Here is a 104,659-nt window from a genome sequence, read left to right as displayed (position 1 = left end):
CCGGCGACCAGTACGAGCGGTTCTCCCAAGCCGTCGTTCAGCCTGCCCACGCGGCTTCCCAGCGAGTTGCCCAGCGAGCTCCCGTCGCAGTTCCCGAGCGACATCCCCAGCGAGTTCCCGAGTGACCTGGAGTCGTTGCTGCCGTCTCTGATCGGGTGAGTCAGAGGCGGTGCGGCAGCCGGACGTACGACACCGTCGTCTCCACCCCGCTGTCGACCAGTCGGCCGTCGGCGTCGAAGGCGCCCGCGGCCCGCCGGGCAGGGGTCACTGCCGATGCCGCCGAGGTGCACCCCGCGGTCGTCGGCCACCGTGCCCGGCGTGAGCCTGTTGCTGAACGCGCCCAGCGGGGTGTCGCCGAGCGTCGCTGTCCGGACGACACGCGCCTCGCCCGACGGGGCACCCATGACCGGCCCCGCCCCGATCAGGGCGAGGGATACACCCGCCGCTGCGGTGCGCCTGGCGGGGCGTCGGCCGTCGGCATGCGGGGACATGGGGCCTCCTGGAGACCAAGTACGGTGACAGCGGCCACATTTGGGCCCCGCTCGAAACGCCGTACGACCCAAGGGTGAGCGTGTGGCGTCGGCCCGGCATCGCGGCACACGTGCGCGTGCCGCGTGCTCAGCCGGGCGAGCTGCGGGGTGGCCGGTGCGGTCCCAATCCTTGGAGTACATCGCCGAGTTCGTCCGCCGTAAGCGCGGGGGACGGGAGGGGTGCGACGGCCGGCGAGGCGCGCAGACCGTCGAGGAGCAGGGCGAGAGGACGACGCCAGGCTTCGGGGCCGACGGCCGTGGCGAGGGAGGGGACGGCCCGGCCGAGCGCGGCGAGCGCGAAGAGGACGTCCTCTGTCGTGACGTCCGCCCGGATGCTTCCCGCCTTACACCCACGGCGCAGGAGCAGTTCCATCGTCGCCCGGTTGTGGGCGTGCACGGCCTGCAATGACTCGACGCCCTCGAGGTGCGTCGTCATCAGGTCGTTCGTACCGCGATCGGTCGCCAGGACGGCGAACACCGCTTCCATGTAGCCGACGAGTCCCTCCCAGGGATCCGCGGCGGCCCGGGCCTGCTCGCCCGCGGCCATGGTGCCCGTCAGCGGGTCGCGGAAGACCGCGTCGACCAGGGCGGCACGGCTCGGAAAATGCCGGTAGAGCGTGGCGTTTCCCACCCCCGCCCGGCGCGCGATGACGTCCAGGGGTGCCTCCAACCCCTGCTCCGTGAACACCTCGTGAGCGGCCTCGACCAGCAACTCCCGGTTGCCTCGCGCATCGCGACGCCGTACCGGCGCCGTCGCTATCGGCGGGGGCGGCCTCGTCGGCGGAGCCTGGATGACGGGAGTTCTCGCGGGCCTGTGCGACGCCGGTGTCGACCCGGCCCGCGCGGATGTCGTCATCGGGACCTCGGCCGGTGCGATCTTCGGTTCGCGTCTCCTCGCGGGCGAGACCGCGCGCGAGCTGTACGAACGCCAACTGGCCCGCGCCGACCGGGTGGGCCTCGCTGTGACGTCTGCTCAGACGCTTCGCTTTCTGTGGGCCGCGCTGGGCTCCCGCGATCCGGAGCGTTCCGTGCTGCGCCTCGGGCGAGCGGCGCTGAAGGCCCGCACGGGTCCTGAGTCCGATGTGTACGACGCCCTGCGTCCACTGCTGCGGAGCGTGGGGGACTGGCCCGACCGCGCACTGCGGATCACCGCCGTCGACGCCCTCTCCGGGCAACTGACGGCCTTCGACGCCGACTCGGGCGTCACGCTCCTCGAAGCCGTCGTCGCAAGCTGCGCTGTACCCGTGGTCTGGCCCGCGATCACCTTGGCCGGGCGCCGCTGGATGGACGGGGGCAGCCGTTCCACGGCCAACATCCACCTCGCGCGTGGCCGTCACCACGTCCTGGCCATCGCCCCGATCCCCGCCGCCGTGGGTCCTCATCCCGCTGCCGAACAGCAGGCGGCCGTCCTCGCCGCCGAAGGCGCCCACGTCACCCTCGTGACGCCGGACCGCTCCGCACGCCGGGCCATGGGCCGCGACTTGACGTCCGACGCGCGCCGCCCCGCGGCCGCCCGGGCCGGCCACGCCCAGGCGACGGCCCTCGCGGCCTCGGTGCACCCGCTCTGGCGCGCCGAGCGGTGAAGGCCGGGCGGGGACGCCGTAAGCCTGACGACCGCTACCGAAAGGAACCACCGTGCCCGGGCCCACGCTCGAGGAGCTGACCCCGGACGGCCATGACTTGGCCTCGAACCCGTACCCCGTCTACGCCGCGCTGCGGGCCAAGGGCGCAGTGCACCGCGTCCTCGTGCCCGGAAGCGGTGAGAGCTGGCTCGTCGTCGCCCATGACGCGGCGCGAGCCGCGCTGACCGACCCGCGCCTGCGCAACGACATCCGGCATTCCTCGTCCTGGCGGAGCGACGGCGGACACGCCGTCGGCCGCAACATGCTCCAGAGCGACCCTCCGCAGCACACCCGGCTGCGTCGACTGGTGGCGTCTCACTTCACGGCAGGGAGGATCACCGCACTGCGACCCGGCATCGAAGCCACAGCCCTCGAACTCCTGGACGCGCTGCCGGAGCGGGGAACGGCGGACCTGGTCGCCAGGTACGCGCTGCCGCTGCCCGTCACGGTGATCTGTGACCTTCTGGAGGTGCCCGCGGCCGACCGCGCGGTGTTCCACGCCTGGGCCGACGAACTCGTCATGCCCACCTCGGCCGAGACGGCGACCGCCGCCGCAGCCTCACTGACCGAGTACCTCGCCGGTCTGCTCGCCCGAGGACGCGATCGGCGCGCGACAGGTCTGCTCGGCGACCTCGTGGCAGCCTCGGACCTCACCTCCGAAGAACTCCTCGGCCTGGCGTTCCTGCTCCTCGTCGCCGGCCACGAGACGACCGTCGACCTGATCTCCGGAACCGTCCACGCGCTGCTGGCCCACCCGGACCAACTCGCCCTGCTCCGCGCCGACCCGGACCTCACCGGCCCGGCCGTCGAGGAATCCCTGCGCTACAACTCACCCGTCCACGCCTCCGCGTTCCGCTACGCGGCCGAGCCGCTCGACATCGACGGCACCCGGATCCAGGCGGGCGACTCCGTGCAGGTCTCGCTCGCCGCGGCCTCCCGCGATCCGCTGCGTTTTCCCGATCCCGACCGCTTCGACCTACGGCGTCCCACGCGCGCACCTGGCATTCGGCCACGGCCCGCACCGCTGCCTGGGCGCTCCGCCGGCCCGCGCGGAGGCGGCCGTCGCTCTGCGCCTGCTGCTGCGCCACCGGCCCGCTCTCGCCTTCGCGACCGACCCGGGCACGTTGACCTGGCGCAGCAGCACACTCCTGAGGGGCCTGGCCGAACTACCGCTGCGGTTCGGCTGAGAAGAGCTCCGCCGAGGACAGAGCCGTCGCCGGATCCAGGGCCGCCGGGCCCGCGAGTATCCAGCGTTCCCCCTCCTGCCGGTACGGCCACCACCGCCCGTCCCGCCCCAGGCGCACCTGGGCCGGTGCGTCGACGGCCGTCCACCGGTTGCCCTCTGCCCTGAGCGACGGCCGTTCGTCCTCGTCCCAGGCCGAGTCCAGAGCGGCACGCGCGCGTGCGAGTGTGTCGCCCGAGGGCGCCCATTCCTCCTCCAGCACCGACAGCGCTTCCGCACCACCGAGCCGCCACGCGCGCGTGGCGTCCGCCAGCGAGTGCGTATCACGGCCCGATCCGTTGGCGAGCCGTTCGGTCAGTGCCGGGTCGGGCGCGCCGACGGCGAGACGCACGGCGTCCTGAGCGGCCGTCAGCCCGGGTACGACGGCCGGCTGTTCGGACGGTCGCCGGAGAGCCTCCGCGAGCAGGCGATGAGCCTCTACGGCAGTCCGAGCGGCCAGATGACGGACGGCGACCGGGTCGACTCCCGGTCCGGGCGGGGCTTCGGTGTCCAGCGAGGGCGGCGAGCCGGGCTTCTCGGGCATCTCGGCGGTCTCGGGCAGGGGCGGCAGGATGTCGCCTGCCGCATACGCCTCGGCGGCGTCCACCCCTTCCGGTTCGGGAGCTTCCTCCACGGGCGCGGCGCTGCGGTCCTGGAGGTCCTCGATGAGGGCGAGTTCGCCGCGACCGCGCATCAGCAGCAGGACGAAGGGGTCCTGGTCCAGCAGCCGGGCCACCTGATAGCAGAGAGCTGCCGTATGCCCGCAGTGGTCCCAGGCGCCGCAGTCGCACTCCGGTTCCAGATCGCCCAGCCCCGGCAGGAGTTCGATGCCTGCGGACGCCGCGTCCTCGACCAGATGCGGCGGCATCTCACGGTCCAGCAGGGCCGCGACGTGACCGGCCCGCTCGACGGCCATGTCGAGGAGGCGGTCCCACTGCTCGGCCGACAGTTCGGCCAGCAGAACGTCGGCGCGGTGCGTGGTGCGATCATGGTCCTGGACGACGGCCGTGATGCGCCCGGGACGTACCGAGACCGCGCCCACAGCGCCCGCGCGTGCGATCCTGCGGCCCGTCTTCACCTGCCGTGAGTCCAACGCGGCGTCCTCCAGTGCCCGCAGCCAGGCCTGGCCCCACCACGTCTGTGCGAAACCCTGCCCGTGCGCGGGCGGCAGCGCCGCGAACGTGCGCTCCGTGTCACCGTCGTGTCCGGTCATCGTGCACCCCCTCGAAGCTCGACCAGATCGGCCAGCTCCGCGTTCGTCAGCTCGGTCAGTGCCGCCTCGCCGGAACCGAGTACCGCGTCGGCCAACTCCCGCTTGCGGTGCAGCATGTCGGCGATGCGGTCCTCGACGGTCCCCTCGGCGATCAGTCGGTGCACCTGCACGGGCCGCGTCTGGCCGATGCGGTACGCGCGGTCCGTGGCCTGCGCCTCGACGGCCGGGTTCCACCAGCGGTCGTAGTGCACGACGTGCTCGGCCCGGGTGAGGTTCAGACCGGTGCCGGCCGCCTTCAACGACAGCAGGAACACGGGCACCTCACCCTCCTGGAACCGCCGCACCATCGCTTCACGCCGGGCGACCGGTGTCCCTCCGTGCAGGAACTGCGACGGCAGGCCACGCGCCGCGAGGTGCTCCTCGATGAGACGGGCCATGCGCACGTACTGCGTGAACACCAGGACGCTCGCTCCTTCGGCGACGATGGTGTCGAGGAGCTCGTCCAGCAGTTCCAGCTTTCCGGAACGGCCGACGATCCTCGGCTGCTCCTCCTTGAGGAACTGTGCCGGGTGGTTGCAGATCTGCTTCAGCCCGGTCAGCAGCTTCACGATCAGCCCGCGCCGCACCATGCTGTCCGCCGCGGAGATCTCGGCCAGGGTCTCGCGCACCACTGCCTCGTACAGGCCGGCCTGTTCCTGGGTGAGCGACACGGCACGGTCGGTCTCGGTCTTCGGCGGCAGCTCCGGGGCGATTCCAGGGTCCGACTTGCGGCGCCGCAGCAGGAAGGGGCGCACCAGCCGGGCGAGACGTTCCGCGGCGGCCGGGTCCTGACCGCTCTCGATGGCCTGCGCGTACCGGGCGCGGAAGGCGCCGAGGCGGCCCAGCAGGCCGGGAGTCGTCCAGTCGAGGATCGCCCACAGCTCCGACAGGTTGTTCTCCACCGGCGTTCCTGTGAGCGCCACGCGCGCGCGTGCCCCGATCGAGCGCAGTTCGCGGGCGGTCGCCGAGTACGGGTTCTTCACATGCTGCGCCTCGTCCGCCACGACCATCCCCCACGCGGATTCGGCGAGCCGGGGCGCGTCCAGGCGCATCGTGCCGTACGTGGTGAGCACGAACTCCCCGTCGACCAGGCCGTCGAGCTCCCGCCGCGGACCGTGGAAACGGCGCACCCGTGTACCCGGTGCGAACTTCTCGATCTCGCGCTGCCAGTTGCCCATCAGGGACGTCGGGCACACCACGAGGGTGGGGCCGCTGGTGGCTGTGTCGGTCTGCCGGTGCAGATGCAGCGCGATCAAGGTGATCGTCTTGCCGAGTCCCATGTCGTCGGCGAGACAGCAGCCGAGTCCTGAGGACGTCATACGGGCCAGCCAGTTCAGGCCCCGGCGCTGGTAGTCCCTGAGGGGTGCGGCGAGCGCGGCGGGTTGAGGGACCGGCTCCTGCGCCTCCGGGTCCGCCAGCCGGTCCCGCAGCGCCGCCAGCCACCCGGTGGGCTGCACCTCGACCCTGCCGCCGTCGACCTCGGCCGAGCCCGTCAGAGCGGCGCTCAGCGCGTCGACGGGAGTCACCTTGCGGTCCCGCCGGGCACGGGCCCGGCGCACTTCGTGCGGGTCGACCAGCACCCACTGGTCACGCAGCCGCACCACAGGCCGGTTCGCCTCGGCCAGCCGGTCCAGCTCCTCGCGCGTGAGCTGCTGGTCGCCCAGCGCGAACCACCAGTCGAATGCGAGCAGCGCGTCGGCGGACAGGAACGACGGAGTGCCCGACCCGATCCGGTCGCCGTCGTCCGGCGGACCGACCATCGCGCGCGTGGTGAGCTTTCTGGTCAGCTCCTTCGGCCAGTGCACCTCGACGCCCAGGTCGGAGAGACTGCGCGCGCCCGCCCCGAGCAGATCGGTGATCTCGTCGTCGGCGAGTTCGACCGCGTCCGGGACGGTGGCCGAGAGCAGGGGGTTGAGCGGGGGCCACGCGCGTGCGGCCCTGCGGAGCGCGAGCAGGCAGTCCATCTGCGTGTGGGGGCCGAAGGACGTGGAACCGGCCCATACGTCGGCGGCGTCCGCGACGGTCGTCGGATCGCTCACGCTGTGCACTTGGAGAACGGCCCGGAAGGAGGGCGTCTCACCCGTGGCCAGGCCGTGCACCTCGATGCGCAACGAGACTCGTACGCCCGCGTCGTGGCCCGCGGCGACATCCGCCGCCCACGCGCGCTGCTCGGGCAGGTGTTGCGGTTCCTGGGCTGCGTAGGCGGGTCCGCCCGTCACGAGGGGCGCCGCGGGGGAGCGGGGCAGGGTGTCGGCGACCGCGTCCAGGAAGGTGCGCACCAGCCGTTCGGGGTCGGGCAGCCGGAGCGGCTCGACAGAGCTCAGGGGTACGGCGTGCGCCTCGGGCGGCATCGCCGCGGCGAGTCGCCGGACACGCTCGACGTCGGCCGCTCCCAGGGGACCCATGCGCCAGGCGTCGTGGTCGGCGAGGGACAGCCCGGGCAGCAGCAGCCCACGGGCCGCGCACTGCAGGGCCAGCACGGCGGCGGCACCCCAGAAGAGGGTCGCCCGGTGCCCGTGCGCCGTGGCGCGCGCACGCGTGAGGACCGGCAGGGCGGCGCGGACCGGCAGCAGCACCGCGGGCAGGCTCACCAGATCCACACCGTCGTTGCCGGGCACCACGAACGTCAGATCCTCGACCGTCCCCGCCGCGACAGCGGGAGGTGGAGCGCCGTCGGGCCGCCAAAAGGCCACACTGCCCATGCGGGCCGGGTCGCCGGGCACGAACACGGCACAACACAACGCCAGTTCGGAGATCTCGGACGGTGATGTCGCAGGGAACCTCTGGACAGAGATCGCGGAACTCCTCAAACTTGACTACGCCGACGGAGTCGTCGAGGGTACCTCACCTCTCGGGCCCACTGGAGTGTGGCCTGCATCACGTTCGCTCCATGGTGTTGTCAACCCCCCTGTGCGGCCGGTGTTGCCCCCCGCATGTAAACGGGGGGTTGCCGCATGGTCGCGACCGGTCACCGGTCCGTACGTTTCCTCAGGTCAGCACGTTTCCTGAGAGATCCGGAGCCCGGACATGCCGCAGAGCACCGCAACCGTCGCACCCCACCCGCGCGGTACGTCCGGCTCCCCGCCCGGCGGAAGCGAATTCACACCCCTCCTGCGCGCAGTGAAGGGCCAGGGCCTCCTGGACCGCCGCCACGGCTGGTACGCCAGGGCCATCGCCGTCAACGCACTCGCCCTCACCGGTCTCGTCACCGCGGTCGCCCTGTCCGGCGACTCCTGGCGCACCCTGCTGCTGGCCCCGCTCCTCGCCGTGTTCTCCGCCCGGACCGCCTTCATAGGCCACGACGCGGGCCACGCGCAGATCACCGGCGGCAAGGCGGCCGGTCGCGCCATCGGTCTTGTCCACGGCAATCTCCTGCTCGGGATGAGCTACTCCTGGTGGAACCACAAGCACAACCGCCACCACGCCAACCCCAACCACATCGACAAGGACCCCGACGTCGCCGCGGACGTCCTCGTCTTCACCGGCGAGCAGGCCAAGGGGCGCACCGGCTTCAGGCGCTGGCTCACCCGCCGTCAGGCATGGCTGTTCTTCCCGCTCACCCTCCTCGAAGGCGTCGCCCTGAAGGTCCAGGGCTTCCGGGACCTGCGCCGACAGGCGCCGGGGGAGCGTGCCGTGGAGGGCGCCCTCCTGGTGGGCCATCTCGCCGCCTACGCCACGCTGCTGCTGACCACCATGTCCCCCGGCAGGGCGCTGGTCTTCGCGGCGATCCACCAGGCGCTGTTCGGCCTGCACCTCGGGATGGCCTTCGCCCCCAACCACAAGGGCATGCAAATGCCGGACCCGGACGGCGAGTCCTGGGGCCACCTGCGCCGCCAGGTGCTCACCTCCCGCAACATCCGCGGCGGCACCCTCACCGACTGGTTCCTCGGCGGCCTCAACTACCAGATCGAGCACCATCTCTTCCCCAGCATGCCCCGGCCCCATCTGCGTCTCGCACAGCCGATGGTGCGCGCCCACTGCCGGGATCTGGGTATCCCCTACACGGAGACCGGACTCGTCGACTCCTACCGACAGGCCCTGAGCCACATGCACGAGGTGGGCGAGCCACTGCGGGCGGACCGCTAGGAAGCGCGCGCATCCGGGGCCTCTCAGGGCGAGGTCTCAGGGATGTCTCAGGGTCGCGGTTCGGAACTGCAGGAGGCGCGGACCCGTTTTTCTGGACAGAGAGCGGCAACCGCCGCGAAGGAGGCGACGCACATGTCGAAGAACGCGAAGATCGCCGCAGGGGGAGTCGCGGTCGGGCTGCTCCTGCTGTTCTGGCTGCCCTGGTGGGCCTCGGTCCTGATCATCCTGGGAGTCCCGGCCGCCGCATACCTGACACTGGACCCCTCGCAGCGGCGCCGACTGCGCCGCGTCACCCGCAAGGAAATCGGCCGCTGACGCACCCGCACCGGCCGGGAGCACGACGGGCCCGGACGGTGCGGCGCGGCGGCTCAACTGGGACGTACGGCCATCTTGTCGAGCGCTTCCAGCAGCCCCGGCAGCTCCGGGCCCCGGCCCACCGGCAGGACCTCTCCGGGCTCGTCGTCGAGCAGCACGAACGCGATGTCGTCGGTCCTGGCCACCAGTGACCAGCCGGGACCGTCGGCACGCAGTGTGCGCGCGTCGCCCGACGCGAAGGACGACCGGACCCGCCCGAGGGGCGGCGGCGAATCCACGTAGGCGCGGGCCTCCGCGAGGACACGCCGGACGCCGTTGTGGCCCTTGCGAACCTCCTTCCCGGTCCCGCCCGAGGTCCCCGTAGTCTTGTCTCCCGCAGCCTCTTCTCCCGAGCTCTCGTTGGCCGAGCCCTCGTCGCCCGTGGCCTTGTCCTCCGGGGCATCGCGGTCCGCGGCCTCGTCGTCGGTGACCTTGCCGGCCACGGCCTTGTCACCGCCGGTGGACCCGCCGTTCGGGCTCGTGAAGGCCGCGTCGTCGATCTGCTCCCGCCACATCGCCCACTGCAGCGCGATCTCATCGGCGCCCAGCCGCCGCTGGGCGGATCCCCATGTCGAGGTGTCCGGCGGCGTCAGCGGCGGGCCGTCGGCGGTCTCGGGATCGGGGTCGTGCGGCGCCGGCACACCGGGCGCGGCGACGGCGACCGCGAGCGGCCAGCCGGGCAGCGCGGCCACGACCGTGCGCTCGTCGGGCGACAGGTCGTACTCCATGCCGCAGTCCCAGGACGCGATGGCGACGGCGACCAGCGAGACGTCGTCGATGACGACCGTCCATCGGGCGCCGCCGCCGTCCTGACCGAGTACCAGGCCGTAGCCGTCGGCCAGCGGTGCCAGACCGAGCGCCGCGCAGGCCTCCGGATAGTCGTCGCCCAGCACGCTCGGGAACTTCGCCGGCGTCAGCAGCACCGCCGTCAGCACATAGAGCGCGTCGTCCGCAGCGGCGACGGCGTCCTCGTCCGTCCCGGCCATCCCAGCCTCCCCATCGGTTCGTCCAACGGCGCGCACCCTAGTGTGCGCGGAAGGCTCTTGTCACGACTCCCAAGCACACCCGGAGCTGCAGTTTTCCGGCTGGACGGGGCGAATCGACCATCCTTGCCGACCGGTCAGACCGCCGGCAGCCCGAGGAGCGCACGTGCCACGGTACGCGGCGACTCGTCGCGCTCCCGCGCGAGGGCGATGACGGCCCGGCACGCGAGCTCGTTGACCCCGAACGACAGTGCCTCCGGCGATACCCAGGCCGAGGCCTCGTCGATCCGGTCGTGATCGTCCTCCGCGCAGGCCGAGACGTACGCGGCGGCGGCCTCGAACAGATTGTGCGCGCGGGCCTCCCGGTCGGCGGGCGCCTCGGCGCGCAACGCATTGACGAATCTGGCGCTGGACTTGCGGATACTGCCCCACATGCCGACTACCTTCCCCCTGAGAGACGTGGTCCTGTGAGAGATGTGGTCCTGCCGAACGTGCATCCTCTGCTACTCAACGTAGTGTTGGAGCCCTGGCCGCAGAAGAGGGACGGGCGGCGAAGCCTCAGTCCGCTCGTCGGCCGCCGCCCGTTGCGGCGCACACGGATCATCGATGGAGCCGACGGCCCGGGGCGGTCGTACACGTGACTCCCGGAAGGGCCGGAAAACGGTCAACCAACTTTGCGGGGCGGGATACTTGTGTCTTCTCACGACATGGCTACCAGGGGAGTGGTGACGTGAACTCTGCCGGAGAGAAGGGCCGTTGGGGCGCGGGCGACGTCCGGGGCGGTCGACACGCCGTCGTCGTGGGCGGGAGCCTCGCAGGGCTTCTCGCGGCACACGTCCTGGCCGGGCACGCCGACCGAGTGACGGTCGTCGAGCGCGACCGGTTGCCGGACGGCCCCGAGCCGCGGCCCGGCGTGCCGCAGGGCCGGCATCCGCACGTTCTGCTGCAGGGCGGACAGGTGGCCATGGAGTCGCTGCTGCCGGGGTTCCTGGCAGAGCTGCGGGAGGCGGGCGCGCCTCGGGTGGGCATGCCGTCGGACATGGTGATGTGGCAGGCCGGCCGCTGGTTCCGCCGGCTGCCCGCGACGACCCACATCTACACCGGTTCCCGTGCGCAACTGGAGGACCTGGTGCGGCGGCGGGTTCTCGCCAACCCGGTGATCAGCGTGCTGGAGGGAACCGACGTCGTCGGGTTCCTCGGTGACGCCTCGCGCGTGCGAGGTGTGCTGGTGCGGGACCGTTCCGGCGACGCCCGCGCGGAGTCCCGGCCGCTGGTGGCGGATCTGGTCGTCGACGCCTCCGGCAGCGGCACGAAGGCTCCGCAGTGGCTTGCGGCGATCGGCGCCGAGGGCCCGCAGGAGGAGACCATCGACACGGGACTCGCCTACGCCTCCCGCGTCTACCGTGGCACGAACGGCGCCCTCGACGGCGAGACCCGCGGCTACTACGCCTATCCCGACCCCGAGCAGGTGCATGCCGGTGGCGCACTGCCGCTGGAGGACGGCAGTCACCTGGTGATCGTCTCGGGCCTGCGAGGCGACGAACCGCCCACGGACGACGACGAGTTCGTGACGTACGCCAAGAGGTTGCCGCATCCGCTCCTGCACCGGTGGCTGGAGGAGGCCGAACCGCTTTCCCCGGCCTTCGGCTTCCGACGGACCGCGAACATCCGCCGCCGCTACGACCTTCCCGGCCATCCGGCAGGATTCCTCGCCACCGGCGACGCCCTGTGCACCTTCAACCCGATCTACGGGCAGGGCATGGCCGTCGCCGCGATGAGCGCGGTCGCCCTGCGGGACGCGCTGGCCGACCGGCGCCGGACGCCCACGACACGGCGCGTGCAGCAGGCGCTCCTTGCGGCGTCCCGGCTGGCGTGGGACATCTCCGCCGGGGCGGACCGCAAGATGCCGGGCGCGGTCGGCACGGCGACCGACGGTGGGCCCGCGGACCAGGTCGCCGGCTGGTACCTGAGCCGCGTCCAGGACCGGGCCCCGGGCGACCCTGTCGTGGGGCGGGCCTTCCGTGCCGTGCTGACCCTGTCCGCACCCGTCACCGCCCTGTTCGCCCCGCCGGTGGCCCGGGCCGTCCTGTTCCGGCCACCCGCGCCGACGCCCAGCGAGCCGCCCGCGGCACCGGAGGAGTCCGGGTCCCGGGCGCAGTGATCAGCTCACTCGGGCTGTGCGTTCCGGTGCGGATCCTCCAGCGCATGGCCCACGCCTGCGAAGAGGCCGTGTGGAGTGGCGCGGTCGTCGCCCGCAGCCGGCTGAACTCGGCAAGTGGCGCGTGCGACGGTCAGCACACCGCGCCGGAAGGGAAGGGCTGTCCATCGACCGCGTGTACCTCCAGAGCGAACTCAGCGGTGAACTGGAGGGGCGAAAGGCGCTGGAGGCGACACGAGTGCGGGTGGTGACCGCCCCCGGCGCGGGGCACAACGTCATGCTCGACAACCCCTACGCCTTCGTCGCGGCGGTCGCCGGGACGAAGTGAGCCCGGTCAGCCCTCGCGGACGGCCAGAGCCAGAAAGCGGGCGTCCTCGTCGGCGTACGACGTCATGCGCCAGCCCGAACCGGCCAGCAGCGGACGGAGGTTGGGCTCCGCGCGCAGGTCCTGCGGGGTGATCTGCCGCCCCTGGCGTGCGGCGAGCGCCGCCCTGCCGATCGGGTGGAACAGGGCCAGGACGCCACCGGGCCGCACCACCCGGGCCAACTCGCGCAGATTCTCGGCCGGTCGGGGCAGATGGGAGACCAGGCCCGCTCCGAAGACGGCGTCGAGCGACCGCGAGCGGAGCGGCAGCGCGGCCACGTCGGCGAGCAGCAAATGCCCGTCCCGATCCCGTCCGGCCCGTACGGCGGCCTCCAGCATGGCCGGGGTCAGATCGGCCCCCACGACCACTCCCGAGGGCCCCACGGCCGCACGTAGGGGCGGCAGGGCTCGCCCGGTGCCGCAGCCCGCGTCGAGCACGCGGTCGCCGACGCACAGCCCGAGCTCCGCGACCGCGGCGGCGTAGGCCGGACCGTCGTCCGGGAACCGGCTGTCCCAGTCGGCGGCACGGGCCGAGAAGAACTCCTGGACGTGTGTGTGGTCGTCGCTCATGTTCCGCATGATCCCTCACCGACACGGATGAGGGCTCGTGCGCACACGTTCGAGCGTGACGCGATCGTTCAGATGCATCTCTGCGCCATATTGCAACACCTTTCGAAATACGCCCTCTTTGTGCGCCCCTGCCCCCGCTAGCGTCCCCTGGCCATGGGACACCTGGACCACGCTGCCCTGGGCTGGCTGACGCCCACGCTCTCGTACGTCATGGCCTGTATCGGCGCCGCGCTCGGCCTGCGCTGTACCGTCCGCGCGCTCGGCGCCACCGGGCGTTCGCGCCGCAACTGGCTCATCACCGCGGCCTCGGCCATCGGCACCGGCATCTGGACCATGCACTTCGTGGCCATGCTCGGCTTCAGCGTCAGCGGTACCGACATCCGCTACGACGTACCAATGACCATCGCGAGCCTCCTGGTCGCGATGGTCGTCGTCTCCGCAGGGGTCTTCGCGGTCGGCTACAGCCGTGACCGGGTCCGCGCGCTCTTCCTGGGCGGGCTCACCACCGGCCTGGGCGTGGCGAGCATGCACTACCTGGGCATGGCGGCCGTACGGTTGCACGGCGACGTCGACTACGACCCGGCGCTGGTCGGACTCTCCGTCCTCATCGCCGTCGTCGCGGCGACGGCGGCCCTGTGGGCGGCGCTCAACATCAAGTCGCCTGTCGCCGTCACCATCGCCTCCCTCATCATGGGCGCCGCGGTCAGCAGCATGCACTACACCGGGATGTTCGCGGTGAGTGTGCGGGTCTCGCCCTCCGGTGCCGTCCTGCCCGGGGCCACGGCGATGCAGTTCATCTTCCCGCTCGCCGTCGGTCTCGGCTCCTACCTGTTCCTGACCTCGGCCTTCGTCGCCCTGTCGCCCACGACGGGAGAGCGTGAGGCATCCGCCTCGGCCCAGCGCGCGGTCGAGAGCATCCCCTCCTAGCGGCGGATCCGGGCCGGACGGCCCGACGACACGCCCCCGAACCACTCTCCCGAGCGAGGAGGCCATGCGTACACCGCGTAGGACCCCCACAGGCGGCGCCGAGACGCCGCTCCAGACACCCGCGCGCGGGCGACGCGCACATGCCGGACGACCGGCCGACGAAAGCCCGGACGACCCGGCGGGCCCCCTGCCGGAGGACATACCCGTGCGTACGGGGCACTGGCGGATACGTCCCCGGACGGTCCGCGCCAAGATCGTCTGCCTGCTCATGGTGCCCGTCGTCTCGCTGCTCGCCCTCTGGGCGTACGCCACGGTCACCACCGCCCAGGACGTGGCCCGGCTGCGCCAGTTGCAGCGCGTGGACGACGCCGTCCGCTCGCCCGTCACCGATGCCGTGACCGCGCTCCAGGCGGAGCGTGCCGCCGCGGTCCGCTACGCGACCGACCCGTCCGCCGCGCAGAGCGACGACCTCCGCAAGCTCGCCGAGCGCACCGACCAGGCCGTGGCACGGCTGCGGCTCGGTGACGGCAACACCGTCGCCGACAGCGAGGAACTGCCTGCCGGAGTCGCCCAGCGGCTCGAAGTCTTCGTGACCGGCGCCGAACAACTGCGCTCCTTGCGCACCGCCGTTCTGGACCGCAGTGCCGGATGGGACGAGACGTACGGTCGCTACACCAAAACCATCGCCGGTGCCTTCGCGGTGGGCGGTGCCCTCACCGGCATCCAGGACGCCGACCTCGGCTCCGACGCGCGCGTGCTGCTCGAGTTCTCCCGTGCCGGCGAGTCGCTGGCCCAGGAGGACGTCGTGCTGGCCAGCGCGCGCCTGGCGGGCGTGCTCGCCGGTGAGCGGCTGCGGCTGTTCACCGGAGCAGTCGACACCCGCCGGGCCCTCACCGAGGGCGCCGTGGCCGACCTGCGCGGCTCCGACCGCGCCGCCTGGCAGAAGGTCGCCGACAGCGGTGCCTATGCCACCGTGACCGCCGCCGAGGACCGAACCCTCGCAGCCGGCCCCGGTGGCCGCGCCGTCGAGTCGACGCCGCAGGCCACCTGGCAGGCGGCACACACGCGCGTGCAGAGCGGCATGCGGACCGTCGAACAGGCGGCGGGCAGCGGTGTCGCCCACCGCGCCGACCCGTTCACCCGGGGGCTGCTCACCCCGGCCGGCGCCGCGGTCCTGCTCGGTCTGATGGCCGTCGCCGCGTCGCTCGTCATCTCCGTGCGTATCGGGCGCGGACTCGTCGTCGAACTGGTGAGCCTGCGCAACAGCGCCCTCGAGATCGCCCGCCGCAAGCTGCCCGAGGCCATGGGGAGGCTGCGGGCCGGCGACGAGATCGACATTCAGTCCGAGGCCCCACCAGGGCCGCCCGCGGAGGACGAGGCCGGTCAGGTCGCCGAGGCCCTGACCACCGTGCACCGCGCGGCACTGCGGGCCGCCGTGGAACGCGCCGAACTCGCCAGCGGCATCTCCGGGGTCTTCGTCAATCTCGCCCGCCGCAGCCAGGTCCTGGTCCACCGCCAGCTGAGCCTGCTCGACAGCATGGAGCGCCGCTCCGACGACCCGAACGAACTGAGCGACCTCTTCCGGCTAGACCACCTCACGACCCGCATGCGTCGCCACGCGGAGAGTCTGATCATCCTCTCCGGAGCGGCACCCGGCCGCGCCTGGCGCATGCCGGTGTCGCTGACCAACGTGGTCCGCGCGGCCGTCTCCGAGGTCGAGGACTACGCGCGCGTGGAGGTGCGTCAGCTGCCCGACGCCTCCGTCGTCGGCGCGGCGGTCGCCGACCTCACCCACCTGCTGGCCGAGATCATCGAGAACGCCGCACAGTTCTCACCGCCCCACACACGCGTGCGGGTCACCGGCGAACCCGTCGGCAACGGCTACGCCGTCGAGGTCGAGGACCGCGGTCTGGGCATGGGCAAGGAGACTCTCGCGGAGGCCAACCGCCGCATCGAGCAGTCCGAGGCGCTCGACCTGTTCGACAGCGACCGGCTCGGTCTGTTCGTGGTCAGCAGGCTCGCGGCCCGGCACGGCATCAAGGTGCACCTGCGCACCTCGCCCTACGGCGGCACCACCGCGGTCGTCCTGCTGCCCACGGCGCTGCTGCACATCAAGGCGGCGGAACGTTCCCCCGCCAAGGCCGGGGACCGGGAACGGCCCACGGAACGCGAGTACGCGCGCGTGGCGGCCGCCGAACGGGACCAGGACTCCGTCCCCGCCCCGGCGGAGCGGCCCGCCCTGGTGGCTCCCCTGACGGTCTCGGCGGACCGGGGAACGACCGACACACCGCCCTCCGGAGTCACCGCCCTGCGTCTGCACCGCCCGCCCGACGAGCCGGAGGAGTCCGACGACCTACCCCGCCGGGTACGGCAGGCGCACCTCGCTCCCCAGCTGCGCGAACAGCGCTCCGAGGAACCGGCCCCGGCAGCCGCCGGCCGGGACGACGACGGCCGTACACCCGAGATGGTCCGGGACCGGATGGCGGCGTACCGCGACGGCTGGGCGCGCGGCGGCGGCAGGCGGCCCGGCCGTGGTTCCACCCCTGATTCCCCAGCGGGCAGAGACAGCAGCGAAGGAGACCGAGGATGATCCAGGACCCGAGTACGGGGGCCGACATGGGAGCCCCTCCGCGCGAGCGAAGCCAAGAGTGGGGAAGGTCCGGCGAACTCGACTGGCTGCTGGACGACTTGGTGCTGCGGGTGAGCGAGGTACGGCATGCCGTGGTGCTCTCCAACGACGGCCTCGCCGTGGGGGCCTCGACGGACCTGCGCCGCGAGGACGCGGAACACCTCGCCGCGGTCTCCTCCGGCTTCCACAGCCTGGCCAAGGGGGCGGGCCGGCACTTCGGCGCCGGGGGAGTGCGCCAGACCATGGTCGAGATGGACGACGGCTTCCTGTTCGTGGCCGCCGCGGGAGACGGCTCCTGTCTCGCCGTCCTTACCGCTGTGACCCCGGACATAGGACTGGTCGCCTACGAGATGGCACGGCTGGTCAAGCGGGTCGGCGAGCACCTCTACACGCCACCGCGCGTGGGCGCGCGGCCCCCCGCGGCAGGATGAGAGGGAAGGGCGGTCGGCTCAGATGACCGAGGACATGGAGGGCGTCCCGTACGAACCGGGCAGCCAGTGGTACGACGGCGAGGCCGGGCCCCTCGTCCGCCCCTACGCGATGACGGGCGGACGCACCAAACCCGGCCCCACCGGGGTGCGGTTCGACCTGATCGCCCTTGTCACCTTGGACATGGGCGCGCCCGGAGCCGGCGAGGACACGGCGCTCGGGCCCGAACATCGTGCCCTGATCGACCTGTGCCGCACGGAGACGCAGTCGGTGGCGGAACTGTCCGCGGGCGCCGACCTGCCCGTGGGTGTGGTCAGGGTGCTCCTGGGAGACCTCCTGGAACTCGGCTGTGTCACCGTCAGCCGCCCGGTGCCGCCCGCGCAGCTGCCCGACGAACGCATTCTGCGCGAGGTGATCGAAGGGCTCCGGGCGCTGTAGATGAACGTTCAGAACCACCGCGGTCCAGTACGGCACCGACTCGTGCACCCTTGCCGACACCGATCGGGTGCGAGTCGGTCACAAAGGGCAAGAAGCGGTCCAACCACTCGATGTGGAGCTCCAGTTGTCATGATGCTGCCTTCGCGACCCCCTACCGACGTCGCCGCCCGGTGCCGGCCCTCCCGAGAGAAGTGATCGATGGTCTCCGAGAACTCCGATGCCCAGGGCGGCGAGACGACCGCCCTCGCGCTGAAGATACTGGTCGCCGGCGGGTTCGGCGTGGGCAAGACCACCCTGGTGGGCGCCGTCAGCGAGATCAGGCCGCTCCGCACGGAGGAACTGCTCAGCGAGGCGGGCCAGTTGGTGGACGACACCGACGGTGTGGACCAGAAGGTCACCACCACGGTCGCCATGGACTTCGGACGCATCACCATCCGCTCCGGCCTGTCCCTCTACCTCTTCGGCACCCCGGGGCAGGACCGCTTCTGGTTCCTGTGGGACGAGTTGTCGCAAGGAGCCCTGGGCGCCGTCGTCCTCGCCGACACCCGGCGCCTGGAGGACTGTTTCCCGGCCGTGGACTACTTCGAGCACCGGCACATCCCCTTCGTGGTGGCCGTCAACTGCTTCACCGGTGCCCGCACCTACGGCGCCCACGACGTCTCGCGCGCTCTCGACCTCGACCAGGGCACACCCGTGGTGCTGTGCGACGCGCGGGACCGTGACTCGGGCAAGGAGGTGCTGATCCGACTGGTCGAGTACGCCGGGCGGATGCACACCGCCCGGCTGCTCGACTCGGTGGGCTGACCAAGGGGAGGGGCCCACTCACACGCGCGTCACTCCGCGACGGCCTTCTCCGCCAGCACCCTGTCTATCTTCACGCGGACGAGGAGTTCTCCCGGAACGCCGTTGCGGGCGCCGAACTCCTCGGCCCGTTCCTCGCCCATGTACCGCGCCCCGATCCGCCCTGCCCAGTGCCTGACCTCGTCGAGATCCTCCGACAGCCGGGCCTGGCCACGGAGCACCACATAGTCGAAGGGCGGCCGGTCGTCGTCCACACACAGGGCAACGCGCCCGTCCCGCGCCAGGTTGCGCCCCTTCACGGTGGCCTTGCCGGTGTTGAACACCACCTCGTCACCGTCGAGTACGAACCAGATCGGTGCCACATGCGGGCTCCCGTCGGCCCGGACGGTCGACAGCTTGCCGGTGCGGGTGCCGTGCGAGACGAACTCCCGCCATTCCTCATCGGTCATCTTCTGTGCCATGTCCCCATTCTCCTTGCCCCGCTGACAGCCGTGGGGAAGGCTTGTGTGGAGATCCTCCGGCCAGGAGGAGACGTCACACGGGGAGACGGGACACATGCCGGAGAAGCAGGGGCTCGGCTGGCTGCTGGACGATCTGACCGAGCGCGTCGACCATGTGCGGCACGCGTTGGTGCTGTCCAACGACGGACTGGTCACGGGCGCCAGCACGGGGCTGCGCCGCGAGGACGCGGAACATCTCGCCGCCGTCTCGTCCGGACTGCACAGCCTGGCCAAAGGCTCTGGACGCCACTTCGGCGCGGGCAAAGTACGGCAGACGATGATCGAGTTCGACGACGCGGTGCTCTTTGTCACCGCGGCGGGCACCGGCAGTTGCCTGTGCGTGCTCAGCGGCTCGGACGCCGACATCGGCCAGATCGCCTACGAGATGACGCTGCTCGTCAACCGGGTCGGCGAGCACCTCGACGTGGACGCCCGCCAGCCCGAGCGGAGCCCGGCGCAAGACCTCTGACCTGCGCGTTCCTTGGTCCGCGAGGAGTTATCCACAGGCTCGCCGCACATCTCGCCCCACCGGCTACGGTTTCTGTCACGGCGAGCGCACACAGCGTGAGCGATGACTCCACGGGGAGAGCGACCATGTCGGGCAGTCTGATCACCCAACGCCATCACCAGCCGCACACACCCAGCCGAGCCGCCCGGGAACTGGGCCTGAAGCGAAGCGAGTTCGACCTCGCGGTGCACCTCGGACAGATCCGGACCGTGCCCGACGAAGGAGGCGGGGGGCGACGCGTCACCAGCTCCGAGATCGACCGGCTGCGGGCGACGGACGGCTTTCCCGACTCGCTGCTTCAGCGCGTGCGGGTCGTGGGCACCACCGAGGGCGCGAAGGTCATGGACGTCCCTTCGGGCAGGTTCACCCGCCTGGCCCGCCTGGGCCTGTTCTCGCCGGTGCGCTTTTATCTCAACCGGTACCGAGCCGTGGTGTGGCTGTATCTCGCCGAAGAACTCGAGGAGTTCACGGCAGTCGCTAAGCCGCATGTTCACCGAGGTCAGACGCCATTTCGGATCCGTGGGCGCGGCCTTCGTCAACCTCCGCCGGGGAGGCGGAATCCGCCTCCCCGACATCCGTAATCTTGCCGCAGGGAGCGTCCAGGGAGGATGGCGCAGAAGTAGGTGGGGAGGAAGCGAACCAGGTGTCCATCGCCTGCCGGCCCCGGCCGTCCGCGTCGGGCAGGAAGTGTCCGTACACCCTGAGCGTGATCGCCGCATCGGCGTGGCCGAGCCACTTCGAGACTGCCACGGGATTCTCCCGCGAGTCCAGTTGCACGCTCGCATAGGTGTGCCGGAGGCAGTGAAAGCCGTACTCATGCCCAGGCCCGTAGACCAGCTCGTAGCCCGACCCCTTCTTGCGCTGTCGCTTCGTCGGCTCGGGAATGACGCCCGCCGCAGCCAGGGCTCGCTTCCAGTAGTTGTGGTTCCACATGTTGACCCGCACTGCTGCGTGGCGACTGTTGGTCACGAGCAGGCGGTGTGTCTGCGGCCGACGCTCCTTCTCCTCCACCTTGGTCTGTGGGGGGCGCGGGTCCTTCCATGGCAGCGTCACCTCACGCGGCGGGTAGGCGGCCATGTGCTCGGCGATCCGGGCAGCGAGATGGTCGGGCATCGGAACAATGCGGGTCTTGTTGCCCTTGGGCAGCGAGAAGACCAGCTTCCCGAAGACGGGCCGGATCTGGCGGCGGACGCGGATGACGCCGTCCTCGAAGTCGATGTCGTCGTCCGAGAGGGCCAGGGCTTCACCATGCCGAAGACCGGCCCCGGCGCCGATGTCGACGAGGATCTGATACTGCGAAGGGAGCGCGGCTTGTACGGCTGCGACCCGCTCGCGCGTCCAGGCGCGCGCCATGGTGGGCGGCTTCGTCGGCGCTTTGATGGTCTTGGCCCGGCAGGGGTTCTTGCGGATGCGCTCGTCATCGACGGCGCAGTCGAGGATGTTCTTCAGGTTGCCCCACACGACGACCGCGGTTCCGGGCGAGATGACGCCCTCGAGGTCTTTGAGCCACATCCGCAGGCTGTCGACCTTGATCTGCCGCAGCGGCTGCGCCCCGAGGTAGGGGAGGATCTGGTTGCGGACCCTCCTGCTGAGCCCTTCAAGCGTCGAGGGGTCCCCGGTACGCGATGGCCACCAATGCTTTTCGATGTACTCGCGCAACAGCATGTTGCCGTCACGCGGATCGACGAACTCGCCGGCCGTACTGTCAGTCTTGGCTTTCGCTAGCCAGTCTTCGGCGGCCTTCTTCTGCTTGTCGGGGAACGAGCGGGCCCGCACGCCGGGGATCCCTGCCACCTTGTAGCGCTTGCCGACGCCGTAGAGATCGGTGCGGACGTTGCGCTTGCCGTCCGGGCCCTTCTTCAGCCAGCGGTCTTCGATGTAGCCCGGCATGGCCCTCCCTCAGACTTCAGTGAGCTCCTCCGGGGACATGTCGATGATCTCCCCGGCGTACATCTGGAACCACTGTCCCCCATCGAGGATCTCCTCGATGGCCGGATTCATGGCTGCCGCGAACTGCTCCGTTGTGAGCGCCGGGTCGATGTGGGTGGTCACGATGCCGCGCTTTTCGCGGACCACGATGCCCTCGGGCTGCTCAAGGTGGAGGAGGTGGATGATGCTGAGTGAACAGTCGGGGGTGGCCCGGCTTACGATCTCGTCCTTCCACAGCTGGAACAACTGCGATGTGGACAGGAAGTGGTCTATCTCGATGTTGAGTTGCCGCACTACGTCCGCGAGGGGCGCAGTCTTGGCAACCCGGACCCGTATACGCCCGCGGTCCTCATCGATGTCTGCGAGTCTCCCGCGCGCGAGACTGACAGCCTCATACGTGACGCTCAGCATTCGACCCTCCCCAGAGGCAACGGTGCACGTTGAGCCAGAACGGCCGGATGTGCACGGTTGGTGCAGAGTACGTCTACCGAGAGTCGTCGACAATCCGTTGCAGAAAAGTCTACTTACGGACATTCGCGATCAGTTGACGAGGCGTGACCTGTCGTTGCGTTACTCGTCCACCTCACGCCGAGCCCGTTCGTCAGCCTCGATCATGCGACGCCAGCGCCGTTTGTCGGCGGGTGTCTGACCGGCCAGGTGCGCGACGATGATTCGCGTGTCTTCGTCGTAACCGCTCAACTCGGTCGCTTCGAACTGCAGCCACTGCCGGGCGACGGCCGCCTGGATGATACGCAGCGGCTTGGAGAGCGCGTTGGCGAGGGCCTTCATCTGGGGCAGCGTGGGCGGGTTGACGGGCGGGTTCCGGACGAGCTTTTGCAGGTTCTGCTTGTAGTAGCGGGTTCCCGTATCCGGGTCGACGGCTCGCTCTGCCATGTCCTGGTAGGAGAGGCCGCCGTCGTTGGCGTCCTGAATGAGTTTGGAGAGCGCGCCAAGGGTCTGGGCGGCGGCCGAACCGGGTTCGGGGGCCGTGGCCGGGACCGTCATGTCGTCGTCCTCTCGCGTCACTGTCGCACCGACTGTCTCTATGTGTAGGCGATGAAGCCAGGAAACTAGCAGGTCACTCTGTACAACCTTCCTGGACCTGAGACGAAGCGTCTACGGATTGATGCTATCCGGACGAAGTGTTGGCCGATACCGGTCATCCGGTCGTCATTGAGTCATTGACGAATCGTCGTCGAGACAGGTAAGTTCAAAGTATCGAAAGGCACCTCGCAAATCGGGGGAAATCCATTGAGTGTGCGCTACGTCCTGAGAGACCTCGAAACGTTCTTGAAGATCATGGAACACCCAGGTCGGGGCCAGTCCTACAGCATCCGGGAGCTTGCCGCTTCGGCCCAGGTGAGCAAGTCCAAGATCGAGCGCATCGTGCGCGGGGAACTGGACTGGCTCGACGTCAACGAAGCGCACCGCGTCGTGGAGGCCCTCGGCGTCACGGTGCTAGTTCTTTTCGTGCCCCCGTCGTCAATGCCTCAATGACGAACCGTCCCCCACATCAGCCCCCACAGGAGGAAAAACACGTGCCCAGGACCCGAAAGGACGGCACCCAGCCCGATCCGCCCGAGGGTTACGTCTTCAGTGACGAAGCGGCCCGACGCATGAGCATCACCCGCCGAACCCTCTGGAACCGGCGACAGACCGGCAAAGGCCCCCAGGGGCAACGCCGGGACGGCCGGCTCATCTACTCGATCGCCGAAATCGACGCCTTCAACAAGGCAGAGCTTGAAAGCGGCCTCGCCGCCGAAGCTGAGCGCGCCCACAACTCCCGCCCCCCGGAGCCCCGCCTCACCTCCCGCCGGAAGCCAACCAGGACGGTGTCGCCTGAGGGCGCCGAGCCGGCCCGCGTCGCCGCCTGAGACGGCAAACGCCCCGACCGCCGGGCTCTGACACACCGGCAGCAGGGGCGCCGCGGCCAAGAGCCGCCGATCCACCCACACATCCCTGAGAGAAACAGGAGTGAACCGTGAGTTCATCTTCCCAGAACCTTGAGCCTGTCGGCACCACGCAGGCCTTCGTCGATCTCGCCGCGGCCATCGACCCCAGCGTTTCGTCCGATCAGGCAGCCGACTTGCTTTACGCCTTCCGTATCGCAGTCCGAGCCCAGGCTGAACGGGACGTTCGCAATCGAATCGCCGCCGACTTCGAGGCTTACGGCAAGCAGCACAGCACTCTGTCGTGGGGGCAGGCGCGCTACATCGCCCGCGACGGGCTCTGCTCCTGCAGTGGTGGCAGCATGCCCTGCGACGAGGGCGGTGCCCGGTGACCGACTACCCGGAGATCGCTGCCCGGTTCGCCCGTCACGAGATGACGGTCCTGCACGACGACGGCCTCTACCGGCACCTGCGGTTCGAGGGCACGGCGGACTCGCCTTTCAGCCGCCACCCGTTCGAGCTGATCACGTGGCCGTACAACCTCGTCGTGAAGGCGGGCTGGACGTTCCACTTCGACATCGACGCCACCCCGGACATGTTCGACCTGTTCCGGAACACCGCCTTCAGCGGGCAGATCAACCCCGGCTATTGGTCGGAGAAGGTCCGCGCCGGACGCGACGAGGTCGAGGGGTTCGACGAGAACCTCTTTGAGCGGCAGGTGAAGCAGTACGTCGTCCACTCGATCCGCGATGGCGAGGCCCCGCGCGGTATCGGCGCTGAGGTCACCCGGGAGATCTTCGAGTTGGGTGACATCGCCCACGAGTACGGCGCCCGCGCGGCGTTGGCGGACTTCCGCTACGACGGCTGGGACTTCGGTGACCTCTCGGAGTGGGACTTCAGCGACTACACGCCGGGCTTCCTGCACTCGTGCTACGCGATCCGCCACGGCATCGACGTGTGGGACGCCGCCCGGAAGCAGGTGGCCGCATGACCAGCACGATGGAGTGGATCCGCCGCACCTACGACGTGCCTGCCCGCCACGGCATGCGCATCGAGTACGACGGCCAGCCCGCCACGATCGTCGGCGCCGGCGGCGGCTACCTCCGCTTCCGCATCGACGGCGAGAAGCGCCGCACCGTCGGCCACCCCTGCTACCGGATCGTCTACCCGCCCGTGCCCGAGCCTGTCCGGCCGCGCGGCTGGTGCAAGCACTGCATGCAGGACCGAGCCATGACCGTCGACGGCGTGATGGGCCGCCACCACTGGAGTGGCCGCGACTACTCGGGATCCCGCAGCTACCGCTGGTCCAAGCCGTGCCCCGGCACCGGCAAGCCCCCGTGGAAGCCCGTCCGCAACCTGACCCACCCCGGCGAGCAGAGGGAGGCCACGTCATGACCCGCCCGATCGCCCACGTCGACGTCCCTCTGCCGGTGTTGGCGCTGCAGGTGGCTGCCGCTCACACCAAGTCCCCGTCGGATCGTCTCGCCTACGCCCTCGACGAGTGGCTGCTCGGCCACCCCGAAGCGCCCGTGTCCGTCGACGCCGACTACGCCGAGTGGGCCGCCCGCCTGGCCACCCTCCCCACCTACCGCCGCACCAAGGAGGCGTCGTGAGCGCGTACCACATCACCGTGTTCCTGGACCGCAAGACCAACGTGCGCGGCACTGGCATGCCGAACCCGGTCCTGCACGTCGAGCCCGACGGCTGGCACGGCCCCGGCGACATCTCCTTCCAGATGCGGCAGAGCGTGACCGCCGAGGAGCGGGTGAAGATCGCCGAGGAGTTCCTGAAGTCCGTCACCGCATGGCGGGACCAGATCGTCGGCGAGGTCGAGCGTGAACGCACGGCCGTTGACGAGCTCGCCGCAGCCCGCGAGGAGATCGCCCGCCTCAAGTCCGAGGCGGAGGTGGCCTGACATGGCGACCGTCATCGAGGCCCGCCCGCTGGACGACCTGGAGCAGGACGCGATCGCCCGCGTCGACGTCGAGATGGCCCGGCGTGCCCGCGGCGTGAAGCCGTGGACCACCACCGAGTACGTCGACCAGATCGACCGCGTCCACGCCCGCTACAACCAGCGCCGCACCTGGCTGCGCCTCCACGAACAGGAGGCAGCGTGATGGCCTCCCGCATCGTCGCCACCGTGACCCGCCTGCTGGGCCGCAAGCCCCGTCCAGTCGCGTCCGTCGACCCCCTCGGCACTGTCCTGGCTGCCGCATCCGAGACCGGCGCCGTCATCACCGTCCCGGGCATCGCGGCCTGGGCCGGCCGCGAAACCGCCCCTGACGACACCGACTTCATGGCGTCGCTCGTCGGCGGATTCACCGAGTCCTACGAGGCCTTCTGCGACCGCATCAGCAAGCAGGAGGCGTGATGGGCGGCCGGGACCTTGACCAGCGCGGCCTGACGGTCAGCCCGCTCACGCGCAAGCAGCTGCGGGCCGCGGCGCTGCAAGTCGCCGACCAGGTCGGTGGCGAACACCCGCACCCGGACGACGACACCGACCCGCGCAAAGCAGGCCGCGAACTCGCCCACAACCCGATCGTCCGCGACGAGGTCCTCGAACTCCTCGCCGCCATCGGAATGAGGCCGTGATGGACGCCGCGCTCTGGGCCGCTCCCGCGGTCGCCCTCGCCGCCTGGCTGGTGGCCGTCATCCGCATCGTCCGCCACTTCGACAAAACCCCGGCCGCCCCCAAGGAGCACCAGTGAGCACCCTAACCGAGCCCGCCATCTCCGAGATCGCCGAACTCCTCGACAAGGCCGCCGACGTCATCGACACCAATGGGCACTGCAAGCGATACCTGTACGACACCAAGCAGGCCGCCGGCGGAACCAAACTCGCAGGCTGCCGGGTCGACATCATCGGGGCCCTCAACATCGCCGCCCACGGCACACCCGTGTACACCGGCCGCGACCTGCGGGTGTGGGCTGCCGAGCAGGCCATCCTCGCCCGCATCCCCGAAGCCGCGATCGTCACCTGGAACGACGCCCGCGGCCACGGGAACCGCGAGGCCGCCAAGTTGCTGCGCGACACCGCCGCCAGCCTTCGGGGCGAGGAGTGATGCGCGGCACGGGCCGGCGGCGGGCAGGCGTCGACAACCTGCGGCTGCGGCAGGAGATCGGCACGGTTCGCGCGGATCTCACCTGGTACCAGCGCCGACTCAAGGCGGTCACCGCCCGATGCCGCGCCCTCGCCGCACAGGTCGAGATCGCCGACGGGCAGCTTGTCCTCGCCGAACAGCTCGTACAGCGGCAGGTCATGCAGCTGATGGAGCGCGACGCGGAGATCGAGCGGCTGCACCGGCAGCTGAAGGCCGACGCCGTGCGCACCCAGGAGATCCCGGTTATCGCTGCGGCCGAACTCGCGGGGGTGGCCTAGATGGCGGTCAAGCAGAAGGTCGTCTACATCGCCGCCTGCGACATCCCCGACTGCGGCGCCGTCTACGGCGAAGACCCCGAGTGGGCCTACCACTTCGACAGCCCTGAGGCCGCCACCGCATGGGTCGACGACGGCACCGGCTGGGCCAAGGACGGCGACCGGCTCATCTGTTCGGCCGACGACCGCACACACGACCAGGCCCGCATGCCCGGCCTGCTCATCTGACCCGCCGCCGCCGGCGTCCGACCAACAACCCAAGACCGCCGCGTCGAGCTCTCCCCCCCCAAGCGCTCCGCGGCAGCCGAGGCCCCGCCCTCCCTCCCCCCCCCAACGAGGGCGGGGCCCGGCACCCCACACCTTGAAACGGAGAACCATGAACACCAGCAGCCCCGCGAAGGCCCCACGGCCCCTCGCGTTCATCGACACCGAAACCACCGGCCTGGACGTCGACCACCACGACGCGTGGGAGATCGCCGTCATCCACCGGCGGCCCGGCCACCCCGACACCGAGTACCTGTGGCAGATCCGCGTCAGCCTCGCCGAAGCCGATCCCGAGGCCCTCGACATCAACGGCTACCACAAGCGGTTCGCCGTCCCCGAGGGCGAGCTCGCCGTCCGCATCGCCACCGACGCCACGCCCGCCGACCGCCCCGTCTCCGGCCGCGATCTGATGCTCGACCTGATGGGGATCCTCGACGGCTCCGTCCTCGTCGGCTCCAACCCGGCATTCGACGAGCGGTTCCTGACCAAGCTGTTCCGGCAGGCGGGTGCCACCCCGGCCTGGCACTACCGCACCCGCGACATCGCGACGATGGCGGTCGGTCACCTGTACGGGCAGGCGTACACCCTCACTAAGCAGAGCTGCGACGCCGAGTTCTACGCCCGCGCCGACCGGCTCCTCGAAGACGGCTGGAAGTCCTACGACCTCTCGCGGCTGATGGGCATTGAGCCGCCGGCCAAGGACGACGCGCACACGGCGCTCGGTGACGCACGGTGGGCCCGCGACGTGTACGACGCGATCACCAAGGCCGACGCCTTCTACACCGCCAGCGACGAGCAGCTCGCGGAGCTGGCCGGCCAGGCGCTCAGCAAGGTCGGCCAGCAGTGACCGCCGCAGTGGAGGTGGAGGCACCGGCCGAGGTCGAGCCGGGCCTGTACGACATCGACGCCGAGCTGTACCACAGCGACCCCATCCCTGGCGGCAGCCTCTCCTCGACCGGCGCCCGCAAGCTGGTCAAGGACTGCCCCGCCAAGTTCAAGTACTGGTCCGAGCACCCGCAGCCGCCGAAGAAGGAGTTCGACCTCGGCACCGCCGCCCACACCCTCGTGCTCGGCAACGGGCCCGAACTGGTCGTCGTCGACTCGGAGAAGTGGACCACCAACGCCGTCAAGGCTGAGGTCGCCGCGATCCGCGCCGAGGGCAAGACGCCGCTCAAGCCGTCCGAACTGGAGCAGGTCAAGGCCATGGTCGCCGCGCTCCGCGCCGACGACGAGGCCGCGGCGCTCCTGGAGCCCGGCTCCGGCGTCGCCGAACAGTCCGCGTTCTGGGAGGACAACGGCATCTGGCGGCGGGCTCGCTTCGACTGGCTGCGCCACGACGGCCAGCTCGTCGACTACAAGACCACCAAGTCCGCGAACCCCACCGACCTGCCGAAGGTCATCCACGACTGGGGCTATCACCAGCAGCAGGAGTACTACCTCGACGCCGGCATCGCGCTCGACGTGATCGACCCCGAGAAGCCGTTCCTGTTCGTGCTACAGGAGAAGGAACCGCCCTACCTGGTGGTCGTCACGACCTGCGACCCGATGGCCCGCGAGATCGGCCGTCACCTCAACACGGTCGCCCTCAACGCCTACGCCATCTGCCGCGAGAACGACGAATGGCCCGGCTACCTCCCCAGCCCGATGACCGCGCTGCCCTCGTGGGTCGAGCGCCAGTACGCCTAGGAGAACCCTGCATGTCCCAGCTTCCGCCGCCCATCCGCACCGCTCGCCCGCAGCAGACGCAGACCGACGAGTACGACGACGGTCCGTTCACCTTCCGCCCTGCCACAAAGGACGGCTTCAACGCCACCGTCGCCATCCAGGGCCCGTCCGGCTCCGGAAAGACGTGGACCGGACTGTCGATCGCCAGCGGCCTGGCCGAAGGACGGCGCTTCGCCGTCATCGACACCGAACGCGGCGCCGCCGCCCTCTACGTCAACGACCTCGACGTCACCTTCGACACCCTGCCCATGCACCGGTACGACCCGCGCGACCTGCAGAAGGCACTGGCCGCCGCAGCACAGGCCGGCTACCCGGTCGTCATGGTCGACTCCCTCTCCCACTTCTGGAAGGGCACCGACGGCACCCTCGACCAGGTCGAGAAGGCCAAGTCGAAGTACGGCGGCAACAAGTTCGCCGGCTGGAAAGACGGCACCCCGATCCAGAACGAGATGATCGAAGCGCTCATGGCGTACCCGGGACACGTCGTCGTCACGATGCGGTCCTACGTGCACTGGGTGCTGGAGAACGGCTCCCCGGTCAACAAGGGGATGCGAGCCGAGCAGCGCAAGGGCATCGAGTTCGAGTTCGGTGTGGCCGCAGAGATGGATGAGGCCAACCGGCTGCGCTTCATCAAGTCCCGCTGCCCTTCCTTCCGGGGGCTGATCCTCAACCAGCCCAACGGGGCGGCCGACATCGCCAAGCCCTACCTGGACTGGCTGCGCGACGGCGGCAAGGAGATCGACGCCACCGCGTGGATCGATGCCGCCAGCTCCGTCGAGGCCACCCCGGACAGCCTGCTCGCCCTCTACCGCGAGGTCGAAGCCGCCAGTGCTCTCGCCACTCCGCTGATGCACCCGCAGAGCGGCCAGCCGACCAGCCTCGGCGCCTTCATCAAGGAGCGCGGCATCGCGCTCAAGAGCGCTCAGCAGTAGCCCGCACACGCGAAGGCCGGCCCGCGGGTATCGGGCCGGCCCCTCACCCGACAAGGAAACCACGCCATGAAGGCATCGCTCTGCAAGCACAGCTTCCCGTGCCAGCCGCCGCACGGCTCGATCTTCCGGCCCGGCGACTGCACCGGCTGCGGCATCACCTACGCGGCCCACGAGGCCGAACTCCTCCGCCAGGAAGAGGCCGTGATCGTCGGCACCTCTCACGACGGCAAGTGCCCCGACTGCAACCACACCCGCCGCCTGTTCCGCTTCCAGCCGCCCACCCAGCCCTGGGACGAGCCCGACTACGAGCCGCCCGTCAGCTTCCTGTGCACCGACTGCTTCAACAACGCCGCCGACGCCTACAACGCCGACATCAACGCCGCCTTCGAGGAGGCGGCCCGATGACCCGTTGGTACGTGCGTCAGCACACGAAGCGTGGCGGTATCCACCCGCCCCGGACATTGATCAACCGCGTTGGCGAGCCGTCATCCGCGATGCGACGCCAGGAAAACCGCATCCACGACAAGCGGATCCTCGCCGACTACGTACAGCTCAAGCCCGGCATCCTCGTCGTCTGGGACAGGCAGCCCTACCGGGTCGTCGAACTCGCCGAACGCCCCCTCGACCTGTGGGGCGAGAAGCACGAGATGCGGTACGTGACCGCCGTCGAGCAGTGGGAGCGCTACCCCCGCAATTGGGACCGCCCGGAGAAAGCGACCTGGGACGGCCGCCCGTTCGTCTTCGTCCTCCAGCTCGACGGCAAGCCGCACGAGAAGCCGATCCACCTCATCGGCCCGGCTAACACCTCGTGGGACGTCCTGCCCGAGCACTACGCCATCTGCTCCGCCTGCGGCGAACTCCCGCCCTGCCGCGACGAGCTGAACGAACGGGAAGCCGACCAGCAGGCCGCCCGCTTCCCCGGCCCCAACCTCTGGCGCCCCGACATGCCTGACCACTCCGCCGTCTTCCACGCCCGAAAGGAGTGCGAGGGCGAAGTCGAACGCTACCGGCGCCAGTGGGAAGCCCGCGGCAATCAGACCGACCCACAGCCCAGCCTCTTCGCCGACGAGGAGAACGCGTCATGACCGCGACCGTGCAGCCCGCCCTCGACGGCAGCGTCCCCGAGCCCGTCGACGACTTCGAGACGTGGGCGGAGAAGGTTCGCCCAGCGTTCGTGACCGCCGCGAAGTCCGGCCGGGAATTCGCGTCCTGGCACATCAAGGTCGCCGAGGAGCTTCCCGAGCCGCCGAACCCGCGCGCTATGTGGGGCCAGCTCCTCCACCGACTCCACGACGAGGGGCTGATCGAGCCCGCCTCGTTCACTACCACCCGCGACGGCAGCGGAGTCCGCACCTGGCGCGGCACCCGCGCCGCACGACAGGGGAGGGCCGCGTGATGGCCACCCTCAACCACCTCGCCCCCTCCGGCCGGTTCCTCCTCGCCGCCACCTACACCGGCATCTGGTTCGCCCTCGGCGCCGGCATCGGACGACTCGGGAGGCGGACGTGACCCCCCAGCAGATCGACACCTGGACCGACGCCGGGAGCTGGGTGGCCACCAACTGGCCCAACCTCGCCATCGCCGTCGTCCTCGCCGTGTTCGCCGCCCTGTGCATCCGCCACGCCTGCCACGACCTCGCCGCCGCCAACCGCCGCGTCAACGCCGCACTCACCGAACTCAACGACCAGCAACGGAAGGAGGAACGGCCGTGACCACCGCCGTCCGCGAAGCCCCCCACCACCGCAACCTCACCTGCGTCAAGCAGTACCAGTGCAAGCGGCCCGAATGCGTCGAACGCATCCGCGCCTACGACCGGATCCGCTACCGACAGAAGGGCTACGGCACCTGGCAGCCCCTCGTCGACGCCACCCCCGCACGCAAGCACGTCGAAGCACTGCGAGCCGCCGGCCACAGCACCGTCGACATTCAGCGCACCGCCCGCATCTCCGCAGCCACCCTCGCCCGCATCCTCTACGACGGCGCCAACAAGCGCGCCGAACGCATCCGCCCCGAAGTCGCTGAGCGGATCCTCGCCATCGCCATAACACCCCCGCCGGTCAAGCCCAACAGCATCATCGACGGCACCGGAACCCGCCGCCGCCTCCAGGCGCTCGTCTCCATGGGCTGGACCCTCAACGCCCTCGGACCCCGACTCGGCTTCCACCCCCGGCGACTCACCGACCTGATCCACGGGGAGCGCGTCCTCGCCTCCACCGCGCGCCGAATCGCCGACGGCTACCGCACCCTGCAAACCCTCGACCCGATCGCCCACGGGGTACCCGAACGCTCGGCCAAGCTGTCCCTCAACCTGGCCGCCCGCGAAGGCTGGCCCGGGCCGCTCGACTGGGACGACATCGACGACCCGAACTGCAAGCCGGACGGCCACCGCAAATCCCGCGCCTGGATCCGGAAGCGCCGTCCCGCACCCGTCGACGTAGCCCGCGTTGCGCAACTCACCGCCATCGGCCGCACCGCCGGACAGATCGCCGACGAACTCGGCTGCCACAAGCGGACCGTCGTCCGCGCCCGCGGCCGGGCCGCAGACATGGCGGTCGCCGCATGAGCCCCGGACCGGCAGGCGTGCCGCGCGCCGACATCGTCACCCTCATCCGAGAAGGCCACTCCGACCGGGAAATCGGCCGCCGTCTTCACACCAACCCCAAACGGGTCGGCCGCATCCGCAGCGAACTCGGCGTCCCGAAAGCCGCCCGCGGCACCACCATCACCCGCGAACAGGCATGGGCCGCATTCGCCCAGCCCGTCACCGGCGGACACATGCGGTGGACCGGCTCGATACGGGAGAAGACCTGCCCGGTACTGAAGCACGCCGGCACCGATTACACGGCCCGCCGAATCGCCTTCGAGATCGGACACGGGCGCACGCCAGTCGGGCGGGTCCTCCCTGGCTGCGACTACCCCGGCTGCGTCGCCCCCCAACACACCACTGACCAGCCCATGCGGCAGCAGCTCGACGCCCAAGTAGCCGCGATCTTCGGCCACATCGCCGCCTGAGCGGACACGACAACGGCCCCGCATTGCGGGGCCGGAGGAGAGGAGAGGACGTGACGTCAGGACTCGGAGTCGGCCGGCGCGAGGACGCGCTTCTCGCCGAGGGCCTCAAGAGCGCGCTCGTAGAAGTCCATGCCGACGATGACGGCCACGCGCTTGCTACGGCTGGTCAGCACGGTCGTCTCGTCGAAGTAGCGGGCCTTCTCGATCGCCTCGGCGAGCGAGTTGCGCACCTCGGCGATGGACTTCTGGTTCTCCTTCTTCGTCGCGCTCATGTCGGGAGTGTACCTCACGATCATGATGGACAGGACCGCGATGACCGCTATGATGTACATGAACGCTATCAGGGTGAAAGCGGCGAACCAGAGAGCCGAAAGGGCTTGGTTCCGTGCGCCCTGATTCACCTCGGCGCACACAGAAGCCAAGGAGGGCTCTTGTTCTTCGGAAGCCACGACGACGACCTCTACTGGATCGACAACACGAAGTTCGGATCTGTCGTCGCAAAAGCCATAGCCCGGCGCATCGACGCCAGCGCCGGCGGAAGCCAGGCGTGGCGGCTCGACTACGACGAGATGGCGGACGACTTCGAGTGCGGCATTCCCGAACTCCGCGAGGCTGTCGAGCTGATGGTCGCGAGGGGTCTCGCGCGAGTCGAGCACAACTATCCGGGCCTCGAAGGCACCTGGCTCTTGCTGCTCACGCCCGAGCGCGCGAGGGCCGAGGCTGCGACTGCCGAGGCAGCTCAGAGGAAGGCCGAAGCCCGCGCCGTAAAGATCGCGCTTCGCGGTGGGCGCGTGCACCGCACCCCGATCCCAGAAGGCGTCAAGGCCTTCGTCTTCGACCGCGACGGGCATGCCTGCCGACGCTGCGGCGCCATCGAGGACTTGACGCTCGATCACGTCCATCCGTGGTCCGTCGGGGGCCCGGATACGCCCGACAACCTCCAGGTGCTGTGTCGGCCCTGCAACAGCAGCAAGGGCGACCGGGTCGCCTGACCTGCCGCTCGTCCCTGTAATTCCGATTGAGAAGAGGGCTCGTGAGCCTCGACGCGCAGGACTGGGTTTGGGAGCACTCCGCTTCCAAAGGCACGGCACGCCTCGTGCTGCTCGCGATCGCCGATAAGGCGTCCGGACCGGAGTGCTCGGCCTACGCCGGCACGACCCTCCTCGTGAAGAGGGCGAATGCCGCCCGCTCCTCGGTCGTCGTTGCCGTCGACAGGCTCGTGGCATCTGGCGAGTTGGAGGTCATCGAGGGGCGTACTGGCCCGCGTGGCGAGACCTGGTACCGCCTTCCGAAGGCGGTTGGTCACCGCCGTGAAGGGGGTCCGAAATCCGGACCGGTCCGGAATCCGGACCCCTCCGAAAATCGGACCCCCACCGGTCCGGAATCCGGACCCCTGGGGTCCGAAAACCAGACCCCCACCGGTCCGGAATCCGGACCCCAGAACACAAGGAACGCAACACCACCAGAAGAAACCCATAAAGAAGATCGCGACCCGGGTTCCGCTGGCAGCGAGCGCGACTACCACTGGCCCGTCTTCGCCGAGTTCTGGGTCTGCTACCCGCGGCCCATGCACATCGAGAAGTCCCGCAAGGCGTGGGCAGCCGCGCTCGACCGCGGCGCCGACCCCGGCTTGATCGTGAAAGCCGCCAAGGCCTACGCCTACGCACGCCGCAGCGAAAACCCCAAGTACACGCCGTACTCGGCGACCTGGCTCGACAACGGCGGCTACGACGACCCGATCGACGCCTCGCCTGACTCCGGCCCGCACCGCAACCCCGAAGACCCTTCCGACTACCACCAGGACTGGTGATCAGCATGCAGTGGATTCCTCCGTTCGACCCGAAGCGCTACCACCTCGAACAGCTCCTCGCCGCCCGCGGCGTCGATCCGGACTGGCTCGCCGACAACAGCCTCGACACCTACAGCCCGCCCAACGTCGCCCGCTACTCGATCACCAAGGCGGCCGAGGTCATCCCGTTCCGCTACCAGACCGCCATCGTCGACCAGCCCGACGTCCTCAACTGGTGCAAGGAACTCGTCGACCAGGCCCTCGCCGCACAGAAGGCAGGCCGCTCCGCCATCGCCACCGTCCGCCGCGGGCGCTCCCTGCTGCTGCTCGGCCTTACCGGCACCGGCAAAACCCACCAGGCATACGCCTCGATCCGGGAACTCGCCATTACCGGCGTCGCCGCCACATGGGCCACCACCACCGCCGCCGACATGTACGCCGCCCTCCGGCCCCGCCACGGCATCGACTCGGAAGCCGAGTTCCGCCGCTACCGGGACGCCTCGATCCTCCTCGTCGACGACCTTGGCGCCGAGCGGAAACCCACCGAGTTCACCGAGGAGATCAACTTCCGGCTCATCAACTGGCGGTACGAGCACCAGCTCCCCACCCTGATCACCTCGAATCTGCTGCCGAAGGAGATTGCAGCCCGTCTCGGCGACCGCGTCACCAGCCGGCTCATCGAAATGTGCCAGCGCATCGTCATCGAGGGCCCGGACCGCCGCCGGGGTGAGGCCGCGTGACCACCGAGATCGAGCCGTGGCTCGACACCGCGGAGCCCGGCGACGACTTCGGCCCGAGTATGCCGCGCGACGTGGACGCCGAACGCGTCATTACCGCATCCGCGATGGAGCGCCCCGAGATCGTCGACGAGCTCGCCGCCGAAGGCTTCGACCCCGCGGACATCACCACCGAGTCGTTCCGGTGGGTGTGGTTCGCCGTCGAGGAACTCCGCACCCGCTTCAAGGACGGCGAGATCCGCTGGCTGCCGATCGCACGCCAACTCGAGGCCTGGCATGCCGACGGCCACATGACCGCCCGCCCGCTGACGGAGTCCCAGCTCGCCGAGCTCTACGGCTGGTCTCAGCCCGGCGCCGCCGCCTGGTACGCCGAACGCGTCGCCAAAAAGGCCATCGCTGCCCGCATCGTCGCCCTCGGCCACGACGCCACCGGCCGCGGCAACAGCGCCGCCTTCGACCCCGACACCGACGTCGCCGCCCTACAGGACGCCCTCGACGGGGTAGCCAGGCCGGACACAGCGCAGCAGGCCAAGCACGTCCGCGAACTCATCGGCGCCGCCCTCGAACGCTGCATCACCCCACCCACCAAGGAAGACCGCACCCCCACCGGGTTCATCGACCTCGACGCGCTCCTGTGCGGCGGCTGGGCTCCCGGCCAGATGGTCGTCATCGGCGCCCGCCCCGCCATGGGCAAATCCACGATCGCTTCCGGGTTCGCGCGGGCCGCCGCAGTCACCAACAACATCCCGACCCTGTTCCACACGCTCGAAATGAGCGAAGACGAGATCACCAACGGCCTGCTGTGCGCCGAAGCCAGAGTGGCGCTGCACCACCTCAAGCAGGGCATCGTCGACGACGCCGGCGTCGCACGCGCAGCTGCAGCCGGACAGAAGATCGCCGCCGCACCGCTGTACATCGACGACGTGTCCAGCCTGACCCTGCCCGGCCTGCGAGCCAAGGTCCGCCACCACGTCCGCGCCGACGGCCTCCGCCTGGTGATCGTCGACTACCTGCAGTTGATGACCGCACCCAAGGCGGAGAACCGGCAGAACGAAGTCTCCAAGCTCAGCCGCGGGATCAAGCTCCTCGCCCGCGAATTCGGCATCACCGTGATCATCCTGGCGCAGCTCAACCGCGGGCCCGAACAGCGGCAGGACAAGCGGCCCATGAAGTCCGACCTCCGCGAGTCCGGCTCCATCGAGCAGGACGCCGACATCGTCATCCTCCTCCACCGCGACGACGCCTACGAGCGCGAAAGCCCCCGAGCCGGCGAAGCCGACCTGATCGTCGACAAGCACCGCGGCGGCCAGATCGGAACGATCACCGTCGCCGCCCAACTCCACTACGCCTCATTCGTAGACATGGCGGCCACCTGATGAACCACAACATCGAAGACATCGCGGCGATGCGCGCCCAGGGCGACCTCAAGGACTACCTGCTGTCCCTGGTCGGCACAGCCCCCGCCACCCCGAAGCCGACTCTCGCCGCGGTCCCGTCGCCGGGCTACCGGATCGCCCACACCGGTGGCTGGCCGCTCGGCACCGCCGCCACCGGCCCCACCCCGTCCGCCGACCAGTGCACGTGCGCCAAGTGCGGCGGCAACCCCAACACCGCCACGCACCGAGAGGAAGCCGCCTGATGTCGAGCGCATCTCGCAAGACGCCCCGCACCGCCACGCACCGGCCGGCCACCAGGCGCCGCCGCTTCCGCCACGATGACCTGGTCGCGGTCGACCTGTTTTCCGGGTTCGGCGGACTGACCAGGGGCATCGAGGACGCCGGATTCACCACGATCATGGCCGCGAACCACAACGAGTACAAAGTCCGCGTTCACGAGGCCAACCACCCCGACGCCGAGCACTGGATCGCTGACCTGGTCGACCCGGACAAGGCCGACTACCACTCCGCCCGCGATCTTCCCGCCGCAGATCTCCTCGCCGCCGGCATCAGCTGCGTCAACCACTCCCAGGCCAACACCATCAAGGCCTACGAGCACGGAGGAACCCTCTTCGAGCTCGAAGATCCGGACTTCGAGGCGAGGGTCACGCGGTCCGAGCGTGACCGGGCCACGGCGAACTGCGTCCTGCACTACGCGCAGCAGCACCGCCCCCGGCTGATCCTCATCGAGTGCACCACCGGACTCACCTCGTGGGGCAAGGCAGTTCCGGGCAAGAAGTACGGCGACGGCAGCACCTACCGGTGGTGGCTCAAGCAGTTCCCGCTGCTCAACTACCGCTACAAGGTGCTGTACCTGAACAGCCAGTTCTTCGGCGTCCCGCAGTCGCGGGACCGGCTGTACATCGCCTTCTGGGACGCGTCCCTGCCCGAACCCGACCTGGAACACCGACCGGTGTCGCGGTGCCACCACTGCGACAAGGACGTCGAGGCCGTGTGGACCTGGCGCACCGGGATTCCGCCGACCGGGAAGGTGGCCTACGGCGAACAGTACGAGTACCGGTGCCCCTCCTGCCGCCGAGCCGTCGTACCGCCGATGACACCGTCGCTCGCCGCACTCGACCTGAGCGACCTCGGAACCCGCATCGGAGACCGGCCGATCAAGACGTTCAAGGACGGCCACCGCGGGCCGTTCGCGGCGTCGACAACCGCCCGAATCGAGCGATGCCGCCAGAAGTTCGCCGACTTCCCCGCAATCCTCATGCCCGCCAAGGGTGTACACGGCTCCGAGCGGCTCCTGCTGCAGCCGCTGACCACACAGACCAGCCAGCAGGAGACAGCAATCCTGTCGACTGGCCCGGCCGCCCAGACGCTGTGGGATCAGCCCGCGGTCGCACTCGCCGTGGACAACTACCAGGGCGGCCCGCGCGGAGCGGGTGAGCCGCTGCCCACTCAGGTCGGCTCCGAGACGCTCGCCGTGCTCACTTCCGGCGTCATTCCGTACCGCAACAACACGGTGCCCACCCTGTACGCCGAGTCAATGCCGACGTTCACCGCCGACCAGATCCCTGGCCTGCTCACTGCCGCCGGCTGGTTCAAGCAGAACGGGACCAGCCCTAGCCACGGGACCGCGCCGCACCCGCTCAGCGACCCACTCGGCACGCTCACCGCGCACGACACGACTGCGCTGCTCACAGCCGCGTGGGGGCCAGCGCTCTCGGAGATACCGGCCGAGGACTGCTTCTACCGAATGATGGCCGCCCATGAGATCGGCCGAGGCTGCGGCTTCGACGTCGACTTCCGCGACTACCGCGGCAGCTTCACCGTCTGGGGGACCGCCCGCGACCAGACGGACGGCTTCGGGAACGCCGTCAGCCCGCAGGTCGGCACCTGGATCGGGTCCCGACTGCGAGCCGTCATCCACAGCCCCCAGGACCGCGGCGCGTCAACCGACCTCGTCGAGGCTGCCTGATTTCCCACGCATCACCACCGCGCGACCCCGCATCCCACGCCCGCGCACCCCACCCTTGCCCGGCCCACGAAAGAAGCCTCCGATGACCCAGCCCGAGCCCGCCAACGACCAGACCGCGCGGATGCATGTCTTCCGTGTGTCCGAGATCCGCGACAACGTGCTGCGTCGCGTCCACGGCTACTACGCCAGCCTCCAGGGCGCGTTCGCGTACTGCGAGGCCGAGGAGCGCAAGCAGCCGCTCATCGACACTGTCCGGTTCGAACTGTTCTCCGCGCCGGGCGGTGAGCAGTGGCTGATCCACTCGTACTACGGGCCGGACGATGACTGGCCCGAGGTCAGCGATCTCGTGATCACTCGGGTCGTGGTGATCCCGGACGAGACGCCCGCCGCCGCTGTGCTGCCCGCGAGCGTCGACCGAGCAGACGAGGTCGCCAACCTCCGCACCATGTACGACGCGGCCACCGCCCGCGAGAACGAACTCATCGACGAGCGGGACAAGCTGATCCGCTGGCACCGCGAGGACGAGACCGCACTCAACGAGATGCGGGCCACGATCGAGCGACTCCGCGCCGAGCTGCGTCGTGTGGCCGCCGAGACCCGCAACACCACCGAGGCGCCCACCCCGTGCGGTCCCGCACCCGACGAGTGCGGCGACGAGCCCTGCGCCAACCATGAGCGCGAGCAGGCCCACGCCGAGGGTGAGCACTGCTTCTGCGGGCCGGAGTGCAGCGACGAGGACCCGTCGTGACGCCGCTGTTGGCGTATCTCGCTCTGGTGGTTGCGGTGGCCGCCGTGTGCTGCGGCCATCAGGGCGAGCGGTTCCCGGTACCGCTACGCGCCGCTGTACGGGCCCTGAGACGGCTTGGGAGCCCTCCGCGCGGCTCTGCGGACGCCGGGAGCCTTCCGCGGCCCTCAGGCGGCCTTGTGGCGGCGCGAGAAACCGCAGCAGCCCCGAGACGGGCCCTGACCGCCCCCCAGACGGCCGAACTCCGGTCCGGCGACCTGGGAGCCGCCGATGCCGCCGAACGACGCTCACAGCCGCCAACCCGCCCCGCACCGACATGGGCCCAACCCGACAGCGAGGAAGCCGCATGACCGAGCCCTATCGAGTGCTGATCACCGGGAGCAGGGACTGGCAGAAGGTGGAAGTCGTCCGCTTCGCCCTCGACTACGCGTTCTGCGAGGCCGCGCACTCCGGCCGCGCACTGACCGTCGTTCACGGAGCCTGCCCGCGAGGCGCAGACGCCCAGGCCGCGGACTACGCCAACTACCTGATCAGCCGTGACCTGCCGGTCAAGACCGAACCCCACCCCGCGAATTGGCAGATCAACGGCAAGCGGGCCGGGTTCATCCGCAACGCCCACATGGTCAACCTCGGCGCCGACGTCTGCCTCGCGTTCATCAAGGACGGCAGCCGAGGCGCCAGCCACACCGCCGAACTCGCCGAGCAGGCCGGCATCGAGACACGGAGGTGGACCGCATGACCGACCGGCCCACTATCGACCAACTCCGCAACCTTGCCGACCGGGCCCGCAAAGGCCTCACCGACGCCGAAGCCGACCGACTCCGCGAAGGCATCGACCAGTTGGCCGCCCGACAACCGGCCGCATGGGACGACGGGCCTAGCGTGCGGGAAGCAGCCTCCGTCGACCGCAACTGGGATGTCGAGAAGGCGGGGGAGCGGTGAACAGCCTCCGCCTGCCCCTTCCGCTGCGAGTTCGGGCCCGGCTGCGCATCACCCGCGCCGTCGACCAGGCCGCCATCCGCCTCATCGACCACGGCCACCACCGGGCAGCCGAACGACTCTGGCGCTCTTGTGGACTCTGGTGACCGGCGGCAGCGCGGTAGTGATCTACCTCGGCTGAACGCGGAAGCGCCCTGGTTCGGATGGCGGACCAGGGCGCTCTGTTGTGCGGCTACCTCCGCGAGACCGGTATCGGCAGCGCCAACGTCAGCGCTGTCGCCGGCAACACACCCGCGATGATCAGCACCACCAAAGCCGCCACCACCACGAGCGTGACCACCGCCTCAGGCCAGCCCATCGGCGGACCGGTATCCGGCGGGAGAGGAGGAGGGTTAGGCTTGGAAATGGTCATGGAGATCCAATCTCGTGATCTGCATTCAGGCAGCCCCGGCCTTTCACCTCGCGAGCGAAGCCGGGGCTTCCTGCTGTCTCCAGGAGACGCTAGCGGAGTGGGTGTCGATTGAAACCTCTAGATCACACGCACGGTTGGAAGAACCGCAGGTCAGCGCGCCGGGAGTTGAGTCCCATCAACCCCGCAAGCCGCACGGGCACCAACTTTCGGCAAGACCCGCAACAGCTTCTACGCCCTGGACCTGCGCTTTAGACGATCGGTGGGGCAACTTTCGATGACAGGACCCCGTCCAGGTACGCCTGCACGGGCCTGAAGAGCCCGCCCGGCACCAGCTCCGGGATCTCGCCGGCCCGCACCCACGCCACCTCCGCAACCTCCCGCGGACTTGCCGCGTGGGCGTCACCACCGAGCAGCCGGCAGGCGACGTACACCACCCGCCGGCCCGTCGCCGGATGCACCCGCTCGCCCAGCACCACCATCGGCGCCACGATCACCCCCGCCTCCTCCCCGGCCTCCCGAGCCGCCGCCTCGCTCGCGGTCTCGCCCGGCTCGACCTTGCCCGACGGGAACGACCAGAGGAGGGCGCCCTCGGGGGAGGCGCGGCGGATCAGCAGGACACGGCCCGCGTGGGCGATCACCGCGCCAGCGATGGGGGAGGGGGTCATGCGGGCATCATCTCGGAGACAGCGAAGCGCCCCAACCGGCAGAGCGGTCGGGGCGCTTCATCGTGTGCGTCAGGCGGCAGTCTGGTTCGCCAGCCGCGCGATGCCCGCCGCTTCCTTCAGCCGCATCGCGAACGCGATGAGCTCATCCGCCGTCTCGTCCGCCATGTCCGGGGTCTGGTAGGCGTCCCGGGAGCCGTCCGTCACAACGATCGCCGCGACCCGCATCCTCGGGTCCTCGTTCGCCGGGTCCGAATACACCTGCGTGTACACCTCGAACGCCGAGTAGAAGTCGTCGGTCATCGTCGACACCTGCGCGTGGTCGGGAGCGCCGCGATGGCTGATGTCCTCGACCGCCACCTGCCGTTCGTCCAGGTGGTCCAGCACGCACCACGCCGGGCACGGGACGTGGACCGTCTGAACGCGACCCGGCCGGCCAATCCTCGCGGGCACCAGACGCGGCGTGACCGGGGTCGCAGGGGCGAGGGAGTCGGCCGAACGTGCAACGTTACACTCGGCGGCTACAGTGGTCATGAGACCTTCTCTCTGGCGAGGGACGGGTTGAAGATCAGCGGACTGGCATCCGCTGGTTGAACTGGCCCGGTGTTAGCGCACCGGGCCGTTCGCGTTCTCAGGACGCTAGCGACATAGGTCTCGGAATGCTCAAGCAGTCTTCCGGGTGAGCCGCAAAGAGAGCGACGTCACACTCTCTAGCCGGGGAAGCCGAGCTTGTAGAAGAAGTCGTGGGGCAGCTTCGGGCGCTGCCCCCGGTGGCGAACGACCGGCTGTCGGGCAACGAAGAGTCCGAGCCCGGGTCGGAAGTCCAACAGACCTTCCTGCTGCAGGAGGACGGACGCTTGGCTGACGATGCGCATGTGCGCGCCAACGGCCTCACCCATGGTGCGTAGCGACGGGAGACGCTGCCCCGGCGACCAGCGCTCGCTGGCGATCTCCGCGCGAATGAGGCCGGCGATCGCCGGAACCTTCGCTTGATCCGTTATCGCCGACCATGAGGCCGGGTCGAACGGAGCGTCGTCGTGGTTGTGAGTGCCGTTGAACGGCGGTCGCTCAGCTCGGATGGCCTTCGTCTCGGCGGCCAGCGCCTCCGGGCGGGAGTTGTACCACTCGTCGATCCGCCGAACAGCCTGATGGATCCACGGCTCTCGGTTGCCGCGATGGGCCATCCAGCGACCCTCGGGGTCCTTAGAGATGCCGATGTAGAGCAGGTCGCCGTTGGCGTCGAAGTGTCGGTAGAGCGCGGTGCGCTCGGGTTCAGGCATGCCGCTCCTAACTGAGCGTGTGGCGTGAGCCACTCTCGGAAGCGACTGTAAGAGGTTCATTGAGAGGTTCGCAAGTCTCTCGTTTGCCCGCAGGCGCAACAAAGCCCCGACGCCTGCCGCGTCGGGGCTGGTGAGCGGGCGTATCAGAACTCGTACTCCAGCTCGTAAAGATGCCCCGCCTTGGCCATGATCTCCGCCTGGATCGGTCGGTCATCCACGCTGTACGTCACGCGGAACTGGCGCAGCACGGGAAGCTTGGTCGGCATCCTCAACGCCTTGGCCTGCTCTGGCGTCGGCCACCGCGCGGCCACCTTGTCCACGCAACGCAGCGGCGGCAGACCGGCCTCCAGGAGGACTCGACCCACGCCACCCCGGATCTTCCGGTTCTCGGCGATCGGCGTACCGCGGGCCAGGTCGAGCGGAATGTAGACCTCGACCAACTCGCAGGGCTGGTCGTCCAGGTAGAGCACCTGTCGGCGCAGCTGCGCCTTCTCGCCTTCAGCGAGGCCGAAGGCGTCACGAATGGCGGCGGGCGGCACGACTTCCTCGACCGCGAGTAGATCGCTCTTGCCTGCCAGCCCCTTCTGCTCGGCGGCCGTGATCCACTGGTACTTCCCGCCGTCGCCGGGCGGGTTCTTGTAGCTCGCCGGCTCCATCGCTCGCTGGCGATGCTGTCTCGCATAGACACCGGCGCCGCGCCTCGTGTAGGCGAGCTCTTCCTTCTCAAGCATGTTGATCGCGTTGCGGATCGTCTGTGCGGCTGCGCCGAACATCTCGGTCAGGTCGCGGCTGGATGGCAATTTTTCCCCTGGGGGGAAGTCGCCGTTGAGGATGCCGTCTCTGAGGTAGGCGGCGATCTGGTCCTGTACGGGCCAGACGCTCTCTTCTTCGTGGAGTCCTGCCATGTCAGTCGACCTTCATCGAGTAGTGGAGCCGTCCAATGCGGCCGGGGCTGACCATGACGGACACCTCGTAAGGGTGCCCGTTTGGTGTGCTGATGGTGCGAGTGAGGGTCAGTACCCATTCGCGGTTGTCGGCCAGTTGCAGGGCTTCCGCCTCCTCTTTCGTCGGTGGCCGGGTCTGGACTTCCTCGTTCACGGTGCCGGGCGTGTAGCCGAGCTCGGCCAGCAAGGACACTGCGCCCCCGCGAATGCGACCGGTCTCTGCCAGGGCTGTACCTCCGGCGATTGGGGCCGGCCAGTAGGAGTGCGCCAGTTCCACGGGTTCGTCATCCAGAAGGATCAGGCGGTCGCGCCGGATGACGGGTTCTCCGGCTTTGAGGTCTAGCGCCTCGGCGACTGTGTGCGGAGCGGGTACCGACTCGGCCCTGAGGATTCGCTGAGTGCCTTTCCGGCCCTGGCCTGCCGCTTCTTTGCCCCACGCGTCACCGTGGCCGCTCTCTATGTAGGGCTTCGAAGACCCGGTCCAGCGCTCGTCTGTCACTCCAGCTCCTCCAGTAGGCGACGTCTCTTGAGGCGTCCATCAATTTCTCCACCATAAGCCCACGTCATCGGGGCCCGGGGACCTTACGAGAGCGCTTCGGGCGGGCGAGAAGGTTGTGACCTCTCAAGAATGCACCTACAGTTGAGGAGTCAGCACAACCGACCCCCTACTCCTGGATTGGAGAGTCAGATGCTGCCTGCGGCTCAGAAGCTGCTCACCGTGGCGGAGACCGCAAAGCTTCTGCGGGTCTCCAAGCCGACGGTCTACCGCTGGGCTGCCAGTGGGTACCTGCCGTCGATCCAGTACGGGCAGCCCCGAGTCGAGGGCGAGACCCGGCGTGGGGGAGCCATACGCATCCCGAGCAGCGCCGTAAACGAACTGCTCGCCCTCAACTCCGAGGAGGTGGCCTGATGGCCACGGCAATCACCCAGCTCCCCACCCCCACCACCACCGCCCCGCTGTCCCCGGCGGCGTCGGCTGCTACTGAGCCGCTGAGCGATTTCGCTGCCAAGCTCGTGGATCGCCTGGACTTGCGCCTGAACGCGCCGGAGGTGCTTCCGGCTGTGGCGCGCTACGAGGTCGGGGCGTTCCGGACGGCCCATCTGTCGGCTCGCCTGTTCCGCTACGGGCTGTCGGATGCCGACTTTGGCTCGCTGGAGTTCTGGCAGGACGTGATGCGTGAGGCCCGCGCCACCCTCGCCGACGCCGGCCGCCTCGACCTCATCGGCGGCGGTGTGTGATGCGAACCCTGAAGCTTCTCGCGGTAGCCGTCACCTTCGCGGCCCTGGCCTTGACCGCCTGCCGGCCCGCGCAGGGCCCGGCGGGGACGGTTGTGGACCGGGACCGCACGTACTGGTCGGCGACGAAGCAGTGGACGTACAAGCTGACCGTCGAGAAGGCGGACGGCGGTACCGCGAAGTTCAAGGTGCTGCGCGACGTCTACAAGGCGTGCAGCGAGGGCGAGGCCTACCCGGGGTGTGTGTCGTGACCGCCCGCCAGGTTTTGGAGCGTTTCCCGGCTGGCGCCCCGCGCGGCAGCTGGCCGGCGGAGGAGTTCGCCAAGCAGCGGCGCCTGGAAGGCCAGCCCGCCGAGGTCGTCATGGATCTGTCGTCGGACAGCTTCCTCGTCGTCGCTCCGAACGGTGAGCAGTCGTGACCGCCGACGAGCGCGCCGAGCTCTCCCGCAAGGTCGCCGACGCGAACCGGCGCAGCGAGTCCCGGCCCAAGGGCTAACCCCTAGACCACCGCGGGCGGGTCGACCCCCGTCCCCGCCCGCGGTGCCCCACCCCGCACCACCTCATCCATCCCGGCATGACCAACCGAGGAGATCAGCCATGTCCCGCTACTTGGAAGAGGCCGCCGCCCAGCTCCGGAAGGCGACCGCCGAGTACGAGAAGAACTGCGCCGAGAGCAGCATGCCGACGCTCTCGCGGCAGAACCTCGCCGAGAAGCGGGAGCGCATCGCTAAGGGCTACGCGACGCTCGCCGCGATCGACAACGGGCTGCTACCCGCCGAGATCACGCAGGACGTGATCGCCGCGCTGGTCGCCCGCGCCACCGACTGACCCCGCCCCGCATCACCCCCATCTCCCTTGTTCACCACTCGAAAGGCACCCCCATGTCTCCGTACCTGTTCTCCGCCGACTTCGGCGCCACCGACATCGGCCGGAAGGCCCGCGCCACCACCACGGTCGCCGAGGCGATGGTGCTCAGCATCTCCGACCTGTTCGGCGAGTACGCCAAGGCCCGCAAGGGCGGCGACCTGGCCCGCATGCGGCAGATCCGCCTCGTTGCTGACGGCGAGCTGCTGGCCGAGCTCGACGGCTTCGACTACCCGGCAGCCGCGTGATGGCCGGGGTTCGGCGGCTGATCGCCGCACTGGCGCGCACCGCGAACTGGCGCTGCTCGGACTGCGACACCTGGAACGCCGACAGCGACGAAAAGTGCATCACCTGCGGCTGACCACCCCGACCCGCCGGGCGGGGTCCATCCCCCTGCCCTGCCCGGCTCCTAGCCCCGGCCCCCGCGTGATGCCGCCGGATCGGATCCGGCCCGGGTGCGCGCACCAACCACATCCACGCTGATCGAAGAGAGGCAAGAAATGGGCTACTACGAAAACGAGCTGCGGAAGATCGCCGAGTTTCACGAGGAGCAGGCCACCAGCCTGGAACGGGACAGCCACCTGGATGGGCTGTACGGCGCGGGTGAAGGAGCCAGCCGCGCGGCTGAGCGGGTCAACTCCGTCCAGTCTCATCGGGCGAAGGCCAGCGGACTGTCTGCCGAGGCCGACCGGGCGTCCTGATCGTCCCGAGCCGCCTGATGGCCGACGGCCGCCTCTCCTTCGCCGGTTCGTTCCCCCGCGGCGGCGGGGGAGAGGCACCCCCTGGTCTGGCTGGTCGGCGCATCACCGGTGCGGCGTCCTGCACGACCAGCAACACCAACCGAACCCCGATCGGAAGGAGCACCGATGACTCAGGAGAAGAGGCCCGTGTGCTGGGTCTGCGGCTCAGACGGGCCGCTGGAGAGGCGGCGCACGCTGTACGGCGCAATGAAGTGGGTTTGCCGAGGCGCCCGCTGTCGGGGCGCCTGAACCGGTGCCCGCCAAACCGTGCCCGGTCGGCGAGTGCCCGCAGTGCTGGCATCACGCCCACGTCCTGCACGTCGGCAACCCGCTGGGACTGGTGGCCGAGCCAGAGTGCCCGCCGTGTGAGAACCACCGGGTGAACGGCTGCCCGACCCTCATGGGACCCAACGGGATCCCGGTGCCCAACACGAAGAAGTTCAGCTGGTGGTGACCGCCAGCACGACCTGACCTCCCCCATACGAAAGGACTGACCCGCATGAGCACCTACGGCAAGGACGACCAGATGAGCCCCCGAGAGGTAATCGCCCGACGTCTCCAGCAGGTCGGCCTGGCCGTTGCCGGTGAGCGGGGATCCCGGGCCGCCAACGCGGTATCTGCAGCGATCGGGTGCGGACGCATCGAACTGTGCGACGACCCGACCTGCCCGAACTGCGCCCCTGTCGAGTAGAGGCCCCCGCTCGCCTTCGCCCCACTTGCAAGCCACCCGTTTACCCCCACTAGTGCTGGAAGGACCCCGATCGTGACCACCTCCGTCGAGAAGAAGGTCAACGGCGCGTCGCTGGCCTCGCCCGAGCCCCGGTTCGACCCGGTCGCCCTGGCCGAGGCGGAGGCGATCCGTACCAAAGCCGCCGCCGAAGCCGAGGCCCTCCGCATCGAAGCCGCAGGCAAGGCCGAGGCCGAGAAGATCAAGGCAGTCGAGGAGGCGGAGAAGCAGCGCCTCGCCAACGAGCGGGCCAGCCTGCGTTTCCAGCGAGAGAGGTCCGAGCAGCTCGCGAAGATCGAGGAGGCGGAGAAGAAGCGGGAGGACATCGCCCGCGCCCGCCGCGACGCCGACCGCCAGGACCAGGACCGCCAGCAGGCTCAGGCGGCAAGCGTCAAGGCCGTTGAGAAGGCTAGCAAGCGGTGGCGGCGCGTCGCCGTGGCCTTCTACGGTCTCTGCGCTGGGGTCGCTCTGCCTGTCCAGATGGCCGCCTTCTACAACAAGGACGCCAAGTACCTGCTTGCCGCCCCCGTGTTCATCGAGCTGATCGCGCTCGTTGCCCTCGTCGGTGCTGCAGCCGCAGTCACGGCCGGCCGCCCGCACTGGCACTACCGGCTCGTCGCCTGGGGCGGTGCTCTGACCGCAGCGAGCATCAACATCATTCACGGTCTCGCCGAGTACGACCTGGCTACCGCCTTCGGGACCGCGCTTGCCTCGATTGCCGGCCCCGGCATGTGGGACTTGCACGAGCACGGCCGCATCCTCAAGCGCGACGGCAAGCCGTCGTGGCGGGAGCGTCGTGCCGCGGAGAAGGCGGAGCGCGAGGCGGCTAAAGACAGGGCTGCCGAGGAAGCACGGAAGCGCGCCGAGAAGGAGGCTTCCGACGAGGCCGCCGAGGCGGCACGGCAGGAGCTTCGCGAGATCCGGCAGACCGTGTTCAAGGACGTGTGGGCGGAGGCCGTGAAGATCGGTGCCGCGCTCGGCAAGGCACCCGACGACCCGGCCGTATGGCCGCGCGCCTACCGCAACATCAAGGGCTGCGAACTGGGTGAGTCCATCGAGTCCATCACGGGTCGTCGGACCGCCGAGAAGCGTGCCGAAGCAGCCCTCACCGGCACCCCCGTCGCCACCCTCGGCAAGACCACGAACGCGCAGCGTGCTGCTCAAATGCCCCCCGGCCCGAACCGGGTCCTGAAGACCCGCGCTACCCGCCGTCGAGGCGACACCCCGAAGTACGTCGGCGCCGCCCGAAAGCAGGCCGCCATCACGGCCAAGCAGGCCGCCAAGAACGACCGCCCGAACGACGTCTAACCCACCACTCAGGAGAAAGCCATGAGCATCACCTTCCGTCGGATCGCCGTTTCGGGCAGCGCGGCCGTTGCCCTCCTCGGCGGCGCCGCCGCCATCATCACCGCGACCGCCCCGCCGGCTGCCGCCGCCGAGACCCACGCCGTCGTCGTCGAGCGGGCCGTGACCGCCCCCGTGACGCTGCCCGACGGCCGCACGTTCCGGGTCACCGGCATGGGCGGCTACGGCCACCGCGCCACCGAGGCGCACATCGCGACCGTCGCCGCCTACAAGACCGGCACGCAGACCCCGAACAGCTTCAACGACAGCGGCTCCGGTGCCCAGCTGCAGGCCCCGTACAACACCGGCCAGACGCCCGCCGACTACCAGCAGATCCAGGCGCAGACCGCGGGCGGCGGCACGATCGCCGTTGGGATCGTCGCGATCCTCGTGCTCGGCATCATCGTGTTCTTCAAGGTCAAGGGCGGCCACATCAAGGCCATGGACGCGACCCTCGTGGGCCTGCTCGGTATCTCGCTGGCCGGAACCATCGTCGGCTCCATGGGCTCCTCGCTCACCAACTCCCTGGTCGGCTCCCTCGGCAACATGCTCGGCGGCCTCGGCTAGCCACCACCCCGGCGGGGCCGAACGGCCCCGCCCCCGACACCTGGAAGGACCGGCCAGTGGCCACCGAAACCCCGCCCCGCCCCGACTACGCACCCGCCGCGCCAGTTGCCGAGGACGTACACAAGGAGGCGACGGAGCAGACCCGCGGCGACCGCATCAAAGCCGCCCTCAAGGAGCAGCACGGCCACGCATCCGCCCGCACCAAAGACTGGCTGGCCGGCGGCGACCTCGACCCGGTCACCGTCATCCAGCTGGCCACCGACAAGAAGCAGCGCAAGCACGCCGAGCAGGTCGCCCAGCAGGAGCGACGAGCAGCCGAAGCCCGCGGACGCTTCCACGTCGCCAAGCAGCAGGCCGACGTCGAGGAGGGAAACCAGAGTGCGGCCCGCCGCCTCGCACCCCTCGCCGGACAGGCCGCGAGCGAAGAAGCCCGTCTCGAAAGCCTCCGCAACACGCCAGTCCTCCCGCCGAACGACCGGGAGATCAACGCTGCCCAGCAGGGCAAAAAGGCGCAGCGAGCGGCCATCCTTGCAGGTGGAGGCGTCATGTCCCTGCCGGTCCTCGGTACAGCCGTCGAGCAGGCCGCCACGGGCCAGCCGCTCATCCTTGCATTCGTTGCGGCAGGGGCAAGTTGGGGCTGGTATGTGATCTCCCGGCCGTTCGTCGCCCGCGGCAAGGAGGGTGAGGCCCCTTTCGGCCTGACCCCGGCAGGGATGTTGCCCGCCACGTTCCAGGCGGAGCCGGCCGGGGGAGCGCCGATAGTCGGCGGGAACGTGCTCATGAACGTCGAGCAGCTCGCCGAAGGCGCCAAGCCCTTCCCCATCCGGAACGCGCGCACGCCCCAGCAGCTCGCTGAGTGCGTCCTGCTCGCGGCGCGCGCCGAGAATGTGCCGATCGTCGAGGTGTCGGACGTACAGCGGCAGCCGTGGGGCTGGCAGTGCACCGTCCGCGTCAGCGACGGCACCCCCGAGGCGATCATCGCGAAGAGTGGCGACCTGGAAACCAAGTTCGACCTTCCGACCAACGGCGTCCGGCCCCAGCCGATCAAGGCCCGACGGGCGTGCGCCATCCTCCGCCTCGTCGAGGGCGACCCGTTCGCATCCGCCCCCGGCCTGCCCTACCGCGCCGCCAAGTCCCTGTCGATCACCGACAAGTTCCGCATCGGCACCAGCGTCGGCGGCGACCCCCTGGAGATCTCCCTGGCCGGCGTCATGGGCCTGTGGGTCGCCGCCTCGGGTGGAGGAAAGACCGGCATCCTCCAGGCCCTCGCCGAGGGTGTCACCGCCTGCCGGGACAACATCACCATCGACCTCGACCCATTCGGCGACGGGCTCGAAGACCTCGGTGACGCGGTCAGGATCACCGCCCGCTCCAACGAGCAGATCGAAGCCGTCCTGCTGTTCTTCCTGGTCATGGCCAAGGGGCGGGCCCGTCTGCGGGCCAAGCTCGGCATGGGAAAGAAGTGGAAGGCCAGCCCGGAGCATCCCGCCGTCACGATCTTCTTCGACGAACTCCCCAAGGCCAGCACCCTGGCGAAGCGCCTGTACAACGACCTGCTGCTCGTCGGCCGCAAGGAGCTGATCGTTGTGGAGGCCGCATCGCAGGGCGGCCAGAGTTCCTATCTCGGGGCGAACATCGCCCAGATGGTCGCACTCAAGGCCGTCGGTCCCTGCAAGGTCGAGGACACCAGGTCGGTCCTCGGTGACGGCTCCGTCAAGGAGGGATACCTGCCGCACCGGCTGTCCCCGGCCACAGCAACCGACCCCAAGGACGCCGGCCACATCTTCATCCAGGGCGTCCCCGGCATGGCCGACGAGCCGATCGAGTACGCCATCCATGAGGTGCCGTCCGCGACCCTGCGGCAGCTCGGCCAGGAGCGGCTGGAAGCCGGACTGCTCGACCCCGACCAGGACAGCCTTGACGCGATGAAGGGCGTGGACCTGCCCGAGTACGTCGAGCCCGAATACGACAAGGACGGCGACATAAAGAAGCCCGCCCCGGTCGAGCTGCTCACCTGGGAGCAGCTGCTGAGGCTGTGCGGCGCCGAGCCGCCCGCGGGCGTGGAGCTCACCGACGGGCCCGCGCGCGCCGCGGTCGAGGACTCGGTGGACGTCATGGTGAAGGCCGACGTCGACCGGATGAAGACCGAGACCCTACTCGCCGCGCTCCAGGAGCACGACCCCGACGCCTACAGCGAGATGACCGTCGAGGAGTTCAAGGCGCTCATGGCGAAGGCGGGTGCGGGCGGCCCGATCACGCTCGGTCCGATCGGCGAGGAGAAGAATCCGCGCGGTTTCAAGCGTGATCGTCTCCGCCATCTGCTGTGACCGTTGCGCGAAGTATGCACCCCTGATCAGGGCTTGCTCAGCCCTGCTCAGGCCGCGAACCCGCAGGTCGCAGCTGCTCAGCCTGCTGCTCACGGCCTGCTCAACCTCTGCTCTGAGCAGCGTCTGAGCAGGCCCGTGAGCAGCCCTGACCTGCACCTTTGCTCGCTGAGCAGGACTGAGCAGCAAGAACAAACCATCGCAATCCTTACAAAGGAGACCCGTCATGCCCAAGACCTGGCAGCCCCACCAGGCGACCCAGTTCGCCCGCCAGCTCCGCCTCGGACAGACCTACTACTACGTCAACACCCACGACACGAAGCACAACCCCTACGAGGACTCGAAGACGTACAGCGAGGTCGTTTTCACCGGGCACCTGCCGTTCACGAACAACCCGTGCACCGACGGCGGCTACAGCGCCCACACCCTGTGCCAGAACTTCGGCCCCATGTACGACACGCCCCCGCGCGGCCTGCGCAACCTCGACGGCCCCGCCCCCCAGGTCGGCGCACCCCTCGGCAACGACTACCGCGGCTACCTCGACGAGGCCGAGATGAGCGGCCTGGAGAAGCACGTCCGCAACAGCAGCGACCCCCACACCCGCCGCCGCTAAGCCACCCCAGCCAGACAACCCAAACCGATCAAGGAGTCCGCATGCCGTACACCCACCAGTCCGTCCGCGACTACGTCGCAGCGAAGAAGCGCGGCGACCGCGCCACCACCGACCGCATCCTCGCTGAGGTCCAGGCCCGCTTCGCCACCCGCACCACCGACGGCAGCGAAGCCGCCGAACTCCTCGACGCCACCATGGCCGTCCGCTTCGGCGAAGACCTCTGACCTCCAACCCCACACAACTACAAGAAGGGAAACGCACATGCCGACCAAACGGGAACTGCTCGCACTCGCGGCCAACACCGAAAACCTGATCGCCAAGACGTCGCAGCCCGACGCGTTCCAGCTGAGCCAGCGCGACCGGATCATCGCTGCCGCTCACGCCGCCGGGATCACCGACGCCGAGATCAGCGCCGCACGCCAGGCGCGCCAGTAGCCAAGCCGGGGCGCCCCTTCCCGCCTGCCAGCACTCAGGGGCGCCCCATCCACCCACCACGCGCATACGCGCAGAAGGCAGCCCCTACGTGACCACGCCCACCCTCATCGCGGCAAGCCCGCACCCCGCCCCCGAACTCGACCTCGACACCCGGTTCGTGCTCCTCAACGTCGAGATGGACGCCCGCCTCGAACAGGCCGCCGTCGCCTTCGAGGTCAACACCGCCCACCTGCCCGGCGCCGACCCCACCCCCGACATCCCCGACACGGTGCCGCTCACCCCGGCACCCCAGCCCAGCACTTACAGCACCCCGCTCGCCGACCTCCTCGACCGGGCCCGCCACTACATCGCCACCCGAGGCCTCCTCCGCGGTGCCCTCCGCGACGACGCAGACGTCGAAGGGGCCCGCTGCCCCATCGGCGCCATCCGCTACGAAGCCGGCGCCAACCGCTGGCTCGCCGACGACGCCTGCATCCTCCTCCTCGACGTCATCCAGGCCGAGTTCGCCGACGCCGAAACCATCCCGTCCTGGGTCGACGCCCAGACCAGCCCCGCACCCGTCCTCGCCTGCATGAACCGCGCCGCCGAACTCGCCCACACCCGCAACCTCTGAGGAGCCGTTATGCCCGCCATCTGCGAGCACACCCGAACCGCCGTCACCACCGAACCCCAGCACATCCGCATCCGCGGCAACCGAACCCACGTCGACATCGCCATCGCCTTCACCGCCACCTGCCCCCACGGCCACCAGCACACCCTGCACATCGTCGACATCCAGAACTGGGACCAGGCCATCGACGAGATCAGCTACTGGACCAACGGACACATCGACGCCTGCCCCGGACCTACCAGCCTCCCCGCATCCGCCTAGCCCACCCACTCGAAGAGGAGAACCACATGCCCAAGCCCACCCCCGAGCAGATCCAGGAAGCCGGCCGCCAGCTGCAGCGCGGCGGACTCCTCGGCACCGGCAGCAGCAAACTCGCCGACCGGCTCGTCGAAGAAGCAGGCGACAACGGCCAGCAGGTCGCCGGTCAGATCCTCGGTGCCGCCGCCGACCACAAGCCCCGCCCGTGGGCGCGGTAGCAACAATCTGACCTACGACACGCCAGGGCCCCGGCTGGGATCGTCTCCGGCCGGGGCCTTCGTCGCGGGTACGGCGCGCGCCATCCACCGCTGGTCGGTCAGCTGTCGGGGCGGCATGGCTGGTGCGAGACCGGCGTCGAGGAGCAGCTGCCAGCCCTCCGCCGTCTCCCGCTCGTCATCGCCCTGCACCGTGAATCGAAGCGCCATACCGGCAGTGTGACGCGCGGCGTAGGGGAGTGGTGCGGGTTCGGGGAATCAGGCGTCGGGCTCGGGCGGTGCGGCCTTGTCGGCTCGCTTGCCGCTGGTGCGTCCTTCGGCGATCTGTTGGGCGCGCGCCCTGCTCAGGCCGAGCTCCTTGCCGACTTCGGCGTGGCTCATGCCGTCGTCGCGCATCTCCTGTACAGCGCTTTGACGGATCTCTCGCAGCCAGTGCTGAAGCTCGGGGATGGCCTGCAAGGCGGCGCCGACGGTCTTGGCGCGCTGGGTTGGATCGCCTTGCTCGGCGAGGTGTTTGAGGTTCTCGAAGGGGGTCGGCGGCGTCGTCATGGGTTCAGTGTAAGGGGTGGGTTGACATGCCGTAAGGGGTGCCCGTACAGTGGAGTCATCGCCAGGGAGACCAGCAGGGAGACCGCCTTGAAGACCGTGACCGGCATCGACTGGACCCTCGTCGTCAACTTCGACAACCACGGCTCCCTCTGGGGCGTCGACACCGTCGAGGACGCCGAGCGCGTCATCGACTGGGAGCGTGTCAGTGGAGCTCGCATCGACGAGTGGCACGTCGCCGACCGTAAGGGACTGCCCATCCGGATCGTGCGGATCGCCGACCCCGAGTTCCTCGACACCATCTGCGTCTTCCCCGCCGAGTGCCCCGACTGCGGCTCGCCCGTCACGACGCTCGCCTGGGTCTCCGACGAGCACCACCCGAAGTGCTCCCACCGCGACCCGAACTTCTAGACCGCTCAGGGCCCGGCCACCACCGGCCGGGCCCGCTGATCCACCGCACATCCGCACCAAGGGGGAAGCCCAGATGATCCGCTCGACCCGCACCCGCCGCCCCATCGCCAACCGGGTGCTCGCCGCCGCCAGCCGCACCATCAAGGCCCTCGCCTACCGCACCCTCTCCGGCGCGATCGCGGTCCTCGTCGACGCTGGCAAGCTCATCCGCACCGGCGACTTCCTCCAGCGCATCGGCGGCGCGGACCTCCCCGACGAGGAGTAGCCGTGGACTGTGACTGCGACCGCTGCTGCTCTCGCTGCCCGCACGGCCCCGACTGCACGCCACTCGGCGAACCCGACGACCCGTCCGACGCCTACAACGAATGACAGCCCACCCGATAGGAGTGCTCATGCAGGTCATCACCGTCACCAAGGATGGAACTCTCCGGATCGAGTTCACTGCCGACGAGGCCAAGCAGATCCGCGAAGCCCTCGAACGGGACTGGAACAGCACCTTCAGCCCGGCCAAGGAGTTCGTCCGCTACGTCGACACCCTGTACGGCGAGCAGCGCCGCCCGACGTTCCCTGGCGGAGCTGGCTGACCCGCACGCGCCGAAGGCCCCGATCCGCCGTCCGGACCGGGGCCTTCGCGCTGCACCCTCAACTGCCGTTGCTCGCCGCCTGCCGCCGCTGCCACCACCGCCAACCAGCGCGCGGCGCCTCCCAGTACAAGACCCGCATGATCCAGTAGCAGCCGTACAGCATCCACCACATCAGCTGGAACATGCCGACCATCGCGGCGATACACAGGCCGAAGAACCCGGACGTAGCACGCCCCGGCGACGCCGACACACGGAGCGGACCAATCCCACCCGACAAACGGACACCCACAACGAACCCCCCAACACGCGATGCGGCCCCCGCCGCACGGTGCCGGGATAGTACCGCCGCCCGCATGCGTGAGGCCCCGGAGCCGCCAAGCCCGGGGCCTCACGTGTTCCGCCGCCCTCAGCGGTTCTTGCGCCCCCGCGACTGCCGCGTCCGCGCCGCCTTGCGGGACATGGTGCTGCGCTCGACGTGCGTCCGGCCCGCGTTCGAGATCCGCGCGGCCTTCGACTTGGAGGCGCCCTTGCGTCGCAGCGCGCGATACACGGCCTGCCTTGATCGATACACGAAGCCCCAGCGTCCGCCGCGGTCGGAGACCATCCCCTCACCTCGCGATCGAATCGAAGCCACATAGGGTGTCTTGGCCTACGATTCAAAGGTAACAGGGCTCAGGAGGCATCTACCATGGCCACAAGCGCGCCAGAACCGGCAGACCCCGAGGACGCCATCCTCGACGCCACCCCCGACGACCCCAACGCCAGCCGACGCCGCGAACACGGACGCAACGGCCGCTTCACCCGCACCCTCGCCAGAGTCCGCCGCGACGCCCAAGCCGCCGAACTCCGCGCCGAAGGCCACACCTACAAGCAGATCGCCGACGAACTGGGCTACTACGACAAGAAGGAAGCCTGGACCGCCGTCCGCCGAGCCATCGCCGACGTCGCCCGACCAGCCGTCACCAAACTCATCAGCACCGAATCCGCCGAGCTCGACACCCTGTACGCCGAAGCCCTCGCAGTCCTCCAACGTGACCACGTCACCGTCTCCCACGGCAAAGTCATCATGTGGCTCAACCCGGAGACCCAGGAGGAAGAGCCGCTCCTTGACGACGGCCCGAAGATGCAGGCCATCCAACTCGCTCTGCGGGTGAGGGAGTCTTACCGCAAGCTGCACGGCCTGGACCAGCCCGCAAAGATCGACGCCACCGTCCACGAAGTCACCCAGCAGGACCTCGAACTCCAGGAGATGCTCCGCGAGGCCAAGGCCAAGACGGCAGCCGAGGAGCAGGAGATTCGCGCCGGCCGCGAGGCCTGACATGACTACCGCAACCCGCACCGGCTATCTCGAGGGCCTCGACGCCGAAACCTTCAACCTGCACGCCTACCTCGCCCAATTCGACGCGCGGCTCCTCGCCGACCCCGAAGGCCGGCGCACCCTCACCCGCCTCGACCCCCTGCTGTTCGCCCTCACCTACCTTCGCCACCACCTCAAGGACTCCGAAGGGAACATCACCTTCGGCGACGCACACCTCGACTGGAGCCGCGCCGGCCGTCGCTGGATTCGCCCTCCGTCCGGGCCCGCGGAGGAACGTGATGCCTACATCGCGCCGCGGAACACCGGCAAGAGCACATGGTGGTTCCTGCTGCTGCCGATGTGGGCGGCTGCGCACGGGCACATCCAGTTCGCCGCAGCGTTCGCCGCCTCGGCGACGCAGGCCGAGACGCACCTTTCGACGTTCAAGCGGGAGATCGACAACAACGCGCTGCTGCGCCGCGACTTCCCCGACCTGTGCGCGCCCGCCAAGCGCCCGTCAGGGGCGAGTGTTGCGGACACCCAGAACATGTACGTCTCCAAGAGCGGGTTCATCTTCGCGGCCCGCGGCATCGACTCCAGCTCCCTCGGCATGAAGGTGGAGGAGAAGCGGCCCGACCTGCTACTCCTCGACGACATCGAGCCGGACGAATCCAGCTACAGCGCCGACCTTGCGGCGAAGCGGCTGACCACGCTGGTGGATGCGATCCTCCCGCTGAACATCTACGCCCGCGTCGTGATCTGCGGGACCGTCACCATGCCGGGCAGCATCATCCACCAGCTCGTCAAAGCCGCGAAGGGCGTACACGCTGAGGCGTGGATCCGCGAAGAGGGCATCCGGGCCCACCACAGCCTGCCCATCGTGCAGCGCGCGGACGGCACGGAACGGTCGATGTGGCCGGCCAAGTGGCCCACGGCCTACTTGGTCGAGATCAGGCACACGAGGTCGTATGCGAAGAATATGGCCAATGACCCGCTGGCAGCAGACGGGGCGCTGTGGAAGCCAGAGGACTTCCGTTACCCGCTGCCGGACGAGGGCTTGGACCCTGTGACGCACATGATGCTGTCCATCGACCCTGCGGTGACCGCGAAGAAGTCGTCCGACTTCACCGGGCTGGCCGTGGTGTCGTGGTCGGCGCAGAAGCAGCGGTGCACGGTGCATGCGGCGTGGGCGGTGAAGCTGACGCCGGGCCCGCAGCTGCGGGATCGGGTGCTGGCGATCCTGGACGAGTTCCCGCGGATCGGTCTGATCATGATCGAGGTGAACCAGGGGCACGACACGTGGCAGTCGGTGCTGCATCACATGCCGGTGAAGGTGAAGCCGGTGTCGCAGAACGAGCCGAAGTTCACGCGCGCTGAGGGCGTGTTGAACCACTATCAGCGTGGCCGGGTGCTGCATGCGCGGAAGCTGCCGGAGTTGGAGCAGCAGCAGTGCACGTTCCCGAAGGGCCCGAATGACGACATGGTCGATGCGGTCGGGTCGGCTGTGCGGCGGTTTATTCCGGCGGTGAAGAAGAAGGGCTCGCCGAGTGCGTCGCGTGCCAGCTACGTCTGATCCTGCGATCCATCGGCCGCATCACCCTCGTGGGGGCACATCCAGTTGTTGGATAGTGGCGCTATCCTTCGATTCAAAGGTCACGGCTGGGAGGTCGCATTGGAAGACGACGTGAACGTCGACCCCCGCGCCGACCTCATGTACGGCATCGAGGAACTCACCGACGCTCGCCCCCGCTACGACCAGGCGCAGACCTACTACGACGGCAAGGTCCCCGAGGTCTTCACCAGCGTCCGCCTGCGCCGCGCCCTCGCCGCCCACAACATCGACTTCGACCTCAACTTTGCGAAAACCCCGGTCAACGCGGTCACGAACCGGCTGAAGATCGCGGCCATCACCAGCCCCGACGAGGCGACGAACCTCCTCATCTCTCAGATCTGGCAGGACAACCAGCTCAATTTGGAGATGAAGAACCTGTTCCGGCGGGCGGGCGAGTACGGCGACGCCTACCTGATGGTCCTGCCCGTTGAGGACGAGCAGGGGAATGTGCTGCGGGTTGAGATGTTCTACAACTCGCCGCAGACCGTGCGCGTGATCTACGACGAGGAGAATCCGCGCCGCAAAGCGTTCACGATCAAGAAGTGGCGTGACGGGCCGTTCCTGCGGGCCGAGTTGTACTACGACGACCGCACCGAACGCTGGACCACCAGCCAGAACTCCACCGGGGAGAAGGCTGCCGACTGGCTGCACTGGCCCGCCGTCGAAGACGATCCCGAGTCGTGGCTGATCGACCACGACTGGGGTGAGCAGCCCGTCTTCCACTTCCGCACCGACCGGCCTTACGGCGTCCCCGAGCACTTCGGGGCCTACGGCCCGCAGAACGCCATCACGAAGCTGCAGGCCACCCACATGGGCACGGTCGACTACCAGGGCGCCCCCCAGCGGTACGCACTCACCGAGACCGCCACCACGGACACGTCCGACCTGGAGCCGGGCGACTTCGACGACGATGACTGGCCGCGCAACGACAACGGCGCGGGCCCGTCTGATACCGGTGACGACAGCTCGTTGAAGGCCGGGCCGGGTGAGATGTGGCTGCTGCGCGGCTACAAGTCCGTCGGGCAGTTCGACGCAGCGAACCCCGAAGTGTTCCTCAACCCCATCAACTTCAACGTCCGTGCGATGGCGCAGATCACCGACACCCCGCTGCGCATGTTCGACCCGCAGTCGTCCAGCCAGCGATCCGGGGTCTCCTTCCAGGAGGAAGACAGCCCCTTCATCAGCAAGATCGAAGACCGGCAGACCGGCTACGGCGCCGAAGCCCACGCCGCATTCGTGTTCGCCCTGCGCCGCCTCGGCATCGACGACCCGGTCGTCACCGTCGACTGGGTGCCCGCCCGATCCGTCACCGACGCGCAGGGCTGGCAGACCGTCGAAGCGAAAATCAGGGCCGGAGTCCCGCGCCGTCAGGCGTTGATGGAGGCCGGATATCGGGCCGAGCAGGTCGACGCCTGGCTCACGGGCACCGATGATGCGGAACTTCAGCGCCGCGTCGATGTCCTCGCCGCCCTGGCCGACAGTGCGCAGAAGCTCGGCGCAGCCCAGGCCCTCGGCGTCATCACCAGCGATCAGGTGAGCGCGCTCATGTCCGGTGCGATCGACGACCTTGAGGCGCTCGCGCAGGCGCAGGAGGACAGTTGATGCCGTACAGCAGCGACGACCTGTTCCGCCTCGTCCAGGACGAGCACACCCGGCAGGTCATCGACCTCGAGAAGCGCATCGGGGTCGCGGCCGTCGGTGACAGCGACACCCTGTTCGCGGAACTGATCCGCCGCACCCTGGCCGCATGGACGCACACATTCGGCGGCCCCGACCAGGCGGCAACCGCGGGTGACCTGCTGCGCCGCATCATCGCCGCCGCCCGTGCCGCGATCCGCCGCATCCTCGACGCCCTCGCCCCCCGCGCCACCGCAGCCCTGGAAGGCGCGCTGGCCGAAGCTCTCACCCTCGGCGCCCGGCAGGGCATCGAGTTCGCGCGCGCCGCATCCGGCCGACGTCGGCCGGCACCGAAGCTGACGCCCGGCCGCGCTCTGCGTGGTGAGGCTCGCCGCCTCGTCGACGTGGTCGTGCAGCGCCGGGACCGTGCCCTGTTTCTCCTGCATCCGGACCGTGTGACGCGGTGGACGCACCTCCTGACCGGGCTGGCCGCTGGCCGCGCAGCTGTCTCCGCGACCCGCGGACACATCGCCTGGGTTGTGGGTACGGCCGTCAACGAGGGCTTGGACACAGTTACCCGCGCGGTGAGGGGAGTGCGGCTGTGGGTGTCCGAGGCGGACGCGTGCGTTCGCTGCCTCGCCTACACGGGCCGTTCCGCCCCTGTCGGTGAGCCGTTCCCGGGCGGCCTGTCCTGGGACCCCCGGCAGCGTCGCACTTCGGCGCCCGCCGTTGACGGGCCGCCGCTTCACGGTCACTGCCGCTGCCGCACCGTCCCCTGGCGCGAGGCGTGGACGGCGGACGGGGTCCCGTTCCCTCTCGCTTTGCGGCGGGAGGCGCACCGGTCTCTCGCCTACGGCGTGGCGCGCCCCTCCGAATCCCGGGCCGCCAGGCTGCGTGCCGTGCGGGAGCTCCTGCGCACCGAACCCGACCTGCTGCCCGCTGTTGAAGCCCGCGCCCGTACAGCGCTCCGCACCGGCCAGTTCGCGACGGCCGCATAAACCCCGGCGCCCGTGACGGGCCGCCGCCAAACCCCGTGATGGGAGAACACCATGGGCATCCACCCCAACGTCGAGCAGGCCGAAGGCATCAGCCTCCCGCCCGGCACCATCCTCGGCTACCGCGCCGACGGCCGGCCGATCCACGTCATCGCCGGTGGCGCGGAGACGGACGACGACCCGGACGTCGAAGTCCCCGACGAGGAGCCCGAGGCGGAGCCGGACACGGACGCCGAGCCGGAGCCCGACGAGACGCCGAAGCCGAAGCCCCCGGCGAAGAAGACCGACGAGCCCGAGGACTTCAAGCCGCCGTCGAGGGACGAGTGGGCGCGCACGCAGGCCGCATTGAAGAAGGCCAACGACGACGCCAAGCGGCACCGGCTCCGCAACAAGGAGCTCGAGGAGAAGGCGCGCGGTGACGAGACCGAGCACGAGAAGGCCCTGCGTGAGGCCCGCGAGGAGGGCGAGAAGCGGTTCCGGGAGCCGATGAAGAAGGCCGGGGTGCGGGCGGCGCTCGCCGAGGCCGGGTTCGCGACCCCGGACCGGCTGCTGAAGCTCATCGACTGGGATGCCGTGTCGGTCGACGACGGCGGTGACCTCCTCGGTGTCGAGGCGGAGGTCGACCGGATCAAGGGCGACTACCCGGAGCTGCTGCCGCAGGACAAGCCGAAGCCGAAGGTGCGGCCGACGGGTGCGCCGAAGCCTGCCGCGGTGGAGAAGCCGAAGTCCACTGCGGAGAAGCATGCGGCCCGGATCCTGGGCAGGGCTTGACGACCACAGGTATATTCATCACCAGGTGAATTGCTTCGGTGATCGGAGCAGCCCACCGCCCTTGATTGCGAAGGCGCCCGTGATGGGGCCCGAGCCCCAACTCGTCTCCCCATCACGCGCCCGCAGGAGGGCCCAGTGGCACGCAACACGCTTGAGGCGTGGATTCCTGAAGAGTGGGACTCCAGCCGCGTCATCCAGTCCATGCTCCAGGTGTCCGCCGTCGAGTCCCTCGCGGCCCGCATCCCCATGGGATCCGACACCAAGCACGTCCCGAGGACAGCCGGGATGGGCGTCGACGTCGTCGCCAAGGGCGGCGCGTATGGCGAGGACACCTCCCTCAACGACGAAGTACTCCTCAGCGCGATCAAGTTCGGCAAGGCCGCGCGGATCGCCGAGGAAGACATCGACGACTCGGTGGCCAACGTCATCGAGGCGAAGATGATCGGCTGGGGCAAGTCCTACGCCAAGATGATCGACAACGCGTCCCTCGCCGTGTCCGCCGCGTCCAACGGCACCACGGTCCCCTTCACCAGCCTCTACCAGCTACTGAACACCACCGACGCCACGCTCTCCTACACCGGCGGCACGAACATCACCACCGCCGCCGCCTCGGGCGCCCCGACCTACGGCGAGTTCTCCACCGCGATGGGCAACGTCGAGGGCGGCGACTACTTCGACCCGAGCAGCATGGTCGCGATCGCGCACCCCGCGTTCCGCAAGAGCCTTCGCGGCGTCGTCGACGGCCAGTCCCGCCCGATCTTCAACGAGAACGGTCAGGGCACGCCCGACACCATCTTCAACGTCCCGGTCCGCTGGTCCCTCGGCGCGAAGATCTCCGCGACCGCCACGCCGTCCCCGACCGGGCGGCCGATCATGGCGTTCGTCAACCCGGAGCTCATGCTCCTCGGTATCCGCTCCGGCCCCGAGTCCGTGTTCATCGACGGACGCGACGGCCTCAGCGCCCTGACGGACGAGTCGATCCTCAAGATGCGCGCCCGCCGCGGCTGGGCCTACGGCCACCCGGGCGGCGCCAGCATCCTTGTCGGCTGACCCACCCCCAAACCCCGTACCGCCCGTGGCTCCGGGCGGTACGGCGGCCAGCAGGGAGGTGAGCCATGACAGCGAGGAAGACCACCAGCAGCAAGACCACGGCCGACAAGCCGAACCAGACCGAGGAGCAGCTGCGGCAGCGGCAGTTCCCCGCGAAGGCCGGCGCCCCGGACGTCGAGGTCGACGAGCGTTCCCCGGACGGCAGCAAGGGCACGCGGCACGTGAAGGAGTTCGTCGTCCGCGCCGACACCTGGACCGGCGAGGACTACCAGCACGAGGCGAACCGGGCCGCCCTCGTCGGCGAGGCGATCCAGCGCGGCCTGCACCCGCGCGGCGACGTCTCCTTCGACGGTCAGGAGGAGCACCCCGACGGCAAGTCCCTGGTGCTGACCTATTCCGTAGAAACGGTCCCGTCGAGCATCGACGACAAGGCCGAGGACACCACCACGCCCCGCGACGTCATCGAAGCCGACGGCCAGGACACCAGCAGCAGCAAGGCCGAGGGCTGACATGGTCAACGCCTGGGCGAGCGCACAGGACGTCATCACCGCCACGGGCGTCACGGTGACGGACCAGCAGCTTGCCCAGGCCCAGTCGGACATCGAGATCTTCACCAACCGGATCTGGGACGACACGCCTCGGATCCGGGCTCGGGATCTCTACTGGCTGGGCCGGGCCGTCGCCCGTCAAGCCGCGTGGTTGGCGGGCCAGTTCGGGCTGGAGACGCGGCTGGATGCCACGCAGATCCAGCAGGACCAGGTCTCCACCACGCTGCAGGGCGACGGCCTGGTCCTCGCACCCATGGCTGCCCGCGCACTGCGGCGGGTGTCGTGGATGCGGTCGAGGACGGTGCACATCCGCTCGGCGGTCGAGGGTGCGGGCCCGCTTGTCGGTAACGCGCTGTCGGATGCCGCGGACGATTCGCTGGTGTGGGCGCCGTACCACGGGGGTGTGTGATGCAGGCCATCGCGACGACCACTGTCAGCATCCTGCGGGGCACGACGACTGACGGGTACGGCGACGAGGCCGACACGGACACCCCGCACCTCACCGGGATCCCCGCGAGCTTGACCGAGCAGTCCCGCCGGGTCACCACCCGCGACGACCCGACGCCGCGCATCGTCCGCTACGCCGTCGCCCGCGTGGCCGCCGGCACGGACGTCACCGATCAGGACCGGGTGCGTGACGAGCGGACTGGCGCCGTCTACATCGTCGACGCCGTGTCCGGCATGGCGAACCCCGCATTCGAGGTGGACCGCCGCCTCGACCTGCGGCGCACCACCTGACCAACAACCGAACAGGGCCACATGCCCGGGGAGACCGGGCGGTCATCGAGCACAACCCACCTTCGGAGAGGAGGCGGCCATGGCGCGATCCGGTGTGCGGATCGACCCCTCAGCACGCACACACGTTGATGCGGCGATCAGCGACTGGATGCAGGACGTCATCGGCGACGCCATCCTCGGCGACGCCCGCGACTACGTCCACAAGCAGTCCGGCCGCCTCCACGACTCCCTCCGCTCCGAGTGCCACGACAAGGTCTTGCGGGTCGGCTCCCTCGACTGCAACTACGCGACAGACGTGGAACTCGGGACGGCACCGCACGTCATCACGCCGCGGAACAAGAAGGCGCTCTACTGGCCCGGGGCGGATCACCCGGTGGCCCGCGTCAACCACCCCGGCACGCCGCCCATGCCGTACCTTCGCCCGGCTCTGTTCCAGCGGAGGACGGCATGAGCCTCCAACTGCGGGCCACCCCCGAACTCGTCGCCACCGCCTGGCTGAAGACCGTGATAGGCGACCGCGTCGCGACCATGCTGCCCAAGGACAACACCACCTGGGCCGCATCCGGGTTCTGCACCCTCACCGTGGCCGGCGGCACCCCCAACGCCTACGTGCCGCTGCGGGACCCGGTGATGGGCGTGGACTGCTGGGCCGTCAACCCGCAGTCGCAGAAGCCGCCGTGGAACAAGGCCGCGATGCTGGCCGCCGCAATTCAGGCAGCCTGCTACGACCACCCGGCGATCCCGCAACGGGTCACCCTCCCCTCCGGTTACCCGCAGGCGCAGGTGCTGTCCGCATACACCACTGGCGACGCCCGCCGTGTCCACGACGACGCCTCCTCCTACGCCCACTACTCGATCCCCGGCCTGGTCATCGCATGGACGGAGGTTCCGTCATGAGCGGGCGGTACGCCATCCAAGACGCCGGGCTCGGCGGGGACCTCCTCACCTGGAACGGGCGAGTCATCGTCCACAACTCCCGAGGCGAACTGGAGTTCCTCCTCACCGGTGACATCCGCATCATCGACTGCCCGCGGTCCATTCCGCCCGAGCAGACCATCGAGCTGCGGCATCACCCGCAGTTCTCCCACCACCACTTTCCACTTCGCCGAGAGGACTACCCCTGATGCCGACCGTCCGCACGACCTTCCGACCCGACCTGGAGTTCGAGGTCGACGACGCCGAGTACCTCGACCTGCAGCGGCAGGGCCTCCTTGTCGAGGGGGACGCCGACCAGGACGTCCCACCCGGGACCGCAGCCCCGGCCGCTCCAGAGCCCGCACCGCAGCCCGCGGCCGTCGCGCCGAAGAAGCCCGGCACCACCAAGGAGAGCTGACCCATGGCCGTCACGACCACCAACCTGATCCAGGGTCCGGCGACCCTCTACAAGGGCGCGTTCGGTGCGACCGAGCCCACTGACACTGCGGTGAATGCCGCGCCGGCTGCGTCGGCGTGGACGGATCTGGGCGGCACGCAGGACGGCGTCAAGCTGTCCGTCGACCAGACGTACTCGGAGCTGGAGGTCGACCAGATCACTCTGCGCGTCGGCTCCCGTCTGACGAAAGCGGACTTCACCATCGAGACTTCCCTCGCGGAGGCGACGCTGGAGAACCTGTCGCTATCCCTCAACGGGGGCACCTCGGCTTCCGGCGCGGGCTGGAAGAGCTACGACCCGAACGTGTCGAGCTCGGCGACGCAGCCCAGCTACTTCGCGCTCATGATGGACGGCTACGCGCCCAGCCAGTTCACTCGCCGCGTCATCGGCCGCCGCATGCTCAACACCGACAGCAGCGAGCTGGCCTACACCAAGGACAAGCAGACGCTCATCCCGGTGAAGTTCGCCGGCCACTACGTGTCCAGCGTCATCGCCCCCTTCCACATTGTGGATCAGACCAGCTAGTCGGTCGCCCACCCCTGCCCGTAGCGAGGAGCACCACCCATGGCATCCACCACCAAGTCCCGCACCCGCCAGACGACCGCCGCCCGCACGCAGGCCGCCAAGGCCGTCAACGGCACCGCCGACACGGGCGACTTCGAGCCCATCCACATCCCCGCCAACGAAGACGTCATCGAAGAGCGCGTCCCGCTGTTCTTCATCGGCGACGACGAGTACACGATCCCCAAGTCCATCCCCCCGGGCGTCGCCCTGGAGTTCCTCCGCGAAGCCCGCGAACACGGCCGCGACCTCGCCACCGCCCCCCTCCTCAGTCGCGTTCTCGGCGAGGACGCCTACACGGCGCTGGAACAGTCCAAGGCGCTCACCGAGGACCAGATGGAGTGGATCGTCGACAAGGTCCTTGACCTCGCCCTCGGAAGGAAGAAGAAGGAGGGAAAAGCGAGGTAGACGACCGCAAGCCGTGGCTGAAGCTCCTCGACGACGTCAAGGAGCCGGAGTGCACGGAGGTGGTCGCCGACCGGGCCGAGGAACTCCTTTGGGTTCTCGATCACTTGGACGATCTGGACGCGGATTTCCTCGCGATCTACGGCATCGACCTTGAGCAAGTCGAGATCAGCGCACGACGGTACTTCGCGCTGGCGTATCGGCTGACCGCCTACACGGGCGTGATGGCCGCAGTCGCCGAAGAGGAACGCGAAGACCGCCCAGCCAGCACTGCCCCAACCCGCACCAGCACCACAGCCGCCCCGACTGGGAGCGGCACCGGTGAGGCCACCGAGGTCTCACTGACCCAGTTCCGGGCGCAGTTCCCGGGGCTCGTGAGCGTGACACAGGGAGGGTAGATGGCCGGGGCCTTTCGCATCGCAGAGGGTTACGTGGAAGTAACCGCTGATGAGAGCGGCTACGACCGTGCCATGCAGCGGCTGCGGCAGTCGAAGAACAAGGCCACGGTCACCCTCGACATCGACGACACGGCAGCCCTGGCCAAGCTCCGCCGCTTCGCAGACGAGCACTCCCGCACCGTCCTCAAAGCCGTCATCGACGCCGACATCAACGACGCCACGATGCGCCGCGTCACCGCCAAACTGGACCGGCTCACCGCCGATCGCGTCGTCAACATCCGCGCGAGCGTGGACACCCGCGTTGCCGCGGCCGAGATCCGCAACCTTGTCCAGCGCCGCCAAGTCCGCATCGGCGTCGACGTCGACACCCGCGTTGCCGCCGACAGCATCGCCAACCTCACCCGCCGACGGCAGATGACCGTCCAGGCCCGCGCAGACACGACGGCCGCTGACGCCTCCCTCCGCCACCTCACCCGCGACCGCACCGTCAACATCCGCACCCGCACCATCGGCGGTCTCGGCGGCCTGGCAGGTCTTGGCGGCAGCGCAGGCAGCTCCGCGGGGGGCGTCAGCCGCCTCGCATCGAGCCTGTCCAGCCTCGCCGCACTCGCCGTCGGAGCCCTCCCGACGATGGCGTCCCTCGGCCAGGCACTCATCCAGATGGGACCGGCTGCCGCTGTGGCCGCGCCCGCGGTGCTGTCGCTGGCGACGGCGTTCGCCGCGGTCAAGGTGGGCACGTCGGGGATTGGGGATGCTTTCAAGGCGGCGTTCGCGCCGGCCACCTCGTCGGCGGGTGCGGCCACGAAGTCCACCCGCACGTTGGAGAACGCGCAACGCTCTCTGGCGAAAGCGCAGCAGGGTGTGAAGGACGCTGAGGTCCGGGCGGCTGAGGCGCGCGTTGCGGCGGCCCGGCAGATCGAAGACGCCCAACGCTCCCTGAAATCCACGGTGCAGGACGTCGCCGACGCCAACCGCAGGGCAGCCGAACAGGTCGCCTCCGCCGAACGCGACCTGGCCGACGCGCAGCGGGCCGAACGGCAGGCGCAGCGGGACCTGACTGACGCCCGCAAGGAAGCCGCCGAAGAACTCCAGGATTTGAACAACCGGCTCGAGGATGCCCAGCTGGACCAGCGGCAGAAAGTCTTGGACCTCCAGGACGCCGAGCAGGAGTTGGCCGCGGTCAAGGCGAAGGGCGGCAAGGCGGGGGAGGAGGCGTTCGACAAGGCGCAGTTGCAGTACGACCGCGCGGTGCAGGCGCTGGAGGAGCAGCAGACCGAGACGGCCCGCCTCGAGCAGCAGACGAAGGACGCGAACAAGGCCGGGGTCGAGGGCTCGAAGACCGTCGTCGACGCCAAGCAGCAGATCGCCGACGCCAACCAGTCGGTGACCGACAAGACGCAGGCGTTGCGGGATGCGGAGCTGGAGCAGACTCGGGCGACCACGGACGGCCTGCAGCGGGTCATGCTCGCCGAACGGGACGTCGCCGACGCCCGCGAAGCCGCCCGTAAGGCCGCAGTCGACGGGGCGCGGGACATCAAGGACGCGCAGGACGCCGTAGCCGATGCTGCTCGGGCGCTCGCCGAAGCTCATACCGCCGGCGCGGTTGCGGCGAACAAGCTCGGCGACGCCATGGCCCGCCTCTCCCCGAACGCGCGGGAGTTCGTCAACGCCGTCATCGCGCAGGGTGCCGCATGGCGGTCGCTGAAGCTGGAGGTGCAGGACCGGCTGATGGCCGGACTCGGCGCCAAGTTCACGGAGTTGTCGACCGCGGTGATTCCGCCGCTGCGGGCCGGCCTCGGCGGCATGGCCGACAACCTTAATCGGGTTGCGAAGAACGCCGCGGATGCGGTCATCGAACTGTCGAAGACCGGCCAGCTCAGGCAGATGTTCGACGGCCTCAACGCCGGATTCGGGAACCTCAACAGGATCCCCGGCCAGATCATCACCGGCCTCGCCCAGATCAGCATCGCCGCGAGCCCGGCATTCGCCAGGCTGACGGCTGCCGCGGCCGATGCGGCGGACCGGATCACGCAGAAGCTCGGCGACGCCTTCAAGTCGGGGGCATTGCAGGAGTCGATCGAGGGCGCCGTTGATGTCGCCCGCCAGTTCGGCCAGCTACTCGCGGACGCCTTCGGGACGCTCGGCAACATCATGAAGGCCGCCGCAGCCGGGGGCGGGGACGCGCTGGGGACGCTCGGCAGCGTGTTTGCGGAGCTGCGAAGGATCACGGCGATGCCGGAGGTTCAGGCCGCACTGACGTCGATCTTTACGGCGGTCAACTCGATCGCGAAGCTGTTCGCGACCACCCTCGGCTCCGTACTCGAGGCGGTGCTGCCGCTGCTGGCCGCACTCGCCCCCGTCGTCACGGAACTCGCAACCAAGTTCGGGCCCGTCCTCGCCGACCTCGCGGGCGCGCTCGGACAGGCCCTGATGCCCATCGTCGACGCCCTCCTGCCGATCGTCTCCGACATCGGCGACATCCTCGTCGGCCTCGTTCGCGCGGTCATGCCCCTGCTGCAGCCGATTGGCGCCCTGCTGGCGGCGATCGTCACCGCGCTGGCGCCGGTGTTCTCGGCGATCGGATCCGCGCTGGTGCCGCTGGTCGCGGCGCTCGCGCAGGGCCTGATGCCGGTGGTTTCCGCACTGGTCCCGGCGGTTCAGATGCTGGGCCAGTTCATCGCCCAACTCGCCCCGGCGATCACACCGATCGTGACTGCGCTGATCCCGCTGCTCCCGGCGATCGCCGAGCTGACGGTGTCGCTGCTGAACTTGGCGCTGCAGGTGATCGGCCCGCTGCTCCCGCTGATTGCCCAGTTGGCGATGGCGATGTCGGGAACACTGGCGGGAGCGCTCGGGATCCTGGTGCCGGTCATCAACACGGTCATCGGGTGGCTGACGAAGTTCACGGACGCTGTGACGGGCGTGGTGAAGTGGATCGTCGACCAGTTCCAGCACCTGTACGACGTCCTCGTCGGGCACTCCATCATCCCCGACTTGGTGAAGGCGATCATCTCGTGGTTCACGCAGCTGTGGACGAAGACGAAGGAGATCTTCACCCAGCTGAAGCAGGGCATCATCGACCGCTGGAACGCCATGTGGAAGGCCGCGAGCGATCGGTGGAACTCCTTCTGGACGAGCCTGCGCACCAATCTGTCGAACGCCAAGACATGGGCCCTGAGCTGGGTCAGCGGCTTGCGTACCTCGTTCACCAACAGCTGGACGGGCATGTGGAACACCGCCCGCGACCGCCTCTCGTCCACGATCACCACGCTCAAGAGCAAGCTCGGCGAGTTCAAAACGTGGATGCTCAACACCGTCAAGGCCCTGCGTGACGGCTCAGGGAACCTGTGGAACGGCATCAAGTCGAAGTTCTCCGCACCCGTGAAGTGGGTCATCGGGAACGTCTACAACAACGGGCTCCGCAAGATGTGGAACTCGATCGCCGGGAAAATCAACTCCAAGATCACCCTTCCGACCATCTCGCTCGGCTTCAACAAGGGCGGCGTCGTCCCCGGCACCGGCAACAGCGACACCGTCCCCGCCATGCTTACCCCCGGTGAACGCATCCTCTCCAACGAGCAGGTCACTGCTCTCGGGGGGCACCGCGGCATCGACGCCATGCTCGGCAAGGACCACCCGACCAAGACCGGCGGCAACCCGAGCAGGCAGCAAGAGAAGCAGCGGTACCAGGCCACCCCCCACTTCGCGTCTGGCGGCATCGTCGGCAAGGTGACGGGCGCGATCGGCGGGGCCGTCGGCTCGGTCGCCTCGTGGGCGAAGGACGTCGTCGTCGGCGGCCTCAAGGCAGCCGCGCAGAAGGCCCTCAGCGCGCTCGTGCGGCCCCTCATCGCACAGATCCCCGGCGGCAACGCAGGCATCGGCGGGTTGTTGAAGGGCCTCTCCAACAAGGCCGTCGACGGAATGATGGGCTGGCTCGGCAACGAGGACAAAAAAGCCGTCGGCGGGCCGGCCGTACAGAAGGCCCTGTCGTGGGTGAAAACCCAGAACGGGCTCCCGTACCAGTGGGCGGGCAACGGCAACCCCAGCTGGGACTGCAGCGGCCTGATGTCCGCGATCGAGTCCGTGATCCGCGGGGAGAAGCCGCACCGCCGCTGGGCAACCGGCAGCTTCGCCGGGAACAACGGCCCGTCCGGCTGGGTCCGCAACCTCAACAGCCCCTTCATGATCGGCATCACGAACGCTGGCGTCGGCCACACCGCGGGCACCCTCGCCGGCATGAACGTCGAGTCCAGCGGCGGCGCCGGCGTCCACATGGGCAAGAGCGCCCGCGGCTACAACAACTCGATGTTCACCAGCCGGTGGGGCTTCGCGCCAGCCGCGAAGTACGACAGCGGCGGCCTGCTGCAGCCCGGCGCGACGATGGCTGTCAACGCGACCGGCCGCCCCGAGCGGGTCCTCGACGCGCAGCAGACGGCCATGTTCGAGCAGCTCGTCACCAGGGGCGGCGCTGCAGGCGGGGTGACGATCGAGAACATTACGGTCTCCGGCACGTTCGACTTCTCCAGCCCGTCCAGCAGGAAGGCCGCAGCGAACGCCATGGTCGCCGAGATGAAAGAGGCTCTCCGCCTCTACGACAGGGGTCGTGCCCGATGAGCTCGTACAACTGGGGTGACGTCCAGCTCGGCCGGGTCCCGCTGCGGGAGACGTTCGCCGTTTCGGAGTCGGGCGGTGACGGTCGCGGTCTCGACCTTGAAGGGCAGGAGTCGTATCCGCCACTCACCCGCGACCAGGTGATCGCCCGCCATGACGGGATCAACGCGCTCATCGCCGGGCAGGTCATCGCAGTCACCTTCACGGACAAGCCGGAACGCAACGGCTACTACGCGGTGAAGTCCGCGGGGGCGGCGTACACGGAGAACCTCGGCGAGCGCGTCACCTCCGACTGGAAAGTCAGCCTGGACCGGGTCGGCTCCGACGCCGAAACCGACCTCCAGAGCAGGCTCACCGGCGCCGTCCGCCTCAACGACTTCTCCCTCACGGGCGAACGCTGGCACGCCCCGCCCATCGGCCACTACGCCTACTACACCGGCGGTACGAACCCGACCACCATGACCCGCACCGGCGCCGACGGCACGATGACCGTCTACCGCGGCGTCGCCTCCGGGGTGTCCCCACGGTGGGGCTGCCCACCCACCTCGTACCTGACCGGCCGCGCGAAGGCGACCACGACCGGCAGCCAGGAGGTGTACGGCACCGACGTGCCGCTCGCGGCGACGGGCTGGGCGCTGTCGAACGGCTTCGTCAACATCACCACGTCGGCGTCCGGGTCCCTCGACGTTCAGACCTACTCGGGGGGCGCCTACCACTCCAAGGTCTGGAACGTCAGCGTGGCCGGGTCCGGGGCCTCCATCTCCTCGTGGGACGGGACGACCCTCCTGCGCAACGACCCCGAGATGGTCATCCTCCGCTTGGTGAAGGGCCTCAACCCGGGCCGTGCGACCCTCGACCTCACGCTGCGCCGCGGCTCCCGCTTCGTTGAGGGCTACCTCCAGACCGGCACCTCCGCCACCCTCGCCGCATACCGCGCCACCCTGGAGACCAACACCTCAGCCGCGGCGTCCGGGTACGTCACCGCGACCGCGGACGACGCCGACGGCAACGTCTTCGTGTGCGGCTCCGCCCGCACGTTCACCGCGCACGCCAACGGCGGCCTCATCAAGCCCGCCGCGACGGCGATGGACTTTTTCATTGGCGCCGTGGCCTCCCAACCCACCCTCAACACCAACCCGACCTTCGAGACCGACACCTCCCAGTGGACGGCCGTCAACGCCACCCTCACCCGCTCCAACGCCCAATCGAAATACGGCGGCTGGTCCGGACTTCTCACCTCCACCGCAGGCTCCACCCCGCGCGCCGAGCACGCGCGCGCCGCCGTCACACCGGGACAGGGCATCCGCGCCTCCGGCTGGCTGTACTCGCCCGCCACCGTCGGCACCAGCCTCGGCCTGAACGTGAACTGGTACGACGCCTCGCTCGCCTACCTGTCGACGTCATCGAACTCGTCGACCCCGGCATCGGGGGTGTGGACGTTCATGGACGCCACGTTCACTGCGCCCGCGAACGCCGTCTGGGGCGGCCTCTTGTACGCCATCAACGGCACTCCGGGCGCCGGGGTTCTGCTGTACGGCGACGACATCCGCCTGCGGGCCGCAACCCCGACCGGCGACACGGCGACCGACCTGAGGAACCAGTACCTCGCGGCGATGCCGGAAGCCGTCTACGGGACCAGGAGGTAGCGGCCTGTGGCTGTTCAGGAGGTCCTCAAAGCCCTCGGCCAGTGGGAGATCAAGCTCCTCCCGCAGACCCCCCGCGACGTCCTCGACGCCCTCGACTACTTCGGGCACGTCGCGATCATCCCCGGCCGGTTGGACCCCGCCCAGTACGGCGACAACCTGCTCGCCCGCGACGTGGCCCGCTACGTCGGCGTCCTCCGCACCAAAACGATCGGCGACGACGGCCGCACCAGCGCTCCCCAAGACGACCTGGCCATCGGCGGCGTCGGCATGGCGTTCTGGCTCGGCGACGAAGACGGCAAAGGGTCGGTGTACGAGAACGCCGTCGAACCCGCCTCCGCCAGCTTCGCTACAGCCATCACCATGCTCCTCCCCGCCTCCGGAGCCGTCACCGCAGGCACCCTCTACAGCGTCACCGGCACGTACAGCGGACGGCACCAGTACGAGTCGCCGCGTGCCGCGATCAGCTACGTGTGCGAAACCATGTCCACCACCTCGGTTCCGGTGTCGTGGCGGGTCAATGGCAACGGCACCCTCGACGCCGGCCCCGACAGCAGCCTGTTCGTCACCAACCCGACGTGCGTCATCACCACCAAGGACGCCGGCGAGGACATGGCGATGCGCGCCCTCCCGGGCAGCGTGGACGTCACCCGGGACGTCGAGGACTACAGCACGCGCGTGGTCCTGCTCGCGGAGGGCGAGGGCACGAGCATCGCCACCGGTGCGGCGGACATCTCCCCGGCCACCAGCTACAAGGACATTCACGGCAACGCCGTGAAGCTCACCCGGCTCGTGTCAGAGTCGGATACGGCGACTACGAACGCGGCGACGCGCGCGCAGCTGGCACTGTCGCAGTTCACGTCAACGCGGAACGCACTCCAGCTGTCCACGTCGGACTACGACGTGCACGGCAGCTTCGTTGTGGGGGACCGGGTGTGGGTGTACGACCCGGACTCCGGACTGATCGACACGTCGACGGAGATCACGTTCCGCGGTCAACGCATCAACCCGATCAAACTCCAGGTCACCGAAACCCAGTGGTCGATAACCGACCAGTACACCGTCGCCTACCGCACCGCAGCCGGCACGTGGATCGACCTCACCCAGTACGTCGAGTGGGAGACCGATTCGACGAGCACGGTCACGGTCGGCGACTTCTCCCGGCAGCTCACGAACTCGTCATTGGAGCCGGTGGGCTCGCGTCCCAACGCGGACACGAGCGTGCCGGGCCAGCCGACGCTGATTGAGCCGTTCACCGGGGTCGCGTACCTCGACAACCGCGGCTTCACCCGGGCCCGTGTCGTCATCTCGTGGAACGCCCCGAACAACGTCGACGGCTCCACCATCCTCGACGGGGATCACTACGAGATCCGGTACGCCGTCGACACGGACATGATCTATCCGGCGACGTGGGCGGCCGTCGCCCAAGTCCGCTGGCAGGATCTTCAGATCTGGGCGCAGCCGTTCGCCGCACCCACCGGCAAATGGTCAACCATGGTCGTCCCATGGGACTCCACCACCGCCCAACTGCAGGACCTGTCCCCGGGTATCGGCTACGACATCCAGATCCGCGCCGTCGACAAGACCGGCAACACCGGCGCCTGGTCGTCGGTGACGACGTTCGTGGCGTCCACCGACAACATTCCGCCGTCGACTCCGGCTGCGCCGTCGGTGGCCGGGTCGCGGATCGCGGTGCAGGTGACGCACACGCTCGGCAAGAGCTCGGGCGGGACGTTCAATCTCGAATCCGATCTGGATCATCTGGAGATTCACGTCTCCTACGAGCCCGGCTTCACCCCGGACACGACCACCTTGAAGGGGAAAGCGGTCGCGAACGCGGGGATGATCCAGGCGCAGATCCCCGTCGTGTTCACCGCGCAGATCGAGGAGCTGTCGGCCCGCTACGTGCGGGTCGTCGCCGTCGACAAGACCGGCAACAAGTCCGGACCGTCCGACGCCGCCTCCGCGACCGCCCTCCTCATCGACGACGCGCACATCTCCGACCTGACCGTCTCCAAAGTCACCGCAGGGCAGATCAACGCGGACTGGATCGTCGGCGCCCGCATCAAAACCGCCGACACCGGAGCCCGCGTCGAGCTCAACAGCGGCGGCATCGGCGCCTGGAACGACGCAGGCACCCAGACAGTGTCCATCGCCGCAGCCGACGGCTCCGTATCCATCATCGGCCAACTGAAGTCCGGCACCTCGGGCAAGCGCATCGAGATCAACCCAACCAGCACCTTCCTGCCCGAGATCCGCTGGTACGCCAACACCGGCACCGACTACGGCTACATCAACGCCCTGTCCGCCGGCACCGACGTCAGCCTCGGCATGAACAGCTCCCCCTACGACGACGGCAGCGGAACCCAAACCGTCTCCCGCGTCTACCTCACCTCCACCGGCGGCGCCCGCATGGAAGCCGTCACAGCGACCGGACAGTTCGTACACGGCGGCTACGCCATCGCAACGTATGGCCTCTACACCTCTGGTTTCGAGACCGGCGGAACGGCTGGCGGCAAGTTCTACGCCGACCCGGTCAGGGGGCGGGTGGGATGGAACTGGGACGACACTACCAACGGCCAGTACTTCGACTTCACCACCGGGCGCACCCGGCATGTTGGCCTGTGGGCGAACTACAGCGCTGCCGCCTCCAATGACGGTTTGTTCACCGGCAACATCAACAACGCCTCCGCCGTGGCCGGAACGGTCGTCACGTGGGGGCCCACCATGGACAGCCCCATGTACCCGGTGGCGACGATCCGCGACAGCCCCGCCAACTACGTGTACATGTCGGCCACCCCCACCACGACAAGCGCGGGCCTCGACTACGCGATCGGTACCACCGGCGCATCGGCCGTCCAATTCTGGTGCTGGAGGATGTGACATGCCAGACGAATACAAGATCGCAGACGTGTTGGCGGGCGAGATCAGCCCCGGCGTCGAAGGGTGGCTTGTCGTCACCGTGCGCCCCGGCGACGTCCGATATCAGCACGCCATCCCGCAAGTCGCCTTCGAGTGGCGGGCCGCCGAGTACGGGCTCACGGACCCGGCGGAGATCCTCGATGTCATCCTCCACGAGCCCTACCAGGAGACCGCGGCGCCCGCCCTGCCGCAGTCCGTGAAGGCGCCCCCCGTCAAGGCTGTGGTGGCCGCGAAGGCGCAGGATCGGCACGGGCCGACCCTGCAGCAGGCCACGTCCACGAGGGACGCTCGGGAAGCGCACCGCTCCCGGATTGCCGCGGTGAAGACGGACCGGGTGCGGGTCACCGACCCGGACGGCCTGCTGCCGCACGTCTACAGCAACCACCGCATGGATCCCGACCGCGTCCGCGCCAAGCGTGAGGCCGTGGACGTCAACCGCTGGAACCGCCTGTACGGGGGCCTGCCCGTCCCTGTTACCACCTACCTGGAGGCCCCCCGTGCCTGATCCGTCCACCACCAGGCTGGGCCTGTACAAGTCCAAGTCCGATGGCTCCGAACTCGTCTCCTACACCCAAGACATCGGCCAGAACCTCGACAAGCTGGACGCTGCTGCGGGCTTCCAGGTCGTCACCTCATCGACGCGGCCGTCGTCCCCGTACTCGGGCAAGCCGATTGCCGAGTCCGACACCAGCTACCGCACCTACTTCTCCAACGGCACCGCACCCGCCAGCGCATCCTGGGTCGAAATCCCCAACTCCAGCGGCACCTTCAACAACAACCTGAAGATCTCCCAGGGCAAGCAGATCAACGTCGGAGCCAGCGGATCCACCGCCAGCTTCGCCGTCCTCACCACCGCATCCACCGACGACATCCTCTCCACCCGCGTCACCGGCGACACCGTCTCCCGCTTCCTCCTCGAAGCCGACGGCGCCCACACCTGGGGCCCAGGCGGCTCCACCGCAGCCGACACCACCCTCAGCCGCGCCGCAGCCGGACGCCTCGCCCTCGCAGGCACCAACGCCGCCCTCACCATCGGCTCCGCGACGACCCGGCCGGTCCTGTCCGCAGCCGCCACGGTCGCGAACACGGTCACGCAGACCGCGATCGCCACCTACACCATCCCCGCCGCCGACGCGATCGCCGGCGCGGTGTACCGGATTCGGGCATGGGGGACGCTGGGTGTGACGGGCACGCCGACGATCACATTCGTGTGCAAGCTCGGCGGGACGTCCGGGGTGACGATGGTGACGTTCCCAGCGGTCACCGTCCGCTCCGGCGCCACCGACGGCTCCTGGGAGGCCGAGTACTACCTCGCCTGCGCGACAACGGGCGCATCGGGAACCTGGTCTCCGATGGCCCGGTACACGCACAACTTCCTCACCTCAGTGACCACCTACACGCCGGTCGGGCCGATCACCTCGGCGCCGATCACAAGGGACACCACCATCGCCAACGACATGGTGCTGTGCGCCACGTGGTCCGCAGCATCCGCATCCAACACCATCACGTGCCGCGGGTTCGCCGGCGAGCGCGTCGCCTGAAGGGAGAACAGCATGGACACGTTCCAAGTCATCCTGCTCATCGAGGTCGGCGTCATCGCGATCGGGTCGCTGCTCGGCTGGCGCAGGCCTTAGCCCTGCTCGTCGGCCGGCTGGTATGGGGGCACGGCGGTGAGGTCCTGGCCCCCGGCCTGCGTTTCGGGCGCGCCCTGCTTGAGGCGTTCATTCTCCTCACGGAGCGCGGCGAGCTGGCGTTCCTGGACGTCGAGTTGGGCTTGGAGCAGCATGTTGGCTCGGAAGAGTTCGGTGGCCTTCTTCTCGAACGTGGGGAAGGCGTCTTCCATGCTGATCTGCTGACTCATGCTGTGACCGCCTTGTCTGCGAGTTCCCGGTACCGGTCCAGGAGATCCGTGCCGTTGAGGAACGGATGTTGCGGGAAGAAGCTGAAGTGGCTGATCACTGAGTTCCCGCGGAGGATGTTCGGCCGGCCCGTGGCGAGCGGCTGGTGGACCGTGTGCCAGCTTTCCTCCTCGTCGGGGACGAGGACTCCGGGCTGGGGGAGGGCGGCGTAGTCCTCGCCGCGGGACGCGAAGCAGCTCACGGAGAACTGGGTGCCGGGCTGCAGCGGGAAATCCTGGTACAGGTACAGGTCTTCGACCGTGCCAGCCTCAATGTGGTCCATGAGCATCTCGTGGAGCTTGACGGCGAACGGGCCGTTGGCCCAGCCGGTGGGGTCCATGCAGTAGGGGCCGACTGTTCCCCACTCCATGGGGATCTTCCCGCACAGCTGGAGGAAGTGGGAGCAGATCGCGTTGTTGATGATGATCGGGAACACGGCGATCGGCGCGGGCATCTCAATCCGGGCGCGCACCAGGTTCTCGACGGCGTCCTCGTGCAGGTAGACGACATCGTCGTCGAGCCGCAGGTAGATCGTGTCTGGGTCGGTCATGTACCGGTACGCCAGGCCTGTGTAGCGCTGCTTCGGCAGATGCCCGAGGCTGACGCCCTCCGGCCGGTGCTTGAGCCGGAACCACGGGAACGCCTCGGCGAGCTCGTGCGCGTAGGCGATGTCGTCTTCCTGGCCCGTGGGGTCGGTGTTCATGAACGCCCATACCTCGTCGACGAGGCCACGCTCGACATCCCGCTGCAGGTACTTGATCAGGATGCTGTAGGTCCGGACCCGGCCATAGGGCGTCCAGGCGACCACTCTTCTGCCGTCGATCACTGTGTGGCCTCCTGCCAAGTGATGCTGTCGGGTTGCGTATTGGCCGCGTGCAGGGCGGCGAGCGCGGCGAGGAAGTGCGCGGTCGCTTCGACGGCGAGGGCTTGCCGCTGCTCGCCGTGCCCGAATTCGAGGCAGCGGCCGAGGAGGTGCTCACCTTCGCGGTAGTGCTCGGGGCCGGTCACGGCCGCTGCCTTACCTGCAAGGTGGGCGAGTGGGTCATGCCGAGCCGCAGCACGTCTGCATCGGTATGCGGGTACACGTGGCCGTCGCACTCGACCTCGAAGCCGTTGTTGTAGATGGTCTTAATCCGGTAGTCCCGTTCCCGGTTCCAGTGCACGCCGAGCGGGAAGCGGACGAGCTCACCTACCCTGAAGAACTCGGTGAGGCCCCGCTCCTGCTGTCGCTGGCGGAGCAGGTCTCCCAGCGCGTCGAAGGGATCGGTCACGGCTTCCACTCCTCGCGGTAGTCGGGGTGGCTGGCGTAGGGCAGGGCGAGCAAGCGAATGTGGTGCTCCCACATGTCCTGATGGTCCGGGCCACCCCATGCGTCGTCGACGATCCGCCGCTTGGCTTCGACCTCGACGAGGATGCGGGCCGGGTTATGACGGGCGATGTGCTCGGCGACCAGCCAGTTAAGCCCGTCGGCCACCATGCGGACATCCGGGAAAGTGCGCAGGTCGCACGGCTCCGTCGGATCAATAGCGTTCCCGATATGCCACGGCCCCTTCGGGGCTTCGAGCGCCGTCGCCTCATCCTCGTCGAGCCGCGCCCGCAGGAACTCCACCAGCCCGCTCACGCCGCCACCCCCACGGGCGCGGCAAGCGCGTCCTGCCACTGCACGTGCAGCGCCTGCATGATGCTGCCGGAGGCTTCTCCGCGTGCGGTCATCCCGACCCGCTGCCGCAGCCCGGGGTCGTCTGCGAGCCGCTTCAAGTACCGGCCCCACTCGTGCTCATGCCGGACGAGGAACCCGTTCTCCCCATGCCGGATCACCCGCCGGTACGGCTCGATGTCGGAGGCGATCAGCGGAATGCCGAGGATGGACGCCTCCAAGAACTTCGTCGGGAACTTTGCCTGGTTGAACGGGATGTCCCGGTACGGCGCCACCCACACGTCCCACTCGCCGACCGCCTGCATGTAATGCTCGAACCGTTCCACCCAGCCCAGTGCGCCGACCCGCCGGCCCCGCAGCCCGAGGGACATAGCACGCTCCGGGCCGATGCCGACGATCCGCACCTGCACCCCGCCACCCGCCCGCGAGTACTGGGCGATCCGGTTCAGGGCGCGGACGGCTTCGGGGAGCTCGGCGACGGTGGACGACGTGCCAGCCCATCCGACCGACAGAGGTCGGTCCGCGGCCTCGTAGTCGCGGGGCGTGCCGAGGTACTGAGCGGGCAGGCCGTTCGGGACGACTCGCACGTCCTCGGCGTAGTCGCGAAGGACGGCGGCGAGGGGTTCGGAGCAGCAGGTGACGAGGTCGGCTACCTGCATGTTGGCGACGAGCCTGCCGAGCATGTCCGTGTCCCAGACGCGGCGGGCTTCCTGGTTGCTGCGGTCGATGTGGAAGTAGTCGTCGTCGAGGTCGAGGACGAGCCGCTTCCCCTGCTCCTTCAGCTTGTGCCACATGAGGGACGGCTCGCGCTTGGCGACCCGGCAGCCGACGACCGTGTCGAGCGCGGGCCAGTCCTGGGGGAGCCGCATCCCGCCGGACACGTTGTGGCCGAGCCATTGCAGGCTCATCCCGGGCAGGATCGCCCTGTACAGAGACGACCCTGCCGTGTCGGCCGACCAGAAGTGGGCGCGCACGTCAGCGCTCCTGAGCGTTCGGGGCTGAGTCGCGCAGGGCGTCGGCGACCGCGAGTAGCGCGGAAGCGATGGCGAGGTTGGAGCGGACGGTGAGTGCACCGATGGTGGTGGGGCCGTCGAGGTCTCGGGGGCGTCCGTCGGGGAGGGCTTCGATGCCGCGGAGGGCCTCGGCGGTGGTGTTGATCTCGGCGAGGGCGTGGCCGTATGGGGGGCGGGCGATCGACTCGGTCATGACGCCGCCTCAGGCCTGACGACGCAGATCGCGTGCCACGACGCGGGCCAGGTCGGCCGCAGTCAGGATGCGTTCGCCCGGCTTGAGGTTGATCGAGATGTTCCCCGGCTGCACCACACCGCCGCTGCTGTACGGGACGCTCTGCTCCAGATACCCAGGCAGCCACTCGGTGTTGTAGTAGTCAACGGTGCGTCGGATGCCTTCGTCGAGGGGTACGAAGTCGGCGGCCGCCATCCCGATCTGCGCCAGCGTGGACGTGTCGGAGGAGACGACCGCGTTCGGGACCTCACCCGGCCGCATCGGCAGGTGCTTGATCCCCACCGGTTCCCGGCCTGTGACGTTGGCGGCGTATTCGGCGACGAGGCGGGCGATGTCGTTGACGGTGACCGAGGTGAGCGGGCCGACCTCGACGGGGCGTTCGGTGGGTCCGTTGACTGCGGTGTGCTCCAGTGCGGTGACGAATGTGCGGGCGACGTCAGCGACGTACACGCAGTCGCTGATCTGGGTGCCGTCGCCGTACACCTCGATGGGCGCGCCGGTCAGGGCGCGGCAACTCAGCGCGGGGAGGATCTTCCTCACCTTGGAGGTCCCGAAGGGCTGCGCGACGGACTGTCCGGGTCCGTAGGCGTTGACGGGGCGGACGATGGTGATCTGCCCGCCGTCGCGGTAGAGGTTGTACATGCGGGCGAGGTCTTCGGCGGCCGACTTGGTGATGGTGTAGCAGCCGGTTCCGATGAGCCGCATGGCGTGGTTGCCGACTCCGGCGTAGGCGACCGGGAGCCCGTACTGGGTGGCGGCCTCGAAGACGTTCAGCGAGCCGAGGATGTTCGTTTCCGCACTCGGGCGGGGGTTGCTGATGGTCTCCTGGGTGCCGAGGACGGCGGCGAGGTGGATGATCCCGTCGACGTGCGCGGCGGCCTCCGTCACCGCCGTGGCGTCGCGGACGTCGCCGAGGAAGAACTCCTCCCCGTCGGCGAGGTGCTGGCGCCGGTCCTGGTGGTCGAGGATGAGGATGCTGTGGCCGCGCGCGGTGAGTTCGCGCCTGATCCAGGTGCCGATGAATCCGGCGCCGCCTGTGACGAGGACCTTCATGCGCTGTTCTCCTTGTTCTTGTCGCGGCCGCAGTGGCGGCAGGTTTGGTGCTTGGCTTTGGCGACGTCGCGGATGGCGGTGACGATGCTGTTGGCGAGGAGGAGCGCGGCGATGATCGCGGTGATGGCGACGGCAGTGCTCACGGCGCCTCCTGCTGGACGGTGGCCTCGTCCCATCCGTAGTCGCAACGTGTGCACCGCCGTTCCAGCCGCTCGGGCAGCGTGCTCGCCATAGCGACCTGACCGGGCGAGGGCTCGCCCTTGGCGCGGTAGAAGGTGCAGGCACCCTCGTTTCCGCACTTGGGGCAGGTGGGTTCGTCGCCGGAGAACGGCGGCAGTTCTGGGCTCATCGGTGGCTCCGAACGTTGGCGGGCGGCGGGTAGTCGTAGGTGACCGGCGCATACGGGGCGAGCACCACGAACGCGAAGAGGAGACCGAGCGCTTGACAGATGACCGTCACAATCCGCTCGCCTTCTCGTCGCCCCCTCGGGCAACGAACTTGGCGTTGCTGATGGCCACGCTGTAGGCGTGCCGGTAGGTCTGCGGATCCTTGATCGACGCGTCAACAACCTTCGGCTGCTCGGAGAGGTTGCGGACTCGCTTGAGGCGGGCGGCGAGGGCGTCGCGCTCCTTGTAGAGCCCCGCCAGTTCCCGCTGCCGTTCGCCCGCCAGCTCGACGAGTTGTCGCCACGCGGTGCCGCTCGACACGAGCAGCGCGCTGCACAGATCGAGGCGGGTCCGCTCGTGGGCGTACACGATCTCCGTCGTCCCCGCACGCTCCGGGCTGTCCGTCTCCGCCGACAAGAGGGGCAGGGGCAGGACTTCGTTGGCGGGGATGGTCACGGTGTCAGGCGTGACGACCACGCCGCGCGCGCCGATCTGTCCGGCGAGGTCTTGCCAGTAGTCGCGCCACGGGACGCCATCGCCGAGGGCTACACGCTGCGGCTGGCATTCGTCCACGACGAGCACGAACGGCGGCCGGTCATCATGCGGACCGGCGGGGAGTTCGAGGATCTGCAAGCGGGCCATAGCTGCTCCCGTGCGGGTTGATTGCGGGTTGAGGCGGCAGGGGTCAACCCGCAAAGAAGTCCCCTGCCGCCATCCCCGAGCCAGGGATGCCAGAACTGTAGCCTACGAATCGTAGGTAGACCTGGGCCTACAGGCTACGATTCCAAGGAAGAGTCAGGCGACAGGAGGACCCATGGCCGACCTCTGGATGCCAGGCGCAACCCGCCTCGACCTCGGCGACCACGCCCCGACCGACGGCGGCCCCGCCAAAGCCATCGCCCACATCACCTGGGACGTCAACGCAACCGCAGCGAAGCCGCAGGACCTCGTGCCCTACGAGCGGCTCCGCTCCTACTTCGCAGGCAGCGGCAAGGCGGTCGCACCGCACATCCTGTGGGACCCGTTCACCGGCCGCATCACCCAGTTCGTGCCCGCGAACTCCCGCTCCAAGAGCCTCGCCGACCAGGCAGGCGGCACCCGCACCAACCGCGCGGGCTCGGTCGTCATCCAGATCGAGGCCCTGTTCTTCCCCTACTGCCGTGTCGGCTCCACCGTGTACGCCAAACTCGCCGACACCCCCTGCAAGGGCTGGGCCGAACTCCAAGCGTGGGTGCACTCCTGGGGCGTCCCCAACGCATGGCCCATGGGGAAGCCCGACGGCTTCACATCCCGCCGCTCCGCATCCGTCTGGGCCACCAAACCCGGCTGGTACGCGCACGGCGACGTACCCGAGAACAACCACACCGACCCCGGCTCGTGGCCGGCATTCGTCACCGCTACGCCCGCGCAGCCGAGCACGCCAGCGAAGCCGAAGGTGTCGCTGGCCCACGTCATCTACGCGGCGAAGCATGACCCCGCTGCCGCGCAGGGCCACACCACGCACAAGGCCGAGGTCCTCACCGTCGAGAAGGCACTCAAAGCCGAGGGCCTGCTCGCCTCCCAGTACGTCGACGGCAGCTTCGGCACCAAGACTTTGGAGGCGTATGCCCGCTGGCAGCGCTCCCCAGCTGGCGGCGGCTACGTCGGCACCGACGCCGACGGCATCCCCGGCGCCGCATCCCTGCGCCGCCTCGCCGCCCGGCACGGGTTCACGGTGACGGCGTGAGTAGCGCCCTGACCCCGAAGCGGGTCGCTGTCCTCCACTACTGCATGGCCAGCGTCTGGACGCTCCTGCTCATCCCCACGCTGATCCTTTGGAAGAACTCCGTCCTCTGGATCGCCTTCATGTCGCTCTACGCGAATGTGGCAGCCCATCTCTCCGCGGCGAAGGCAAGCCGCGCCGAACAGGAAGCAGAAAAATGAGAATCTTCGGACGCGGAAATACGTAGAACTGACGCCACTTGTTCCAGGCGTCTCGTAAAATTGGGAGGTGAGGATTTGCGATATGTGTACTACAGAATTTGAGCCAGCGACGAGTCGGCAAAAGAGGTGCTCGAAGAAGTGCAACTCTATTGCCAGCAACACACGCAGGCGCGCCGACTCTGCCGTTAAGCGTTGTCGCACCTGCCTGCGAGACGCCCCAGTTGCGGAATTCCAACCGGCCCACCGCTCATGCCTGAGCTGCGAAGCTCTGCATGAGGCCGGGCTAAAGCGGTGCAGCAAGTGCGGCGAGGTCAAAGACCGCGCAGACTTCGGCAATAGGACCGGTCGACCCGGCGGGCGAGACAGTGCCTGCCGGGCATGCCGCAGCGAGTACTCTCGCGCACGCAACGCATCTCCCGAACGGAAGCGCATCAACAAAGACAACAAGCTGCGCTTGAAATACGGGATCGGCATTGAAGAAGCCAATGCCATGCTGGAGCGACAGCAGGGCCGCTGCGGCATATGCGGCACAACGAACAAACCTGAACTGTTCCACGTCGACCACGACCACTCGTCTGGAGCCGTTCGAGAACTGCTCTGCTTTCACTGCAATGCACTTCTCGGGCACGTGAAAGAAGACAGAGCGGTCCTTCAGGCTGCAATCCTCTATCTCGAAAGGCACTCTCATGGTCAAGATCTGGGGGCGTGAACCGGCTGTCGTCCTGGGAATCGTCTCAGCGGCGCTGTCCCTCGCCGTGACCTTCGGCATCGGCCTCTCCTCCGAACAGGCCGGTGCGCTCGTCGCCGCCATCTCTGCAGTGTTCGCCGCGGTCACCGCTGCGATGACCCGACCGATCACCCCGTCCGCGTTCACCGGCTTGGTCGCCGCGGTCGTGGCGCTGCTCGCCGCGTTCCACTTCAACGTGGCACCGGAGACAGTCGGTTCGCTGAACGCGCTGGTGCTGGCACTGTTGGTGTTCATCACCCGCGGCCAGGTCTCGCCGGCCAGCCCGAGCGCGCCGGCGAACGCCGAGCCGCCGCGAAGCATCTGACCGGGACGGCACGTGGACGACCCGTCGAACGCCGAGCTCGCCCACCGCATTGAGGCCATGCGCATAGACCTCAAGGAGGACTTCCGCGAGCTCGTCGGCCGACTCGACGCCAAGGTCTCCGTCGAACGGTATGAGATCGAGCGCCGCAACCGGGACGAAGTCCACGTCCAGATGATGGAGCGGATCACTGCAATCGAGACGGCGCGCGACAAAGAGCGCCAAGCCGCAGAATCGGCACGCCAGAAGGCGGTAGACGACCGCCGCGCGGACCGGCGCCTCATCTTCTCCGCGCTGGTCGTGCCCGTCCTCATCGTCCTCCTGCAGGCCTACCTCGCAGCCAAGGGGGCGGGATCGTGAGCAATCACGGCTCCCGAGTCAAAGCCAGACGTGTCGGCGACCTTCGCTTCGCGGCGGGCGCAGTCGTAGTCCTCGCCGTCCTGGCATGGGTCGTCATCACCATGCAAGCCCTCTCCCACGACCTGCGCGCGTCGAACGCCGCCCGGGATGCGCTGGCCCGGCAGGTGCAGGGCTTGGGTGGAACACCGGTCGCGGGTCCGCCGGGGAGCCGTGGCGAGCCTGGCGTGTCAGTGACTGGGCCGCCCGGTCCGGCGGGAGCGACTGGGCCCACGGGACCGCCTGGACCGGCCGGAGCCAACGGTAAGGGCGGAGCCAGCGGAGCACCGGGCGCGGTCGGAACCCCGGGACCTGTCGGAGCGACAGGTCCAGTCGGGACCGCCGGCCCCCAAGGACCCCAGGGCGAGCCAGGCCCGGCCGGTCCACAAGGCGAACCCGGCCCGCAGGGCGCCAAGGGCGACACCGGCGAGCAAGGGCCCGCTGGCCCCCCAGGACCGACCTGCCCCGACGGCTATTCGCTGCAAGCCCCGTCCTACGACCCGGACGCGCTCGTCTGCCGCAAAGACGGCGCCCCGCAGCCCGGGGACTCCGACTCGCCGTCCCCGCAGGTGCTGAGCCTCGACCCGCAGCGCCGACAGTACGTATAGGAGACCGCATGGCCGACGATGAATCCCCGCCCCCGTTCTGGTTGTCGCCGCGCCCGTTCCTCGAACCACCACCCATGCCGCCGGTGGAGGACGACGAGACCTGACCGCACGTCAACGCCCCCGCTCCTCGCCGCATCAGCGGTGGGGGAGCGGGGGCGCTTCGTCGCGCGTGCCTTTGCGGCCGACCGCTCAGTTACGTGGCAGAGGACAAGGCCGGCGGAGTCTCGCGCCCGCCCGCGCGTCGCGTTGCTGACCATGAGGCGAGGTCTTGATGCCCAAAGAAGTGCCCACTCTCGACGAGATCCGCGCCTGGCCCGCCACGGTGAGCGTCCCGCAGGCCGCGACCGCGCTCGGTGTCTCCAAGCGGCATCTGTACGAGCTGATCAAGCGGGGCGAGTCACCGGTCAAGCTGGCGCCGCTCGGCACCCGCCAGAGAGTCATCACCGCGTCGCTCGTGCGGTTGCTGGAGGGCATCTGAGGCCGACCGGCCCGAAGCGCCATGGAAGCGCGCCCTGTTGGGCCCGACCGCTCTCGATAACATGCCATATCAGGCGTCGCCCGGCCGTGGCCCGAAGAGGAGCTGCAGCAGTCTCCGGCGGCGATCCTGAGCTTCCTCGTCGCTCATCGGTGTCGCGTCGGGATCCCAGTACTTCTCCCACTTGCCGTCGCGGTCGCCGCCGATGGTCGTCTGCCACATCCAGGCGCCCTTGCCTGTCTCTTCAGCCATGCGGAGAAGCTTCCCGGATCGGCGTACTCGGCTCAACTCTATGGTTGATAATGACAGTTATCCCATACTGAGGAGAGGCTTCGCAGCATGAGCGCCTATCAGGACCTGATGACCGCCTTGGTCACCCGCCGCCCCAACCAGTCGGCAGCCGAGGACGAAGAGATCGTGTTGGCGGCGCTCGCCAAGCACGCTCACGAACTCGCGGCGAACCAGCGGAACTGGGATGCGGAAGCCGAGGGCTTCACAGACCCACAGATGGCGGTCTACGCCGTCGCCGATCTCATCGACCCGGAAACATCGTGACCGATCCCGCCGCCCTCGTCCCGCGTCCGTCGGCGGAACTGTCGACCGACCGACACGACCCCCGCGACGACTGGCCCGACGAAGCCCGCCAACTCGCCGACCACCTCACCGCCATCTACGGCGACCGCGACCCGCTCCCCACCATCGCCGGAGGATGGATCGCCCGACAGAAGAGCCGCCACACGAGGCGGGCCTACGTCCGCACGTTCAAGGCGTGGGAGGAGTACGCCCGCTCCACCGGCATCCACCCGTTGCAGGCGAAGCTGCCGCTCGCCGACGCCTACGCCAAGCACCTCGCCAAGACCCCCACCCGCAACGGCAAGCCGCCTGCCGAGACCACCCAGGCCCAAGCCCTCGCCGCCGCCGGGAGCTTCTACACCTACGCCGCCCGCCTACAGGCCGTCGACAGCGACCCGTTCGCCGCCGTTCTCCGGCCCTACGTCGACCCCGATTACTCGCCGACGGAGGGGATGACCGAGGACGAGACCACCCGGCTCATCGAGACCGCACGCAACTGGGCGCCCCGCTCCTACGCCCTCGTCATGCTGCTCTACCTCACCGGCGCCCGCGTCGACGAACTCCTCTCGTTGAACGCCGACCAGCTCGGCTACGACCGAGGACACCGCACCCTGCCCCTCACACAGAAGGGCGGCAAGAAACGGCCCGCCCCCGTACCGCCGCTCGCCCTCGACGCGCTCCTCGCCCACCTCGGCGACCGCGCCAACGGCCCGCTGTTCGTCACCGAGACCGGCCGCCGCTGGACCCAGCCCGAAGTGTGGAAGCACCTCCGCGTCCTCGCCCGACGCGCCGAAATCCCGCAAGCCGCCACCATCAAGCCCCACACGCTGCGGCACCAGTTCATCACTGACAACCTCGCCAACGGCGTGCCGCTCCAGGACGTCCAGGACGCCGTCAGCCACTCCGACCCGCGTACCACCCAGCGCTACAACCGGCGACGCCGCCAGCTCGACAACCACCCCGCCTACGCCCTCGCCGCCAAACTCGGGGAGCGGCTCCAGCAAGACGCCGCCGAGTAGTCCGCCCCGTGCCACACTGACCGCAGCCCCTGTCGCCACCCCCGTCGGCAGGGGCCTTCGTCTGCCGCGAGTTTCCCGGTCCCGAGGCGTCGGGCGGCCGAGATGCAACAGGGGAGGCCCACGCGCACGATGGGAAAGGGTCACTCTCTGGAGGTGATTGAGGATGCGACGAGCACTCGCCACCGCCGCAGCCGTGTTTCTTTCCGTCGGCCTTGTAGGAGGGCCGGCCGCCGCATCACCGCAAGGCGCTCCATCTTCTGAGCCTGTCAAGGTTCTCCCAGCGCAGGGGCCGGTCGACGTGTGTGACTACACCGATCGGCGGCCGAATCTTCAGCGCGGCTCATCAGGGTCAGCTGTCCGGCAAGTCCAGTGCTATCTGAACGAGGCCATAGATGCGGGCCTGCGAGAGGACGGACGGTTCGGCGGCCGGACGCGGAACGCGGTGACGGATTTCCAGCAATGCGCCGACATCGCCGTGGACGGGCGTGTCGGATCCCAGTCCTGGTCGTTCCTGTCCTTCTGGGCCAACGACCCGGACCGCCCCTTCTTCTGCTGATCGCTTAGGGGCGCGCATCCATCTCGCAGATGCGGAACGCGGGTGACCTTCATAGGCTGGCCCTGCTCGGGGCTATTGCGGAGGTCAGCCATGCCCCGAACCATCTGGAGCGGCGCCATCTCGTTTGGCCTGGTCACGGTGCCTTGTCACGTCCAAAGTGCTACCGAGAATCACTCGATCCAGTTCCACCAGTACCACCTGGAGGACATGGGGCGGGTGCGGGTGAAGAAGGTGTGCGAGTTGGAGGACCGGGAGATCGCCCAGTCGGAGATCGGCAAGGGCTACGAGTACGCCAAAGACAAGGTCGTCGCCATCTCTGATGAGGAGCTGCGGGAGCTGCCGCTGCCGACGGCGAAGGCCATCGAGATCGAAGCGTTCGTGCCGCTCGACTCCATCGACCCGATCCAGATCGGGGAGGGCTACTACCTCGCCCCGGACGGGGCCGTGGCGGCGAAGCCGTACAAGCTGCTGGTGCAGGCGCTCGGCCGGTCGTCGAAGGTGGCCGTCGCCAAGTACGCATGGTCCGGCCGGGAACGGTTGGGCCTGCTGCGGATCCGCGACGACGCGATCGTCCTGCACGCGATGCGGTGGCCTGACGAAATCCGGCCTCCGGCCGCCGTCGACCCGCCGAACGAGAAGGTGTCGGAGGAGGAGATCGAGGGAGCGCTCGCCCTGATGGAGTCGATGGCGCGCGACGACCTCGACGGCCCTGAGTTCGAGGACACCTACACCGACGCCCTCGCGAAAATCATCGAGGCCAAGCGGGAAGACCGCGAGCTCCCCGAGGCGCCGGAGCCCGAGAAGCCCGCCCGGATCCTCGACCTCATGGCCGCCCTCAACGAGTCGGTCGAGAAGGCCAAGGCGTCCCGCGGTGAGGACGCCGACGTTCACGAGATGCCGAAGAAGGCCGCGGCGAAGAACTCGGCGAAGAAGCAGCCGGCGAAGAAGACGGCGAAGAAGGCGGCTGCCCGGAAGTCGAAGAGCGCCTAGCCCTCGAGGAACCCGAGTTCGCTGTCTGGCCGGCAGGCTCCGCAGGCTTTCACCCCGTCGGCGAGCGCCCTCAGCGCCTCGTCCCGGCCGATGCCGCGGTGCCGCTTGCCTGCGTTCCAGCATCCGCCCACGTGGACTTGGACGGGCGGTGCGTCACGGTTGAGGCCGACCTCGAGGAGCCAGTCCGGCGGGGGCGGCCGGCGCTCGATGCCGTGCTGCCGTTCGGCTTCCCGCCGTTCGGCTGCCGCGATCGCCGCCCGTACTTCGTCGAGGGTGAGGGCGAGCCAGGTCTCCAGGGTGCGGAGTCTGGGCAGGTCGGGCGGCAGGTCGGTCACGACTCCAGCTTGCACCAAAATTCGAACACGTGCTCTATTGGGGGCATGGCCCAGCACAAAGTCGACTACCTCACCACCACCCAGGAGCGCATCCTCCGGATCATCCGCGAGGCCATCACGGAGAACGGCGACGCACCCACCGTCGCGGAGATTGCCAGCCAGGTCGGCATGCGCCCCTCCTCGGTGCACTACCAACTCGGCGAGCTGGAGGCCAAGGCCGCGATCGCCCGCGAGCCCGGCCAGCCGCGCGGAATCCGGCTCACGTGACCCCAGACCGCTTCCACCTCACCCTCACGTCCGCCGGCCGCCCGGTCATGCAGGGTTGGTGGGCCGTCGAGGAGACTGCGCGCGGCATGCTGCCGGTGTGGGTGGGCAGCTGGGGCGAACTGCCGGACGCCCGTATCACCCTCGTCGACGAGGAGACCGGCGCCGTATTGACGGAGTGGCCCGACGAGACGTGACCGTCTGCCATCCTGGCGGCATGGACGATCAGCTGTCTGCGGCTCTCGCTGCTATCCAGCGCGTGGAGGAAATCCTGTACGCCCACCACGGCACAGCTTGGGCCGCGGCTCCGGAAACGCAGGAGATCCGGGACGCGATCGCCGACATCGACACCATCTCGGGTGCGCCCGACGTGGTGCTTGGGGAGGCCCCGCCGGTGGACGAGTACCGCTTGTCGTCGCGTCCCGGCGTTGTCAGTGGCCCGTCGTAGCATGGGGGCATCCATCCGTGCTCGTAAGGCCCGGTTGGCTATTCGAATGACGCCCCGCCTGGTACAGCGACCGGGCGGGGCGTTGCGACATCTGGAGGGGCCGTGAACGACCTGGTGCAGTTCCTGCGCGACCAGCTCGACGAGGAGCAGCGGGTCGCGGAGGCTGCACCGCGTGGCCCGTGGGCGGTGACCGACGCGGGCAGCATCGTGGATGCGGACGGCGGCAGGGTGGTTTCCTCGGTCGGCGGAGCATTGGACGGCCGGGTTTCACGCTGGCCTGAGGGGCCGGTTGTTGCCCATGTTCTGGCGCATGATCCGGCGCGGGTGCTGCGGGAGATCGACGCCAAGCGGAAGCTGCTCGACGAGTTCGAGCAGGCAGACCGCTACAGCCGGACGACGTGGGGTCAGAGCAACGCCGACCAGTCTCGTGCGCGGACGCTCGGCAAGGTGCTGCGCCTTCTCGCGCTCCCATACGCGGACCGGCCCGGCTATCGCGAGGAGTGGCGACCCTAGCCCTCGGTCTCCGGGTGCCGGACGGTCTTCTTGGCGGCCATCTCGACGTCGACCCGGCTCTTCCCTTCCGCTGCCGCGTATTCGGTGACGGCGGCTTGGAACACGGCTGCGGCATCAACCCAGGCTTGCCTGGCCGCGTCCGGGTCGTCGACGTCGGGGGAGAGGTAGTGCTGGTGGGCCTGTACGGCGGCCTGCTCTAGCTGCACGAGATCTTCGAAGGTGTGTGCCACCCGGGGATCCTACGTGGGGGCGTTGCCTCGGCTTCGTCACGCCGCCGTGGTCACGTCTCCACGCGTGACCCGGTCGAGTTCGGCGAGCAGCCGCTGGTACTCGGCCCGCTGAGCCTCCGACAGCGGCGGCGCCGGGTGCCCGCGCCCAGCCCACAGGGCGCGGATGGCGGCGTTGAGCTCGGCCGCGCGGTCGGCGGCCGTGCACGTCGGAGGGCGCTCGGACGGAGTGGGGGGCACGCCCTGATTCTAGTGGCGGGCACTGTCAGAGACTCATGGCGAGGGCGGCGATGTCAGCCCTCGGCGGGCGGCTCGTCGGCGACGAACGTTCCGAGCCCGACCTCGCCCCGCGCCAGGCCCTGCTCCTGCAGATGCCGGTACACCTTCTGCACCGTGGATGCGGCGATCGAGAACTCGGCAGACAGTTCCACGACAGAGGGCAGCTTCGAGCGGGCCGGGTAGGTGCCGTCGGCAATCCGCTCGGCGACGATCGCCGCTACCTGCCGCCATACCGGCCGAGTCCGGTCAAGATCCACGCTCACACGGTCGACCGTAGATAGCCGCAGTACACCGCGCGACCGCAGTACAGTGCGGTCTACTGCGGTATACCGTGAAATTGCACGGACCCCCGCGGCCGCGGTCACGGCCCGGGGGCATGGCCGACGAACGGAGCGACGTCGACGTGGACGAGCGTAGAGACCCAGAGCCCGACGACGGAACCGTGCGGGCCGCCACGACCGCCGCTGCCTTAGCCGCCGGCGTCGGCAGGCTGAGTCCCGTACAGCAGGCGTACAGCGCCTATGCCCGCCATTCCCTGCAGTGCCCCGACTGCCGGGACGTCGACCGATCCTGCTGTGTTGCCGAGGAGCTCTGGCGCACGTACCAGGCGGTGGGCGCCGCTGCCTGCCAGCAGGTAGTGGACGGGGCGCTCTGAGTCCCAGCCACCAGTGCAGGCATGTCATCGGGACGGCAGCGGGTTACCCGCAGGAACGTTTAGCCAGCGCCTGACCTGCGCAATACCAGGCAATGGCCAGAGAATCGCGCGGGGCGAGAACTTCACAACGCGATCACAGGATCCGCCCGGATATATGCAGCGGGCACAGTTCCGGCCAGGGTAGACGGGCTGTTGACTCGAAGTCCCCGGCGCACCGGCCCCCCACACGGAGCGCCGCGTCATCCGCTCAGGAGGTCGGTGACATGCACCCCAAGCGTGTGGGCGATGCGGCGCAGGGTTCCCACTTTCGCATCGGCGGTGCCGGCTTCGATCGCTTGGTAGGCGGAGCGGCTGATGCGTGCGGCGAGGAAGACGCTCTCTTGGGTGCGGTTCTGTCGGATGCGTGTGACGCGGATGCGGTCGCCCATGGCGCGCTGCTCTCGGCGGAGCCATTCGTCGTCGTCGGGCAGGTGTGGCACTCGACAAACGCTCGGCCGATGATGATCATAAGTCAGCCCGGTTTACCGGGCATTATGTGATCTTGGATCTTCCTCGCCCTGCGTCCGCATCGCGCGCGCCGCGAGGTTCTGTGTAGTGTGCAGAAATCGAACCTGTGTTCGCCCGAAAGGGTGAATCACCAGTCCACACGGCATCCCGCTAAGCAGCGCGGGAAATCAGAGGGCCACCCCCCACCTCAACCAGCCGGCCGACAGCAGGAGACGAAATGGACCGCCAGCAGATCCTCGACCTCTACCAGTGGGAACCAGGGGTCTGCTTTCGCCATCCCGGCAAGGGGGAGGTGCCCACGGCCCTAGTGAAGGAACTCCGCCCCCGCTCGGATGAACCCCATGAGGTGCGGGCCTGTCGCGACTGCATCGTCGTCATGGAGGACATAAGGCGGGAGTCCGCTGCCCGAGCCGGGAATGAGTACGCGCCAGGACGTGCGGGAGGGCCGCTGCGGTAGTCGAGACAGCCTGGTGACAGGGCGTCTCAGCGTCTTCCTGTAGGGAGGATCTAGGGAGTGATCTTGGGTGGGGAGCGCTTAGGGAGCAGGGTGGAACGACCCGCTGTGAAGTATTAGGTCAGGAGCGGTAAGTCCAAGTAAGCAGGTCAGCCCGTCAGGCAGTGTGCGTGCAACACAAACCCGCCGGTACACCCCTGCGCATGACGGCTTTTATCTCAACCGGTACCGAGCCGTGGTGTGGCTGTATCTCGCCGAAGAACTCGAGGAGTTCACGGCAGTCGCGGAGAACACCCCGCTGCTGACAGCACGCCGGATGCCCGAAGGGCTGCGCGACATGCTGGACGCGGGCGTGGACCTGCGGGCCCGCAACTGGCGGGGGCGGCACCGCGGATTCCTCCTGCGGCTCGCCGAAGACCCCTGGGAGAGCGCCGGAGCCCTCGCCGCCTTCCTCGACCCCGTCCAGATCGCGGAGCTCGTCCCCGACCCGTACGAGCGATCCCATCTGGGCCGCTTCCGGCCGGGACCACCGGCCCAGGGCGCACAGGGATCGCCGGCCGCGCACCTCATCGAGAAGATCATGACGGCGGATCACCCGGACGAGATCGCATGGCTCAGGACCGACCTGACCCGCGCCCTGGAGGACGCCAGGAGGTTCCGGCCCGCGCCGCGCCCCACGGCCCGGCGGACAGCCTCCACTCAGCCGCAGGACCTGTCGACGCCCCAGGAGGAGCCGACTCGCGGCCTGCTGGGCTGGCTCCGCCGCAGAAGCTCCTGACCTACAGCGGCCGGAACAAGCCTTCCTGGACGACGGACACCAGCAGACGTCCCTCCAGGTCGTAGATCCGGCCACGGGCCAGACCGCGTCCGCCCGTCGCGATCGGCGACTCCTGGTCGTACAGGAACCACTCGTCCGCGCGGAACGGCCGGTGGAACCACATGGCGTGATCCAGCGACGCGATGTCGAAGCTCCGCGGACCCCACAAGGGCTGCACCGGGAGGCGGACGGCGTCCAGGAGCGTCATGTCGCTCGCGTAGGTCAGCGCGCAGGTGTGCACGACCGGGTCGTCCCCGAGCGGCCCGACCGCGCGCATCCACACCGCGCTGCGCGGCTCGGCGTCCTTGACCTCCTCGGCGCTCCACCTCAGCCGGTCCACATACCGGATGTCGAAGGGCTGGCGACGCGCCATCCGCTCCAACTGCTCGGGCAGTTCGCCCAGATGCTCCCGGATCTCGTCGCCGACCCTCGGCAGGGACTCCGGGGCCGGGACCTTGCGAGCGGCCGGCAGCTGGTGCTCGAAGGGACCTTCCTCAGGCTTGTGAAAGGAGGCGGTGAGATTGAAGATCGTGCGGCCCTGCTGCACGCCGGTGACCCGGCGTGTCGTGAACGACCGTCCGTCCCGCACCCGCTCGACCTGGTACACGATCGGTACGCCGGGCCGGCCGGGGCGCAGGAAGTACGCGTGCAGCGAATGCACCGGGCGCTCGCCGTCCGTGGTGCGGGCGGCGGCCACCAGCGCCTGGCCCGCCACCTGGCCGCCGAAGACACGCTGGAGGGACTCGTGCGGGCTTCGGCCACGGAAGATGTTGACCTCGATCTGCTCCAGGTCGAGCAGGTCGACGAGCTTCTCGGCCGGGTTCGTCATGGGTGGGATTCTCCTGTGCTCACAGCTGGCCGACATCGGTGACCCGGACGACCGCGCGGCCCTCCGCGTCGGAGGCGGCGAGGTCGATCTCCGCGCTGATGCCCCAGTCATGATCGCCGTTCGGGTCGGCGAAAGTCTGCCGTACGCGCCACAGCCGGTTCTGCGGCTCCTCCGCGATCTGCAGGAGCTTGGGACCGCGGGCGTCGGGTCCGGTGCCGAGGTCGTCGTACTCGTCCCAGTACTTGTCCATGGCCTCGCCCCACGCGTCGGCGTCCCAGCCGGCCTCGGCGTCCATCTCGCCGAGCTCCTCGACCTGGTCGAGGGCGGCGAGTTCGACGCGGCGGAACAGGGCATTGCGGACCAGGACGCGGAAGGCGCGCGCATTGGTGGTGACCGGCTTGACCTCGTCGGCCCTCTCCTGGGCCTCCTCGGCGGTCATCTCCTCGGGGTTGGCGAGCTGCTCCCACTCGTCCAGGAGGCTGGAGTCGACCTGGCGGACCGTCTCGCCGAGCCACTCGATCAGGTCCTGCAGGTCCTCGGACTTGAGGTCGTCCGGGATGTTGTGGTCGAGCGTCTTGTAGGCACTTGCGAGGTAGCGCAGGACAATGCCCTCGGTGCGTGCGAGCTCGTAGAAGGACACCAGCTCCGTGAAGGACATGGCCCGTTCGTACATGTCACGGATGACGGACTTCGGGGAGAGGGGATGGTCTCCGACCCAGGGGTGGCTCTTGCGGTAGGTGTCGTACGCGTGGAAGAGGAGCTCCTCCAGGGGCTTCGGGTACGTGATGTCCTGGAGGCGTTCCATGCGCTCCTCGTACTCGACGCCGTCCGCCTTCATCGCGGCCACGGCCTCGCCCTTCGCCTTGTTCAGCTGGGCGACGAGGATCTGGCGGGGGTCGTCCAGAGTGGACTCCACGACGGAAACCATGTCCAGGGCGTAGGACGGCGATTCGGGGTCGAGCAGCTCGAACGCGGCGAGCGCGAAGGTGGACAGCGGCTGGTTGAGCGCGAAGTCCTGCTGGAGGTCCACGGTGAGGCGGACGATGCGGCCGCTGGCGTCGGGCTCGTCGAGTTTCTCGACGATGCCGCCGTCCAGCAGCGAGCGGTAGATGGCGATCGCCCGCCGGATGTGCTTCAGCTGCTGCCTGCGCGGCTCGTGGTTGTCCTCCAGGAGATGCCGCATCGCCTCGAAGGCGTTGCCGGGACGGGCGATCACCGACAGCAGCATCGTGTGAGTGACGCGGAAGCGGGACGTCAGCGGCTCCGGTTCGGAGGCGATCAGCTTCTCGAAGGTGTTGTCCGTCCAGCCGACGAAGCCCTCGGGTGCCTTCTTGCGGACGACCTTGCGGCGCTTCTTCGGGTCGTCGCCGGCCTTGGCGAGGGCCTTCTCGTTCTCGATGACGTGCTCGGGTGCCTGGGCGACGACGAAGCCCGCCGTGTCGAAGCCCGCCCGGCCCGCGCGGCCTGCGATCTGGTGGAACTCGCGAGCGCGCAGGGTGCGGACGCGGTTGCCGTCGTACTTGGTCAGCGCCGTGAACAGCACTGTACGGATGGGCACGTTGACGCCGACGCCGAGTGTGTCCGTGCCGCAGATGACCTTCAGCAGACCGGCCTGGGCGAGCTTCTCCACCAGCCGCCGGTACTTGGGCAGCATGCCGGCGTGATGGACCCCGATGCCGTGCCGTACGTAACGGGAGAGGTTGCGGCCGAATTTGGTGGTGAAGCGGAAGTTGCCGATCAGGTCGGCGATCTTGTCCTTCTCCTCGCGCGAGCACATGTTGATGCTCATCAGCGCCTGTGCCCGTTCCACCGCCTGCGCCTGCGTGAAGTGCACGATGTAGACGGGTGCCTGCTTGGTCTCGAGGAGCTCCGTGAGGGTCTCGGTGAGCGGGCTGAGCTTGTACTCGTAGGAGAGCGGCACGGGGCGGGTCGCCGAGCGGACCACCGACGTGGGCCGGTTGGTGCGCCGGGTCAGGTCCTTCTCGAACATCGAGACGTCGCCGAGCGTGGCCGACATCAGGATGAACTGCGCCTGGGGCAGCTCCAGGATCGGGATCTGCCATGCCCAGCCGCGGTCCGCCTCGGCGTAGAAGTGGAACTCGTCCATGACGACCTGGCCGACGTCCGCGCCCTTGCCGTCGCGCAGCGCGATCGAGGCGAGCACCTCGGCGGTGCAGCAGATGACGGGAGCGTCGGCGTTCACGGATGCGTCGCCGGTCAGCATGCCGACGTTCTCCGTGCCGAACATCTTGCACAGCTCGAAGAACTTCTCCGACACGAGCGCCTTGATGGGCGCGGTGTAGAAGGTGACCTCGTCACGGGCGAGGGCGGCGAAGTGCGCACCCGCCGCGATCATGCTCTTGCCGGAGCCGGTGGGCGTCGACACGATCACGTTCGCGCCGGAGACCACCTCGATCAGCGCCTCCTCCTGATGGGGGTAGAGCGTCAGCCCCCGCTCCACGGCCCACGACTCGAAGGCTTCGTAGAGGGCATCGGGGTCGGCGGTCGGCGGCAGCTGATCGATGAGGGTCACCCACCCATCTTGCCTGCCCGGATGCCCGATGGGGGAATCGGATGCGAGGGGGAAGATCACGACCAGTACGCTGTGTCGCCGACGGGGCGTCAGCGCAGCCGGTCAACTGGACAGTGGCACACGAGGAATGGGGCGGGCAACGCCGATGATGGGACCAGCACACTCGCTGTCGGGCGCCGCGGCCTGGCTGGGCGTAGGAGCGGCGGCCGCCGCCACGGGGCACACCATGCCATGGCCCGTACTGCTGGCTGGAGCCCTGATCTGCGCGGGCGCCGCGCTCGCTCCCGACCTCGACCACAAGGCGGCCACCATCTCGCGGGCCTTCGGGCCGGTATCGCGGGCCCTGTGCGAGATCGTCGACAAACTCTCGTACGCCGTCTACAAGGCCACCAAGAAGCAGGGCGACCCGCGTCGCTCCGGCGGACACCGCACGCTCACCCACACCTGGCTGTGGGCCGTGCTGATCGGTGCGGGCTGCTCGGTGGCGGCGATCACTGGCGGCCGCTGGGCGGTGCTGGCGATCCTTTTCGTGCACATGGTGCTGGCCATCGAGGGCCTGCTGTGGCGTGCGACCCGGGGCTCCAGCGCCGACGTCCTGGTCTGGCTGCTGGCCGCGACCAGCGCGTGGATCATCGCGGGCGTTCTGGACAAGCCGGGCAACGGCTCGGACTGGCTGTTCACGCAGCCGGGCCAGGCGTACCTGTGGCTGGGGCTGCCGGTCGTGCTGGGCGCGCTCGTGCACGACATCGGGGACGCGCTGACGGTCTCTGGCTGCCCGGTCCTGTGGCCGATCCCGGTGGGCCGCAAGCGCTGGTACCCGATCGGCCCGCCGAAGGTCATGCGGTTCCGGGCGGGCAGCTGGGTCGAGCTGAAGGTGCTGATGCCGGTGTTCATGCTCCTCGGGGGAGTGGGCTGCGCCGCGGCGCTCAACTTCATCTGAGGCCGGGGCGCCGGATTCCGCCGTCAGCTGCCCTGACCGGTCCCGCCTCCGTACCGCCGCTCGAAGGCGGCCACACGTCCCTCGGAGTCCACCGTCCGCGCCTTGCCGGTGTAGAAGGGGTGGCTCTCGGAGGAGATCTCCACGTCCACCACCGGGTAGGTCTCGCCGTCGTCCCACTCGATGGTCCGGTCGCTGGTGGCGGTGGACCGGGTCAGGAACGCGTAGCCGGCGGAGCGGTCACGGAAGACGACCGGGTGGTAGTCGGGCTGCTTGTCCTGCTGCATGGCTGCTCCTTCTGCGGGGCGGGATGGGGCGTGGACGGTGCGGTGGGCGGTGCGGGACGGGTCGGTCGGCCACGGCGGTCAGCCGGACAGGGGCTCCTCGTCGACGATGTGCATCGCGGCCTCCTCCGCGGACGCCGCGGCGCCGTCGATGCCCACGTCCGTGGCGATCAGCGCGCTCTCCTCGTCCTCGTGGGCCCCTTCGTCGGGGGCCACGAGGCGGCCGGAGCGCATCGCGCCGACCTCGTTGTCCAGGAGCTCGCCGTCGGAGCCGTCGTAGTCACCGATGCCGTCACCGCCGGCCGGTGCGAGGTCGGGCGTCTCCTCCGCGAGCCGTTGGTCCAGCGTCTCGCCCCGCCTGCGCTCCGCGGCCGTCACACCGCTGTGCTCCACCGCCCACGGTCTCTCCGGCGGGGACCAGCCGCGGTCAAGGGGATCGCCGACCCCGTCGTCCTCCAGGGTGTCCTCCGCGTCGAGCAGACCCGCGTCGTCCTGGATCTCGGAGCCGTCGGGCTGGTAGACGTCGTCTCCCCATCCGTCGGAGCTGTCCACGGGTACCTCCAGGTGAAGGGACGGGCCCGGTCCTCCCGCGGCCTGGGGCGGACCACGGACTCACGGGGCACTTGCCGCGCCCGCCGTCGAACCATGCCGTCCGCGCGCGCTCCCTGAGCCGGTGCTGCTGTCCAGCCTTCCACTCCCATTCGGGACGGCGCAACGGCACGGGGTGCTGCGCTGGCTGGAGCGGTGGTCGGAGGGGGCGGGGTCCGGGTTGGGCCGGTGGTCGGAGGGGGGCGGGGTCCGGGTTGGGCCGGTGGTCGGAGAGGGGGTGTGGGTCGGGCCGGTCGTTGGAGGGGCCGGTGTGTGCGCTGCGGGCGGGGTACGGGTTGCGCCAGTTGTTGGAGGAGGCCGGGGTGTGGGTCGGACCGGTCGTCAGAGGGGCCGGGGGTGTGCGCTGGGGTGGCCGGTTGAGTGGGTCGGGGTGCGGGCTGGACTGGTCGGCGGTGGGGCCAGGGGGGTGTGCGCAGTGGGAGGGTATGGGCTGGGTCGGCCGATGGAGGGGCCAGGGTTCTGGGTGCGGCCGCAGGACGACTGGCCAGGCCCGCCCGCCTTGCCGACCTCACAGCGGGCCCGCAAGACTGCGCCAGCCGCCAGCCGCCAGCCGCCAGCCGCCAGCCGCCAGCCGCCAGCCGCCAGCCGCCAGCCGCCAGCCGCCAGCCGCCAGCCGCCAGCCGCCAGCCGCCAGCCGCCAGGGTCCCTGGGGCCCTGGGGTTCTGGGACACAGAGCCCCAGGCCCCCAAGGCTCAGCTTCCCCGCCAACCTCGCTGTCCCCGCCGTCCCCGCCCAGCCGCCGGGGTCCTGGGCCTCAGAGCCCAAGGGCCCGGAGGCTCGGCGTCCCAGCCGACCTCCCACCCAGTCGACACCTCCACCAGCTCCCAGAACGTCCGGAACCCCGCCATCCCGGCGTCCCCGGCACGCCGGGCACCCTCGCCACTCACACTGCCAGGCACCTGCACCCCCGTACCCGTGCTCATCCGCCCAGTCCGCCCCCCTACCCCGTACCCGTGCTCATCCGCCCAGTCCACCCACCCCCTAACCCTCACCCATGCTCATCCGCCCAGTCACCCCCCCTCACCCCTCACCCGTGCCACGACCTCCACAGCGCCGCATACGCCCCGTCCGCCGCGACGAGTTCGTCATGGCTGCCCAGTTCGGTGATGCGGCCGTTCTCGACGACGGCGATGACGTCCGCGTCGTGGGCGGTGTGCAGGCGGTGGGCGATGGCGACCACGGTGCGGCCGTCGAGGACGCGGGCGAGGGAACGTTCGAGGTGGCGTGCGGCCCGGGGGTCCAACAACGACGTCGCCTCGTCCAGGACCAGGGTGTGCGGGTCGGCCAGTACCAGCCGGGCCAGCGCGACCTGCTGGGCCTGGGCCGGGGTGACGGTCAGTCCGCCCGAGCCGACCTCGGTGTCCAGACCGTCGTCGAGCGCAGCCGCCCATCCGTCCGCGTCCACCGCGCCGAGGGCCGCCCAGAGCTCTGCGTCCGTGGCGTCCGTCCGGGCGAGCAGGAGGTTGTCGCGCAGGGAGCCCACGAAGACATGGTGCTCCTGGTTGACGAGGGCCACGTGCTCGCGGACGCGTTCGGCGGGCATCCGGGACAGTTCGGCGCCGCCGAGGGTGATCCGGCCGTCCCGGGGCGCATAGATCCCGGCCAGGAGACGGCCCAGCGTGGACTTGCCGGCACCCGAGGGACCGACCAGCGCCAGCCTCGTGCCGGGGGCGACCTCCAGGGACACCTTGCGCAGGACGTCCACGCCCTCCACGTAGCCGAAGTGCACCTGGTCCGCGTGCACGTCCCGCCCGTCGGGAGCGAGCCCGGCGTCTCCACTGGCAGGCTCGATGTCCCGGACCCCGACCAGCCGGGCCAGCGACACCTGGGCCACCTGCAGCTCGTCGTACCAGCGCAGGATCAGCCCGACCGGGTCGACGAGCATCTGCGCGATCAGCGCGCCCGTCGTCAGCTGGCCGACCCCGATCCAGCCCTGAAGGACGAACACCCCACCGACCATCAGCACCGACGAAAGGATCATCACGTGGCTGACGTTGATGCACGGGAAGAGCACCGACCGCAGCCACAGGGTGTAGCGCTCCCAGGCGGTCCACTCCTTGATCCGCTGTTCCGACAGCTCGATGCGGCGCGCGCTCAGCCGGTGCGCCTCGACGGTGCGTCCGGCGTCCACGGTCTCCGCGAGAGCGGCGGCCACGGCGGCGTACCCGGCGGCCTCCGAGCGGTAGGCGGACGGCGCCCGCTTGAAGTACCAGCGGCAGCCGACCACCAGCACCGGCAGGGCGAGCAGCACGGCGGCGGCCAGCGGCGGCGCGGTGACGACCAGCCCGCCGAGCAGCAGGGCCGCCCACACCACGCCGATCGCCAGCTGTGGCACGGCCTCGCGCATCGCGTTGCCGAGCCGGTCGATGTCGGTCGTGATCCGGGACAGCAGGTCACCGGTCCCGGCCCGCTCCAGAACGCCCGGCGGCAGGCCGACCGACCGTACGAGGAAATCCTCGCGCAGGTCGGCCAGCATGCGCTCGCCGAGCATCGAACCGCGCAGCCGCACCTCCCGTACGAACACGGCCTGGATGATCAGCGCGATCACGAACAGCCCGGCTGTCAGCTCCAGATGGAGTTCCTTCGCCCCGTCCGACACCCGCTCGACGAGGTCACCGAGCAGCCAGGGCCCGACCATGGAGGCCACGACCGAGACCGTGTTGACGCCGACGAGGAGCGCGAAGGCGCGGCGGTGCCGGTGGAACAGTTCGGCCACGTAGGCGCGTACGGTCGCGGTGGCTCCGACGGGCAGGGTGTTCGCCGTCGTCGGTGCCGCCGGGTCGTAGGCCGGTGGCGCCACGCCGATCATGCTGTCTCCTCGATCTCTTCCAGTTCGTTCAATACGTCGACTTCGTTCAGTACGTCGTCGAGGGCGGCCTCTTCGTCCGTCTCGCGGGTGACGACCGCCCGGTACCGCGGTTCCTTGTGCACCAGTTCGCGGTGCACGCCGACCGCCGCGACCTCGCCCTCGTGCACCAGCACCACACGGTCGGCGTGGTCCAGGAGCAGCGGCGAGGAGGTGAACACCACGGTCGTGCGCCCGGCCCGCAGGTCCCGCACCCCCTGCGCGATCCGTGCCTCGGTGTGCGAGTCGACGGCGGAGGTCGGCTCGTCCAGGACGAGCACCTCCGGATCGGTGAACAGGGACCGGGCCAGGGCGAGCCGCTGGCGCTGGCCGCCCGACAGGGACCGCCCGCGCTCGGTGATGCGCGCGTCCATCGGGTCCTCGGCGCCCAAGGACCCCTGGACCAGGGCGGCCAGTACGTCCGCGCACTGCGCTGCCGTGAGCGCCTCCCCGGCGCCGACGGCACCCGAGGCGGGCACGTCGAGCAGTTCGCGCAGGGTACCCGAGAGCAGGACCGGGTCCTTGTCCTGGACCAGGACCGCCGTGCGCGCCGAACCGAGCGGCAACTCGTCCAGCGGCACCCCGCCCAGCAGCACCGACGTGCCCTCTTCCGAGGGGTGCCCGCCGAGGCGCTCGGCCAGCAGCCCCGCCGCATCCGGGTCGCCGCACACCACCGCGGTGAGCCGGCCGGAGGGGGCGAGCAGACCGGTGGCCGGGTCGTACAGATCCCCGGCCGGCAGGCCGTTCCCCTCCCCCTCCCCGTCCCCGTCCCTGTTCCTGTCCCGCGAGCCTTCGGCGGACGTGGCCCGCTCCAGCGACAGCACCCGGGCGGCCCGCGTGGCCGAGGGCCGGGAGAAGGAGTACGCCATGGCGATCTCCTCGAAGTGGCGCAGCGGATAGGACAGGATCATGACCGAGCTGTAGACGGCGACCAGTTCACCGATCTCGACGCGGCCCTGACGGGCCAGGTGGACGCCGTACCAGACGACCGCGATCAGCAGCAGTCCCGGCAGCAGTACCTGGATCGCGGCGATCAGGGACCACATCCGGGCGCTGCGCACGGCCGCGTGGCGGACCTCCTGGGAGGCCCTGCGGTAGCGGTCGAGGAAGAGTTCCTCGCCGCCGATGCCGCGCAGCACCCGCAGCCCGGCGACGGTGTCGGAGGCCAGCTCGGTGGCGCGGCCGGCCTTCTCGCGCTGGACGTCGGCGCGTCGGGTCGCGCGGGGCAGCAGCGGCAGCGCCGCGAGGGCCAGGACCGGCAGGCCCACGGCGACGACCACGCCGAGTTGCGGCTGGTAGACGACCATTGCGGCGCAGACCACGACGATGGTGACCGCCGCCGCGGTGAACCGTGACCAGGCCTCCACGAACCAGCCGATCTTCTCGACGTCGCCGGTGGAGACGGCCACGACCTCGCCGGCCGCGACCCGCCGGGTCAGCGCCGAGCCCAGGTTGGCGGCCTTGTGGGCCAGCAACTGCTGGACGCGCGCGGCGGCCGTGATCCAGTTGGTGACGGCGCTGCGGTGCAGGAAGGTGTCGCCGAGCGCGCTGCCGACGCAGCACAGCACCAGCAGGCCGCCCGCGAGGGCGAGTCGGCGGCCCGAGTGGTCGACGACCGCCTGGACGGCCACACCGACGCAGAAGGGCAGCACGGAGATGGAGAGGAAGTGCAGCAGTCCCCAGGCAAGTGACTTGAGCTGTCCGCCCAGTTGGTTCCTGAAGAGCCACCACAGGAACCGGGAGCCCGAGCGCGCGTCGGGCACACCCGGGTCGGGATACGGAAGGTCTTGGATCTGCATGACGGTGACGTCCAGTGGCTCGTGTCAGGGGGTGGGAGGGAGCCGCACACGGCGGCTGCAAACCGTGAAAGGGTCGCGGCAGAGCGTGGTCAAAGGCAACAGGTTTTCCGCCGCGCGGTAGAGAACCGGCTGCGCTCGCGGAATCGGTTTTCCCCGGCCCGCGGTGCGACCATGGAGCGATGCGAGGCGGAGACGCACGACGTGCCGTGGTGACGACGACGCTCCTGGGAGCGCTGCTGATCCCCCTGGGAGGGTGCGGCGGCCAAGGCCCGGCAGGCACCGGCAACCCGCACACCAAGGCCGCCGACAAGCCCGCGGACGAACCGACCCGCATCCCCGGCGTCGGCGACCGCCTCCAGCGCCGCATCCCCGCCGCGTCCCGCCAGGTCGTCGCGGTCTACGGCGACGGCAAGGACTCCGCGGATGCCACCGTCGTGCTCTACACCAAGCACGGTTCCATCTGGGACCGCGTCCGAGGCCGGCCCGCACACAACGGCAAGAAGGGCTGGACCACCGACCACCACGAGGGCGACAAACGCAGCCCCGTCGGCGTGTTCACGCTCAGTGACGCGGGCGGTGCGCTTCCGGACCCCGGGGCCCGGCTGCCGTACACGCGATCCGCCGCCATCGCGGCCCCACGCTGGTGGCCCCGGTCCTACTGGCACGACTTCGACTACGTCATCGCCGTCGACTACAACCGGATCGAGGGCACGCCGCCCAACAACCAGGCCCGTCCCCAGGGTTACGCCAGGGGCGGCGGCATCTGGCTGCACATGGACCACGGCAGTGGTACGTCCGCCTGTGTCAGCGTGTCCAGGGCGGCGATGCGGTATCTGCTGCGCACGCTCGACCCGGATCTGCATCCCGTGGTGGTGATGGGGGACAGGGCGGACCTGAAGGCCTGAGGTCGCCGCGGGAGGCGGCATTGCCGGGGATGCCCCACACGCCGTAGAACACGGCCATGAAGAGACGGATCGTCATGTCCATGCTCGCCGGGGCCACTCTCCTGGCGAGCACGCTGCTGGGGGCGACTCCCGCCCAGCCCGTGGAGGTTCCTTCCGCGGTGGCCCAATCCGCCGATATCCCCGCCGAGTTCGGCACCGACTGGCA

General features: G+C 69.3%; 146 protein-coding genes and 5 pseudogenes (2 of these 151 only partly in view). 106 read left to right on the top strand and 45 right to left on the bottom strand.

What is annotated here, in order from left to right; genetic code table 11:
- Positions 1–159, top strand: the final stretch of a protein-coding gene (locus tag QF027_RS07150) for a hypothetical protein (protein WP_307073490.1). Its footprint begins 297 nt before the window's first position; only the last 159 of its 456 coding nucleotides appear in the window; the start codon falls outside the window, past its left edge; it ends in the stop codon at positions 157–159.
- A gap of 86 nt (positions 160–245) precedes the next feature.
- On the opposite strand, the pseudogene QF027_RS07145 reads toward QF027_RS07150, so the two are convergent.
- Together QF027_RS07145 and QF027_RS07140 are read right to left on the bottom strand one after the other, a co-directional pair.
- Positions 246–491 (bottom strand): annotated as a pseudogene (locus QF027_RS07145) (esterase-like activity of phytase family protein); the annotation flags it as partial.
- Between the two features lie 127 nt (positions 492–618).
- A complete protein-coding gene (locus tag QF027_RS07140; RefSeq protein WP_307082312.1) occupies positions 619–1,290 on the bottom strand; it encodes a TetR/AcrR family transcriptional regulator in 672 nt (223 codons plus the stop codon).
- A gap of 31 nt (positions 1,291–1,321) precedes the next feature.
- Here QF027_RS07140 and QF027_RS07135 point away from each other — a divergent pair, with 31 nt between their 5' ends.
- Positions 1,322–2,113, top strand: a complete 792-nt coding sequence (locus tag QF027_RS07135) for a patatin-like phospholipase family protein (RefSeq protein WP_307073488.1) — start codon at positions 1,322–1,324, stop codon at positions 2,111–2,113.
- 52 nt (positions 2,114–2,165) lie between these two features.
- Positions 2,166–3,339: pseudogene (locus QF027_RS07130) on the top strand (cytochrome P450 family protein).
- On the opposite strand, the gene QF027_RS07125 reads toward QF027_RS07130, so the two are convergent.
- Together QF027_RS07125 and QF027_RS07120 are read right to left on the bottom strand one after the other, a co-directional pair.
- On the bottom strand, positions 3,319–4,587 hold the full coding sequence (locus QF027_RS07125) for an SWIM zinc finger family protein (protein WP_307073486.1): 1,269 nt from the start codon (positions 4,585–4,587) through the stop codon (positions 3,319–3,321). The pseudogene QF027_RS07130 and the gene QF027_RS07125 sit on opposite strands and share 21 nt — an antisense overlap.
- On the bottom strand, positions 4,584–7,328 hold the full coding sequence (locus QF027_RS07120) for a DEAD/DEAH box helicase (protein WP_307082310.1): 2,745 nt from the start codon (positions 7,326–7,328) through the stop codon (positions 4,584–4,586). Before QF027_RS07120 ends, QF027_RS07125 begins: the two co-directional genes overlap by 4 nt.
- Positions 7,329–7,653: 325 nt before the next feature.
- On the opposite strand from QF027_RS07120, the gene QF027_RS07115 reads away from it, so the two are divergent.
- Together QF027_RS07115 and QF027_RS07110 are read left to right on the top strand one after the other, a co-directional pair.
- Positions 7,654–8,712: a fatty acid desaturase family protein gene (locus QF027_RS07115; protein WP_307073484.1), complete on the top strand. Its 1,059-nt coding sequence runs from the start codon at positions 7,654–7,656 to the stop codon at positions 8,710–8,712.
- Between the two features lie 132 nt (positions 8,713–8,844).
- Positions 8,845–9,027, top strand: a complete 183-nt coding sequence (locus tag QF027_RS07110) for a hypothetical protein (protein ID WP_266552137.1) — start codon at positions 8,845–8,847, stop codon at positions 9,025–9,027.
- Positions 9,028–9,080: 53 nt separating this feature from the next.
- On the opposite strand, the gene QF027_RS07105 is transcribed toward QF027_RS07110, so the two are convergent.
- The gene (locus tag QF027_RS07105) at positions 9,081–10,052 is read right to left on the bottom strand and encodes a hypothetical protein (protein WP_307073482.1); all 972 of its coding nucleotides are present in this window, start codon (positions 10,050–10,052) and stop codon (positions 9,081–9,083) included.
- 134 nt (positions 10,053–10,186) lie between these two features.
- A complete protein-coding gene (locus QF027_RS07100; RefSeq protein ID WP_307073479.1) occupies positions 10,187–10,483 on the bottom strand; it encodes a hypothetical protein in 297 nt (98 codons plus the stop codon).
- A gap of 365 nt (positions 10,484–10,848) precedes the next feature.
- On the opposite strand from QF027_RS07100, the gene QF027_RS07095 reads away from it, so the two are divergent.
- Both QF027_RS07095 and QF027_RS07090 read left to right on the top strand, forming a co-directional pair.
- On the top strand, positions 10,849–12,210 hold the full coding sequence (locus QF027_RS07095) for an FAD-dependent oxidoreductase (protein WP_307082308.1): 1,362 nt from the start codon (positions 10,849–10,851) through the stop codon (positions 12,208–12,210).
- 151 nt (positions 12,211–12,361) lie between these two features.
- Positions 12,362–12,535 (top strand): annotated as a pseudogene (locus QF027_RS07090) (alpha/beta fold hydrolase); the annotation flags it as partial.
- A gap of 6 nt (positions 12,536–12,541) precedes the next feature.
- Here the strand turns inward: QF027_RS07090 and QF027_RS07085 are convergent.
- A complete protein-coding gene (locus QF027_RS07085) occupies positions 12,542–13,141 on the bottom strand; it encodes a class I SAM-dependent methyltransferase (RefSeq protein ID WP_306985093.1) in 600 nt (199 codons plus the stop codon).
- 153 nt (positions 13,142–13,294) lie between these two features.
- Here QF027_RS07085 and QF027_RS07080 point away from each other — a divergent pair, with 153 nt between their 5' ends.
- From QF027_RS07080 to QF027_RS07060, 5 genes are all read left to right on the top strand, one after another.
- Positions 13,295–14,068 carry an MHYT domain-containing protein gene (locus QF027_RS07080; protein WP_306985096.1) on the top strand — a complete coding sequence of 258 codons (774 nt, stop codon included), beginning with the start codon at positions 13,295–13,297 and terminating at the stop codon, positions 14,066–14,068.
- A 64-nt stretch (positions 14,069–14,132) separates the two neighbouring features.
- Positions 14,133–16,658 (top strand): sensor histidine kinase, encoded by a 2,526-nt coding sequence (locus tag QF027_RS07075; RefSeq protein WP_306985098.1) that lies wholly within the window; start codon positions 14,133–14,135, stop codon positions 16,656–16,658.
- Positions 16,655–17,128, top strand: a complete 474-nt coding sequence (locus QF027_RS07070; RefSeq protein WP_373432405.1) for a roadblock/LC7 domain-containing protein — start codon at positions 16,655–16,657, stop codon at positions 17,126–17,128. Before QF027_RS07075 ends, QF027_RS07070 begins: the two co-directional genes overlap by 4 nt.
- 22 nt (positions 17,129–17,150) lie before the next feature.
- Positions 17,151–17,564 (top strand): DUF742 domain-containing protein, encoded by a 414-nt coding sequence (locus tag QF027_RS07065; RefSeq protein WP_306985100.1) that lies wholly within the window; start codon positions 17,151–17,153, stop codon positions 17,562–17,564.
- Between the two features lie 198 nt (positions 17,565–17,762).
- Positions 17,763–18,368, top strand: a complete 606-nt coding sequence (locus QF027_RS07060; RefSeq protein ID WP_057609868.1) for a GTP-binding protein — start codon at positions 17,763–17,765, stop codon at positions 18,366–18,368.
- Between the two features lie 29 nt (positions 18,369–18,397).
- On the opposite strand, the gene QF027_RS07055 is transcribed toward QF027_RS07060, so the two are convergent.
- Entirely contained in the window at positions 18,398–18,826 is a 429-nt protein-coding gene (locus tag QF027_RS07055; protein ID WP_306985102.1) for a PPOX class F420-dependent oxidoreductase, read from the bottom strand.
- Between the two features lie 94 nt (positions 18,827–18,920).
- Between QF027_RS07055 and QF027_RS07050 the strand changes: the two genes are divergently transcribed.
- Both QF027_RS07050 and QF027_RS07045 read left to right on the top strand, forming a co-directional pair.
- On the top strand, positions 18,921–19,334 hold the full coding sequence (locus QF027_RS07050; protein WP_306985104.1) for a roadblock/LC7 domain-containing protein: 414 nt from the start codon (positions 18,921–18,923) through the stop codon (positions 19,332–19,334).
- A 125-nt stretch (positions 19,335–19,459) separates the two neighbouring features.
- Positions 19,460–19,849: pseudogene (locus QF027_RS07045) on the top strand (DUF6397 family protein); the annotation flags it as partial.
- 1 nt (position 19,850) lies between these two features.
- Here the strand turns inward: QF027_RS07045 and QF027_RS07040 are convergent.
- From QF027_RS07040 to QF027_RS07030, 3 genes are all read right to left on the bottom strand, one after another.
- Complete coding sequence (locus tag QF027_RS07040; protein WP_307073477.1) at positions 19,851–21,263, bottom strand: tyrosine-type recombinase/integrase; 1,413 nt, start codon at positions 21,261–21,263, stop codon at positions 19,851–19,853.
- Between the two features lie 9 nt (positions 21,264–21,272).
- Positions 21,273–21,713, bottom strand: a complete 441-nt coding sequence (locus tag QF027_RS07035) for a hypothetical protein (protein WP_307073475.1) — start codon at positions 21,711–21,713, stop codon at positions 21,273–21,275.
- Positions 21,714–21,872: 159 nt separating this feature from the next.
- Positions 21,873–22,307: a hypothetical protein gene (locus QF027_RS07030; RefSeq protein WP_307073472.1), complete on the bottom strand. Its 435-nt coding sequence runs from the start codon at positions 22,305–22,307 to the stop codon at positions 21,873–21,875.
- 252 nt (positions 22,308–22,559) lie between these two features.
- Between QF027_RS07030 and QF027_RS07025 the strand changes: the two genes are divergently transcribed.
- The 22 genes from QF027_RS07025 to QF027_RS06920 all read left to right on the top strand — a co-directional run bounded on the left by QF027_RS07025 (position 22,560) and on the right by QF027_RS06920 (position 32,499).
- Entirely contained in the window at positions 22,560–22,799 is a 240-nt protein-coding gene (locus QF027_RS07025) for a helix-turn-helix domain-containing protein (RefSeq protein ID WP_307073470.1), read from the top strand.
- 41 nt (positions 22,800–22,840) lie between these two features.
- Positions 22,841–23,176, top strand: coding sequence for a hypothetical protein (locus QF027_RS07020; RefSeq protein WP_307073468.1), 336 nt, complete (start codon positions 22,841–22,843; stop codon positions 23,174–23,176).
- 107 nt (positions 23,177–23,283) lie between these two features.
- The gene (locus tag QF027_RS07015) at positions 23,284–23,583 is read left to right on the top strand and encodes a hypothetical protein (RefSeq protein WP_307073467.1); all 300 of its coding nucleotides are present in this window, start codon (positions 23,284–23,286) and stop codon (positions 23,581–23,583) included.
- Positions 23,580–24,182: a hypothetical protein gene (locus QF027_RS07010; protein WP_307073465.1), complete on the top strand. Its 603-nt coding sequence runs from the start codon at positions 23,580–23,582 to the stop codon at positions 24,180–24,182. The genes QF027_RS07015 and QF027_RS07010 overlap by 4 nt, the downstream gene beginning before the upstream one ends.
- Complete coding sequence (locus tag QF027_RS07005; RefSeq protein ID WP_307073461.1) at positions 24,179–24,586, top strand: hypothetical protein; 408 nt, start codon at positions 24,179–24,181, stop codon at positions 24,584–24,586. The genes QF027_RS07010 and QF027_RS07005 overlap by 4 nt, the downstream gene beginning before the upstream one ends.
- Positions 24,583–24,804 carry a hypothetical protein gene (locus QF027_RS07000; protein WP_307073459.1) on the top strand — a complete coding sequence of 74 codons (222 nt, stop codon included), beginning with the start codon at positions 24,583–24,585 and terminating at the stop codon, positions 24,802–24,804. Before QF027_RS07005 ends, QF027_RS07000 begins: the two co-directional genes overlap by 4 nt.
- Positions 24,801–25,106 carry a hypothetical protein gene (locus QF027_RS06995; protein WP_307073457.1) on the top strand — a complete coding sequence of 102 codons (306 nt, stop codon included), beginning with the start codon at positions 24,801–24,803 and terminating at the stop codon, positions 25,104–25,106. Before QF027_RS07000 ends, QF027_RS06995 begins: the two co-directional genes overlap by 4 nt.
- 1 nt (position 25,107) lies before the next feature.
- Complete coding sequence (locus tag QF027_RS06990) at positions 25,108–25,308, top strand: hypothetical protein (protein WP_307073455.1); 201 nt, start codon at positions 25,108–25,110, stop codon at positions 25,306–25,308.
- A complete protein-coding gene (locus tag QF027_RS06985) occupies positions 25,308–25,562 on the top strand; it encodes a hypothetical protein (RefSeq protein WP_307073453.1) in 255 nt (84 codons plus the stop codon). The genes QF027_RS06990 and QF027_RS06985 overlap by 1 nt, the downstream gene beginning before the upstream one ends.
- Positions 25,562–25,783 (top strand): hypothetical protein, encoded by a 222-nt coding sequence (locus QF027_RS06980; protein WP_307073451.1) that lies wholly within the window; start codon positions 25,562–25,564, stop codon positions 25,781–25,783. Before QF027_RS06985 ends, QF027_RS06980 begins: the two co-directional genes overlap by 1 nt.
- Before the next feature lie 112 nt (positions 25,784–25,895).
- Complete coding sequence (locus QF027_RS06975; protein WP_307073449.1) at positions 25,896–26,252, top strand: DUF6197 family protein; 357 nt, start codon at positions 25,896–25,898, stop codon at positions 26,250–26,252.
- Positions 26,252–26,569 carry a hypothetical protein gene (locus tag QF027_RS06970; RefSeq protein ID WP_307073447.1) on the top strand — a complete coding sequence of 106 codons (318 nt, stop codon included), beginning with the start codon at positions 26,252–26,254 and terminating at the stop codon, positions 26,567–26,569. Before QF027_RS06975 ends, QF027_RS06970 begins: the two co-directional genes overlap by 1 nt.
- Positions 26,570–26,794, top strand: coding sequence for a hypothetical protein (locus QF027_RS06965; protein ID WP_307073445.1), 225 nt, complete (start codon positions 26,570–26,572; stop codon positions 26,792–26,794).
- 148 nt (positions 26,795–26,942) lie between these two features.
- Positions 26,943–27,677, top strand: coding sequence for a 3'-5' exonuclease (locus QF027_RS06960; RefSeq protein ID WP_307073443.1), 735 nt, complete (start codon positions 26,943–26,945; stop codon positions 27,675–27,677).
- Positions 27,674–28,516 (top strand): PD-(D/E)XK nuclease-like domain-containing protein, encoded by an 843-nt coding sequence (locus tag QF027_RS06955; RefSeq protein ID WP_307073441.1) that lies wholly within the window; start codon positions 27,674–27,676, stop codon positions 28,514–28,516. The genes QF027_RS06960 and QF027_RS06955 overlap by 4 nt, the downstream gene beginning before the upstream one ends.
- Before the next feature lie 11 nt (positions 28,517–28,527).
- Positions 28,528–29,487 carry an AAA family ATPase gene (locus QF027_RS06950; protein WP_307073439.1) on the top strand — a complete coding sequence of 320 codons (960 nt, stop codon included), beginning with the start codon at positions 28,528–28,530 and terminating at the stop codon, positions 29,485–29,487.
- Between the two features lie 66 nt (positions 29,488–29,553).
- Positions 29,554–29,892, top strand: a complete 339-nt coding sequence (locus tag QF027_RS06945) for a hypothetical protein (RefSeq protein ID WP_307073437.1) — start codon at positions 29,554–29,556, stop codon at positions 29,890–29,892.
- Positions 29,893–29,981: 89 nt separating this feature from the next.
- Positions 29,982–30,572 carry a hypothetical protein gene (locus tag QF027_RS06940; protein ID WP_307073436.1) on the top strand — a complete coding sequence of 197 codons (591 nt, stop codon included), beginning with the start codon at positions 29,982–29,984 and terminating at the stop codon, positions 30,570–30,572.
- Complete coding sequence (locus tag QF027_RS06935; protein WP_307073434.1) at positions 30,569–30,883, top strand: hypothetical protein; 315 nt, start codon at positions 30,569–30,571, stop codon at positions 30,881–30,883. Before QF027_RS06940 ends, QF027_RS06935 begins: the two co-directional genes overlap by 4 nt.
- Before the next feature lie 109 nt (positions 30,884–30,992).
- Positions 30,993–31,199: a hypothetical protein gene (locus QF027_RS06930; RefSeq protein ID WP_307073432.1), complete on the top strand. Its 207-nt coding sequence runs from the start codon at positions 30,993–30,995 to the stop codon at positions 31,197–31,199.
- Positions 31,196–32,050 carry a hypothetical protein gene (locus QF027_RS06925; RefSeq protein ID WP_307073430.1) on the top strand — a complete coding sequence of 285 codons (855 nt, stop codon included), beginning with the start codon at positions 31,196–31,198 and terminating at the stop codon, positions 32,048–32,050. The genes QF027_RS06930 and QF027_RS06925 overlap by 4 nt, the downstream gene beginning before the upstream one ends.
- Positions 32,047–32,499 carry a hypothetical protein gene (locus QF027_RS06920; protein ID WP_307073429.1) on the top strand — a complete coding sequence of 151 codons (453 nt, stop codon included), beginning with the start codon at positions 32,047–32,049 and terminating at the stop codon, positions 32,497–32,499. Before QF027_RS06925 ends, QF027_RS06920 begins: the two co-directional genes overlap by 4 nt.
- A gap of 56 nt (positions 32,500–32,555) precedes the next feature.
- Here QF027_RS06920 and QF027_RS06915 read toward each other — a convergent pair whose 3' ends face one another.
- Complete coding sequence (locus QF027_RS06915) at positions 32,556–32,771, bottom strand: type II toxin-antitoxin system prevent-host-death family antitoxin (protein WP_307073427.1); 216 nt, start codon at positions 32,769–32,771, stop codon at positions 32,556–32,558.
- 159 nt (positions 32,772–32,930) lie between these two features.
- Between QF027_RS06915 and QF027_RS06910 the strand changes: the two genes are divergently transcribed.
- The 10 genes from QF027_RS06910 (at position 32,931) to QF027_RS06865 (ending at position 40,221) form a co-directional block, all read left to right on the top strand.
- Positions 32,931–33,491 carry an HNH endonuclease gene (locus tag QF027_RS06910; protein ID WP_307073425.1) on the top strand — a complete coding sequence of 187 codons (561 nt, stop codon included), beginning with the start codon at positions 32,931–32,933 and terminating at the stop codon, positions 33,489–33,491.
- Positions 33,492–33,532: 41 nt separating this feature from the next.
- Positions 33,533–34,309 (top strand): hypothetical protein, encoded by a 777-nt coding sequence (locus QF027_RS06905; RefSeq protein WP_307073422.1) that lies wholly within the window; start codon positions 33,533–33,535, stop codon positions 34,307–34,309.
- A 5-nt stretch (positions 34,310–34,314) separates the two neighbouring features.
- Positions 34,315–35,028, top strand: a complete 714-nt coding sequence (locus tag QF027_RS06900; RefSeq protein WP_307073420.1) for an ATP-binding protein — start codon at positions 34,315–34,317, stop codon at positions 35,026–35,028.
- The gene (locus QF027_RS06895) at positions 35,025–36,401 is read left to right on the top strand and encodes a replicative DNA helicase (RefSeq protein ID WP_307073418.1); all 1,377 of its coding nucleotides are present in this window, start codon (positions 35,025–35,027) and stop codon (positions 36,399–36,401) included. Before QF027_RS06900 ends, QF027_RS06895 begins: the two co-directional genes overlap by 4 nt.
- On the top strand, positions 36,401–36,664 hold the full coding sequence (locus QF027_RS06890) for a hypothetical protein (protein WP_307073417.1): 264 nt from the start codon (positions 36,401–36,403) through the stop codon (positions 36,662–36,664). The genes QF027_RS06895 and QF027_RS06890 overlap by 1 nt, the downstream gene beginning before the upstream one ends.
- Positions 36,664–38,391 (top strand): DNA cytosine methyltransferase, encoded by a 1,728-nt coding sequence (locus QF027_RS06885; protein WP_307073414.1) that lies wholly within the window; start codon positions 36,664–36,666, stop codon positions 38,389–38,391. Before QF027_RS06890 ends, QF027_RS06885 begins: the two co-directional genes overlap by 1 nt.
- 82 nt (positions 38,392–38,473) lie before the next feature.
- Positions 38,474–39,139 (top strand): hypothetical protein, encoded by a 666-nt coding sequence (locus tag QF027_RS06880; RefSeq protein WP_307073412.1) that lies wholly within the window; start codon positions 38,474–38,476, stop codon positions 39,137–39,139.
- A gap of 343 nt (positions 39,140–39,482) precedes the next feature.
- Positions 39,483–39,875: an SLOG family protein gene (locus QF027_RS06875; protein ID WP_307073411.1), complete on the top strand. Its 393-nt coding sequence runs from the start codon at positions 39,483–39,485 to the stop codon at positions 39,873–39,875.
- A complete protein-coding gene (locus QF027_RS06870) occupies positions 39,872–40,078 on the top strand; it encodes a hypothetical protein (RefSeq protein ID WP_307073409.1) in 207 nt (68 codons plus the stop codon). The genes QF027_RS06875 and QF027_RS06870 overlap by 4 nt, the downstream gene beginning before the upstream one ends.
- Positions 40,075–40,221 carry a hypothetical protein gene (locus tag QF027_RS06865; RefSeq protein WP_307073408.1) on the top strand — a complete coding sequence of 49 codons (147 nt, stop codon included), beginning with the start codon at positions 40,075–40,077 and terminating at the stop codon, positions 40,219–40,221. The genes QF027_RS06870 and QF027_RS06865 overlap by 4 nt, the downstream gene beginning before the upstream one ends.
- An 86-nt stretch (positions 40,222–40,307) precedes the next feature.
- On the opposite strand, the gene QF027_RS06860 is transcribed toward QF027_RS06865, so the two are convergent.
- The 6 genes from QF027_RS06860 to QF027_RS06835 all read right to left on the bottom strand — a co-directional run bounded on the left by QF027_RS06860 (position 40,308) and on the right by QF027_RS06835 (position 43,872).
- Entirely contained in the window at positions 40,308–40,487 is a 180-nt protein-coding gene (locus tag QF027_RS06860) for a hypothetical protein (protein WP_307073406.1), read from the bottom strand.
- Positions 40,488–40,735: 248 nt separating this feature from the next.
- The gene (locus QF027_RS06855; protein WP_307073404.1) at positions 40,736–41,152 is read right to left on the bottom strand and encodes an NUDIX domain-containing protein; all 417 of its coding nucleotides are present in this window, start codon (positions 41,150–41,152) and stop codon (positions 40,736–40,738) included.
- 69 nt (positions 41,153–41,221) lie between these two features.
- Complete coding sequence (locus QF027_RS06850; RefSeq protein ID WP_373432404.1) at positions 41,222–41,683, bottom strand: DUF6907 domain-containing protein; 462 nt, start codon at positions 41,681–41,683, stop codon at positions 41,222–41,224.
- Between the two features lie 176 nt (positions 41,684–41,859).
- Entirely contained in the window at positions 41,860–42,429 is a 570-nt protein-coding gene (locus tag QF027_RS06845) for a GntR family transcriptional regulator (protein ID WP_307073400.1), read from the bottom strand.
- Positions 42,430–42,572: 143 nt separating this feature from the next.
- Positions 42,573–43,334, bottom strand: a complete 762-nt coding sequence (locus QF027_RS06840; RefSeq protein ID WP_307073398.1) for a GntR family transcriptional regulator — start codon at positions 43,332–43,334, stop codon at positions 42,573–42,575.
- Between the two features lies 1 nt (position 43,335).
- Positions 43,336–43,872: a UTRA domain-containing protein gene (locus QF027_RS06835; protein ID WP_307073396.1), complete on the bottom strand. Its 537-nt coding sequence runs from the start codon at positions 43,870–43,872 to the stop codon at positions 43,336–43,338.
- Between the two features lie 189 nt (positions 43,873–44,061).
- Here QF027_RS06835 and QF027_RS06830 point away from each other — a divergent pair, with 189 nt between their 5' ends.
- The 17 genes from QF027_RS06830 (at position 44,062) to QF027_RS06750 (ending at position 53,308) form a co-directional block, all read left to right on the top strand.
- Entirely contained in the window at positions 44,062–44,283 is a 222-nt protein-coding gene (locus QF027_RS06830; protein WP_307073394.1) for a helix-turn-helix domain-containing protein, read from the top strand.
- Positions 44,283–44,612: a hypothetical protein gene (locus QF027_RS06825; protein WP_307073392.1), complete on the top strand. Its 330-nt coding sequence runs from the start codon at positions 44,283–44,285 to the stop codon at positions 44,610–44,612. Before QF027_RS06830 ends, QF027_RS06825 begins: the two co-directional genes overlap by 1 nt.
- Positions 44,612–44,860: a hypothetical protein gene (locus QF027_RS06820; RefSeq protein ID WP_307073390.1), complete on the top strand. Its 249-nt coding sequence runs from the start codon at positions 44,612–44,614 to the stop codon at positions 44,858–44,860. Before QF027_RS06825 ends, QF027_RS06820 begins: the two co-directional genes overlap by 1 nt.
- A complete protein-coding gene (locus tag QF027_RS06815) occupies positions 44,857–45,027 on the top strand; it encodes a hypothetical protein (RefSeq protein WP_307073388.1) in 171 nt (56 codons plus the stop codon). The genes QF027_RS06820 and QF027_RS06815 overlap by 4 nt, the downstream gene beginning before the upstream one ends.
- A 178-nt stretch (positions 45,028–45,205) precedes the next feature.
- Positions 45,206–45,436: a hypothetical protein gene (locus QF027_RS06810; protein WP_307073384.1), complete on the top strand. Its 231-nt coding sequence runs from the start codon at positions 45,206–45,208 to the stop codon at positions 45,434–45,436.
- A gap of 53 nt (positions 45,437–45,489) precedes the next feature.
- Positions 45,490–45,720 carry a hypothetical protein gene (locus QF027_RS06805; protein WP_307073383.1) on the top strand — a complete coding sequence of 77 codons (231 nt, stop codon included), beginning with the start codon at positions 45,490–45,492 and terminating at the stop codon, positions 45,718–45,720.
- Positions 45,721–45,972: 252 nt separating this feature from the next.
- Positions 45,973–46,173: a hypothetical protein gene (locus QF027_RS06800; protein ID WP_307073382.1), complete on the top strand. Its 201-nt coding sequence runs from the start codon at positions 45,973–45,975 to the stop codon at positions 46,171–46,173.
- A gap of 538 nt (positions 46,174–46,711) precedes the next feature.
- Entirely contained in the window at positions 46,712–46,903 is a 192-nt protein-coding gene (locus QF027_RS06795) for a hypothetical protein (RefSeq protein ID WP_307073380.1), read from the top strand.
- 72 nt (positions 46,904–46,975) lie between these two features.
- Positions 46,976–48,247 carry a hypothetical protein gene (locus tag QF027_RS06790; protein WP_307073378.1) on the top strand — a complete coding sequence of 424 codons (1,272 nt, stop codon included), beginning with the start codon at positions 46,976–46,978 and terminating at the stop codon, positions 48,245–48,247.
- A gap of 21 nt (positions 48,248–48,268) precedes the next feature.
- Complete coding sequence (locus QF027_RS06785; RefSeq protein WP_307073377.1) at positions 48,269–48,850, top strand: hypothetical protein; 582 nt, start codon at positions 48,269–48,271, stop codon at positions 48,848–48,850.
- Between the two features lie 56 nt (positions 48,851–48,906).
- Entirely contained in the window at positions 48,907–51,177 is a 2,271-nt protein-coding gene (locus QF027_RS06780) for a hypothetical protein (protein WP_307073375.1), read from the top strand.
- A 223-nt stretch (positions 51,178–51,400) separates the two neighbouring features.
- Positions 51,401–51,787 carry a hypothetical protein gene (locus QF027_RS06775; RefSeq protein WP_307073373.1) on the top strand — a complete coding sequence of 129 codons (387 nt, stop codon included), beginning with the start codon at positions 51,401–51,403 and terminating at the stop codon, positions 51,785–51,787.
- A 41-nt stretch (positions 51,788–51,828) separates the two neighbouring features.
- A complete protein-coding gene (locus QF027_RS06770) occupies positions 51,829–52,011 on the top strand; it encodes a hypothetical protein (protein ID WP_307073371.1) in 183 nt (60 codons plus the stop codon).
- Between the two features lie 37 nt (positions 52,012–52,048).
- Positions 52,049–52,222, top strand: coding sequence for a hypothetical protein (locus QF027_RS06765; protein WP_307073369.1), 174 nt, complete (start codon positions 52,049–52,051; stop codon positions 52,220–52,222).
- 88 nt (positions 52,223–52,310) lie between these two features.
- Complete coding sequence (locus tag QF027_RS06760) at positions 52,311–52,835, top strand: DUF6197 family protein (protein ID WP_307073367.1); 525 nt, start codon at positions 52,311–52,313, stop codon at positions 52,833–52,835.
- 9 nt (positions 52,836–52,844) lie between these two features.
- Complete coding sequence (locus tag QF027_RS06755) at positions 52,845–53,093, top strand: hypothetical protein (protein ID WP_307073365.1); 249 nt, start codon at positions 52,845–52,847, stop codon at positions 53,091–53,093.
- A gap of 26 nt (positions 53,094–53,119) precedes the next feature.
- Entirely contained in the window at positions 53,120–53,308 is a 189-nt protein-coding gene (locus QF027_RS06750; protein WP_307073362.1) for a hypothetical protein, read from the top strand.
- 12 nt (positions 53,309–53,320) lie between these two features.
- Here the strand turns inward: QF027_RS06750 and QF027_RS06745 are convergent, their stop codons facing one another.
- Together QF027_RS06745 and QF027_RS06740 are read right to left on the bottom strand one after the other, a co-directional pair.
- A complete protein-coding gene (locus QF027_RS06745) occupies positions 53,321–53,515 on the bottom strand; it encodes a hypothetical protein (RefSeq protein WP_307073361.1) in 195 nt (64 codons plus the stop codon).
- A gap of 48 nt (positions 53,516–53,563) precedes the next feature.
- Complete coding sequence (locus QF027_RS06740; protein ID WP_307073359.1) at positions 53,564–53,854, bottom strand: sigma-70 family RNA polymerase sigma factor; 291 nt, start codon at positions 53,852–53,854, stop codon at positions 53,564–53,566.
- 87 nt (positions 53,855–53,941) lie between these two features.
- Between QF027_RS06740 and QF027_RS06735 the strand changes: the two genes are divergently transcribed.
- The 3 genes from QF027_RS06735 to QF027_RS06725 all read left to right on the top strand — a co-directional run bounded on the left by QF027_RS06735 (position 53,942) and on the right by QF027_RS06725 (position 54,846).
- The gene (locus QF027_RS06735; protein ID WP_307073357.1) at positions 53,942–54,262 is read left to right on the top strand and encodes a hypothetical protein; all 321 of its coding nucleotides are present in this window, start codon (positions 53,942–53,944) and stop codon (positions 54,260–54,262) included.
- Positions 54,263–54,335: 73 nt separating this feature from the next.
- Positions 54,336–54,527, top strand: coding sequence for a hypothetical protein (locus QF027_RS06730; RefSeq protein ID WP_307073355.1), 192 nt, complete (start codon positions 54,336–54,338; stop codon positions 54,525–54,527).
- Positions 54,528–54,654: 127 nt separating this feature from the next.
- A complete protein-coding gene (locus QF027_RS06725) occupies positions 54,655–54,846 on the top strand; it encodes a hypothetical protein (protein ID WP_307073353.1) in 192 nt (63 codons plus the stop codon).
- A 58-nt stretch (positions 54,847–54,904) separates the two neighbouring features.
- Here QF027_RS06725 and QF027_RS06720 read toward each other — a convergent pair whose 3' ends face one another.
- Both QF027_RS06720 and QF027_RS06715 read right to left on the bottom strand, forming a co-directional pair.
- Positions 54,905–55,030, bottom strand: a complete 126-nt coding sequence (locus QF027_RS06720) for a hypothetical protein (protein ID WP_307073351.1) — start codon at positions 55,028–55,030, stop codon at positions 54,905–54,907.
- 222 nt (positions 55,031–55,252) lie between these two features.
- Entirely contained in the window at positions 55,253–55,450 is a 198-nt protein-coding gene (locus tag QF027_RS06715; protein WP_307073349.1) for a DUF7218 family protein, read from the bottom strand.
- An 84-nt stretch (positions 55,451–55,534) separates the two neighbouring features.
- Between QF027_RS06715 and QF027_RS06710 the strand changes: the two genes are divergently transcribed.
- From QF027_RS06710 to QF027_RS06610, 21 genes are all read left to right on the top strand, one after another.
- The gene (locus tag QF027_RS06710) at positions 55,535–56,164 is read left to right on the top strand and encodes a hypothetical protein (protein WP_307073347.1); all 630 of its coding nucleotides are present in this window, start codon (positions 55,535–55,537) and stop codon (positions 56,162–56,164) included.
- A gap of 1 nt (position 56,165) precedes the next feature.
- Entirely contained in the window at positions 56,166–57,716 is a 1,551-nt protein-coding gene (locus tag QF027_RS06705) for a hypothetical protein (protein ID WP_307073345.1), read from the top strand.
- Positions 57,717–57,815: 99 nt separating this feature from the next.
- Positions 57,816–59,357, top strand: a complete 1,542-nt coding sequence (locus tag QF027_RS06700) for a phage portal protein (protein WP_307073344.1) — start codon at positions 57,816–57,818, stop codon at positions 59,355–59,357.
- Positions 59,357–60,370, top strand: a complete 1,014-nt coding sequence (locus QF027_RS06695) for a hypothetical protein (RefSeq protein WP_307073342.1) — start codon at positions 59,357–59,359, stop codon at positions 60,368–60,370. The genes QF027_RS06700 and QF027_RS06695 overlap by 1 nt, the downstream gene beginning before the upstream one ends.
- 51 nt (positions 60,371–60,421) lie before the next feature.
- A complete protein-coding gene (locus QF027_RS06690; RefSeq protein WP_307073340.1) occupies positions 60,422–61,138 on the top strand; it encodes a phage scaffolding protein in 717 nt (238 codons plus the stop codon).
- Between the two features lie 135 nt (positions 61,139–61,273).
- A complete protein-coding gene (locus QF027_RS06685) occupies positions 61,274–62,188 on the top strand; it encodes a phage major capsid protein (RefSeq protein WP_307073338.1) in 915 nt (304 codons plus the stop codon).
- Between the two features lie 65 nt (positions 62,189–62,253).
- A complete protein-coding gene (locus QF027_RS06680) occupies positions 62,254–62,697 on the top strand; it encodes a hypothetical protein (RefSeq protein WP_307073336.1) in 444 nt (147 codons plus the stop codon).
- 1 nt (position 62,698) lies between these two features.
- Positions 62,699–63,145, top strand: a complete 447-nt coding sequence (locus QF027_RS06675) for a hypothetical protein (RefSeq protein ID WP_307073334.1) — start codon at positions 62,699–62,701, stop codon at positions 63,143–63,145.
- Positions 63,145–63,474: a hypothetical protein gene (locus QF027_RS06670; RefSeq protein ID WP_307073332.1), complete on the top strand. Its 330-nt coding sequence runs from the start codon at positions 63,145–63,147 to the stop codon at positions 63,472–63,474. Before QF027_RS06675 ends, QF027_RS06670 begins: the two co-directional genes overlap by 1 nt.
- A 79-nt stretch (positions 63,475–63,553) precedes the next feature.
- Positions 63,554–63,925: a hypothetical protein gene (locus QF027_RS06665; RefSeq protein ID WP_307073331.1), complete on the top strand. Its 372-nt coding sequence runs from the start codon at positions 63,554–63,556 to the stop codon at positions 63,923–63,925.
- Positions 63,922–64,371, top strand: a complete 450-nt coding sequence (locus tag QF027_RS06660; RefSeq protein ID WP_307073330.1) for a hypothetical protein — start codon at positions 63,922–63,924, stop codon at positions 64,369–64,371. The genes QF027_RS06665 and QF027_RS06660 overlap by 4 nt, the downstream gene beginning before the upstream one ends.
- Positions 64,368–64,598: a hypothetical protein gene (locus QF027_RS06655; protein WP_307073328.1), complete on the top strand. Its 231-nt coding sequence runs from the start codon at positions 64,368–64,370 to the stop codon at positions 64,596–64,598. Before QF027_RS06660 ends, QF027_RS06655 begins: the two co-directional genes overlap by 4 nt.
- Entirely contained in the window at positions 64,598–64,807 is a 210-nt protein-coding gene (locus tag QF027_RS06650) for a hypothetical protein (RefSeq protein WP_307073326.1), read from the top strand. The genes QF027_RS06655 and QF027_RS06650 overlap by 1 nt, the downstream gene beginning before the upstream one ends.
- Positions 64,808–64,810: 3 nt before the next feature.
- Positions 64,811–65,371 carry a phage tail tube protein gene (locus QF027_RS06645; protein ID WP_307073324.1) on the top strand — a complete coding sequence of 187 codons (561 nt, stop codon included), beginning with the start codon at positions 64,811–64,813 and terminating at the stop codon, positions 65,369–65,371.
- A 39-nt stretch (positions 65,372–65,410) separates the two neighbouring features.
- Entirely contained in the window at positions 65,411–65,815 is a 405-nt protein-coding gene (locus QF027_RS06640) for a hypothetical protein (protein WP_307073321.1), read from the top strand.
- A 59-nt stretch (positions 65,816–65,874) separates the two neighbouring features.
- Positions 65,875–66,210, top strand: a complete 336-nt coding sequence (locus QF027_RS06635; RefSeq protein ID WP_307073319.1) for a hypothetical protein — start codon at positions 65,875–65,877, stop codon at positions 66,208–66,210.
- Positions 66,211–70,824 (top strand): hypothetical protein, encoded by a 4,614-nt coding sequence (locus QF027_RS06630; protein ID WP_307073317.1) that lies wholly within the window; start codon positions 66,211–66,213, stop codon positions 70,822–70,824.
- The gene (locus tag QF027_RS06625) at positions 70,821–72,467 is read left to right on the top strand and encodes a hypothetical protein (protein ID WP_307073315.1); all 1,647 of its coding nucleotides are present in this window, start codon (positions 70,821–70,823) and stop codon (positions 72,465–72,467) included. Before QF027_RS06630 ends, QF027_RS06625 begins: the two co-directional genes overlap by 4 nt.
- Positions 72,468–72,473: 6 nt before the next feature.
- Positions 72,474–75,347, top strand: a complete 2,874-nt coding sequence (locus QF027_RS06620; protein WP_307073312.1) for a fibronectin type III domain-containing protein — start codon at positions 72,474–72,476, stop codon at positions 75,345–75,347.
- Between the two features lies 1 nt (position 75,348).
- Positions 75,349–75,891 (top strand): hypothetical protein, encoded by a 543-nt coding sequence (locus QF027_RS06615; RefSeq protein WP_307073310.1) that lies wholly within the window; start codon positions 75,349–75,351, stop codon positions 75,889–75,891.
- Complete coding sequence (locus QF027_RS06610; protein ID WP_307073308.1) at positions 75,884–76,927, top strand: hypothetical protein; 1,044 nt, start codon at positions 75,884–75,886, stop codon at positions 76,925–76,927. The genes QF027_RS06615 and QF027_RS06610 overlap by 8 nt, the downstream gene beginning before the upstream one ends.
- A gap of 89 nt (positions 76,928–77,016) precedes the next feature.
- Here the strand turns inward: QF027_RS06610 and QF027_RS06605 are convergent, their stop codons facing one another.
- The 11 genes from QF027_RS06605 to QF027_RS06555 all read right to left on the bottom strand — a co-directional run bounded on the left by QF027_RS06605 (position 77,017) and on the right by QF027_RS06555 (position 82,267).
- The gene (locus QF027_RS06605) at positions 77,017–77,247 is read right to left on the bottom strand and encodes a hypothetical protein (RefSeq protein WP_307073307.1); all 231 of its coding nucleotides are present in this window, start codon (positions 77,245–77,247) and stop codon (positions 77,017–77,019) included.
- Positions 77,244–78,110, bottom strand: a complete 867-nt coding sequence (locus QF027_RS06600; RefSeq protein WP_307073305.1) for a hypothetical protein — start codon at positions 78,108–78,110, stop codon at positions 77,244–77,246. Before QF027_RS06600 ends, QF027_RS06605 begins: the two co-directional genes overlap by 4 nt.
- Complete coding sequence (locus tag QF027_RS06595; RefSeq protein WP_307073303.1) at positions 78,107–78,292, bottom strand: hypothetical protein; 186 nt, start codon at positions 78,290–78,292, stop codon at positions 78,107–78,109. The genes QF027_RS06600 and QF027_RS06595 overlap by 4 nt, the downstream gene beginning before the upstream one ends.
- On the bottom strand, positions 78,289–78,555 hold the full coding sequence (locus QF027_RS06590; RefSeq protein ID WP_307073301.1) for a hypothetical protein: 267 nt from the start codon (positions 78,553–78,555) through the stop codon (positions 78,289–78,291). Before QF027_RS06590 ends, QF027_RS06595 begins: the two co-directional genes overlap by 4 nt.
- Positions 78,552–78,905 (bottom strand): DUF6221 family protein, encoded by a 354-nt coding sequence (locus QF027_RS06585; protein WP_307073299.1) that lies wholly within the window; start codon positions 78,903–78,905, stop codon positions 78,552–78,554. Before QF027_RS06585 ends, QF027_RS06590 begins: the two co-directional genes overlap by 4 nt.
- The gene (locus QF027_RS06580; protein ID WP_307073297.1) at positions 78,902–79,915 is read right to left on the bottom strand and encodes a glycosyltransferase family 4 protein; all 1,014 of its coding nucleotides are present in this window, start codon (positions 79,913–79,915) and stop codon (positions 78,902–78,904) included. Before QF027_RS06580 ends, QF027_RS06585 begins: the two co-directional genes overlap by 4 nt.
- A gap of 1 nt (position 79,916) precedes the next feature.
- Positions 79,917–80,147 carry a hypothetical protein gene (locus tag QF027_RS06575; protein ID WP_307073295.1) on the bottom strand — a complete coding sequence of 77 codons (231 nt, stop codon included), beginning with the start codon at positions 80,145–80,147 and terminating at the stop codon, positions 79,917–79,919.
- A 9-nt stretch (positions 80,148–80,156) separates the two neighbouring features.
- Positions 80,157–81,239 carry an NAD-dependent epimerase/dehydratase family protein gene (locus tag QF027_RS06570; RefSeq protein ID WP_307073293.1) on the bottom strand — a complete coding sequence of 361 codons (1,083 nt, stop codon included), beginning with the start codon at positions 81,237–81,239 and terminating at the stop codon, positions 80,157–80,159.
- A complete protein-coding gene (locus QF027_RS06565; protein ID WP_307073291.1) occupies positions 81,236–81,382 on the bottom strand; it encodes a hypothetical protein in 147 nt (48 codons plus the stop codon). Before QF027_RS06565 ends, QF027_RS06570 begins: the two co-directional genes overlap by 4 nt.
- Positions 81,379–81,588 carry a hypothetical protein gene (locus QF027_RS06560; protein WP_307073289.1) on the bottom strand — a complete coding sequence of 70 codons (210 nt, stop codon included), beginning with the start codon at positions 81,586–81,588 and terminating at the stop codon, positions 81,379–81,381. Before QF027_RS06560 ends, QF027_RS06565 begins: the two co-directional genes overlap by 4 nt.
- Positions 81,589–81,694: 106 nt before the next feature.
- Entirely contained in the window at positions 81,695–82,267 is a 573-nt protein-coding gene (locus QF027_RS06555; RefSeq protein ID WP_307073287.1) for a hypothetical protein, read from the bottom strand.
- A gap of 172 nt (positions 82,268–82,439) precedes the next feature.
- Between QF027_RS06555 and QF027_RS06550 the strand changes: the two genes are divergently transcribed.
- The 6 genes from QF027_RS06550 to QF027_RS06525 all read left to right on the top strand — a co-directional run bounded on the left by QF027_RS06550 (position 82,440) and on the right by QF027_RS06525 (position 86,079).
- Positions 82,440–83,351 (top strand): peptidoglycan-binding domain-containing protein, encoded by a 912-nt coding sequence (locus QF027_RS06550; RefSeq protein ID WP_307073285.1) that lies wholly within the window; start codon positions 82,440–82,442, stop codon positions 83,349–83,351.
- Positions 83,348–83,548, top strand: a complete 201-nt coding sequence (locus tag QF027_RS06545) for a hypothetical protein (protein WP_307073283.1) — start codon at positions 83,348–83,350, stop codon at positions 83,546–83,548. Before QF027_RS06550 ends, QF027_RS06545 begins: the two co-directional genes overlap by 4 nt.
- 82 nt (positions 83,549–83,630) lie before the next feature.
- Complete coding sequence (locus tag QF027_RS49535) at positions 83,631–84,257, top strand: endonuclease VII domain-containing protein (protein ID WP_373432403.1); 627 nt, start codon at positions 83,631–83,633, stop codon at positions 84,255–84,257.
- A gap of 46 nt (positions 84,258–84,303) precedes the next feature.
- The gene (locus tag QF027_RS06535) at positions 84,304–84,600 is read left to right on the top strand and encodes a hypothetical protein (RefSeq protein WP_307073279.1); all 297 of its coding nucleotides are present in this window, start codon (positions 84,304–84,306) and stop codon (positions 84,598–84,600) included.
- A 12-nt stretch (positions 84,601–84,612) separates the two neighbouring features.
- Positions 84,613–84,957, top strand: a complete 345-nt coding sequence (locus QF027_RS06530) for a hypothetical protein (protein WP_307073276.1) — start codon at positions 84,613–84,615, stop codon at positions 84,955–84,957.
- Positions 84,958–85,872: 915 nt separating this feature from the next.
- A complete protein-coding gene (locus QF027_RS06525) occupies positions 85,873–86,079 on the top strand; it encodes a helix-turn-helix transcriptional regulator (RefSeq protein WP_307073274.1) in 207 nt (68 codons plus the stop codon).
- A gap of 69 nt (positions 86,080–86,148) precedes the next feature.
- Here QF027_RS06525 and QF027_RS06520 read toward each other — a convergent pair whose 3' ends face one another.
- Positions 86,149–86,328, bottom strand: a complete 180-nt coding sequence (locus QF027_RS06520) for a hypothetical protein (RefSeq protein ID WP_307073272.1) — start codon at positions 86,326–86,328, stop codon at positions 86,149–86,151.
- Positions 86,329–86,415: 87 nt separating this feature from the next.
- Here QF027_RS06520 and QF027_RS06515 point away from each other — a divergent pair, with 87 nt between their 5' ends.
- The 4 genes from QF027_RS06515 to ku all read left to right on the top strand — a co-directional run bounded on the left by QF027_RS06515 (position 86,416) and on the right by ku (position 89,214).
- On the top strand, positions 86,416–86,631 hold the full coding sequence (locus QF027_RS06515; protein ID WP_307073269.1) for a hypothetical protein: 216 nt from the start codon (positions 86,416–86,418) through the stop codon (positions 86,629–86,631).
- Positions 86,628–87,668: a tyrosine-type recombinase/integrase gene (locus QF027_RS06510; RefSeq protein ID WP_307073267.1), complete on the top strand. Its 1,041-nt coding sequence runs from the start codon at positions 86,628–86,630 to the stop codon at positions 87,666–87,668. Before QF027_RS06515 ends, QF027_RS06510 begins: the two co-directional genes overlap by 4 nt.
- A 163-nt stretch (positions 87,669–87,831) precedes the next feature.
- A complete protein-coding gene (locus tag QF027_RS06505) occupies positions 87,832–88,224 on the top strand; it encodes a peptidoglycan-binding domain-containing protein (RefSeq protein WP_307073265.1) in 393 nt (130 codons plus the stop codon).
- A 90-nt stretch (positions 88,225–88,314) separates the two neighbouring features.
- Positions 88,315–89,214, top strand: a complete 900-nt coding sequence (gene ku / locus QF027_RS06500) for a non-homologous end joining protein Ku (protein WP_307073262.1) — start codon at positions 88,315–88,317, stop codon at positions 89,212–89,214.
- Here ku and QF027_RS06495 read toward each other — a convergent pair.
- On the bottom strand, positions 89,211–89,549 hold the full coding sequence (locus QF027_RS06495) for a DUF6233 domain-containing protein (protein ID WP_307073260.1): 339 nt from the start codon (positions 89,547–89,549) through the stop codon (positions 89,211–89,213). The genes ku and QF027_RS06495 overlap by 4 nt on opposite strands.
- Before the next feature lie 45 nt (positions 89,550–89,594).
- Here QF027_RS06495 and QF027_RS06490 point away from each other — a divergent pair, with 45 nt between their 5' ends.
- The 4 genes from QF027_RS06490 to QF027_RS06475 all read left to right on the top strand — a co-directional run bounded on the left by QF027_RS06490 (position 89,595) and on the right by QF027_RS06475 (position 90,774).
- Complete coding sequence (locus QF027_RS06490; protein WP_307073258.1) at positions 89,595–89,816, top strand: LexA family protein; 222 nt, start codon at positions 89,595–89,597, stop codon at positions 89,814–89,816.
- A complete protein-coding gene (locus QF027_RS06485; RefSeq protein WP_307073256.1) occupies positions 89,813–90,010 on the top strand; it encodes a hypothetical protein in 198 nt (65 codons plus the stop codon). Before QF027_RS06490 ends, QF027_RS06485 begins: the two co-directional genes overlap by 4 nt.
- 20 nt (positions 90,011–90,030) lie before the next feature.
- Positions 90,031–90,261 carry a hypothetical protein gene (locus tag QF027_RS06480; protein ID WP_307073255.1) on the top strand — a complete coding sequence of 77 codons (231 nt, stop codon included), beginning with the start codon at positions 90,031–90,033 and terminating at the stop codon, positions 90,259–90,261.
- 102 nt (positions 90,262–90,363) lie between these two features.
- The gene (locus QF027_RS06475; protein WP_307073253.1) at positions 90,364–90,774 is read left to right on the top strand and encodes a DUF6221 family protein; all 411 of its coding nucleotides are present in this window, start codon (positions 90,364–90,366) and stop codon (positions 90,772–90,774) included.
- Here QF027_RS06475 and QF027_RS06470 read toward each other — a convergent pair.
- The 3 genes from QF027_RS06470 to QF027_RS06460 are packed head-to-tail and all read right to left on the bottom strand — an operon-like array spanning position 90,771 to position 91,543.
- A complete protein-coding gene (locus QF027_RS06470) occupies positions 90,771–91,004 on the bottom strand; it encodes a hypothetical protein (protein ID WP_307073251.1) in 234 nt (77 codons plus the stop codon). The genes QF027_RS06475 and QF027_RS06470 overlap by 4 nt on opposite strands.
- A gap of 36 nt (positions 91,005–91,040) precedes the next feature.
- On the bottom strand, positions 91,041–91,241 hold the full coding sequence (locus QF027_RS06465) for a hypothetical protein (protein WP_307073249.1): 201 nt from the start codon (positions 91,239–91,241) through the stop codon (positions 91,041–91,043).
- 53 nt (positions 91,242–91,294) lie between these two features.
- Positions 91,295–91,543, bottom strand: coding sequence for a GntR family transcriptional regulator (locus tag QF027_RS06460; protein ID WP_307073247.1), 249 nt, complete (start codon positions 91,541–91,543; stop codon positions 91,295–91,297).
- 113 nt (positions 91,544–91,656) lie between these two features.
- Between QF027_RS06460 and QF027_RS06455 the strand changes: the two genes are divergently transcribed.
- Positions 91,657–91,935, top strand: coding sequence for a hypothetical protein (locus tag QF027_RS06455; RefSeq protein WP_307073246.1), 279 nt, complete (start codon positions 91,657–91,659; stop codon positions 91,933–91,935).
- 239 nt (positions 91,936–92,174) lie between these two features.
- Here QF027_RS06455 and QF027_RS06450 read toward each other — a convergent pair whose 3' ends face one another.
- Positions 92,175–92,363: a helix-turn-helix transcriptional regulator gene (locus QF027_RS06450; RefSeq protein ID WP_307073244.1), complete on the bottom strand. Its 189-nt coding sequence runs from the start codon at positions 92,361–92,363 to the stop codon at positions 92,175–92,177.
- A 744-nt stretch (positions 92,364–93,107) separates the two neighbouring features.
- On the opposite strand from QF027_RS06450, the pseudogene QF027_RS06445 reads away from it, so the two are divergent.
- Positions 93,108–93,674 (top strand): annotated as a pseudogene (locus QF027_RS06445) (DUF6397 family protein); the annotation flags it as partial.
- Position 93,675: 1 nt separating this feature from the next.
- Here the strand turns inward: QF027_RS06445 and QF027_RS06440 are convergent.
- Positions 93,676–94,542, bottom strand: coding sequence for an acyl-CoA thioesterase (locus QF027_RS06440; RefSeq protein WP_306985108.1), 867 nt, complete (start codon positions 94,540–94,542; stop codon positions 93,676–93,678).
- Between the two features lie 19 nt (positions 94,543–94,561).
- Positions 94,562–97,075, bottom strand: a complete 2,514-nt coding sequence (locus QF027_RS06435; RefSeq protein WP_306985110.1) for a DEAD/DEAH box helicase — start codon at positions 97,073–97,075, stop codon at positions 94,562–94,564.
- 145 nt (positions 97,076–97,220) lie between these two features.
- Here QF027_RS06435 and QF027_RS06430 point away from each other — a divergent pair, with 145 nt between their 5' ends.
- Positions 97,221–98,015, top strand: coding sequence for a metal-dependent hydrolase (locus QF027_RS06430; RefSeq protein ID WP_307073242.1), 795 nt, complete (start codon positions 97,221–97,223; stop codon positions 98,013–98,015).
- 23 nt (positions 98,016–98,038) lie between these two features.
- Here the strand turns inward: QF027_RS06430 and QF027_RS06425 are convergent, their stop codons facing one another.
- The 4 genes from QF027_RS06425 to QF027_RS06410 form a co-directional block, all read right to left on the bottom strand.
- Positions 98,039–98,299: a type B 50S ribosomal protein L31 gene (locus QF027_RS06425; protein WP_062051008.1), complete on the bottom strand. Its 261-nt coding sequence runs from the start codon at positions 98,297–98,299 to the stop codon at positions 98,039–98,041.
- A 78-nt stretch (positions 98,300–98,377) separates the two neighbouring features.
- On the bottom strand, positions 98,378–98,848 hold the full coding sequence (locus QF027_RS06420; protein ID WP_306985117.1) for a DUF5709 domain-containing protein: 471 nt from the start codon (positions 98,846–98,848) through the stop codon (positions 98,378–98,380).
- Between the two features lie 1,084 nt (positions 98,849–99,932).
- Positions 99,933–101,714, bottom strand: a complete 1,782-nt coding sequence (locus QF027_RS06415; protein ID WP_307073240.1) for an ABC transporter ATP-binding protein — start codon at positions 101,712–101,714, stop codon at positions 99,933–99,935.
- Positions 101,711–103,549 carry an ABC transporter transmembrane domain-containing protein gene (locus QF027_RS06410; RefSeq protein WP_307073237.1) on the bottom strand — a complete coding sequence of 613 codons (1,839 nt, stop codon included), beginning with the start codon at positions 103,547–103,549 and terminating at the stop codon, positions 101,711–101,713. Before QF027_RS06410 ends, QF027_RS06415 begins: the two co-directional genes overlap by 4 nt.
- 179 nt (positions 103,550–103,728) lie before the next feature.
- Here QF027_RS06410 and QF027_RS06405 point away from each other — a divergent pair, with 179 nt between their 5' ends.
- The gene (locus QF027_RS06405) at positions 103,729–104,454 is read left to right on the top strand and encodes a L,D-transpeptidase family protein (protein WP_307073235.1); all 726 of its coding nucleotides are present in this window, start codon (positions 103,729–103,731) and stop codon (positions 104,452–104,454) included.
- A gap of 56 nt (positions 104,455–104,510) precedes the next feature.
- Positions 104,511–104,659, top strand: the start of a protein-coding gene (locus tag QF027_RS06400; RefSeq protein ID WP_307073233.1) for a peptide-N4-asparagine amidase. Its footprint extends 1,471 nt past the window's final position; 149 of the gene's 1,620 nt are visible here — the first part of the coding sequence; its start codon is at positions 104,511–104,513; the stop codon falls past the right edge of the window.

The organism is Streptomyces canus (assembly GCF_030816965.1).
In the GTDB taxonomy this organism is placed as follows: domain Bacteria; phylum Actinomycetota; class Actinomycetes; order Streptomycetales; family Streptomycetaceae; genus Streptomyces; species Streptomyces canus_E.
Note: the sequence above shows the minus strand (reverse complement) of the source record. Positions and strands in the feature narration are given on the sequence as shown.

Bases quoted from the DNA above. Each gene is read 5' to 3' on its own strand.
- QF027_RS07135 (WP_307073488.1), top strand. From the start codon at position 1,322: ATGACGGGAGTTCTCGCGGGCCTGTGCGACGCCGGTGTCGACCCGGCC.
- QF027_RS07125 (WP_307073486.1), bottom strand. From the start codon at position 4,587: ATGACCGGACACGACGGTGACACGGAGCGCACGTTCGCGGCGCTGCCG.
- QF027_RS07120 (WP_307082310.1), bottom strand. From the start codon at position 7,328: ATGGGCAGTGTGGCCTTTTGGCGGCCCGACGGCGCTCCACCTCCCGCT.
- QF027_RS07115 (WP_307073484.1), top strand. From the start codon at position 7,654: ATGCCGCAGAGCACCGCAACCGTCGCACCCCACCCGCGCGGTACGTCC.
- QF027_RS07110 (WP_266552137.1), top strand. From the start codon at position 8,845: ATGTCGAAGAACGCGAAGATCGCCGCAGGGGGAGTCGCGGTCGGGCTG.
- QF027_RS07105 (WP_307073482.1), bottom strand. From the start codon at position 10,052: ATGGCCGGGACGGACGAGGACGCCGTCGCCGCTGCGGACGACGCGCTC.
- QF027_RS07100 (WP_307073479.1), bottom strand. From the start codon at position 10,483: ATGTGGGGCAGTATCCGCAAGTCCAGCGCCAGATTCGTCAATGCGTTG.
- QF027_RS07085 (WP_306985093.1), bottom strand. From the start codon at position 13,141: ATGAGCGACGACCACACACACGTCCAGGAGTTCTTCTCGGCCCGTGCC.
- QF027_RS07080 (WP_306985096.1), top strand. From the start codon at position 13,295: ATGGGACACCTGGACCACGCTGCCCTGGGCTGGCTGACGCCCACGCTC.
- QF027_RS07075 (WP_306985098.1), top strand. From the start codon at position 14,133: ATGCGTACACCGCGTAGGACCCCCACAGGCGGCGCCGAGACGCCGCTC.
- QF027_RS07070 (WP_373432405.1), top strand. From the start codon at position 16,655: ATGATCCAGGACCCGAGTACGGGGGCCGACATGGGAGCCCCTCCGCGC.
- QF027_RS07065 (WP_306985100.1), top strand. From the start codon at position 17,151: ATGACCGAGGACATGGAGGGCGTCCCGTACGAACCGGGCAGCCAGTGG.
- QF027_RS07060 (WP_057609868.1), top strand. From the start codon at position 17,763: ATGGTCTCCGAGAACTCCGATGCCCAGGGCGGCGAGACGACCGCCCTC.
- QF027_RS07055 (WP_306985102.1), bottom strand. From the start codon at position 18,826: ATGGCACAGAAGATGACCGATGAGGAATGGCGGGAGTTCGTCTCGCAC.
- QF027_RS07050 (WP_306985104.1), top strand. From the start codon at position 18,921: ATGCCGGAGAAGCAGGGGCTCGGCTGGCTGCTGGACGATCTGACCGAG.
- QF027_RS07040 (WP_307073477.1), bottom strand. From the start codon at position 21,263: ATGCCGGGCTACATCGAAGACCGCTGGCTGAAGAAGGGCCCGGACGGC.
- QF027_RS07035 (WP_307073475.1), bottom strand. From the start codon at position 21,713: ATGCTGAGCGTCACGTATGAGGCTGTCAGTCTCGCGCGCGGGAGACTC.
- QF027_RS07030 (WP_307073472.1), bottom strand. From the start codon at position 22,307: ATGACGGTCCCGGCCACGGCCCCCGAACCCGGTTCGGCCGCCGCCCAG.
- QF027_RS07005 (WP_307073461.1), top strand. From the start codon at position 24,179: ATGACCAGCACGATGGAGTGGATCCGCCGCACCTACGACGTGCCTGCC.
- QF027_RS07000 (WP_307073459.1), top strand. From the start codon at position 24,583: ATGACCCGCCCGATCGCCCACGTCGACGTCCCTCTGCCGGTGTTGGCG.
- QF027_RS06990 (WP_307073455.1), top strand. From the start codon at position 25,108: ATGGCGACCGTCATCGAGGCCCGCCCGCTGGACGACCTGGAGCAGGAC.
- QF027_RS06985 (WP_307073453.1), top strand. From the start codon at position 25,308: ATGGCCTCCCGCATCGTCGCCACCGTGACCCGCCTGCTGGGCCGCAAG.
- QF027_RS06980 (WP_307073451.1), top strand. From the start codon at position 25,562: ATGGGCGGCCGGGACCTTGACCAGCGCGGCCTGACGGTCAGCCCGCTC.
- QF027_RS06970 (WP_307073447.1), top strand. From the start codon at position 26,252: ATGCGCGGCACGGGCCGGCGGCGGGCAGGCGTCGACAACCTGCGGCTG.
- QF027_RS06965 (WP_307073445.1), top strand. From the start codon at position 26,570: ATGGCGGTCAAGCAGAAGGTCGTCTACATCGCCGCCTGCGACATCCCC.
- QF027_RS06960 (WP_307073443.1), top strand. From the start codon at position 26,943: ATGAACACCAGCAGCCCCGCGAAGGCCCCACGGCCCCTCGCGTTCATC.
- QF027_RS06950 (WP_307073439.1), top strand. From the start codon at position 28,528: ATGTCCCAGCTTCCGCCGCCCATCCGCACCGCTCGCCCGCAGCAGACG.
- QF027_RS06945 (WP_307073437.1), top strand. From the start codon at position 29,554: ATGAAGGCATCGCTCTGCAAGCACAGCTTCCCGTGCCAGCCGCCGCAC.
- QF027_RS06940 (WP_307073436.1), top strand. From the start codon at position 29,982: ATGCGACGCCAGGAAAACCGCATCCACGACAAGCGGATCCTCGCCGAC.
- QF027_RS06935 (WP_307073434.1), top strand. From the start codon at position 30,569: ATGACCGCGACCGTGCAGCCCGCCCTCGACGGCAGCGTCCCCGAGCCC.
- QF027_RS06920 (WP_307073429.1), top strand. From the start codon at position 32,047: ATGAGCCCCGGACCGGCAGGCGTGCCGCGCGCCGACATCGTCACCCTC.
- QF027_RS06915 (WP_307073427.1), bottom strand. From the start codon at position 32,771: ATGAGCGCGACGAAGAAGGAGAACCAGAAGTCCATCGCCGAGGTGCGC.
- QF027_RS06900 (WP_307073420.1), top strand. From the start codon at position 34,315: ATGCAGTGGATTCCTCCGTTCGACCCGAAGCGCTACCACCTCGAACAG.
- QF027_RS06890 (WP_307073417.1), top strand. From the start codon at position 36,401: ATGAACCACAACATCGAAGACATCGCGGCGATGCGCGCCCAGGGCGAC.
- QF027_RS06885 (WP_307073414.1), top strand. From the start codon at position 36,664: ATGTCGAGCGCATCTCGCAAGACGCCCCGCACCGCCACGCACCGGCCG.
- QF027_RS06880 (WP_307073412.1), top strand. From the start codon at position 38,474: ATGACCCAGCCCGAGCCCGCCAACGACCAGACCGCGCGGATGCATGTC.
- QF027_RS06875 (WP_307073411.1), top strand. From the start codon at position 39,483: ATGACCGAGCCCTATCGAGTGCTGATCACCGGGAGCAGGGACTGGCAG.
- QF027_RS06870 (WP_307073409.1), top strand. From the start codon at position 39,872: ATGACCGACCGGCCCACTATCGACCAACTCCGCAACCTTGCCGACCGG.
- QF027_RS06860 (WP_307073406.1), bottom strand. From the start codon at position 40,487: ATGACCATTTCCAAGCCTAACCCTCCTCCTCTCCCGCCGGATACCGGT.
- QF027_RS06855 (WP_307073404.1), bottom strand. From the start codon at position 41,152: ATGACCCCCTCCCCCATCGCTGGCGCGGTGATCGCCCACGCGGGCCGT.
- QF027_RS06850 (WP_373432404.1), bottom strand. From the start codon at position 41,683: ATGACCACTGTAGCCGCCGAGTGTAACGTTGCACGTTCGGCCGACTCC.
- QF027_RS06845 (WP_307073400.1), bottom strand. From the start codon at position 42,429: ATGCCTGAACCCGAGCGCACCGCGCTCTACCGACACTTCGACGCCAAC.
- QF027_RS06840 (WP_307073398.1), bottom strand. From the start codon at position 43,334: ATGGCAGGACTCCACGAAGAAGAGAGCGTCTGGCCCGTACAGGACCAG.
- QF027_RS06830 (WP_307073394.1), top strand. From the start codon at position 44,062: ATGCTGCCTGCGGCTCAGAAGCTGCTCACCGTGGCGGAGACCGCAAAG.
- QF027_RS06825 (WP_307073392.1), top strand. From the start codon at position 44,283: ATGGCCACGGCAATCACCCAGCTCCCCACCCCCACCACCACCGCCCCG.
- QF027_RS06820 (WP_307073390.1), top strand. From the start codon at position 44,612: ATGCGAACCCTGAAGCTTCTCGCGGTAGCCGTCACCTTCGCGGCCCTG.
- QF027_RS06810 (WP_307073384.1), top strand. From the start codon at position 45,206: ATGTCCCGCTACTTGGAAGAGGCCGCCGCCCAGCTCCGGAAGGCGACC.
- QF027_RS06805 (WP_307073383.1), top strand. From the start codon at position 45,490: ATGTCTCCGTACCTGTTCTCCGCCGACTTCGGCGCCACCGACATCGGC.
- QF027_RS06800 (WP_307073382.1), top strand. From the start codon at position 45,973: ATGGGCTACTACGAAAACGAGCTGCGGAAGATCGCCGAGTTTCACGAG.
- QF027_RS06795 (WP_307073380.1), top strand. From the start codon at position 46,712: ATGAGCACCTACGGCAAGGACGACCAGATGAGCCCCCGAGAGGTAATC.
- QF027_RS06785 (WP_307073377.1), top strand. From the start codon at position 48,269: ATGAGCATCACCTTCCGTCGGATCGCCGTTTCGGGCAGCGCGGCCGTT.
- QF027_RS06775 (WP_307073373.1), top strand. From the start codon at position 51,401: ATGCCCAAGACCTGGCAGCCCCACCAGGCGACCCAGTTCGCCCGCCAG.
- QF027_RS06770 (WP_307073371.1), top strand. From the start codon at position 51,829: ATGCCGTACACCCACCAGTCCGTCCGCGACTACGTCGCAGCGAAGAAG.
- QF027_RS06765 (WP_307073369.1), top strand. From the start codon at position 52,049: ATGCCGACCAAACGGGAACTGCTCGCACTCGCGGCCAACACCGAAAAC.
- QF027_RS06755 (WP_307073365.1), top strand. From the start codon at position 52,845: ATGCCCGCCATCTGCGAGCACACCCGAACCGCCGTCACCACCGAACCC.
- QF027_RS06750 (WP_307073362.1), top strand. From the start codon at position 53,120: ATGCCCAAGCCCACCCCCGAGCAGATCCAGGAAGCCGGCCGCCAGCTG.
- QF027_RS06745 (WP_307073361.1), bottom strand. From the start codon at position 53,515: ATGGCGCTTCGATTCACGGTGCAGGGCGATGACGAGCGGGAGACGGCG.
- QF027_RS06740 (WP_307073359.1), bottom strand. From the start codon at position 53,854: ATGACGACGCCGCCGACCCCCTTCGAGAACCTCAAACACCTCGCCGAG.
- QF027_RS06730 (WP_307073355.1), top strand. From the start codon at position 54,336: ATGATCCGCTCGACCCGCACCCGCCGCCCCATCGCCAACCGGGTGCTC.
- QF027_RS06725 (WP_307073353.1), top strand. From the start codon at position 54,655: ATGCAGGTCATCACCGTCACCAAGGATGGAACTCTCCGGATCGAGTTC.
- QF027_RS06720 (WP_307073351.1), bottom strand. From the start codon at position 55,030: ATGTTCCAGCTGATGTGGTGGATGCTGTACGGCTGCTACTGGATCATG.
- QF027_RS06715 (WP_307073349.1), bottom strand. From the start codon at position 55,450: ATGGTCTCCGACCGCGGCGGACGCTGGGGCTTCGTGTATCGATCAAGG.
- QF027_RS06710 (WP_307073347.1), top strand. From the start codon at position 55,535: ATGGCCACAAGCGCGCCAGAACCGGCAGACCCCGAGGACGCCATCCTC.
- QF027_RS06705 (WP_307073345.1), top strand. From the start codon at position 56,166: ATGACTACCGCAACCCGCACCGGCTATCTCGAGGGCCTCGACGCCGAA.
- QF027_RS06695 (WP_307073342.1), top strand. From the start codon at position 59,357: ATGCCGTACAGCAGCGACGACCTGTTCCGCCTCGTCCAGGACGAGCAC.
- QF027_RS06690 (WP_307073340.1), top strand. From the start codon at position 60,422: ATGGGCATCCACCCCAACGTCGAGCAGGCCGAAGGCATCAGCCTCCCG.
- QF027_RS06680 (WP_307073336.1), top strand. From the start codon at position 62,254: ATGACAGCGAGGAAGACCACCAGCAGCAAGACCACGGCCGACAAGCCG.
- QF027_RS06675 (WP_307073334.1), top strand. From the start codon at position 62,699: ATGGTCAACGCCTGGGCGAGCGCACAGGACGTCATCACCGCCACGGGC.
- QF027_RS06670 (WP_307073332.1), top strand. From the start codon at position 63,145: ATGCAGGCCATCGCGACGACCACTGTCAGCATCCTGCGGGGCACGACG.
- QF027_RS06665 (WP_307073331.1), top strand. From the start codon at position 63,554: ATGGCGCGATCCGGTGTGCGGATCGACCCCTCAGCACGCACACACGTT.
- QF027_RS06660 (WP_307073330.1), top strand. From the start codon at position 63,922: ATGAGCCTCCAACTGCGGGCCACCCCCGAACTCGTCGCCACCGCCTGG.
- QF027_RS06655 (WP_307073328.1), top strand. From the start codon at position 64,368: ATGAGCGGGCGGTACGCCATCCAAGACGCCGGGCTCGGCGGGGACCTC.
- QF027_RS06650 (WP_307073326.1), top strand. From the start codon at position 64,598: ATGCCGACCGTCCGCACGACCTTCCGACCCGACCTGGAGTTCGAGGTC.
- QF027_RS06645 (WP_307073324.1), top strand. From the start codon at position 64,811: ATGGCCGTCACGACCACCAACCTGATCCAGGGTCCGGCGACCCTCTAC.
- QF027_RS06640 (WP_307073321.1), top strand. From the start codon at position 65,411: ATGGCATCCACCACCAAGTCCCGCACCCGCCAGACGACCGCCGCCCGC.
- QF027_RS06630 (WP_307073317.1), top strand. From the start codon at position 66,211: ATGGCCGGGGCCTTTCGCATCGCAGAGGGTTACGTGGAAGTAACCGCT.
- QF027_RS06625 (WP_307073315.1), top strand. From the start codon at position 70,821: ATGAGCTCGTACAACTGGGGTGACGTCCAGCTCGGCCGGGTCCCGCTG.
- QF027_RS06615 (WP_307073310.1), top strand. From the start codon at position 75,349: ATGCCAGACGAATACAAGATCGCAGACGTGTTGGCGGGCGAGATCAGC.
- QF027_RS06605 (WP_307073307.1), bottom strand. From the start codon at position 77,247: ATGAGTCAGCAGATCAGCATGGAAGACGCCTTCCCCACGTTCGAGAAG.
- QF027_RS06575 (WP_307073295.1), bottom strand. From the start codon at position 80,147: ATGACCGAGTCGATCGCCCGCCCCCCATACGGCCACGCCCTCGCCGAG.
- QF027_RS06570 (WP_307073293.1), bottom strand. From the start codon at position 81,239: ATGAAGGTCCTCGTCACAGGCGGCGCCGGATTCATCGGCACCTGGATC.
- QF027_RS06560 (WP_307073289.1), bottom strand. From the start codon at position 81,588: ATGAGCCCAGAACTGCCGCCGTTCTCCGGCGACGAACCCACCTGCCCC.
- QF027_RS06555 (WP_307073287.1), bottom strand. From the start codon at position 82,267: ATGGCCCGCTTGCAGATCCTCGAACTCCCCGCCGGTCCGCATGATGAC.
- QF027_RS06550 (WP_307073285.1), top strand. From the start codon at position 82,440: ATGGCCGACCTCTGGATGCCAGGCGCAACCCGCCTCGACCTCGGCGAC.
- QF027_RS49535 (WP_373432403.1), top strand. From the start codon at position 83,631: ATGTGTACTACAGAATTTGAGCCAGCGACGAGTCGGCAAAAGAGGTGC.
- QF027_RS06525 (WP_307073274.1), top strand. From the start codon at position 85,873: ATGCCCAAAGAAGTGCCCACTCTCGACGAGATCCGCGCCTGGCCCGCC.
- QF027_RS06520 (WP_307073272.1), bottom strand. From the start codon at position 86,328: ATGGCTGAAGAGACAGGCAAGGGCGCCTGGATGTGGCAGACGACCATC.
- QF027_RS06515 (WP_307073269.1), top strand. From the start codon at position 86,416: ATGAGCGCCTATCAGGACCTGATGACCGCCTTGGTCACCCGCCGCCCC.
- QF027_RS06505 (WP_307073265.1), top strand. From the start codon at position 87,832: ATGCGACGAGCACTCGCCACCGCCGCAGCCGTGTTTCTTTCCGTCGGC.
- ku (WP_307073262.1), top strand. From the start codon at position 88,315: ATGCCCCGAACCATCTGGAGCGGCGCCATCTCGTTTGGCCTGGTCACG.
- QF027_RS06490 (WP_307073258.1), top strand. From the start codon at position 89,595: ATGGCCCAGCACAAAGTCGACTACCTCACCACCACCCAGGAGCGCATC.
- QF027_RS06480 (WP_307073255.1), top strand. From the start codon at position 90,031: ATGGACGATCAGCTGTCTGCGGCTCTCGCTGCTATCCAGCGCGTGGAG.
- QF027_RS06455 (WP_307073246.1), top strand. From the start codon at position 91,657: ATGGCCGACGAACGGAGCGACGTCGACGTGGACGAGCGTAGAGACCCA.
- QF027_RS06450 (WP_307073244.1), bottom strand. From the start codon at position 92,363: ATGGGCGACCGCATCCGCGTCACACGCATCCGACAGAACCGCACCCAA.
- QF027_RS06440 (WP_306985108.1), bottom strand. From the start codon at position 94,542: ATGACGAACCCGGCCGAGAAGCTCGTCGACCTGCTCGACCTGGAGCAG.
- QF027_RS06430 (WP_307073242.1), top strand. From the start codon at position 97,221: ATGATGGGACCAGCACACTCGCTGTCGGGCGCCGCGGCCTGGCTGGGC.
- QF027_RS06425 (WP_062051008.1), bottom strand. From the start codon at position 98,299: ATGCAGCAGGACAAGCAGCCCGACTACCACCCGGTCGTCTTCCGTGAC.
- QF027_RS06415 (WP_307073240.1), bottom strand. From the start codon at position 101,714: ATGATCGGCGTGGCGCCACCGGCCTACGACCCGGCGGCACCGACGACG.
- QF027_RS06410 (WP_307073237.1), bottom strand. From the start codon at position 103,549: ATGCAGATCCAAGACCTTCCGTATCCCGACCCGGGTGTGCCCGACGCG.
- QF027_RS06405 (WP_307073235.1), top strand. From the start codon at position 103,729: ATGCGAGGCGGAGACGCACGACGTGCCGTGGTGACGACGACGCTCCTG.